At 62.3% G+C, this 104,039-nt stretch carries 69 protein-coding genes and 7 pseudogenes; 48 read left to right on the plus strand and 28 right to left on the minus strand.

The annotated features are described in order from the left end of the window. Nucleotides 1-95: 95 nt before the first annotated feature. Nucleotides 96-1,070 carry an AraC family transcriptional regulator gene (locus M1B35_RS23865; protein ID WP_268263271.1) on the minus strand — a complete coding sequence of 325 codons (975 nt, stop codon included), beginning with the start codon at nucleotides 1,068-1,070 and terminating at the stop codon, nucleotides 96-98. A gap of 188 nt (nucleotides 1,071-1,258) precedes the next feature. Between M1B35_RS23865 and M1B35_RS23870 the strand changes: the two genes are divergently transcribed. The 7 genes from M1B35_RS23870 to M1B35_RS23900 all read left to right on the plus strand — a co-directional run bounded on the left by M1B35_RS23870 (nucleotide 1,259) and on the right by M1B35_RS23900 (nucleotide 9,681). Continuing rightward, the gene (locus tag M1B35_RS23870) at nucleotides 1,259-2,443 is read left to right on the plus strand and encodes an aldo/keto reductase (protein WP_268263272.1); all 1,185 of its coding nucleotides are present in this window, start codon (nucleotides 1,259-1,261) and stop codon (nucleotides 2,441-2,443) included. A gap of 58 nt (nucleotides 2,444-2,501) precedes the next feature. Continuing rightward, entirely contained in the window at nucleotides 2,502-3,212 is a 711-nt protein-coding gene (locus M1B35_RS23875; RefSeq protein ID WP_268263273.1) for a hypothetical protein, read from the plus strand. 157 nt (nucleotides 3,213-3,369) lie between these two features. Beyond that, nucleotides 3,370-4,353 (plus strand): AraC family transcriptional regulator, encoded by a 984-nt coding sequence (locus M1B35_RS23880; RefSeq protein WP_268263322.1) that lies wholly within the window; start codon nucleotides 3,370-3,372, stop codon nucleotides 4,351-4,353. A 171-nt stretch (nucleotides 4,354-4,524) separates the two neighbouring features. After that, nucleotides 4,525-5,871, plus strand: a complete 1,347-nt coding sequence (locus M1B35_RS23885; RefSeq protein WP_268263274.1) for an MFS transporter — start codon at nucleotides 4,525-4,527, stop codon at nucleotides 5,869-5,871. A gap of 39 nt (nucleotides 5,872-5,910) precedes the next feature. After that, nucleotides 5,911-6,651, plus strand: coding sequence for a nitroreductase (locus M1B35_RS23890; protein ID WP_268263275.1), 741 nt, complete (start codon nucleotides 5,911-5,913; stop codon nucleotides 6,649-6,651). After that, entirely contained in the window at nucleotides 6,648-8,300 is a 1,653-nt protein-coding gene (locus tag M1B35_RS23895) for an AMP-binding protein (protein WP_268263276.1), read from the plus strand. The genes M1B35_RS23890 and M1B35_RS23895 overlap by 4 nt, the downstream gene beginning before the upstream one ends. Before the next feature lie 118 nt (nucleotides 8,301-8,418). Beyond that, nucleotides 8,419-9,681, plus strand: a complete 1,263-nt coding sequence (locus M1B35_RS23900) for an OprD family porin (RefSeq protein WP_268263277.1) — start codon at nucleotides 8,419-8,421, stop codon at nucleotides 9,679-9,681. Nucleotides 9,682-9,982: 301 nt separating this feature from the next. Here M1B35_RS23900 and M1B35_RS23905 read toward each other — a convergent pair whose 3' ends face one another. Genes M1B35_RS23905 through M1B35_RS23915 form a run of 3 tightly spaced genes read right to left on the minus strand, consistent with a single transcriptional unit; the run spans nucleotide 9,983 to nucleotide 14,077 of the window. Then, complete coding sequence (locus tag M1B35_RS23905; RefSeq protein ID WP_268263323.1) at nucleotides 9,983-11,407, minus strand: efflux transporter outer membrane subunit; 1,425 nt, start codon at nucleotides 11,405-11,407, stop codon at nucleotides 9,983-9,985. Beyond that, nucleotides 11,407-12,984 carry a DHA2 family efflux MFS transporter permease subunit gene (locus M1B35_RS23910; RefSeq protein ID WP_268263278.1) on the minus strand — a complete coding sequence of 526 codons (1,578 nt, stop codon included), beginning with the start codon at nucleotides 12,982-12,984 and terminating at the stop codon, nucleotides 11,407-11,409. Before M1B35_RS23910 ends, M1B35_RS23905 begins: the two co-directional genes overlap by 1 nt. Further along, nucleotides 12,977-14,077 carry an HlyD family secretion protein gene (locus M1B35_RS23915; protein WP_268263279.1) on the minus strand — a complete coding sequence of 367 codons (1,101 nt, stop codon included), beginning with the start codon at nucleotides 14,075-14,077 and terminating at the stop codon, nucleotides 12,977-12,979. Before M1B35_RS23915 ends, M1B35_RS23910 begins: the two co-directional genes overlap by 8 nt. A 109-nt stretch (nucleotides 14,078-14,186) precedes the next feature. On the opposite strand from M1B35_RS23915, the gene M1B35_RS23920 reads away from it, so the two are divergent. The 12 genes from M1B35_RS23920 to M1B35_RS23975 all read left to right on the plus strand — a co-directional run bounded on the left by M1B35_RS23920 (nucleotide 14,187) and on the right by M1B35_RS23975 (nucleotide 46,940). Next, entirely contained in the window at nucleotides 14,187-14,891 is a 705-nt protein-coding gene (locus tag M1B35_RS23920; RefSeq protein ID WP_268263280.1) for a CerR family C-terminal domain-containing protein, read from the plus strand. 114 nt (nucleotides 14,892-15,005) lie between these two features. Continuing rightward, entirely contained in the window at nucleotides 15,006-15,962 is a 957-nt protein-coding gene (locus M1B35_RS32065; RefSeq protein ID WP_268263281.1) for a helix-turn-helix transcriptional regulator, read from the plus strand. A 106-nt stretch (nucleotides 15,963-16,068) separates the two neighbouring features. Further along, nucleotides 16,069-18,120, plus strand: a complete 2,052-nt coding sequence (locus M1B35_RS23930; RefSeq protein ID WP_268263282.1) for a TonB-dependent receptor — start codon at nucleotides 16,069-16,071, stop codon at nucleotides 18,118-18,120. An 11-nt stretch (nucleotides 18,121-18,131) separates the two neighbouring features. Then, on the plus strand, nucleotides 18,132-19,376 hold the full coding sequence (locus M1B35_RS23935) for an MFS transporter (RefSeq protein WP_268263283.1): 1,245 nt from the start codon (nucleotides 18,132-18,134) through the stop codon (nucleotides 19,374-19,376). After that, entirely contained in the window at nucleotides 19,373-20,923 is a 1,551-nt protein-coding gene (locus tag M1B35_RS23940; protein WP_268263284.1) for a thioesterase domain-containing protein, read from the plus strand. Before M1B35_RS23935 ends, M1B35_RS23940 begins: the two co-directional genes overlap by 4 nt. Before the next feature lie 21 nt (nucleotides 20,924-20,944). After that, nucleotides 20,945-22,786 carry an ABC transporter ATP-binding protein gene (locus tag M1B35_RS23945; RefSeq protein WP_268263285.1) on the plus strand — a complete coding sequence of 614 codons (1,842 nt, stop codon included), beginning with the start codon at nucleotides 20,945-20,947 and terminating at the stop codon, nucleotides 22,784-22,786. Continuing rightward, the gene (locus tag M1B35_RS23950; protein WP_268263286.1) at nucleotides 22,783-24,537 is read left to right on the plus strand and encodes an ABC transporter ATP-binding protein; all 1,755 of its coding nucleotides are present in this window, start codon (nucleotides 22,783-22,785) and stop codon (nucleotides 24,535-24,537) included. Before M1B35_RS23945 ends, M1B35_RS23950 begins: the two co-directional genes overlap by 4 nt. A gap of 144 nt (nucleotides 24,538-24,681) precedes the next feature. Further along, on the plus strand, nucleotides 24,682-37,287 hold the full coding sequence (locus M1B35_RS23955; protein ID WP_268263287.1) for a non-ribosomal peptide synthetase/type I polyketide synthase: 12,606 nt from the start codon (nucleotides 24,682-24,684) through the stop codon (nucleotides 37,285-37,287). Between the two features lie 74 nt (nucleotides 37,288-37,361). Further along, complete coding sequence (locus M1B35_RS23960) at nucleotides 37,362-43,736, plus strand: beta-ketoacyl synthase N-terminal-like domain-containing protein (protein WP_268263288.1); 6,375 nt, start codon at nucleotides 37,362-37,364, stop codon at nucleotides 43,734-43,736. After that, entirely contained in the window at nucleotides 43,729-44,853 is a 1,125-nt protein-coding gene (locus M1B35_RS23965) for a Gfo/Idh/MocA family oxidoreductase (RefSeq protein ID WP_268263289.1), read from the plus strand. Before M1B35_RS23960 ends, M1B35_RS23965 begins: the two co-directional genes overlap by 8 nt. Further along, entirely contained in the window at nucleotides 44,850-46,496 is a 1,647-nt protein-coding gene (locus M1B35_RS23970; protein ID WP_268263290.1) for an alpha/beta fold hydrolase, read from the plus strand. The genes M1B35_RS23965 and M1B35_RS23970 overlap by 4 nt, the downstream gene beginning before the upstream one ends. Before the next feature lie 33 nt (nucleotides 46,497-46,529). Beyond that, nucleotides 46,530-46,940: a GntR family transcriptional regulator gene (locus M1B35_RS23975; protein ID WP_268263291.1), complete on the plus strand. Its 411-nt coding sequence runs from the start codon at nucleotides 46,530-46,532 to the stop codon at nucleotides 46,938-46,940. A 324-nt stretch (nucleotides 46,941-47,264) separates the two neighbouring features. Here the strand turns inward: M1B35_RS23975 and M1B35_RS23980 are convergent, their stop codons facing one another. Together M1B35_RS23980 and M1B35_RS23985 are read right to left on the minus strand one after the other, a co-directional pair. Continuing rightward, nucleotides 47,265-48,299, minus strand: coding sequence for an alpha/beta hydrolase (locus M1B35_RS23980; RefSeq protein WP_268263292.1), 1,035 nt, complete (start codon nucleotides 48,297-48,299; stop codon nucleotides 47,265-47,267). A 32-nt stretch (nucleotides 48,300-48,331) separates the two neighbouring features. Continuing rightward, nucleotides 48,332-49,246 (minus strand): LysR family transcriptional regulator, encoded by a 915-nt coding sequence (locus M1B35_RS23985; protein WP_268263293.1) that lies wholly within the window; start codon nucleotides 49,244-49,246, stop codon nucleotides 48,332-48,334. A gap of 116 nt (nucleotides 49,247-49,362) precedes the next feature. Between M1B35_RS23985 and M1B35_RS23990 the strand changes: the two genes are divergently transcribed. The 3 genes and pseudogenes from M1B35_RS23990 to M1B35_RS24000 form a co-directional block, all read left to right on the plus strand. Continuing rightward, nucleotides 49,363-49,782: an ester cyclase gene (locus tag M1B35_RS23990; protein WP_268263294.1), complete on the plus strand. Its 420-nt coding sequence runs from the start codon at nucleotides 49,363-49,365 to the stop codon at nucleotides 49,780-49,782. 3 nt (nucleotides 49,783-49,785) lie between these two features. Next, nucleotides 49,786-50,823, plus strand: a complete 1,038-nt coding sequence (locus tag M1B35_RS23995; protein WP_123333268.1) for an SDR family oxidoreductase — start codon at nucleotides 49,786-49,788, stop codon at nucleotides 50,821-50,823. A gap of 17 nt (nucleotides 50,824-50,840) precedes the next feature. Beyond that, nucleotides 50,841-51,020: pseudogene (locus tag M1B35_RS24000) on the plus strand (histidine phosphatase family protein); the annotation flags it as partial. Between the two features lie 305 nt (nucleotides 51,021-51,325). Here the strand turns inward: M1B35_RS24000 and M1B35_RS32380 are convergent. The 3 genes and pseudogenes from M1B35_RS32380 to M1B35_RS24010 form a co-directional block, all read right to left on the minus strand. After that, nucleotides 51,326-51,841 (minus strand): annotated as a pseudogene (locus M1B35_RS32380) (methyl-accepting chemotaxis protein); the annotation flags it as partial. A 345-nt stretch (nucleotides 51,842-52,186) separates the two neighbouring features. Further along, nucleotides 52,187-53,269: pseudogene (locus M1B35_RS32385) on the minus strand (HAMP domain-containing protein); the annotation flags it as partial. A 218-nt stretch (nucleotides 53,270-53,487) separates the two neighbouring features. Beyond that, nucleotides 53,488-54,000, minus strand: a complete 513-nt coding sequence (locus M1B35_RS24010) for an SRPBCC family protein (RefSeq protein WP_123334457.1) — start codon at nucleotides 53,998-54,000, stop codon at nucleotides 53,488-53,490. Nucleotides 54,001-54,085: 85 nt separating this feature from the next. Between M1B35_RS24010 and M1B35_RS24015 the strand changes: the two genes are divergently transcribed. Next, on the plus strand, nucleotides 54,086-54,994 hold the full coding sequence (locus tag M1B35_RS24015) for a LysR family transcriptional regulator (protein WP_268263295.1): 909 nt from the start codon (nucleotides 54,086-54,088) through the stop codon (nucleotides 54,992-54,994). 97 nt (nucleotides 54,995-55,091) lie between these two features. On the opposite strand, the gene M1B35_RS24020 is transcribed toward M1B35_RS24015, so the two are convergent. From M1B35_RS24020 to M1B35_RS24035, 4 genes are all read right to left on the minus strand, one after another. After that, on the minus strand, nucleotides 55,092-56,093 hold the full coding sequence (locus M1B35_RS24020; protein ID WP_268263296.1) for an NADP-dependent oxidoreductase: 1,002 nt from the start codon (nucleotides 56,091-56,093) through the stop codon (nucleotides 55,092-55,094). 124 nt (nucleotides 56,094-56,217) lie between these two features. After that, a complete protein-coding gene (locus tag M1B35_RS24025; protein ID WP_268263297.1) occupies nucleotides 56,218-57,078 on the minus strand; it encodes an alpha/beta fold hydrolase in 861 nt (286 codons plus the stop codon). Nucleotides 57,079-57,116: 38 nt separating this feature from the next. Then, nucleotides 57,117-57,905, minus strand: a complete 789-nt coding sequence (locus tag M1B35_RS24030) for an SDR family NAD(P)-dependent oxidoreductase (RefSeq protein WP_268263298.1) — start codon at nucleotides 57,903-57,905, stop codon at nucleotides 57,117-57,119. Between the two features lie 50 nt (nucleotides 57,906-57,955). Beyond that, the gene (locus M1B35_RS24035; RefSeq protein WP_268263299.1) at nucleotides 57,956-59,038 is read right to left on the minus strand and encodes an alkene reductase; all 1,083 of its coding nucleotides are present in this window, start codon (nucleotides 59,036-59,038) and stop codon (nucleotides 57,956-57,958) included. A 131-nt stretch (nucleotides 59,039-59,169) separates the two neighbouring features. Here M1B35_RS24035 and M1B35_RS24040 point away from each other — a divergent pair, with 131 nt between their 5' ends. Beyond that, nucleotides 59,170-59,775 carry a TetR family transcriptional regulator gene (locus M1B35_RS24040; protein WP_268263300.1) on the plus strand — a complete coding sequence of 202 codons (606 nt, stop codon included), beginning with the start codon at nucleotides 59,170-59,172 and terminating at the stop codon, nucleotides 59,773-59,775. A 70-nt stretch (nucleotides 59,776-59,845) separates the two neighbouring features. Here the strand turns inward: M1B35_RS24040 and M1B35_RS24045 are convergent. After that, nucleotides 59,846-60,439, minus strand: a pseudogene (locus tag M1B35_RS24045) (flavodoxin). Between the two features lie 240 nt (nucleotides 60,440-60,679). On the opposite strand from M1B35_RS24045, the gene M1B35_RS24050 reads away from it, so the two are divergent. Beyond that, entirely contained in the window at nucleotides 60,680-61,501 is an 822-nt protein-coding gene (locus M1B35_RS24050; RefSeq protein ID WP_268263301.1) for an SDR family oxidoreductase, read from the plus strand. 24 nt (nucleotides 61,502-61,525) lie between these two features. On the opposite strand, the gene M1B35_RS24055 is transcribed toward M1B35_RS24050, so the two are convergent. Continuing rightward, nucleotides 61,526-62,428: a LysR family transcriptional regulator gene (locus tag M1B35_RS24055; RefSeq protein ID WP_268263302.1), complete on the minus strand. Its 903-nt coding sequence runs from the start codon at nucleotides 62,426-62,428 to the stop codon at nucleotides 61,526-61,528. Nucleotides 62,429-62,731: 303 nt separating this feature from the next. On the opposite strand from M1B35_RS24055, the gene M1B35_RS24060 reads away from it, so the two are divergent. Then, nucleotides 62,732-63,982, plus strand: coding sequence for a Bcr/CflA family multidrug efflux MFS transporter (locus M1B35_RS24060; RefSeq protein WP_268263303.1), 1,251 nt, complete (start codon nucleotides 62,732-62,734; stop codon nucleotides 63,980-63,982). 44 nt (nucleotides 63,983-64,026) lie between these two features. On the opposite strand, the pseudogene M1B35_RS24065 reads toward M1B35_RS24060, so the two are convergent. Continuing rightward, nucleotides 64,027-65,036, minus strand: a pseudogene (locus M1B35_RS24065) (aldo/keto reductase). A 247-nt stretch (nucleotides 65,037-65,283) separates the two neighbouring features. On the opposite strand from M1B35_RS24065, the gene M1B35_RS24070 reads away from it, so the two are divergent. The 4 genes from M1B35_RS24070 to M1B35_RS24085 all read left to right on the plus strand — a co-directional run bounded on the left by M1B35_RS24070 (nucleotide 65,284) and on the right by M1B35_RS24085 (nucleotide 69,606). Then, nucleotides 65,284-66,342, plus strand: a complete 1,059-nt coding sequence (locus tag M1B35_RS24070) for an NAD(P)-dependent alcohol dehydrogenase (RefSeq protein ID WP_268263304.1) — start codon at nucleotides 65,284-65,286, stop codon at nucleotides 66,340-66,342. Nucleotides 66,343-66,419: 77 nt separating this feature from the next. After that, nucleotides 66,420-67,193, plus strand: coding sequence for a carboxymuconolactone decarboxylase family protein (locus M1B35_RS24075; RefSeq protein WP_268263305.1), 774 nt, complete (start codon nucleotides 66,420-66,422; stop codon nucleotides 67,191-67,193). Nucleotides 67,194-67,407: 214 nt separating this feature from the next. After that, complete coding sequence (locus M1B35_RS24080; protein ID WP_268263306.1) at nucleotides 67,408-68,400, plus strand: aldo/keto reductase; 993 nt, start codon at nucleotides 67,408-67,410, stop codon at nucleotides 68,398-68,400. Between the two features lie 36 nt (nucleotides 68,401-68,436). Next, nucleotides 68,437-69,606: an aldo/keto reductase gene (locus M1B35_RS24085; protein ID WP_279653884.1), complete on the plus strand. Its 1,170-nt coding sequence runs from the start codon at nucleotides 68,437-68,439 to the stop codon at nucleotides 69,604-69,606. Between the two features lie 98 nt (nucleotides 69,607-69,704). Here the strand turns inward: M1B35_RS24085 and M1B35_RS24090 are convergent, their stop codons facing one another. Beyond that, a complete protein-coding gene (locus M1B35_RS24090; RefSeq protein ID WP_268263325.1) occupies nucleotides 69,705-70,199 on the minus strand; it encodes a (R)-mandelonitrile lyase in 495 nt (164 codons plus the stop codon). A 198-nt stretch (nucleotides 70,200-70,397) separates the two neighbouring features. On the opposite strand from M1B35_RS24090, the gene M1B35_RS24095 reads away from it, so the two are divergent. Beyond that, a complete protein-coding gene (locus tag M1B35_RS24095; protein WP_268263307.1) occupies nucleotides 70,398-71,291 on the plus strand; it encodes a LysR family transcriptional regulator in 894 nt (297 codons plus the stop codon). Between the two features lie 8 nt (nucleotides 71,292-71,299). On the opposite strand, the gene M1B35_RS24100 is transcribed toward M1B35_RS24095, so the two are convergent. The 4 genes from M1B35_RS24100 to M1B35_RS24115 form a co-directional block, all read right to left on the minus strand. After that, nucleotides 71,300-72,454, minus strand: coding sequence for an efflux RND transporter periplasmic adaptor subunit (locus M1B35_RS24100; protein WP_268263308.1), 1,155 nt, complete (start codon nucleotides 72,452-72,454; stop codon nucleotides 71,300-71,302). A 1-nt stretch (nucleotide 72,455) separates the two neighbouring features. After that, nucleotides 72,456-75,635: an efflux RND transporter permease subunit gene (locus M1B35_RS24105; RefSeq protein ID WP_268263326.1), complete on the minus strand. Its 3,180-nt coding sequence runs from the start codon at nucleotides 75,633-75,635 to the stop codon at nucleotides 72,456-72,458. A 108-nt stretch (nucleotides 75,636-75,743) separates the two neighbouring features. Next, nucleotides 75,744-76,055, minus strand: a complete 312-nt coding sequence (locus tag M1B35_RS24110) for an antibiotic biosynthesis monooxygenase family protein (protein WP_268263309.1) — start codon at nucleotides 76,053-76,055, stop codon at nucleotides 75,744-75,746. Between the two features lie 258 nt (nucleotides 76,056-76,313). Then, nucleotides 76,314-77,228: a helix-turn-helix domain-containing protein gene (locus tag M1B35_RS24115; protein ID WP_268263310.1), complete on the minus strand. Its 915-nt coding sequence runs from the start codon at nucleotides 77,226-77,228 to the stop codon at nucleotides 76,314-76,316. Between the two features lie 186 nt (nucleotides 77,229-77,414). Here M1B35_RS24115 and M1B35_RS24120 point away from each other — a divergent pair, with 186 nt between their 5' ends. After that, entirely contained in the window at nucleotides 77,415-78,401 is a 987-nt protein-coding gene (locus M1B35_RS24120; RefSeq protein ID WP_268263311.1) for an aldo/keto reductase, read from the plus strand. A gap of 215 nt (nucleotides 78,402-78,616) precedes the next feature. Here the strand turns inward: M1B35_RS24120 and M1B35_RS24125 are convergent, their stop codons facing one another. Then, nucleotides 78,617-79,513: a DMT family transporter gene (locus M1B35_RS24125; RefSeq protein WP_268263312.1), complete on the minus strand. Its 897-nt coding sequence runs from the start codon at nucleotides 79,511-79,513 to the stop codon at nucleotides 78,617-78,619. Between the two features lie 155 nt (nucleotides 79,514-79,668). Here M1B35_RS24125 and M1B35_RS24130 point away from each other — a divergent pair, with 155 nt between their 5' ends. Next, nucleotides 79,669-80,250: a helix-turn-helix domain-containing protein gene (locus M1B35_RS24130; protein ID WP_123333286.1), complete on the plus strand. Its 582-nt coding sequence runs from the start codon at nucleotides 79,669-79,671 to the stop codon at nucleotides 80,248-80,250. A 28-nt stretch (nucleotides 80,251-80,278) separates the two neighbouring features. Here M1B35_RS24130 and M1B35_RS24135 read toward each other — a convergent pair whose 3' ends face one another. Then, nucleotides 80,279-81,256, minus strand: coding sequence for an AraC family transcriptional regulator (locus tag M1B35_RS24135; RefSeq protein ID WP_123333288.1), 978 nt, complete (start codon nucleotides 81,254-81,256; stop codon nucleotides 80,279-80,281). 285 nt (nucleotides 81,257-81,541) lie between these two features. On the opposite strand from M1B35_RS24135, the gene M1B35_RS24140 reads away from it, so the two are divergent. The 5 genes and pseudogenes from M1B35_RS24140 to M1B35_RS24160 form a co-directional block, all read left to right on the plus strand. Then, nucleotides 81,542-82,075 carry a 2,4'-dihydroxyacetophenone dioxygenase family protein gene (locus M1B35_RS24140; RefSeq protein WP_123333290.1) on the plus strand — a complete coding sequence of 178 codons (534 nt, stop codon included), beginning with the start codon at nucleotides 81,542-81,544 and terminating at the stop codon, nucleotides 82,073-82,075. A 39-nt stretch (nucleotides 82,076-82,114) separates the two neighbouring features. After that, nucleotides 82,115-83,380 (plus strand): MFS transporter, encoded by a 1,266-nt coding sequence (locus tag M1B35_RS24145; protein WP_123333292.1) that lies wholly within the window; start codon nucleotides 82,115-82,117, stop codon nucleotides 83,378-83,380. Then, nucleotides 83,377-84,426: a 2,3-butanediol dehydrogenase gene (locus M1B35_RS24150; RefSeq protein WP_123333295.1), complete on the plus strand. Its 1,050-nt coding sequence runs from the start codon at nucleotides 83,377-83,379 to the stop codon at nucleotides 84,424-84,426. Before M1B35_RS24145 ends, M1B35_RS24150 begins: the two co-directional genes overlap by 4 nt. A gap of 96 nt (nucleotides 84,427-84,522) precedes the next feature. Next, nucleotides 84,523-85,818: a carbohydrate porin gene (locus M1B35_RS24155; protein WP_123333297.1), complete on the plus strand. Its 1,296-nt coding sequence runs from the start codon at nucleotides 84,523-84,525 to the stop codon at nucleotides 85,816-85,818. Nucleotides 85,819-85,850: 32 nt separating this feature from the next. Beyond that, nucleotides 85,851-87,523, plus strand: a pseudogene (locus M1B35_RS24160) (GMC family oxidoreductase); the annotation flags it as partial. Nucleotides 87,524-87,676: 153 nt separating this feature from the next. Here the strand turns inward: M1B35_RS24160 and nikR are convergent. Beyond that, nucleotides 87,677-88,096, minus strand: a complete 420-nt coding sequence (gene nikR / locus M1B35_RS24165; protein ID WP_268263314.1) for a nickel-responsive transcriptional regulator NikR — start codon at nucleotides 88,094-88,096, stop codon at nucleotides 87,677-87,679. 90 nt (nucleotides 88,097-88,186) lie between these two features. Here nikR and nikA point away from each other — a divergent pair, with 90 nt between their 5' ends. The 5 genes and pseudogenes from nikA (at nucleotide 88,187) to nikE (ending at nucleotide 93,159) form a co-directional block, all read left to right on the plus strand. Further along, the gene (gene nikA, locus M1B35_RS24170) at nucleotides 88,187-89,770 is read left to right on the plus strand and encodes a nickel ABC transporter substrate-binding protein (RefSeq protein ID WP_425273442.1); all 1,584 of its coding nucleotides are present in this window, start codon (nucleotides 88,187-88,189) and stop codon (nucleotides 89,768-89,770) included. Nucleotides 89,771-89,773: 3 nt separating this feature from the next. Then, nucleotides 89,774-90,715 carry a nickel ABC transporter permease subunit NikB gene (gene nikB, locus M1B35_RS24175; RefSeq protein WP_123333304.1) on the plus strand — a complete coding sequence of 314 codons (942 nt, stop codon included), beginning with the start codon at nucleotides 89,774-89,776 and terminating at the stop codon, nucleotides 90,713-90,715. Next, a complete protein-coding gene (gene nikC / locus M1B35_RS24180; RefSeq protein ID WP_123333306.1) occupies nucleotides 90,712-91,554 on the plus strand; it encodes a nickel ABC transporter permease subunit NikC in 843 nt (280 codons plus the stop codon). The genes nikB and nikC overlap by 4 nt, the downstream gene beginning before the upstream one ends. Then, nucleotides 91,554-92,326, plus strand: a pseudogene (locus tag M1B35_RS24185) (ATP-binding cassette domain-containing protein). Before nikC ends, M1B35_RS24185 begins: the two are co-directional and overlap by 1 nt. Beyond that, the gene (gene nikE, locus M1B35_RS24190) at nucleotides 92,323-93,159 is read left to right on the plus strand and encodes a nickel import ATP-binding protein NikE (protein WP_268263316.1); all 837 of its coding nucleotides are present in this window, start codon (nucleotides 92,323-92,325) and stop codon (nucleotides 93,157-93,159) included. The pseudogene M1B35_RS24185 and the gene nikE overlap by 4 nt, the downstream one beginning before the upstream one ends. On the opposite strand, the gene M1B35_RS24195 is transcribed toward nikE, so the two are convergent. After that, nucleotides 93,087-93,992, minus strand: a complete 906-nt coding sequence (locus M1B35_RS24195) for a LysR substrate-binding domain-containing protein (RefSeq protein ID WP_268263317.1) — start codon at nucleotides 93,990-93,992, stop codon at nucleotides 93,087-93,089. The two genes, nikE and M1B35_RS24195, sit on opposite strands and share 73 nt — an antisense overlap. 92 nt (nucleotides 93,993-94,084) lie before the next feature. Between M1B35_RS24195 and M1B35_RS24200 the strand changes: the two genes are divergently transcribed. The 3 genes from M1B35_RS24200 (at nucleotide 94,085) to M1B35_RS24210 (ending at nucleotide 97,609) form a co-directional block, all read left to right on the plus strand. Further along, nucleotides 94,085-95,065: a DMT family transporter gene (locus M1B35_RS24200; protein WP_268263327.1), complete on the plus strand. Its 981-nt coding sequence runs from the start codon at nucleotides 94,085-94,087 to the stop codon at nucleotides 95,063-95,065. 229 nt (nucleotides 95,066-95,294) lie between these two features. After that, nucleotides 95,295-96,791, plus strand: coding sequence for a methyl-accepting chemotaxis protein (locus M1B35_RS31975; protein WP_279653885.1), 1,497 nt, complete (start codon nucleotides 95,295-95,297; stop codon nucleotides 96,789-96,791). A gap of 20 nt (nucleotides 96,792-96,811) precedes the next feature. Further along, nucleotides 96,812-97,609: a phosphodiesterase gene (locus M1B35_RS24210; protein ID WP_268263318.1), complete on the plus strand. Its 798-nt coding sequence runs from the start codon at nucleotides 96,812-96,814 to the stop codon at nucleotides 97,607-97,609. 163 nt (nucleotides 97,610-97,772) lie between these two features. Here M1B35_RS24210 and M1B35_RS24215 read toward each other — a convergent pair whose 3' ends face one another. Genes M1B35_RS24215 through M1B35_RS24225 form a run of 3 tightly spaced genes read right to left on the minus strand, consistent with a single transcriptional unit; the run spans nucleotide 97,773 to nucleotide 102,187 of the window. Next, a complete protein-coding gene (locus tag M1B35_RS24215; RefSeq protein ID WP_221178424.1) occupies nucleotides 97,773-98,075 on the minus strand; it encodes an iron transporter in 303 nt (100 codons plus the stop codon). Between the two features lies 1 nt (nucleotide 98,076). Then, a complete protein-coding gene (locus tag M1B35_RS24220; protein WP_268263319.1) occupies nucleotides 98,077-99,693 on the minus strand; it encodes a PepSY-associated TM helix domain-containing protein in 1,617 nt (538 codons plus the stop codon). 37 nt (nucleotides 99,694-99,730) lie between these two features. Beyond that, the gene (locus M1B35_RS24225) at nucleotides 99,731-102,187 is read right to left on the minus strand and encodes a TonB-dependent siderophore receptor (protein ID WP_268263320.1); all 2,457 of its coding nucleotides are present in this window, start codon (nucleotides 102,185-102,187) and stop codon (nucleotides 99,731-99,733) included. 229 nt (nucleotides 102,188-102,416) lie between these two features. Between M1B35_RS24225 and M1B35_RS24230 the strand changes: the two genes are divergently transcribed. Further along, entirely contained in the window at nucleotides 102,417-102,938 is a 522-nt protein-coding gene (locus M1B35_RS24230; RefSeq protein WP_123333322.1) for a sigma-70 family RNA polymerase sigma factor, read from the plus strand. A 48-nt stretch (nucleotides 102,939-102,986) separates the two neighbouring features. Then, the gene (locus M1B35_RS24235) at nucleotides 102,987-103,934 is read left to right on the plus strand and encodes a FecR family protein (RefSeq protein ID WP_268263321.1); all 948 of its coding nucleotides are present in this window, start codon (nucleotides 102,987-102,989) and stop codon (nucleotides 103,932-103,934) included. Nucleotides 103,935-104,039: the final 105 nt, after the last annotated feature.

The following is a 104,039-nucleotide window of genomic DNA, read 5'->3' on the forward strand; positions in this document are numbered from 1 at the left end:
TTTTGAATTCTTCGGGATCAACGTGGGTTGCTCATGGCACTCCTGATTGGCCTCAGTTTAAGGCGATGGAGGTGTCTACGAAATCCCGGGGCGATTCACCGTCCACCATTCTCCCGTGCGTGCTTGATGTCTCTCGAGGGTGGGGCTCCGAAACGCCGGGCATATTCGCGACTGAATTGAGCGACACTTTCATAGCCGACCCGCAAGGCGGCCGTGTTCACATCAACCCTATCGGTCAACATCAGGCTGCGCGCGGCTTGCAGTCGTAACGACTTTTGATATTGAACGGGGCTGGTGCCTGTCAGCTTGCGAAAGTTGTGATGCAGAGTAGAGCTGGCCATGCCCGATCGTTGGGCGAGATCGGCCACGTGCAGCGGTTTGTCGTAATGATGTTTCAACCATTCAATGGCTCTCACGATGCCCTTATCTCGGTAACCATCGCGAGTGACGCTGCGCAGCCACTGGCCTGCGCCACTGAGCAGCAGCCGAACGCATATCTCCCGCTTGATAAGGTTCGACATCAAGCCTGCCTCAAGCGGCCGTTCGATCAGCGTGGAGAGTCGGGTGAACGCGTCGAGCATCTCACTCGACGCCGCACCAGATGCGAAGCCTCGTGCTTCAGAAGCCATTTCCTGCCTTGGGGGTTCCAAGGTCTGGATCACCTCATTGAGCATGGCAAGATCGAGCTTCAACACAACTGATAAATAAGGGGTTTGCTCGCTCGCGGCGGTAACGCGAGCCAGTGTGGGTATATCGACCGAAGTGACGAAGAACGCCCCCTGCCCGAAGTCACAGGCCTCCTCGCCGAACGTGATCTCCTTCGCACCCTGCAGAATGATGGCTACGCAAGGCTCATAAATGCAGTACGTGGGCGTACCCAGTTCGGCCATTCGATAAAAGGTCAGCCCTGGAATCGATGTTGTGCATACCTCGTTCAAACCAATCTGCAGGGTGACTTTTTCGATAAGCCGTCTGAGTACCTGGAGGCGCTCGTTGGGCTGAGCGGGTTCGCTCAAGGCCAGGGAATGCACATGGCCGAAACCGAACTGCGAGAAGGAACCGCTCGTCATCACATGCCCCCCTGTTTACGGAAAGTTCGAGTCTGCTGAGAGTGCGTGACCAGCACAAGTGCATCGGCAGGATTGTGCAAAAGATATGGCGCATTAGGGTCACCCGGCCAACCCTCGTTGTTCTAGTTTCTAGCATGAAGACCGGCTTCGATGAGCCCGTGAGCCCTCAGTTGCGAAAGGAAATTTGGATGGACAGACGAGATTTTCTTACTTATTCGGCGGCGGGTGCTGTTGCAGCCACTTTGCTGCCAGCATCGAGTGTCGCAAGTTCAGTGGCTACAGCCCCAGCGCCCTCTTCACTGACAGAGCGCGGAAGCGTGATGCCTACGCAAGGCCGCCTCGTGCGCACAGGCCTGCCCCTCAATTCGCCCTCACATGCCATTAGATACATGACACCTCAACGCTTTGGTATGGGCGGGACGCAGATTGGCAATATCTTTGCGCCGATCAGCGACGAGCAGGCGGCCTTGGTTCTGCAGGCTGCTTGGGGGGCGGGTGTAAGGCTTTACGACACGTCGCCGTTCTACGGGTTTGGCTTGAGTGAATATCGTCTGGGCCGCTTCCTGCACGGCAAAAATCCAGACGATTATGTGGTCTCCACCAAGGTCGGCCGCGTATTGACGGCCGCTGGTGGCCTGCGCGCGGACCATGCCATCTGGAAGTCGCCGGCGCCCTTTAACTATCGATATGACTACACCGCAGCAGGCACGCGTCGCTCCGTGGAAGACAGCCTGCAGCGTCTGGGGTTGCCCCGTATCGATATCGTCTTTATCCATGACCTCTCGCCAGATAACACCGAGCTGGAGGGCGGATGGGAAGCGGCGTATCAAATTGCGCGCACAGGGGCGATGGTTGAGCTTGAAAAAATGCGTGATGAAGGACTCATCAAGGCATGGGGCTTCGGAGTCAATACACCGAACGCCGTGGTTCAGGCGCTGACCAGTCATGACCCGACGCCCGACATCGTGTTGCTTGCCTGTCAGTATTCCCTCCTCGACCACAGCGATGCGTTGCGCAACACCTTTCCGGCATTGAGAAGCAAGGGCACCAGTGTCGTGGTTGGAACACCCCTGAATGATGGATTTCTGGGAGGGCGCAGCCGATACAACTTCAGCATGGATCTACCTGCCGGAGCGGTAGAAAAGCGCGCGCGGATCATGGCGGTTGCCAGCCGACACGGCATTGACATTCATACCGCCGCCCTGCAGTTCGCCGCGGCACATCCGCAAGTGTCCGCGATCATTCCGGGGGCGCGTTCGCCGGGGCAGATAGTTTCCAATGTACAAGCGATGAAGGTCGGTATTCCGTCAGCCTTTTGGGAGGAGCTCAAGAGCCAGAGCTTGATCGATGCGCAAGCACCGGTTCCTTCCTGAATAAGGGCCACGCCCGTGCTACCCGCTGAATAAGAACACTAGCCTGAGGTCGTAACAAATGAAGATACGAACGTCTTTCATGATTTTCGGCGGCCTATTTGCGCTCTCCAGTAGCGGTCACTTATTCGCAGACACACTTGCGCTGAGCATTCCCTTGCCTGATCCACTCCCACAGCTAAACGTTCTGACACTCCTTGTCGGTATACACCTGCTCGGTATGTGCTTCGGTCTCGGCGGGGCAACCATGCTAGACCTCTGGATTTTCCGTTGGATGCGCAGGGGGGGCCTCCCAGTTGAAATCGGACGCACCTTTCACTTCATCAGCGACGCGGTCACTACTGGACTATGCCTCCTATGGCTTTCAGGCCTTGGTTTCCTAGCCCTTTACGCGATGGAGTCGCCGGGAAAATTGGAAAACCCTAAACTCTGGGCGAAGATAATTGTGGTGATCGCCCTGACCATCAATGGAGTCATCATCCATGCGTTTGTGTTGCCAGAAGCACTACGCGACTTGAGTCGCCCCCTGCTCTTTGGAGTCTCCCGCAGCAGAGCTGCCTTATTTCTCGCATCAGGCGCAGTTTCGGGTGTGTCTTGGTACACCGCTTTTGCCTTCGGCATTTTCCGTGAGTTAAACAATAGCGTCACATTCAGCGTGTTGGTCATCATGTGGCTTACGCTGATAGTAGCCACCTCTCTCGCTGCCATTCTGCTCTGGTTAAACTCTGCAGCAGGAGCAAGAAAACTTTCTGCGCTCAGCCCTCCGACTTAAAAATAAAGAGTCGAGCGAAAAACAGGCACTCACGCACGCGCCTGAGCCGAGAGCTACTCGTCCCGCTGGCGGTGGATGTGCGTTAGCCCTACATTAGGGCCAACCACACCTGCACGGAACATCCATGACGCCCCTCCAGGACAAAGGCACCACGTCAATGGCTTTGGTGCATGAGGCATTGCACAGCGCCAGAGAACGGGGCCTGGACCTGACGATGGCATTGGCCAATGCCGACATTGACCCGCAACTGCTCAACGCCCCGAAAGCGCGAGTCTCAGCGACCTCCTTCGCCCGACTGTGGGTGGAGATAGCCGACTTGCTGGATGACGAATTTTTTGGCATCGACACCCATCCTATGCGTCGCGGCAGCTTCAAGCTGATGTGCCATGCGCTCCTGGACTGCAGCACCTTGGGCCAGGCACTGCAGCGAATGCTGTCATTCCTGCGGCTGGTTCTGGATGACATTCATGGTGAGTTGCAGGTCGAGGGCGATCAGGCTTTTATCGTGGTACACGACCAGGGTGTCCTGCGCCGCCTATTTGCCTATGGCACCTGGTTCATCCTCGTACACGGGCTGTCATGCTGGCTGGTCAACCAGCGTATTCCCTTGCACAGGCTCAGTTTCCGGGCCTCCAGGCCTGAGGATCAAAGCGACTACCGCATGCGCTTCTGTGAAGACATCGAATACGACGCGTCCGTGACCCAGGTCAGTTTCGACAAAAAATTCCTCGACATGAAAATTGCGCAGTCGCCGGCCACGGTGGCTGCCTTCCTCAAGGAGTCCCCCGGCAGCCTTCTGGTGAAATACCGCAACGACGACAGCCTCAGTGCGCAGATAAGACGCTACTTGCGTGGATCAAGCCCGGAAAAATGGCCCGAGCGCGATGAACTGGCGGTGATCCTTCACATGTCCAACTCGACACTGCAACGCCGCTTGCAAGCCGAGGGCACGCATTATCAGAACCTCAGGGACAACCTTCGCCGCGACATGGCGATTGACCTGCTGTCGCGTGGCGATATGACCGTGACACAGGTTGCGGCCGCCACCGGCTTCGAGGAAACCAGTGCGTTTCATCGGGCGTTCAAGAAATGGACCGGCGTCAGCCCCGGCGCCTATCGACGGGGACGTCTGGAGGAGTAAGCCTCCCCCTGCGGCCACCCGGCCCCAACGCCGCTCAGTGCACTGCGTTGCACCCATGCCCAAACAGCTCACACAAATTGGTGCCACCCGACATGGGCGGCACCTGCTCGCCTTCCTAGAATCTCGCCAAGTGCACTTCACCAACAACAATAAGATTGAAGGAGACACCTCATGCAATCAGTGAACGTCTATACGCTCGCGGGCGAATCCACATTCAACCGGTTTCACCGGCTGATTCTGTTCTGGTGCGTGCTTATCCTGATCATCGATGGTTATGACCTTGCCGTGGTCGGTGCGGCCCTGCCCGCCATCATGCAAGACATGGGCATTGACGCAACCAGCGCCGGCGTGATGGCGGGGTCGGCCCTGCTGGGAACAATGCTCGGGGCCATTTTCCTCGGCACACTGGCTGACCGCATCGGCCGTCCAAAAATGATCGCGATCTGTGTGGCGCTGTTCAGCCTGTTTACCGCCGCCGCAGGGCTGACCAGTGATCCCATCAGCTTCAGCATTTCGCGCTTTATCGCGGGTCTTGGAATCGGCGGCGTCTTGCCGATAGTCACCGCGCAGATGGGCGAGTTCTCACCGGCCAAGCTGCGTACGCGGTTAGTCACCCTGGTGTTCTCGGGCTACTCCGTGGGCGGCATTCTCGTTGCACTGACAGGAAAACACCTGATCGAGAGCCATGGCTGGCAGTCGGTGTTCTTTGTCGCAGGGCTGCCTGTGCTGCTGATCCCTCTGATATTAAAAACCATGCCGGAGTCCATGGCGTATTTGCTCAAACAAGGCCGCCAGGCTGAACTACGCACTATCGTTCAGAGGATCAGCCCCACTCTCCGACTGAGCGATGACGCGGTATTGGTAGGCAACCCAACCGAGACCAAGGCCGCACTCGACAGCCCGATCAAGGGTCTCTTCAGCGAAGGTCGCGGGTTCAGCACGGTGATGATCTGGTTGGCCTTCATGACGGGGCTTTTCATGGTCTATGCGCTTAATTCCTGGCTGACCAAGTTGATGGCGATGTCGGGTCATAGCCTCGGATCGGCCCTGAACTTTGTCATCGTGTTCAACGTGGGCGCGATTGTGGGTGCGATCGGCGGGGGATGGTTGAGCGACAAGCTCAATATCAAATATGTGCTGATTGCGTTCTACATCGTGGGGGCATTGGCACTCACCGCGATGGCCTTCACACGCTCAACCGAGTTGTTGTTTGTGGTGGTGTTCATCGTCGGCGCCTCGACGCTGGGTACCCAGTTGATCGCCTACGCCTATGCCGGGGACTTCTACCCCACGCCCATCCGCTCCACCGGTGTGGGCTTCGCCTCCGGAGTGGGACGGATCGGCGCAATCATCGCGCCAGTGTTGATCGGCTGGCTCGTTTCACTGGCTTTGCCGCTGGAACAGAATTTCATGGTGATCGCGCTGGCAGGCCTGATCGGCGCACTGGCGGTCACGTTCGTCAATCAGTCACGGGCTGACTCCCATCAGGCCAGCAAATTACCGGCCCTATCCCACTGACGGCTCACCCGGAACTGACTTGCCAAAAGGATACGTATCTTGAATCGCCTGTTACCCACGCCACTGTCTGCGCAAGAAACCCAGCGTACTGTCGACTGGGCAATCACATCACGGCGCAGCGTCAGGGCCTTTTTGCCGACCGCCGTAGCGCATGAAGAAATCGAAGCGATTCTGGATGTCGCACGTTTCAGTGCCTCGGGAGTGAACATGCAACCCTGGCGGGTGCACGTTGTAACCGGTGCGGCGAAAGAGCGTCTGTCGTTGGCCATCAGCGCGATAGATAACGACCCACAGCTCAGCAGCGGCCTGCAGGATCCCTACACCTATTACCCGAACGAATGGGTCACGCCTTACATCGATCGGCGGCGCAAGGTGGGTTGGGACCTCTACGGACTGCTCGGCATCGCCAAGGGTGAAAAGCAGCACATGCACGAACAGCATGGGCGCAATTATCGTTTCTTCGATGCACCGGTGGGCCTGCTGTTCACCGTGGACAACGTCCTGGAACAGGGCAGCCTGCTGGACTACGGCATGTTTTTGCAAAGCATCATGCTGGCAGCACGTGGGCGGGGTTTGCACACCTGCCCGCAGGCCGCATTTCTCAAATACCACAACGTCATTTCAGAGATGTTGAGCATTCCCGCCGACCAGATGCTGGTGTGTGGCATGAGCCTTGGCTATGCCGACCCCAAGGCCATTGAAAACACTCTAGTGACAGCTCGGGAACCGGTCAGCGCTTTCGCCATTTTTCATCATAATAATAAGGAGACCTGCCCATGATCAGTGCAGCGTACGCAAGTGGACTTGATCAAACCCCAGCCAACCATGTTCCGTTAACGCCCTTGGGATTTCTGGACCGCGCCGCGTTGGTTCATCCTGAGCGTGTCGCGATTATTCACGGAGAACTGCAGCGTACTTGGGCACAAACACGTGAGCGCTGTTATAGCCTCGCCTCAGCGCTGGTGGGCCGGGGCGTGCAACCAGGGGAGACGGTTTCGATTATCTCACCGAACACCCCGGCAATGATCGAAGCCCACTTCGGCATTCCTTTATCCGGCGCTATCCTCAATACCATCAACCATCGCCTGGATGCCGAAGGCATTGCATTTATCCTGCGGCACAGTGAGTGCAGCTTACTGCTGGTGGATTGCGAGTTCATGGCCGTGGCCAGTGCCGCGTTGAAGAAGCTCGAACGCCCACCGGCAATCGTGATAATCCGAGATCACCTGGCCCCGGCAGTTGGCGTAATTGATGTGATCGACTATGAAGCCCTGCTTGCCGAAGGAGACCCGAATTTCCAGGGCGTATGGCCCGGCACGGAATGGCAGCCGATAGCCCTCAACTACACCTCCGGCACCACCGGCGATCCCAAAGGCGTCGTGGTCAGCCATAGGGGCACCTACCTGATGAGCTTACTGCAGATGACCAATTGGCCGCTTGCCCAGGCGCCACGGTATTTATGGACGCTGCCCATGTTCCATGCCAACGGTTGGTGCTTCACATGGGCGATCACTGCTGCGGCAGGCACCCACATTTGCCTACGCAAAGTGACAGCGGACGCTGTCTTCGGCGCCATTGTCGAACATAAAGCCAATCACTTCTGTGCAGCACCGACGGTGATGGCCATGCTTGCGAACACCCCAACACCGTTCAGTCTCCCCCACCCTGTGCGTGTATTGACGGCCGGTTCCCCTCCCCCGGCCACAGTCTTGGACGCGGTGCTTTCAATGGGCTTTCAGGTCGACCACGTGTACGGCATCACCGAAGTCGCGGGTACTCCGGTCAGTTGCGTCTGGCAGGACACTTGGGATGAATTCAGCCCCTCCGAAAAAGCCAGGATGCGCGTAAGACAGGGCGCGCGGGCGGCAGCTTTCGAAGGTTTGCTGGTTGCCGATGCACAAACACTCGAACCCGTTCCGCATGATGGCCAGACTACAGGTGAACTGTTGTTGCGCGGCAATACCGTCATGATGGGTTATCTGAAAAATCAGTCCGCAACGCAAAAAGCATTTGAGGGCGGCTGGTTCCATACCGGTGATGTCGCCGTGGTTCATCCCAACGGTTACGTGCAAATCACCGACCGCACCAAAGACGTCATCATCTCTGGCGGTGAAAACATTTCATCCGTAGAGATCGAAGACATTCTTCATGGTCACGCATCGGTGTTGCATGCCGCCGTGGTGGCGCAGCCAGACAACAAATGGGGTGAAGTGCCCTGCGCCTTCATCGAGCTCAGAAGCCAGGTTCAGCCACCCACCGAAGCTGAATTGATCGCGTATTGCCAGGCGCGCCTGGCCCGCTACAAGTGCCCGAGCCGCGTGATATTCATGGAGCTGCCGAAAACCGCCACAGGGAAAATCCAGAAGTTCATCCTGCGCCAACAAGCCGGAAGCCAAGAGGCAATCGTACGGCTGGCCTCAACGGGCTGACACCTCACCCTTTTTACTAGACCTCAAGACTGTCGGCATGCGGAGCGCGCAAGCGCCTCCCTCTGAGGGGGCGTGCGCGCCGCAAACACCAAAAACAACAACAAAAGGTGCATTCGAGATGGCAATAAACCGTACGACGTCGGTGACGATCCTGTTGTTTTCCTCTGCGGCACCAAACGCCTTTGCAGACTTTGTCGGTGATACACAGACCAGCCTGGAATTACGCAACTTCTACTACAATCGGGACTTTCGTAACGAAGGGGCCAGCCAATCGAAACGCGATGAGTGGGCTCAGGGCTTTATTTTGAATCTACAGTCCGGATTCACCGAGGGCCCGTTGGGTTTTGGCGTCGACGCACTCGGTTTGCTCGGGGTGAAACTCGACTCCAGCCCTGAGCGTACGGGGTCAGGCCTATTGGCCTACGACTCGCGGCGCAATGTAGAAGATCAATACGGCAAATTCATACCCACCGCAAAAGCCCGCCTAAGCCGTAGTGAGCTGCGCATCGGCGGGCTCAACCCGGTACTCCCGCTGCTGTCGAGCAATAACAGCCGACTGCTGCCGCAAGTGTTCCGGGGTGGGATGCTGGTATCCAAAGAGCTGGATTCCCTGACCTTCAGTGCAATCCGTATCAACGCGGTCAAACAACGCAACTCCACGGATTTCGAACCCTTGACGGCGTTCGGGTACAAGCCGGTAAAGGCAGATCATTTCTCCTATCTGGCGGTTGATTACAAACCGATGCCCCAACTCTCACTCAGCTACCACGTGGCTGAGTTGGAAGACCTTTACCGCTCGAATTTCTTTGGCCTCAAGTATGAACACGCGCTGGGCAGCGGTACCGTGCTGTCTGACGTTCGCTACTTTTCGGCCGGCGATACAGGCGATCAAGGGGTGGGTGATGTGAATAACCGTACCCTCAGCACGATGTTGTCTTTTCGCCAGAGCGGTCACACCCTGGGCGTTGGCTTTCAGAGGGCCTGGGGCGATACGCCGTTCGCCATGGTCAACGGCGCTGATACCTATTTGTTCGGCGAGTCGCTGGTCAGCACCTTTACGGCGCCTCAGGAACGGGTGTGGATTGCACGTTACGATTTTGATTTTGCCGCCGCAGGATTGCCTGGACTCACCCTTGGTTTGAAGTATGCGAAAGGACAAAAGGTAGACCCGACGTTACTGAGCTCGGCTCAGGCCGCCCACTTACGACTTGAAGGAGAGGACGGTAAGGAATGGGAACGTGTGACCGATATCACTTACACCATCCAGAGTGGGCCGTTCAAAAATGTGTCAGCGCAATGGCGAAACTCGACCAATCGGTCGACATACGCCGATAGCGCCAACGAAAACCGCCTGATTTTCCGGTATACATTTAAGTTTTGACGAATGGAGTCAATCGTTGGTCGGCTGCGCCAACAGCCGTCCAACCGCACGTTCGTCCATTCATAAAGCTGAAAACGAATCTGCGTGTCCTTGCTGAGGTTATCGATCTGTACGGGGAGACCCCCTTCTCATCGCCAGCAGAAAGAGATCTACGATTCCTTCTTGACTTAGGCCGAACGAACCCTAGCCAAGCGGCAACAGATGCCCCTATCAATGTCGTGGCTGATGCACGCAGGCTTGGGCGAGCCGACTCGGACAGTCTCTGACGCAAGTAATAGAACTACAGACGCCTGCGTCCAGCTCAACCACGCCAACCCAGGCCCAACGCCTTGTGCAGCGAAGCAAAGTCCTTAAGCAACTCACTGTCACCGCTCACGCGATTCTGTTCGGCGTCGAAGCGCGTGCGTTCGGCGGTCAGCCAGTCCAGGGTGCTGGCGGTGCCTGCATCGTAGCGTTCGCGGGTCAGGCTGGCGGCGCGGGCCGAGGAGGCTTCGATGTCGCGCAGTAGCACCACGTTTTCACGCTGATGGCCGTAACGTACCAGGGCCACGTCGGCATCGCGCAACGCACCGAGGACCACGCTGCGGTAGTGCGCGCGTGCCTCTTCGACGGCGCCTTCGGCACTGTCTACGTCGGCGGCGACACGGCCGAAGTCGAGGGCGTTCCAGGTCAGGCGTGGTACCAGCAACCAGGTGGCGTTGTCCTTTCGCACCCAGTGCGACGGCTCGGCGGCGCTGAAGCTCAGGTCGCCGATCAACGACAGTTTAGGGAACCAGTCAGCAGTCTTTTCACCGACCAGGGCGTTGTTCGAGGCCAACTGCCGTTCCGCCATGCGGATGTCCGGGCGCGCCTTGATCAGCGACGCCGGGTCGGCCACCGGCACGCTCGCTGGCACACTCGGCAACCCCGTAGCTTGGCCCAGCTGCGCGTCCAAGGCGCCGGGCTCGCGGCCGCACAGCACGGCCAGTTGGTCGAGGGATTCGATCACCTGTGCCTGCAACGGCAAACGCTGGGCACGGGTGGTTTGCCATTGGGTGGTGACCTGCTCCAACTGCAACTGCGAGGCCACACCCTGGCTGCGACGTTGCTCGGTCAGGTCGACCACTTGCCGCTCCAGCTCGGTGGACGCGTCCACCAACGCCAGGCGTGTTTGCTGGTCCCGCAGGTTGACATAGGCCTGCACCACTTCAGCGGCGAGTTGCACTTGGGCATCGGCCAGGCTTTCGGCCGAGGCATCCGCGCTGGCCGATGCCGCCTCGATGGCGCGCCGGGTGCCGCCAAACAGGTCGACTTCCCAACTCGCATCAAAGTCGCTCAGGTACAACGACAACGGCCCTCTCCCACCGGCACTGTCACTGCCGGTGAATGGTGAGAGGTCGGGTGAGCGCATGCGTATCGCGGTTGCATTCGCCGTGAGTTTGGGCTGCGCGCTGGCCTGTTCGCCGTGCAGGCCGGCACGCGCCTGGCGCAAGCGGGCCTGGGCGGCCAGCAGGTCCGGGCTGTCGTGCAACGCACTTTCCACCAACTGGTTGAGCTGCACATCACCGAGGCTTTTCCACCACTGCGCCACTGCCGGGCTGCTGGCCAAGCGTGGGTCAGCATGGGCAAAACGCCCGGCGGCGAGGCTGGCTTGTGCCACCGGCGGTGCGCCGTGGTAGTCCGGGCCAACGGTGCAGCCGGTGAGTACGCCCAGGGCCATGAGATAAAGGCAGGTTTTATCGATCATCATGCGGGGCTCGGCGGTAGAGGTGGTTTTTTCAGCAGCAGCGCCAACGGGATACACAGCGCCAGGGCGATGCCCAGCACGTAAAAGCAGTCACTGAAGGTCATCACCTGGGCTTGCAGGGCGATGCTTCGGGTCAACTCAGCTACCGATTGCAACTGCGCCAGGGCCTGGTCGCCGGACTGGGTCATGAAGGAGGCATTTTGCGCCGCCATATGCGCCTGGCCTTGCAGGCTGTTGGCGGTCAGCGATTCACGAATCATCGCGTCGTGGTAGCTGTTGCGGCGGTCAATCAACACTCCGGTCAACGCCAGGCCCATGGACCCGCCAATGTTGCGCGCCATATTGTACAACCCCGCCGCCTCGCCTTTTTCATGGGGCTGCACGGCGGCCATGGTGATCTGGTTGAGTGGCATCATTGCCAGGATCTGCGCAAACCCACGCACGATCTGCGAGTTGTCGAAATCATGCCCAACGCTGTCGATGGTCAGGTTCAGGCTCAGCATGCAACTGAGCACAAACAGCACCAGGCCGATGCCCACCACCCAGCGACTGTCATAACGCTGCAGCAGGCGCGGCAGGATCGGCATCAACAAAAATGCCGGGATGCCCGACAGCAGCATGATGGAACCTGCCTGCTGGGCGTTGTAGCCGGAAATCGTGCCGAGGAACTGCGGCAGCAAGTACGACACGCCATAAATGGCGGCGCCGACGGTGGACACGATGAGGATCACACTGGCATAGCGCGAGTTGCGTAGGAGGCTCAGCTTGACGATGGGCCGTTGCGCAGTGAATTGCCCGTAGGCCACCAGGCAAAACCCCAGCACGCAGAGCAGGCTGAGGCCGACGATCATGCTCGACTCGAACCAATGTTCACGCTGGCCTTCTTCAAGCACCACGGTCAGCGCACTCAGGCCCAGCGCCAGGCCGAGAATGCCCACCCAATCAGCCTTGATGAATTGGTGCAGGTCGGGCTTTTCTGGACGAATACCGGTCCAGAGCAAGGTCACCAGGGCCAGGCTGATGGGCAAGTTGATAAAGAAGCACCAACGCCAGCTAATGTTTTCGGTCAACCAGCCACCGAGCACCGGGCCAAGCAATGGACCGAGTAGCACGGTGAGGCCAAACATCGACATGCCGATGGCCATCTGATGCTTGGGCAGGCGTGTGCCGATGATGGTTTGTGCGGTGGGGATCATCGCGCCGCCGGCAAAGCCTTGGCCGATGCGGCTAATGATCATGCCGATCAGGCTGGTGGACATGCCACAGGCAAACGAAAACAGCGTGAACATGATCGCCACGCCCATCAGGAATCGACGCAGCCCGAAGACCCGGGTCAACCACGCGGCGAGGGGGATCATGACAATTTCCGACATCAGGTAACCGGTGGAAATCCACGTACCTTCCGTGCCGGAGGCGCCGATCTGGCCTTGGATCTGCGGCAACGCCGAGTTGGTGATGGAGATGTCCAGGGTCGCCAGCAACGCCCCCAGGGCACCGGCCGCCACGGCGATCCAGTCGGTGACGGAGGCATTTGCTTCGCGCGGTGCTGAATCGGCCGTCGCCAGTGCCTCAGCCATGGTGGGTGTCTACGTCAACGGTCACCGACAGCCCCGGCATCAGGGTGGTGCCGGCCGCCGTGGCGTCGTCGAGCACGATGCGCACCGGCACCCGTTGCACGATCTTGGTGAAGTTGCCCGTGGCATTCTGCGCGGGCAATAAGGCAAATTGCGCGCCGGTGCCGGGCGACAAACTGTCGATATGGCCACGCAGAGGTTGCCCGGACAAGGCGTCGACGTGCACGGTCACCGGTTGCCCGGCGCGCATGTCGCGAATCTGGGTTTCCTTGAAGTTGGCCATCAAGTACAGGGCCTGCACCGGTACCACCGTCAGCAGACGCGTGCCGGGCTGGGTGAACTGGCCGACCCGCACGCTGCGGTCGGCAACGCGACCGTCCAGGGTGCTGATCACGGTGGTGTCGTCCAGGTCCAGTTGCGCTTGGCGCGCACTGGCCTGGGCCACGGCCAGCTGGGCCTGGGTTTGCTGCAATTGCGCCTGCAACGTGCCGACTTTGGTTTGCGCCGCGCGCAACGCCGCTTGGTGCGCCGCCAGGCCGGTGCTGGCCTGGGCCAATTGGTTGTTCAACTCGGCCAGGCGCTCCTCGGTTTCCGCCCCGGAACGCGCCAACGGGCCATAGCGCTTGACCTGCAACTGGGCGTGGCGCAGGTCGGCATTCGCGCCGTCGAGTTGCGCCTGCACCTGGGCGATGCTTGCACCCTGCTCCACCAGTTCGGCAGCCGCCCGGGCCACATCGGCCTGGCGCGAGTTCACGGTAGCCAAGGCTTCGTCCAGCGCCGCCTGGTATTTGCGGCTGTCGAGGCGCACCAGCGGTTGGCCGACGGTGACGGTCTGGTTGTCACCCACCAGCACTTGCGCGACATAGCCGCCAACCTTGGGGGCGACGGTCATGCTGTCGGCCTGCAAATAGGCGTCATCAGTGCTTTGGATAAAACGCCCATACAGCCACCAATGCACGCCCCAGGCGATAACGGCCAGCACGGCGACCAGGCCCAGGATAATCAATGCACGGGGCGGTTTGCGCCTGGCAGCTGCCGGGGATTGGGTCACGGGTTCAAGGCGCCCGTGCTGATCGATAGGGGTGTCGACGGACATGCCGCGCTCCAATAATGTTTCAAAATATTCCAATCGGTAAAAATGCGGGGATGGTCAATTTATGTCAAGTGATATATTTTCCAACCCTATTCCATTTTTCAGGGTTCCCATGGCACGGCATCGACCAGCAAAGGAAGGCGGCTATCAACGCGGTGAAGAGACGCGCCTGCGGATCATCGAGGCTGCCGTGGAGCAGTTCGCCCAGCATGGCTACGGCAGCACCTCGACGCGCCAGATCGCCAGCGCAGCGGGGGTCAATGCGCCGGCCCTGCAGTACTATTTCGATAACAAGGAAGGGGTTTACCTGGCGTGTATCAACCACATCCTCGGCAAACTCTGGGAGCATTTGGGGGACGTGGTATCGGCGGCTGAAACCGCACTGGCCGACCTGCAGTGCGACGACCAGACCCTGATCGAACGGTATCTGGCGATCCTGGGGCGGTTCATTTCATTCATCCTGGATGAGCCCGACACCGACAACTGGCGCCGCTTCATCGCCATCGAGCAATCCGGCATGGGCCCACCCGCCGCCGCACCATTGATGGACCAGGGCCTCAACGTGCGCCTGGCACTGGTAACCCGCACCCTCGTTGGGCGCCTGACCGGGCTGCCAGCCGATCACGAAACCACCATCATCCGCACGCTGGCCCTCAATAGCCAAAGCATGGTGTTCCGCGCCAAGCGCACGCCCATCCTGCGTGCGTTGAATTGGGACAGCATTGATCAAGCGCGCATGGAGACCGTGCGCAAGGTGCTGATCGAACAGAATCGCCTGACGTTACAAGCCATGGCCAATGCACGAAGCGAGCACTAATATTTTTTAATGCGAATAGTTACTATTTAAAAACTGACGGAAAGGCTTACTCTAAAGGCCTTACGCGTCAGGCCTGGCCTGATTCATCTGGTTATACGCACTTGGGAGATACCTGTGTCGACCCCCGCCTTTAATCACACGAGCGCGCCTGCCACCCTGCCCGATGACAGCATCGCCAACTATTCGCGCTTTGAACTCGCCCCTGGTTTTGGCCAGGGTTGGACCGATATCTACCGCATCGGCCATGGCATCACCCTCGCCCGCGGCCGATACGATTTCGCCCAGACCTACGAAGACAGCTACACCCAGCAACCCGGCTGCCTGACCATCAAGATCATGACCGCTGGCGAGTTGCACCTGCAGATTCCCGAACAACGCAAGCCGACCATCTATCGCGGTAACGGCGTAATGCTGCGCCACGCGCGCGATCCCCAGGTGCTCAAGCGTGAAATGGTCGGGCATTTCAGCGGCGTGTCCATCGACGTGCCAGAGAGCCTGCTGGAGCAGCTGTTCGAGGACCAGTCCCGGCGCATCGAAGATTCCAGCGAAGCCGAGATCCTGTTGAACACCGACCACGCCTGCCACGCCATGGGCCTGGTGACCGCCGCTGCCCTGCTGACAGCACCGGTGTACACCACTGTCGGGCGCTTGCAGATCGAAGCGGCCGCCCTGCAAATGGTCGCCTCGCTGGTCGGTCACGAGCCGTGGCGCACGTCACAGGTGATGCCTAACCGTCATCGCGTGGCGGTGGCCGACGCCTGCGACATCTTGCAAGAGGAGTTTTCCAGCAACCATTCGATTGCCTCCCTGGCGCGCCGGGTCGGTCTCAATGAGTGCTACTTAAAATCCGCGTTCAAGGTGGTCACCGGCCAGACCATCGCCAGCTACCTGCGCCAAGTGCGCATGCAGCGCGCAAGGACGCTGATCGAAAGCGGCCACAGCAGCGTGCTGCAAGCCTGCCAGTTTGTCGGCTATTCCAACCCCGGGCAGTTTGCCGCTGCGTTTCGCCGTAGCCATGGCGTGGCGCCCGCTAGCCTCAAAGCCAGCAAGATCAAGGACAGCCTGCGCTGAACGCAGAGTTATTCCCGCACAGGGTCGTAATTTCCCGTTTGGGGTAGTCGTCATATCCGGCAATGGTAATAATTCTTATTACTAAAAATGTCCGGCGACTACTCCCATGACCCACTCTTGCTCTCCTCGTTTGCGCAACACTTTGCCAACCTGCGTTTGGCGTCCTGTCAGCGATACCGCGTTGCTCTCGGTGTTGGCCTTTGCCCTGGCAAGCCCGGCCTTCGCGGCAGACACACAGGAGCAGGAACTCAACCTGCCGGCCATCACTGTCTCGGCCACCAAGCGCGACCAGACGATCAACGAGATTGCCGGCGCCGTGGACGTCGCCACCCCCGAAGACCTCACACCTCGCGGCCTGCGTCGTGTCGATCAACTCGACCGCGTATTCACTGATGTCAACATTCGCCAGCGTTCCAGCCGGGCTTTTTCCAACTTCACCATCCGTGGCCAGTCGTCACCGGACTTCTACAACCCCGCCGCGCAGCTGTATGTCGATGGCCTGCCCCAGGACCAAGCGCTGCTCTCGCAGATGCTGCCCCAGGACTTGCAACAAGTAGAGATTCTCTACGGCCCCCAAGGCACGCTTTACGGCCGTGGCACCATCGGCGGCGTGATCAATGTGGTCACCCGCAAGCCCGATGAGCAAACCCACCTGGAAGCCAGCACCGACATCAATAGCCGTGGGCGTGGCCTGCAACTGTTGGCCAGCGGGCCGTTGGTGGACGACACACTGTTCGGCGACGTGGCGGTCGGCACCGTCAACAACCGAGGCGACTTCGAAGACATGTACACGGGCAAGCGCCTGGGCGACAACGAAGACAACAATGCGCGCATCCGCCTGCGCTACGCCCCCAGCGACAGCCCGCTGGACGTGATGGTCACGGCCGCCCACGACAATGAAAACTCCGACGCCGAATACTTCTCGGTCGAGGCCGACAAAAGCAAACGCAAAGTGCTGCCGGTGGAGTCCCACTACAAGCTGACCACCGACAGCTACGGCCTGCACATCAATTACGACTTGGGCAACCTGCTGCTGACGTCGCTGACCGGCTACCAGGACCGCGACAACGACCGCACCGTATTCGGCAGCTACACCCCGGAAACCCAGCGCACCCTGACCCAGGAACTGCGCCTGGCCTCCAAGCGCGAAGACGGAAAAGCGTTCGACTTCGTCACCGGCCTGTATGCCGAAGATTTGCAGTTCCACCGTGAAATCCCGCTGTACGACCTGATGTCGCACCAAAACATCCGCTCCTACGCCGCCTACGGCGAAGTGACTTGGCACGCCACCGACCGCCTCGACATCACCCCCGGCCTGCGTTTCGAACAGCAACGCACCGACGTCGATACGCGCTTCGGCGCCATTGATGGCAGCGACGACAAGCGCGACAGCTCCACCTCGCCAAAGCTGGGGATCAACTACCGCTTTACCGATGACCTGTCGGCGTACGCCCTGTACAGCACCGGCTTCAAGGCCGGTGGTTTCACCCGCGCTGTCACACCGCAGAACATCGACTTCAACTATTCGCCGCAAAAGGCGCAGAACTTTGAGGTCGGTTTCAAGGCCGCCCTGTTCGACAGCACCCTGGAACTGGCCGGTTCTGCCTACTTGCTCAAGATCAAGGACTACCAGCTCTCGGTCGGTCCGGTGCAGGGCCAATACCTGCAAAACGTCGGCGATGCACGAACCAAAGGCGCCAGCCTCAATGCCAAGTGGATGCCGACCGACCACCTGCAAGTCAAAGCCGGTGTGGCCGTCAACAACTCCGAATTCCGCCACTACAAAGACCCCACCGGTTCCAGCGCCGACTTGAGTGGCAACACCCTGCCCTATGCCCCCAACCGCACCGCCAACCTGAATGCGCAGTACAGCTTCGACCTGCCCAACGGCGGCCAGTTGATCCCGCACATGGGCGTGACCTACGTCGGCAAGACCTACTTCGACGAAGGCAACAGCCTGAGCCAGGGCGGTTATTCCCTGCTGGACCTGGGCCTGTCGTGGCAGGTGAATAAAAACTTCTCCGCCGACCTCTACGCCGACAACCTCGCGAACAAGGCTTACTCGGTTTACGCCTTCAACGCCGGCGCGCCGTTTGGCACCGCCTATCAACTGGGCGACAGTCGCCTGGTGGGGCTTCGCATGAACCTCAGCTACTGATGGAGGCGAGCATGACCACTGCATCCCCCACTGCCACACAGCGCCCGGTGCAACTGGCGGGCGTGCTCACCACCCTGGGCGGGCTCTATGCCACCCAGGGCCTGGTCAGCGGCCTGGCCCATGAAGGCTTGCCCGTGTTGCTGCGTGCCCAAGGCATTGGCCTGGACAAGATCGGCTTGCTGTCGCTGCTGTTCTTGCCTACCACTATCAAGTTCCTGTGGGCCGCACGCACTGACCGCATCACCGGCAGCGGCCCGTCCACGCGCTTGCTCTGGGCCGGGCGCCTGCAACTGAGCCTGCTTGCCGGCATGCTTGCACTGATCCTCCTGCCGCCTCAGGACGCCTTGGTGGCGATCTTCACCCTGCTCCTGCTAATGATGCTGGTAACGGTGACCCAAGACATCGTCACCGACGGCATGGCCGTGCAAACCCTCAGCCGCGACCAACGCGGCTTGGGCAACACCATGCAAATCGGCGGCAGCTACCTGGGCTACATTTTGGGCGGCGGGTTGTGGGTCATGGTGGTCAATCAGTTCGGCTGGATCGCCGGCATGGGCTACATGGCCAGCCTGTTGCTGCTCTGTGCGATCCCCGCTTTGTGGCTGCGCAAGCGAGCGCTGCCGTCGACCCCTGCCGCGGCTTTGGCCGACACCCGTCATCCCAGCGTTCGCACAGCCTGGCGCCGTCCGACAGTGCGTTGGGGCATGGCCACGGTGGTGGCGTTCCAGGCATCGGTGCGCTGGTTCACGGCAATCATGCTCACTTACCTGATCGACCATGGCTTCGATGTGATGCAGGTAGGCCTGCTGTCCAGCAGTGGCGTGGCCCTGGCCGGAATCGCCGGGGCGTTCCTCGGCGGCAGGCTGCTTAATCGCGTGGGGCGCGGCACCATGCTCAAGGCCAGTCTGGTCTGCTATCTGCTGCTGCAACTGGCCTACCTCGTCGTCGAGACCCAGGGTTGGTACGCCAAGCCCATGCTGATCGGCGTGTTCCTGGCGTTCTGCCTGAGCATGTCCATGGGCTTTGTGGTGCTCTATACGCTGATGATGGATTGGTCGTCGCCCGCCCAGGCCGGTACCGATTACTCCGTGTTCCAATGCACTGACGCGCTCTGCGCGGTGGTGTTCGGCCTGAGTGCCGGCGTGGTGACGCACCATGTCGGCTACGGCGTGACCTTTGCGATCACCAGCGTGTTGGCCCTGGCCGGGCTGATCCTCGCGCCGCGTTTCTACCGCCATGCGCAGGCGCACGCATGAGCAGTACGGCATTGACCCGACTGGTCTACGCGCGGCTGGATGAGCTGAGCACCGCCGCAGACTTGGACGCGCGTCTTGAATTCCTCTGCCACGGCCTGCTGCCAAACAGCGGCAACCCGCAAGCCGCGCTGCTGTGGGCGGTACTCGATGGCATCGCGCTGGACGGCAAGCACATCCTCGACGCCGGTTGTGGTCGCGGCGGTGCGCTGGCGGCCATCGCACAACGCTGGCGCCCGGCCGGGCTCACCGGGCTGGATGTCAGCCATGAACAGATCGCAGCCTGCCGTCGGCGCTTTGCCGCTATCAAGGCGCGCTGGCAAGTGGCGGACATGTGCAGCCTGCCACAGCTGCCCAGCTCCCAGGATGTGCTGCTGGGTGTTGAAGTACTGGAAGGCCTGCATACGCCGTCGGACTTTCTCAAGGGCGCGGCGCGCGTGCTCAAACCCGGCGGCCTGTTGGTGATGGCGGACTTGATGAGCCCCGCCACGGCTCAATTATTGATTCAGCACGCCGCCGATGCAGGCTTCACCCTCCAGCAACAGGTGGACCTGAGCCCAGGGGTCGGCGCTGCGATGGCAGAACGCTCACGACCCGCTGGCGAAGCACACTTCCTGCGTGCCGTGTTCCGCGACGAAACCCAGGCGATTGAACGCGCATTGGCCAACGGTGAACTGCGTTACCTGGCACTGTACCTGCAACGCACCACCGCCCCCGGCCAAACCCGCGCCTGGAGCGTACCGCCACTGCGCCCGGCCGTACCCCGCGTGAACCATTGCGCCAGCATCGACCCGCCCAACGCGGTCTTCCCCTATGGAGTTCCCAGCGCCAGCGGCCCGCTGCCCGTGTTTGCCTTCCCGTTCGGCGGCGGTGGTGCCTCGGTGTTTCGCGGCTGGTCCCAGGACCTGGCCACAGACCTGCAATTTTGCCCGGTGCAATTGCCCGGTCGCGAAGGCTTTCGCAGCGACAGCCCGTTGCGCACCATGGATGAATGGGTGTACTGGGGCCTGGCGCAATTGGGCCCGCATATTAACGGCGCTTATGCGCTCTACGGTCACTGCCTGGGCGGCCAACTGGCGTATGAACTGGCCCTGGCCCTCACCCAGCAGGGACGCCCACCGGCAGCCCTGTGGCTCACCGCGACCACCCCGCCCGACCTGCCGCTGACCGCGCGCTTGAGCCACGTACTGCGGGTTGCCGACCTCGACGATGCCGACTTGCCCGCCGTGCTCGCGCTGCTCGGTGGCACCCCCGGCGAAGTCATGCAGGCCGAGGCCTTGCTGCACGCCATCAAAGGCACGTTGCTTGCCGATTTCAGCGTCGCCACCGGCTACCAGCGCAGTACCTGCGAGCCGCTGCCCTGCCCCATCCATGGCCTTGCCGGCCTGCGCGACAAGTTGGTGCCCGCCCCTTTCATGCGCGGCTGGCAAGCCTACACCCAGCACGGTTTCGAACTGGAACTGCTGGATGCCGAACACTTTTTCCTGCGCGAGCAACGTGACCGCGTGCAAGCCTCGCTACGCCAGCAGGCGCGCCGCCTCACGCGCTGACCTCAAGCCCAAGGAGTTTCCATGACCGAACACACCGCCCCTGAAGACAGCACGGCCCCCCCCACCCACAAAGGCCTCGGCGGCGTACTGGCGTTGGCCGGCCGCCACCGCACTCGCCTAACCGTTGCCAGCCTGTGCGCCGGCCTGAGCAGCGTGCTGTCGATCACCCCGTTGCTGGTGATCTACTGGGTGTTGATGCTGTTCGCCCAAGGCCCTGGCGCGTCCCTCGAACAACTGTGGCCGATTCTCGCCTGGGGCGCGGCGGCCATGCTGTTGCGCTGGGTGTTGCTGGTTGCTGGCGGTGTGCTCGCCCACCTGGCGGCGTTCGACATCCTCTTCGACCTGCGCCTGGCACTCGCCAACCAACTGAGCCTGCTGCCGCTGGGCTGGATCACCACACGCACCAGTGCGATTGCCAACCAAGTGCTGCGCGAAGACATCGACCGCCTCGAACAGTTTATCGCCCACCACCTCACCGACAGCGTGGCCGCCGCAGCACTGCCGTTGGCCAGTGCCGTGGCGCTGTTCTGGTTCGACTGGCGCATGGCGTTGGTGACGCTGATCACCGTGCCGCTGGCGGTGGCCGTGCAACTGCTGTTGTGGAAGCGCATCCCGCAGATCATGGCCGAATACGCCGAGACCAACGCCAACCTGTCGGCGACCATCGTGGACTACGTCGAGGGCATTGCCGTGCTCAAGACCTACCACCAGGGCGCGACGGTTTCCAACCGACTGACCCAGGCAATCAACGCCTACCGCTCGGTGATCGGCCGCATGGTGCAAACCACCGTGCCGGGCTGGTCGGCGTTTACCGTGGTGATCGCAGCCAACACCCTGTTTATTTTGCCGGCCGGTGGGTACTTCTACCTGCACGGCACACTATCGCTGCAACTGTTTGCCCTGTGCCTGCTACTGGGCTTGGGCATTACGCGGCCGCTGTTCCAATTGGCGTTCTTCGGCAACCTGCTGCGCCTGGTGGAAGCGGCGAACAACCGCATCCAGGCGCTGATGCAGGCCCCGCAACTGACGCAATTGCACCTGGCACCGCCCGCCGATCCCTACGCCTGCCCGGCGCTGAGCTTCGAAAACGTCAGCTTTGCCTACGACCAGAACGAGGTGCTGCACAACGTCAGCTTCAGCCTGCCACGCGGCAGCCTCACCGCCATCGTCGGTCCCAGCGGCGCCGGCAAATCCACCGTGGCGCAATTGATGGTGCGTTTCTGGGACGCCAGCAGCGGCACCATCCGCCTCAATGGCCAGGACGTTCGCGCCATGACCCTGGGCGACGTGCACCAACAGATCGCCTACGTGATGCAGGACGTGTTCCTGTTCAACCACACCGTGCTGGAGAACATCCGCCTGGGCCGCACCGACCTGGATGAAGCACAAGTGATCGAAGCCGCCAAGGCCGCCCAGGCCCACGAATTTATCCAGCGCTTGCCCCAGGGCTATCACACCGTACTGGGCGAACGCGGCGCACGCCTGTCCGGTGGGGAAAAACAGCGCCTGTCGATTGCCCGCGCGCTGATCAAGGACGCGCCGATCATCGTGCTCGATGAAGCCACGGCGTTTGCCGACCCGCTCAACGAGGCGCAGATCCTCGAAGCCATCGCCACGCTGACCCGCACACGCACGGTGATCGTCATTGCACACCGTTTGAGCACCATCGTAGAAGCCGACCAGATCCTGCTGTTTGACCAGGGCCGCTTGCAGGCCAACGCACGCCATACCGAGTTGCTGCAACACAGCGAGCTCTACGCGCAACTCTGGCAGTTGCAGCAAACCCACAGTGACTGGCGCATCAGCAGCCACCCCACGCCCACTCACCCGGCCCGCCAACCGCTGGAGGACATCACCCCATGAACCTGTTGCTAGCGGTGTTCCGCATCACCCACAGCGTCGATAACCGCAAGGTCTGGCAAGCGATTGCCTGGCGCATGGCCGAAGCCCTGTTCGCCACCGTGCCCTATGGCGTGCTGTATGTCGCGCTGCAACGCATGTTCAGCGCCACCTTTGACCTGCACCTGCTGCTGTGGCTGAGCCTGATTCTGCTGGTGAGCCTGGGCCTGCAACTGGTGTGCAACGTGGCCTCGAACGTCGGTGGCTTTATCGGCGGCACCGGCATGCTCTGCGACCTGCGCCTGCAAGTGGCCGAACACCTGCGCAAATTACCGCTGGGCTTCTACACCCGGCGCCAGACCGGTGACCTCACCGCCGTGCTCGCCGAAAACGCCACCCACGTCGAAGAAGCCTTCACCCACCTGACCGGCGAACTGTTCGGGCGCCTGGGCATTGCCGCGCTGACGGCGGCGCTGATGGTGCTGATCGATTGGCGCCTGGGCCTGCTGACCCTGGCCTGCGCCGCCCTCGGTGGCGGTTTGATTCGCCTGCTGAAAAAACGCTTCCAGGCCTTGGGCCGCGCCAAGCTTGCACAAAAAGCCGAGGTCGGCAGCCGCTTGCTGGAGTTCGTGCAGGGCATCAAGGTGATCCGCGCGTTTGGCCTGTCGATCGAACGTTTCGGCGATATCCAGGCCGCCATGCACACCTTGCGAAGCGTGTCGATTCGCATCGAAATCATCGCCGGCCTGCTGGCCATCGGCTTCTCGGTATTGCTGGAGTTCGGGTTCCTCGCGCTGCTGGCGTGTTCGGTGTACCTGGCGGTGCAAGGCGAATTGTCCCAGGCGCTGCTGATCATGATGTTGATCATGGGCCACCGTTTTTTCAGCATGATGAGTGAGTCGGCGACCCTGCTGGCGCAACTGGCGTTCTATGAAAAGAGCTTCGAACGCATCCAGGCCCTGCTCAATGAGCCGTGCCTGCCTGAGCCCGCCCAGCCGCAGGTGCCGCAACGCTACGACATTGAAGTGCGCAACCTGTCGTTCAGCCATGAACCGGGCCTGGCGACCCTCACCGACATCTCCTTCAAGGCCGCCGCTGGCACGGTCACCGCGCTGGTCGGCGAAAGCGGCTCCGGCAAAACCACCCTCGCACAGCTGCTGGCGCGTTTTTATGACGCCGACAGCGGCCAAGTGCTGGTGGGTGGCGTGGATGTGCGCGACATGCGCCAGGACGACCTGCTGGCCTGCATCTCGTTCGTATTCCAGGACACCCATTTGTTCAACGACAGCATCGCCAACAACCTGCGCATCGGCCGGCCCCAGGCCAGCGACGACGAGTTGATCGCCGCCGCCCGCGCCGCCTGCTGCCACGACTTCATCATGGCCCTGCCCGAGGGCTACGACACCCAGCTGACCACGGCCCAGGCGCTGTCCGGTGGTGAACGCCAGCGGCTGTCCATCGCCCGCGCATTACTCAAGGACACGCCCATCGTGATCCTCGACGAAGCCACCGCCTCGCTGGATGCCGAGAATGAAAGCGCAATCCGCCAGGCGCTGTCGGCGCTGATGCGCGGCAAGACCGTGATCGTTATCGCCCATCGCCTCTACACCCTGACTGACGTTGACCAGATTCTGGTCCTGGAGCACACCCGCGTGAAGGAACACGGCACCCACTCACAACTGCTCGACCGCGCTGGGCTCTACGCGCACTTCTGGGCCCAGCAACACAGCACTCGCCAATGGCGCTTGCGAGCGGCGGCACCGCCGCTGGGCTAAGCACCCCGTACCCCCCCCGCGCTGCACCCCTGAGTTTATTCAGTTTGAGTGAACGGCCGCCCCGTATCCGGCCGTTGACGAAAGGATCGATCGCCTACCCCGAAATGGGGCGGCGCAACAGGCAGGCATTCAAAGGAAACCACCATGACTATCCGTACGGTTGAAACCCTGGCCCACTACGCGACCCTGGTTGATTGCATCGAACACCACGCCCAGCACCAACCTCATCACGAGGCACTGTGCTTTGTCGGCAAGCCCGGCGGCCCGGACCTGCGCCTGAGCTACAGCGAGTTGTCGCGCCAGGTCCGGGCCTGCGCCGCGCATTTGCAGCAGCAGGGCCTAAGCGGCCAGACCGCACTGATCCTGTTCCCCTCCGGCATCGACTACGTGATCGCCCTGCTCGGCTGCCTGTATGCCGGGGTGATCGGCGTGCCGGTCAACCTGCCGGGTGTCAGCCGCGTGCGGCGGGTGTTGCCCAAAGTCGCGGACATCACCCGCGATTGCCGTGCGACGGCAGTGATCACCAGCCGTGGGATTCAGCAGAGCTGCAGCGATGACCTGCACGCCTTTGCGGCGCAGCATCAGTTGCAGATCCTGCACACCGATGAGTTGGCAAGTGATCCCAGTGCCTGGGTCCACCCGCCGCTGAATGGCGAGTCCACTGCATTCCTGCAATACACCTCGGGCTCCACCGGCGAACCCAAGGGCGTGGTCAACCTGCACGGCGCGCTGCTGCGCAACCTGCAATTTCTCGCTCAGCTCACCCGCCCCCAGGACCGCGCGCCCCAAGACACCGCCGTGGTCAGCTGGTTGCCGCTGTTCCACGACCTGGGCCTGATCATGGGCATCCTGTTGCCCCTGGCCTACGGTAATCGGGCGGTGTACATGTCGCCCATGGCCTTTATGGCCGACCCGTTGCGCTGGCTGGAAGTCGCCAGCGCCGAGCGCGCCACTGCACTGCCGTGCCCGAGCTTCGCCTTGCGCCTGTGTGCCGAACAGGCGGCACTGGCAACCCCGCAACGCCTTGCGCAGTTGGACCTTTCCAGCCTGCGCTGCGTAATGCCTGCCGCTGAACCGGTGTTGCCCAGCCAAATCCAGGCGTTCCAGGCTGCGTTTGGCGCCTACGGCCTCGCCGCCCATGCCATCAAGCCGGCGTATGGCCTTGCCGAAGCCACGTTGCTGGTCAGCGCCAGCGTTGAAGACGGGCCTGTGACCCAGATCGACGTCGAGACAAACGCCTTGGCACAAGGTGACGCCATCGTCCAACCGGCGCCCCTACAGCCTGTAGCCCCGGGCTGGCGGCGCTATGTCAGCAATGGCAGCGCCTACGACGGGCAGGACGTACGCATCGTTGACCCTGACAGCCATGCCACGCTGGCCGAGCGCCAAGTGGGGGAAATCTGGATCAACGGGCCGTGCATTGCCGGCGGCTATTGGGACAAGGCCGAGTTGAATCAGCAACTGTTCAAGGCCCACACCCCCGAGGCGCCGGGCCGTGAATTCCTGCGCACCGGCGACCTGGGCTTCCTGCACGACGGCCACCTGTATGTGACCGGACGCCTCAAGGACATGCTGCTGTTTCGCGGCCAATGCCATTACCCCAACGATATTGAAGTCACCAGCGGTACGGCCCACGCCGCCAACGTCGCCGAAAGTGGCGCGGCCTTCAGCATTGCGCTGCAGGGCGATGACGAGTGCGAGGGCCTGGTCGTCGTCCAGGAAACCCTCAAGCAGGCCGGCGATGATGCGCAGGTCTACCAGACAATCGCCGCCCAGGTGCGCGGCGCAATTGCCCAAGAACATCAACTGGCAACCCAGGTGGTGGTGCTGATTCGCAAAGGCACCCTGCCGCGTACCACCAGTGGCAAGGTACGTCGCCGCGCGGTGCGTGATGCCTATTTGGCCGGTGAGCTGCAATCCCTGTGGGTCGATGCGCAAGGCAGTGTGCCCCAGTCCAATCCACGGCTGGTGGCGTTGCAGGCGTTGAACCCGCAAGCCCAACACACTCATTTGGTGGCCTGGCTGGCCGAGCAAACCGCCGCTACCCTCGGCACCGTCGCCGCACGCGCCATCGCACCGGATGCCAGCCTGTTCAACTATGGCCTGGACTCCTTGTCTGCCGTGCGCCTCGGTGCACAGGCGGCACAGGCGTGGGGCCTCGCGGTGGCCGAAGAGGTGTTGTTCGAACAGCCGACCCTCAACCAACTCGCCGCCTGGCTTCTCAAGCAACTGAGCCCCGAGGTTCAAGCCGAACCCACGGCACTGCGTGAGCAACCGCCCGCCGCTCCCCAGGCACCCATTGCGATTATCGGCATGGCCTTCCGTTTGCCCGGTGCCAATGGCCAGGACGCCAACACCGACGAGGCCTTCTGGAACCTGCTGCAAACCGCTGGCTGCGCGATTCGCCCGATGCCCTCCGAACGCTTTCGCACGCCCACGGACATTCCCGGATTCGGCGCCTATCTCAATGCAGTCGATCAGTTCGATGCGGCGTTCTTTGGCATGTCGCCGCGTGAGTCGATGAACACCGACCCGCAGCAGCGCCTGCTGCTGGAAACGGCCTGGCATGCGCTGGAAGACGCCGGTTTGCGCCCCACACGTTTGCGCGGCAGCGACAGCGCGGTGTTTGTGGGCATCGGTACCGGCGACTACGGGCATATCCCGTTTATCAGCGGCGAGGACAGCCACTTCGATGCCTATTGGGGCACCGGCACCTCGTTTGCCGCAGCCTGCGGGCGATTGTCGTACACCTTCGGCTGGGAAGGCCCGTCGATGGCGGTGGACACGGCGTGCTCGGCCTCCCACAGCGCCTTGCACCTGGCGGTACAGAGCCTGCGTGCCGGCGAGTGCGGCATGGCCTTGTCGGCTGGCGTCAAGCTGCAACTGCTGCCGGAAGTCGACCACGTGCTGCACAAGGCTGGCATGCTTGCCCTGGACGGCCGCTGCAAAACCCTCGACGCCAGCGCGGACGGTTATGTGCGCGGCGAAGGCTGTGTGGTGCTGGTGCTCAAGCGCCTCAGCGATGCCCTGGCCGACGGTGACGAAGTGCGTGCGGTGATCCGTGGCACCACGGTGCGCCAGGACGGCGCCGGCAGCAGCCTGTCGGCACCCAATGGCGATGCCCAGCGACGCCTGCTGCAACGGGCGCTGAACAGCGCCAACCTGGTGCCCGGCGACATCGACTATGTGGAATTGCACGGCACCGGCACGCGCCTGGGTGACCCGATCGAGTACCAATCGGTGGCCGATGTGTTCAAGGGCCGTGCCGAGGATGACCCACTGTGGCTCGGCTCGGTCAAAACCAATATCGGCCACCTGGAAGCCGCCGCCGGTGCCGCCGGGATCGTCAAGACCGTACTGGCCCTGGAACACGGCTTGATTCCCGCAGCCGTGGCGTTGCAGCAGATCAACCCGCTGGTCAACCTCGCAGCGATCCCGGCGCATGTGCCCACGCGCTTGTCGCCGTGGCCGCTGCGCCAGGCCATTCGCCGCGCCGGGGTGACCTCCTACGGGTTTGCCGGGACCATCTCGCACATCATCCTCGAACAGGCACCGGCAGCCTCTGCTGCACCAACGGGTTCTGACAGCGAGGCCCCGGCCCTTTTTGTGCTGTCGGCGCGCAGCGAAAAATCCCTGCGCCAACTGGCCACGGCCTACCACAGCGCGTTGGCGCAACCGTGCAATCTGTCGGCGTTGGCCAATGCCATGGCCCACCGCCGCGATGCTCACGAATACCGCATCGCACTGGTCGCCAGCCAAGCCGAAGAGCTGCGCGATGCCCTGCAACGCGTGGCCAGCGCGCCGCAACTGGACGAGCCGGTAGCGCGTGCGCCGCGAGTCGGCTTCCTGTTCACCGGCCAAGGTTCGCAATACGCCGGGATGACCGCTGGCCTGTATGCGCATCAGCCGCTGTTCCGCCAGGCGCTGGATGCGGTGGACGCCGCGCTCCAGCCCCACTTGGGTGAATCGATCATCGCGCTGATGCATGACGTCGGCGCAGAAGAACGCCTGCGCCAGACCGCCATGGCCCAGCCCGCGCTGTTCGCCACCGGCTATGCCCTGGCGACGATGTGGCAAGGCTTGGGCGTGACGCCTGCGTTGATGGTCGGCCACTCCATTGGCGAGTTCGCGGCGATGGTCATCGCCGGCTCATTGACACTCGCCGACGCCGCCCGCCTGATCGTCCAGCGCGGTGCGCTGATGCAAGCGCTGCAAGAATCCGGAAGCATGCTCGCCGCCATGTTGCCCCAGGCCGAGGCAGAGGCGTGCCTGGCCAACCTGCCGTCTTCCCTGGCCGAACAGGTGTCGATTGCCGCCATCAACGGCCCGCACGATGTGGTGTTTTCCGGCAGTCGCGCCGCCATCGAACAGCTGCGCAGCACCTTGGAAAGCCAAGGCCGGCATAGCCGCGAACTGGCGGTGTCCCACGCGTTTCACTCGCCGTTGCTGGTGCCAATGCTCGAAGCGTGGCGTGAGGCGTGCAGCACAGTGCAAGGGCTGGCGCCGCAGGTTGCGGTGATTTCCACCCTCAGCGGCGAGCCCTTGTTGCAAGCGCCGGACGCTGACTACTGGGTCGCCCATGCGCGCCAGCCGGTGCGTTTTGCCCAGGCCCTGGAGCGGGCGGCGGCAGATTGCGACGTGCTGTTGGAAATCGGCGCCCACGCAGTGCTGGGCGCTATGGCCCAGCGCAATCAGCAAAGCCAGCAATGGTCGCACCCGGTCCCTTGTGTCGCCAGCCTGCGCCGTGGGGGTGAAGACCTGCGCAGCGTGTTGGAAGCCTGCGCGAGCCTGTACCAAAGCGGCCAGGTATTGGACCTCGATGCCCTGTGGCCCGGCGCACAGGCGTCGGCACGCCAACTGCCGCGCTACCCATTCGACCGCCAGAGCTACTGGCTGGAATACGACGAAGACGCGCCGCGTACACCCCTGGCCCTGCAACCGCAGCCGCAACGTGCGGCGGCCCATCCAGTGGACCTGTACCGCCTGCAATGGGAGGCGTTTGAACCCCAACGCGAAACAGCCACACCGGTTTGCTGGCTAGTCGCAGACGACGCCAGCCTGGGCAATCGGCTGATGGCCCAACTGGAAAGCGCCGGGCACAGCGTACACAACCTATCGCCGCAACAATGGCACGCAGAGGCGGCGCACGTGCAGGACCAGGACCTGCTGATTTACCTGGGCGGGGTTCGCGCCCAGGCCACGGAGGCCAATGCCGTACTGGCTTCGCGGCACGTCTGGCACCTGACCGAGTGTGTGCGCAGCCTGCAACGCGCGGGCAAGAAGCCGCGCATTGTGCTGCCGACCCTGGCCGCGCAAAGCCTCGATGGCCAGCCCTGCGACCCGTTGCAGGCGGCGCTGTCCGGCGCTTCGCGGCCGCTGTCCCTGGAGTACGCCGGGCCGCAATGGGTGCAACTTGACCTGGCGGCGGCGCTTGACGACAACGCGCTGGTGGCGCAAATCGCTGCGGCCCTGCCGGTGTTGCTGAGCGTGTTCGGCAAGGAAGAAACCCTGGCCCTGCGCGACGGCCAATGGTCGCGTCCACGCCTCACACCCCAGCCGGCTAGCGACCTGACCACCAGCGCCAGCGTGCGCAGTGACTGTGTGTACCTGGTCGCCGGCGCCTATGGCGCCCTGGGCCGACACACCACTGACTGGCTGGTGGCCAACGGCGCCCGCCATCTGCTGTTGCTGGCGCGGCGTGCGGCACCCGCCGGTTGGCAGGCACGCCTGCAACTGCTGCGCGCCCAAGGCGTGCGTATCGAGCATCTGGATTGCGACGTCGGCGACGCGGCGCAAGTGGCCAGTGCCTTTGCCCACATTGACCAGAACGGCGACACCCTGGCCGGTATCTTCCATTGCGCCGGCACCAGCCGTTTCAATGACCTGGCCAGCCTGACCGAGGAGGATTGCAGCACCGTCACCCACGCCAAGATAGCCGGCGCCTGGCACCTGCATCAGCACAGCCAGCAGCGTGCGCTGGACTGGTTTGTGTGCTTCACGTCGATCTCCGGGGTGTGGGGCTCGCGCCTGCAAGTGCCGTATGGCGGCGCCAATGCCTTCCAGGACGCGCTGATTCGCAACCGTCGCGCCCAGGGCTTGCCCGGCCTGGCGGTGGCCTGGGGGCCGTGGGGCGGCGGTGCCGGTATGTCGGAAGTCGATGACTCGCTGCTGCAACTGCTGCGCGCCGCCGGTATCAAGCGCCTGGCGCCGTCGCGCTACCTGGCGACCCTCGGTCCGTTGCTTGCTCACCCGCACCTGAGCACCGATGGCACCTGGGTTGCGGTGGAAGTCGACTGGCAGCAATTTGTGCCGCTGTTTGCCCTCTACAACCCCAGCAGCACCTTTGAGCGCTGCTTTGCGCAGTCGGCTAAAACGCTGTCGACCAGCGACCTGAGCACCGCCAGTTCCCTGGCGCAAATGAACCCGGTTGAGCGCCGCGAGGCGGTGCATGGGTTTGTCATTGCCGAACTGGCGCGCACCCTTCGGGTCGCCCCGGCACAGCTTGAAGACCACATTGAACTGCTCAAGCTGGGCATGGACTCGATCCTGGTGATGGACTTCTCACGCCGCTGCGAAAGCGGCCTGGGCGTGCGTTGCGAACTCAAGGCGATTTTTGAACGCAATACCCCCGGCGGGCTGACCGAATACTTGTTGGAACAGTTGCAATCGAACGACGCCCAGGCGGCGCCGACCACCGATGAAGTGATCGTCGCCGACCCGCTCAACGCCGCGCAGCCATTCCGCCTCACCGAGTTGCAACACGCCTACTGGATCGGGCGCCAGGGCCATTACGCCCTGGGCGGCGTGGCCTGCCACGCCTACCTGGAAGCGGACACCCAAGGCGGCCTTGACCTGGACCTGCTGGAGCGCTGCTGGAATACCCTGGTCAAGCGCCACGGCGCGTTGCGCATCGTCATCGGTGAGGACGGCCGCCAGCGCATCCTCAGCCAGGTGCCCGACTACCGACTGCGCATCGCTGACCTGCGCACGGCTGATGCAACCACGGTGCAGGCCCATTTCGCCGACTGGCGCGAACATATGTCCCATCAGGTCATGGACGCCGCGTGCTGGCCGCTGTTCGACGTACGCGTGACCCGTCTGCCGGATGCCGGCGTGCGCCTGCATATCGGCATCGACATGCTGATCAACGATGCCACCAGCGGCCAGATCATCTGGGAAGAGTTGGCCGCGCTCTACCGCGCCGGTAACGACAGCGCTGTCGCAGGTCTTGCGCCGTTCGACATCTCGTTCCGCGACTATGTGCTGGCCAAGTATGAAACCAGTCAGTCGCGGCGTGCCGCACGGGACACCGCCAAGGCGTTCTGGCTGCAGGCCATCGAAGCGCTGCCACCGGCCCCGCAATTGCCGCTGCGCACTGAAGCCCTGCACCAGGCCAGCCCGACCTTCAGCCGTCGTCAGCATCGCCTGAGCGCGCCGGTGTGGCAGCGCCTGCGTGACTTTGCGGCGAACGCCGGCTGCACGCCTGCCTCGTTGTTGATCAGCGTGTTTGGCGAGGTGTTGGCGGCCTGGAGCAGCGAGTCGCGCTTTACCCTCAACCTGACGATTTTCGACCGCCTGCCGTGGCACGCCGATGTTCCGCGCCTGCTCGGTGACTTCACCGCCGTGACCCTGCTGCCGCTGGACTACAGCGCCCCACTGGGCATGGCCCAACGCGCCGCCGAGGTCAACGGCACGGTACTGGATCACCTGCAACATCGCGCCTTCAGCGCTGTGGATGTGCTGCGCGAATGGAACCGTGGCCGCGAGCGCCAGGACAGCATCGCCATGCCGGTGGTGTTCACCAGCCAACTGGGCATGAGCGACCCCACCAAGGGCGCCGCCGAGGCCAGCGTGTTGGGTACGGTCACCTATGGCATCAGCCAAACCCCGCAAGTGTGGCTCGATCACCAGGCGTGCGAGCTGGAAGGCGCATTGATCTACAACTGGGACGCGGTGGAAGCGCTGTTCCAGCCGGGGGTGTTGGACGCAATGTTCGAGGCCTACAACCACCTGCTGGAACGCCTGGCCGACGACGAACAGCTGTGGCAACAGCCCGTGGCCGCCTTGTTACCGGCAGCGCAAATCGCCGTGCGCCGACACATCAACGCCACCGACGCCGAGGTCTCGCCGCTGTGCCTGGACCAACTGTTCTTCACCCAGGCCGAACGCAGCCCGCAGGCCGTCGCCCTGATAACCCACAGCCGGCAATGGACCTACGCCGCGCTCGCCAGTTGGTCGCGACGCTTGGCCCAAGGCCTGTTGCAGCATGGCGTGCAACGCGGTGACCGGGTGGCGGTGGTGATGCGCAAAGGCGCCGAACAGGTAGCGGCTTGCCTGGCGATCCAGGCGGCTGGCGGCGCCTATGTGCCGGTGGATGCCGACACGCCGGCAGCGCGCCTGGCGGCGATTGTGCAAGGCAGCCGCATCGCGCTGATCCTGACCCAGAGCGACTGCCTGCCGATTGTGCAGGAGATGACCGAACAACTCTCCGTGACGGTACTCGACGCCAGCCCCGAAGCCGCCCAGGCTTGGGACGACCAGACGCCGTATGTGTTCCGCGACCCGCTGGACCACGCCTATGTGATCTACACCTCGGGCTCCACCGGCACGCCCAAAGGCGTGCTGATCGATCATCGCGGCGCGGTCAACACCGTGCTCGACATCAATCGCCGCTTCGGCATCGACGCCAACGACCGTGTGCTGGGCCTCTCGGCGCTGTACTTCGACCTGTCGGTGTACGACATGTTTGGCCTGTTCGCCGTCGGCGGCGCCCTGGTGCTGCCACAACCAAGCGGTGTACGCGACCCGGCGCACTGGCTCGACATGGCCCAGCGTCACGGCGTCAGTGTGTGGAACTCGGTGCCGGCCTTACTGGAACTGTTCCTTGACGAAGCAGCAGCCAGCGGTGCTGCACTGAGCCACCTCAAGCAAGTGATGCTCAGCGGCGACTGGATTGCGCTGCACCTGCCGCCGCGCCTGCACGCTGCCGCCCCGCAAGCCCGGCTGGTGGCCATGGGTGGCGCCACCGAGGCGTCGATCTGGTCCAATTGGTTCAACGTCGAGGCGGTGGCTGAACACTGGTCTTCCATCCCCTACGGCTACCCGCTGGCCAACCAACGTTATCGCGTGATCGACAGCCGCCTACGCGACTGCCCGGACTACGTCACCGGCGACCTGTACATCGCCGGCATCGGCCTGGCGTTGGGCTATGAAAACGACCCGACCAAGACCGACGCCAGCTTTATCGAGCACCCTGACGGCGAGCGCCTGTACCGCACAGGTGACCTGGCGCGTTACTGGGCCGACGGCACCCTGGAGTTCCTCGGGCGCCGTGACTTCCAGGTGAAGATCGCTGGCAACCGTATCGAATTGGGGGAAATCGAAAGTGCGATGTTGCGCCACCCAGGTGTACGCGATGCGGTGGTCGACGCGGTCGGCCCGGCGCGTGGCAACAAGCGCTTGGCCGCATGGGTGGTGCCGCATGCCGGTGACAACCCGCTGTTTGAAACCCTCTGCAGCGATGGCGAACACAACCGCCAGCGCTGGGCACACCTGACAGAGGCCGCCCACGGGGTCATGGCCAGCGGCGATACCGACACGCTTGAAGCGTTCTGGGCCCTGATGGATCGCATGGGCCAACAGATGATGCGCGACACCTTGCAGGCGGCGGGCTCAAGCCTTGAGGCGGTGCGGCCCAGCGCCGAGTTTGGCGCACTGGTGCAGTCGTGGGCGCAGACCCTGGCGCCGGCCACGCCCGCCGACTGGGCCGAATTGACCCCGGCCGGTGAGCGCTTCGGCCTGCCACGCAGCGTGTTGCTGCGCTTGCGCGGCGGTGCCGAGCAGCGCCTGTCGGTATTGCGCGGTGAGTCGAGCGCGCTGGAGCTGTTCTACGGCGCCGACCAGACCTTGGCGCCGGAGCAGATGACGCGCATGAACCCGTTGTCAGCCGCTACGCTGGCGGGCCTGGCCGAAGTCATCCGCACCTGTGGCGAACACTTGGGCCGTGCGGTGCGCATCCTCGAAATCGGCGCCCGCAGTGGTGTCGCGACCCGCGAGTTGCTCAACCAACTGCCCCTGACTGCGCTGGACTACACCCTGACTGACCCCGCCGCGCTGCTGGTGGAACAGGCCCGCAGCGAGTTTGACAACGCCCATTGGCAGGCCTGCCACAGCCTCAGCTGCCGGGTGTTCGATGCCGAACAATCGGCCGCCACCCAAGGCATGGCCGAACATGAGTTCGACCTGGTCATCGCCTTCAACGCCCTGCACCGCACCGACGATGTGCCGGCGCTGCTGGGGCGCATCTCCAGCCTGTTGGCGCCTGGCGGTTTGCTTGTCGCACCGGAAATCACACGTAACAGCGACTTCCAACTGGCCACTGTGGCCCTATTGGAAGGCGGCTATACGCGCTTTGCCGACCAGCGCCGTGAAACCGGCTTGGCGTTGCTGGATGCCGAACAATGGTGCGCAGCCTTTGACGCCGCGGGCTTTGCCCAAAGCGCAGCACTGAGCGTGGACGCTACCAACCCCGGCATGCACTTGCTGTTGGCGCGTCAGGTCGATCGGGTGTCGCGCTTTGCTCCGCGCCGCCTGATCGAGCACCTGGCGACCTTGCTGCCTGCCTATATGGTGCCGCAGAGCCTGATGCAACTGGACCGCCTGCCCCTGTCGGTCACCGGTAAAGTCATGCGCCAGCAACTGCCCCGCGCTGAGGCCGGCAGCCGCCGCCAAGGCAGCCGCCGTCATGCGCAACAACGCTCAAGCGGCCAAGTACCCGCCGCCCTTGTGGCGATCTGGGAAAAGCTTTTGGGCGTCGAAGGCCTGGACGCCAGCGATGAGTTCTTCGACTTGGGTGGCGACAGCCTGATCGCGGTGCGCCTGATCGAACGGGTGCGCCATGAACTCAATGCCCACGTGTCGCTGCCCGACCTGTTTGATCATCCGCAATTGGCGGCCTTCGCCGAGCGTGTGGCCCAGGCACCGGCCTATGAAGATGCCTTGCCGGCACTGGTGCCGGACCCGCAGAACCGGTATGCGCCGTTCCCCCTCACCGATGTGCAGCAAGCCTATTGGATTGGGCGCGACGAGAGCTTCGAACTGGGCGGGGTCTCCACCCACCTGTACGCCGAAATCGAGGTCGACGACGTGCCGTTCCAGGCCCTGGAAAGCGCCTGGCAACACCTGGTCGCACGCCACGACATGCTGCGCGCGGTGATCGACGAGCACGGCATGCAACGAGTGCTGGAAGACGTGCCGCCGTACGCCATCGCCTTCACTGACTTGCGCCAGGCCTCGTCGGGCAGCGTCAGCGACTGGATGGGCGTGCTGCGCCTGGAGCTGTCCCACGAAGTCCCGGACACCGCCACCTGGCCGCTGTTCACGGTGCGTGCGGCGCAGATGAGCGACACCCGCGTGCGCCTGTTTATCAGCCTCGATAACCTGGTCTGCGACGGGCGCTCTATGCGCACGTTACTGGCCGAATGGTCGGCCCTCGCCCGTCGCCCCACTGAAACCCTGGCGCCGCTGAGCGCGAGCTTCCGTGACTACGTGCTGTTGGCCGAACAGCTTGAATTGCGCACGTCCTACCAACGCTCCCTGGAGTACTGGCAAGCCAAGCTGGCAACCCTGCCCGCTGGCCCGGCCTTGCCGCAGGTTAACGGCGCAGTGATCGCGCCGCCGCATTTCACCCGCCGTGAAGCGCGCCTGGACGCCACCCAGTGGCAAGCCCTGCAAGCCCAGGCGAGTGCGCGTAACGTTACCGCCAACGCCTTGTTGCTGACAGCCTACGGTGAAGTACTGAGCAACTGGTGCCGCGACCGGCGCTTTACCCTCAACCTGACGCTGTTCAACCGCCCTGCCGTGCATGCGGACATCGACAACCTGATCGGCGATTTCACCTCGCTGGTACTGCTGGCGTTTGACGGCGATACCGAGCGTGCCTTTGAAGAACAGGCGCTGACCCTGCAACGGCAGATCTGGGCCGACCTTGAGCACATGCAAGTCTCGGCAGTGCGCGTACTGCGTGAAGCGGCACGCCGCAACCGACGCCTGGAAGCGGTGGCGATGCCGGTGGTGTTCACCAGCGGCCTGGGCGTGGCGAGTCGGGGTGACGATGGAGAAAGTTGGCTCGGGCAGTTTGTCTACGGCATCAGCCAGACCCCACAGGTGTGGATCGACCAGCAAGTGGTCGAGCGCGATGGCGAGTTGGTGTTCAACTGGGACAGCGTGGATGCGCTGTTCCCCGACGGCTTGCTGGACGCGATGTTCGCCAGCTACCACGACCTGCTGCTACGCCTGGCGAGTGATGAAAACGTCTGGCGCCAACCGGTACAAGGCAGCTTGCCGGCCAATCGCTGGGCGCACCAGGCGCCGCCGCAACGGGCCAGCACGGCAGCAACGGCAACGGTGGAACTGGCGGCGGACGATGCCTTGCTGCAACGCCTGAGCCAGATGCTCGGCGCACTGCTGGGCCGCGATGAATTGCCGGTGCACACCAACTTCTTCGAACTGGGCGCTTCGTCCATGGACCTGATCCGCCTGCGTCGGCAGTTGATGGACCAGTTGCAGTTGGCGGTGTCGGTCACTGACGTGTTCGACCACACCAGCCTCGCGGCCTTGGCGGCGCACTTGGGTTCACTGCAATCGGCCAACGGGCCGGCAACAGTCGAGCCACTGGACGTTGAACAGCGTCGCCGCACCCGCCTGGACAACGACCGCCGCCGCAAACGCGACCAGAAATCCGAACTTTGACCGATGGCCCGGCGCGGCGACCACGCCGCGCCCTGCCCCGCGCATTTTGACTCGACTTGACCACAGGCGATGCCATGACGCTTTCAAACCGCTTCAACCTGCAAGACCACTACGGCGACACCCTGCCCATCGCAGTGATCGCTGCCAGCTGCCGTATGCCACGGGCCAACGACATCTTTGACTATTGGCGCCTGCTCGCCGACGGCGAAGAACTGATCGAACGCTTCGACGCCGAGCGCCTGGCCAGCGTTGGCGTGGACCCGGCGTTACTGCAACGCCCCGACTATGTCGCAGCCGCCGCAGTGGTGGAAGATGCCGACCGCTTTGACTGGTCGTTTTTCGGCTATTCCAAGCAAGAGGCGCAATTGATCGACCCGCAACAGCGGCTGTTCCTGATGTGCGCCTGGGAAGCACTGGAAATGGCCGGCTACCCCCCGGCGGTGCTGGAGCAACTGAGCGCACCGTTGAAAGTCGGGGTGATCGGCTCGTGCAAACTCAGCACCTACAGCGCCGCGCATTTTGACAAGGTGCAGGACATCGCCTCGCCGCTAACCTTCACGCGGCTAGTGGGCAATGACAAGGATTACCTGGCCACCCGCGTCTCCTACAAACTCGGCCTGACCGGTTCCAGCTTTACCGTGCAGACCGCGTGTTCCAGTTCGCTGGTGGGCATTCACCTGGCCTGCGAACAACTGGCCAGCGGCGAATCCGATATGGTACTGGCGGGCGGCGCGGGCATTGGTTTTGCCCAGGAATCGGGGTATTTCCACCGTGAGGGCATGATCTTTTCAGCCGACGGCCATTGCCGACCGTTCGACGCCCAGGCCGGCGGCACCGCGATTGGCAATGGGGTTGGCGTGGTCTTGCTCAAGCGCCTGGACCAGGCCCTGGCCGATGGCGACTCGGTATTGGCGATTGTGCGCGGCTCGGCGGTGAACAACGACGGCAGCGGCAAGGCCGGCTACACCGCACCGTCACCGGAAGGCCAGGCACGGGTGATTGCCGAGGCGCTGTCGCTGGCCGAAGTCGATCCCGCCAGTATTCATCTGGTGGAAGCCCACGGCACCGCCACCGCCCTTGGCGACCCGATTGAAGTGCAGGCGCTGACCCGCGCCTGGCGTCGGCATACCCACGCCAATCATTACTGCGCGCTGGGGTCGGTCAAGAGCAACCTGGGTCACCTCGACACGGCGGCCGGGGTTGCGAGTTTCCTCAAGACCGCCCTCGCCCTGCACCACGGGCAGATTCCACCGAGCCTGCACTACACACAACCCAACCCGGCCATCGACTTCGACAGCAGCCCGTTCTACGTACCGCAGATGCTGCTGCCCTGGCCGGATGTCAGCGGGCCGCGCCGTGCAGCGGTGAGCGCCTTTGCCATCGGCGGCACCAACTGCCACGCCGTGCTGGAACAAGCGCCCGAGACCGAGGCGCAGGCAGATGGTGACGAACCGTGCCTGCTGGTGCTCAGCGCCCGCAGTGAAAGCGCCTTGCGTGAGTTGGCGCGCCGCCATGCCTGGTGCCTCGGGGAGTCGCAGCAGAGCCTGGGGGATTACTGCGCCACCAGCGTGCATCACCGCAGCCTCTACCCGCACCGCCTGATCTGGGTTGGCAACCAGCGCGGTGAGCTGATGGGCTTGCTGCATGGGTTTGCCGAAGGCCAGGACCAAGGCTTTACGCCGCAATCAGCCGAGACTGTGCATCTTTGGGCCAGCCTGGATGCCGAGCAGCCCCTGCAACAGCTGGCGAGCACCGTGCAACCGGACTGGCACGCACACCCGCTGGGTCGCCGCGAACCGCAGCGCCGCGTGTTGCTGCCCACCTGCCCGTTTGAAGGCGAGCGCTGCTGGTATGAACCGCCACAGCGCACGCCGCTGCCGACCACACAGGATTCACCTTGGCAGGCCATGACCGCTGCCGCTGCCGACACCGCCGCGCGCCTGTCGGTACGCCTGGACCTGTCGGCATTGCCACGCGAAGCCCAAGGCGTGGACGCGTTGCATGCCACCTACGTGGGCAACGCCTTCGATGCCCTGGGGCTGTTCCGTGATGAGCAGGACTGGTTGGATGTGGACGCCTGCTTACAGCGGGCCAATGCACCGCGTGCCTTGCGTGGTTTGTTTGCGCGGCTGCTGCGTGACCTGGTGTCCAGCGGCGTGCTGTCGGTGCGCGGTCAACGCTATGGCAACCTGCAGCGCCAGGCCTTCGCCGACCCGGCGCCGTGGCTGGTGACCATGCGTGACATGGGCTACGGGCAATTGGCCGATCTGGTCGAGCGCGCCGGGCCGCGCCTGGGCGACATGCTGTGCGGGCGGGCCGACCCGGTCAGCGTGGTGTTCCCCGGCGCAGCCACCGATGACGTCGAGCATATGTACCAGGACCAGCCGTACTCGGTGTACCTCAACCAGGTCGCGGCGGCCGCGGTCGCGGGCCTGGCGCGCCAACGGCAGCCGCTGCGCATCCTGGAAGTCGGCGGCGGCACCGGCGGCACCACCCGCGATGTCCTTGCGCAGTTGCCGCCGCAGGCCTGCGCACGCTACACCTTTACCGATATCGGGCCGTTGTTCCTCAAGCGTGCAAAGGCCAAGTTCAGCGCTTACCCGTTTATGGAATACCGCCCGCTCGACATGAACGCGCCGGTCGCTGGCCAAGACCTGGAAGCGGCCGGCTATGACCTGATCATCGCGGCCAACGTGCTGCATAACGCGCCGGACCTGGCCCAGGTATTGGGCAACCTGGCTACCTTGCTCGCACCGGGTGGCGTGCTGCTGATGCGCGAAATCACCGAGCCGAAAAAGCTGTTTGATTTCGTCTTCGGCCCCATGGTCCCGCCGCTACTGGACAGCGATGGACGCAACGGCGAATTGTTCGCAAGCCTAGGCGTTTGGCAAGCGGCTGCACGGGCCGCCGGGTTTGTGCGCTGCGAAGGGTTCCCTGGCGCGCAATTGCCGACCCATGCGCTGGGTGAGCAGATTATCCTGGCGCAACGGCCAGAGGTGGCCGTTGCAGCCTCGGTGGATAACCTGATCGAGCAGCTGTTCAACGCCATCGGCAACGGCCGCGACACCCTGACCTTGCACCGTAACCCACAGGGCCTTCACATCGAGCATGCCGAACCCCTCGCGCAGGATACCGGCCTCTACCAATGGCACTGGAAACCGCTGGCCGCATCCACCCGTGCGGCGAACCTGCGCAGAGTGGTCTGGATCAGTGACGGCCAGGCCGATGACCTGCATGCACTGTCGGATGGGTTTGATCACCACGATATCCGCTGCGTATTCCGCAGTATCGAGGAGCTCAGTGCAGGCCCTGAAGCGTTCCAAGCCTGGCTGGCACAACGGGGCAACGTCGATGCCGTGTGCTTGCAGCTGACGGCCACTGCTGACGTCCCCGTCCCCGCGTTGCTCAACCTGCTACAGGCCGTGGTGGGCACCGCCACTGCGCCCCGCCTGACGGTGCTGACCGCACAGGGCTTCAATGTGAGCGGCAACGAGGCGACCCCGCACTGGCAAGCGCCTGGCATCGCGGCGCTGCTGGGCGTTGCCCGCCAGGAATACCCGGCGCTGTCGCTGTTGCTGCTGGACCGTGGCGATGTATCGCCGCAGCACCTCACCGAACGGCTGTTGCAGCTGTGGTCGGGTGAGCAAGACGGCTTGCGGGTGTGCGCCGTACGCGCGAACGGTCTGTTCGAACAGACCCTGGTGCCGACCGCCATTCCCGCCGCCAAGCCATTGCCGACCGGCCGCCATGTGCTGATCGGCGGCTTGTGTGACCTGGGCTTGAACGTCGCGCGCTGGCTGGCACAGCAAGGCGCACGGGATTTGGTCCTATTGACCCGCCGTCCGGCCTCGCAGGCCGAAGCGCAAATACTGGATGCGTTGCGTGCGCAAGGGGTCAATATCAGCGTGGATGCCGACGCCGATGCCGCTGATCCGGCGGCGTTCGACGCCGCCCTGGAGCGCCTGGCCGCTGGCCCGGCATTGGGTGTGGTCATGCACTTGGCCGGGGTCGTTGACGACGCACCGTTGGTGCGCTATTCGGCGATTAGCTGGACCCGTACGTTGGCGACCAAGCTCACCCCTGCCCTGGCCTTGCAGCGTTTTGAAAACCGCCTGAGCCCGGCAATGACGGTGTATTTCTCGTCTGCCGCCAGTTTGTTCGCCCCGGCCGGCCAGGGCGCCCACGCCTTCGCCAATGGCCAACTGGAAGGGCTGGCGCAGCATCGCAGCCAGCAAGGGCATAAAACCGTGGCCCTGGCCTGGGGCTTCTGGGGTCAGATCGACCGCGAACGGCGCCAGGGTCTCAAGGCCCAGCTCGCCCAACGCGGCATGCTCGGGTTGGGCACCGAACAAGGGTTGGCATTGCTGGGCGCAACCTTGGGCGGCAACGGCGCGATGTACATGCCGTGCCAGGTCGATTGGACGCGCGTGGTGCCCTCCGGCACCGGGCGGTTTGCCGCGTGCTTGCCAGCCGACTATCAGCCACCCGCAGCGGTGAGCGTCGAAGCCGCGCCGCCGCTGGCGCTGAACGTGCGCGAACAGATCGCCCAGGTACTCGGTTGTGCGCTGACGCACATCCAGGGCGACACACGCCTGGTGCACCTGGGGCTCGATTCGCTGTTGATGCTGGATTTGGTCGAACGCCTGAACAAAACCTTTGCCGTCAACCTGTCGGCCCAGGACCTGTTCCAGGCCGACACCGCTGACGCGCTGTGTGCGGCGGTGCAGGCACAACTGGGCACACCGACCACGCCACCCGCACTGGAGGTGACCGCCGCCCTGCTCGCCGCCAGCGCCAACCAAGCACGGCCCTTGGCCCAGGCGTACCTGCGTTCGCGCCTGGTGACGTTGCTGCACTGTGACGACGCCAGCCTTGACGATGCCGCCAACCTGGTACACCTGGGCCTGGACTCACTGTTGCTGCTGGACCTGTGCGAAACCCTCAAGCAGGAATTGCAGGTGCAGTTGTCTGCGCAAGCGGCGTTTGAGATGGACACCTTCGGGCGTTTTGTCGACACCCTGGTGCAAACGCTGCACCCAGTTGAACAACCTGCGGTGAAATCCAGTTGGTCCGGCTTGCGGGATGCGTTGAATGAATTGCAGCAACGCGACGGCCAGTGGCTGGCCGCCAATGGCGATGCGCTGCCCCGTAGCGGTGAAACCCAGGTCAGCGGCCTGCGTGCACGCCGTCGGCGCCTGGCCGTCAATGATCTGGGCCATCAGCTGTATGTCGAATACGACAAACCGGCAGGCTTTGATGTGGCCGCGTTCGAACACGCCTGGAACCTCTTGATTGCCCGCCACCCGATGGCACGTGCCAGCCTCGACGAGCACGCCGGGCTGCAATTGCTGGCGCAGGGCACGCGTACCCACATCCCTGTGTACGACTGGCGCAATCAGCCGATCAGCACCCGCGACGCGGCCTTGGCCAAGTTGCGCGAGCGCCTGTCCTACCCCGCTCAACCCGCCGCGCTGCCGTTCGAATGGCACGCGAGCCGCCTTGACGAACACACCCTGCGCCTGCACCTGCGCCTGGACACCACGCTGATCGACATCGAAAGCGTGCGCATCGTCCTGCGTGAGATCAACCTGTGGATGAGCGACCCGCAACGGCGCTTTACCACGCTGCAATTCAGCGCACAGGACTACTACACCGTCGAGTCGGCCATCGCCGACACCCAGGCCCAAGCTGCGCAGTACCAAGCCTATACCGCCGCTAGCGCGCAGTGGCCGACGGCGTTGGCGCTGCCGGTCAAGGCAGATACAGCACCCGCCCGCTACCGGGTGTGGCGTGAAGCCTTGCCACGGGCGCAGTGGCTGGGGCTCAAGGAACATGGCCTGGGCGCCGGGCTGAGTGCCACGGCCGTATTGGCGGCGGTGTACGCCGTGGCGCTGATGCCGTGCACCGAGCGCGAGGCGTTCAGCCTGCGCCTGGACTACCCGGAGCGCAAACCCCTGCATGCCCAGGTCATGAATGTGGTGCTCGACGCCAGCGATACGGCCTTGCTGCCCTTCCAGCGCCACAGCGCAAGTTTCATGGCCCTGGCCCGCGATGCAGCCGCCGCACTGGCACGGCGCCTGGAGGCCGAACTGCTGGACGGCGCGAGCTTACTGTCGGCCCACGGTTACGACGACCTGCCGCGCATTGCCATGACCAGCCTGCTGGGGGTGCGCACCACCTACGCAATCCCGGAGACCTCTGACCCGCTGTTGGGCATGCCGTCCTATGAACTGGCCTCGCAACCCTCGACCGACCTGCACTTGCAGGTGCTAGAAGAAGAAAGCGCGTTGCTCTACAACCTTGATCTGCGGGTGGACCGGCTGGAGGAAGCCCAAGGCCTGCAAGTGATCCGGCGTTTCCAACGGTTGCTGGAGCGTTTGGCTGCCTCGCCCCAGGCGTGGGACTTAGCGTTGGCCGAACTGCTCCAGGGAGACACCCTCCATGCATAAGCCGGTGAACGTCATCGTCTGCGGCACGCGCTTTGGCGAACATTACCTCGCAGCGCTGACGCAAGGCGCGGGTAGCCGCTACCGCCTGGCCGGGATATTGGCCAGGGGCAGTGCGCGCTCCCGTGGCTTGGCCGAACGACTGCACGTGCCGCTTTACCACAGCGTCGACCAATTGCCGGACAGCATCGATATCGCCTGCGTGGTGGTGCGCAGCGCGATTGTCGGTGGCGACGGTTCGAACCTGGCCAAGGCCCTGCTGGAACGTGGCATGCATGTGTTGCAGGAACACCCCGCGCACCCCACCGACATTGCGCGTTTGCAAGGCATCGCCGCGCTGCACGGCCGGCGTTATCACGTCAACAGCTTCTACCCGCACTTGCCAGCGGGTCAGCGCTTTATTGATTACGCCCGACAAAGCGCGGCGCAACGTCGGCCGGCGTTTGTGGAAATCACCACCAGCCTGCAATTGCTGTATTCGAGCCTGGACATCGTGCTGCGTGCGCTCGGTGGGCCGGGTACTCACGGGGCGTTTAGTTGTTCTGCACCCTTGCCGCTGCCTGAGCCTGAGGGGCAAGAGCCGTGGCCGTTTCGTTCGCTGCAAGGACGTATTGCCGGTGTGCCGTTTGTGCTGCATCTGCAAACCTACCTGGACCCGGCCGACCCGGACCATCACAGCCTGGTCATGCATCGCCTGTCGATGGGTGGCGCCGAAGGCCAGGTCACGCTGGTCAACAGCTATGGCCCGGTGGTGTGGAGCCATCCGATCTACGCGCCGGATTACGCCAAGGACGGCATTGAAGCCTCGTACCTGCTAAACCCCGAAGCCCATCGGGCCAGCCGCTTCAACCGCCAGCCCACCGCACTGACCTTTGGCCCTGCGAACGCGCCGAGCCTCGCCCAGGCCGTGACCCAGGACTTTTCCCAGGCGATCCACGCCGCCCTCGACGAACTGATGGACCCGCAGGCCGCCGCCCACCAGCCAACATGGTGGGAAGCCCATGGCCAGGCCTGGCTGGGCATCATGCGCGCGGTCGGCCAGCCATTGCTGGTCAGCCGCCCAGCACCGTCGGCGCCGTTTCCCGACCCCTTGACCTTTATGCAGGAGCAGATGCCATGAACGCAGCTTTTTCCCAGGCAGACGCGCCCTTACTCGAACGCAACCGCAGTGCCTATGCGGGCCTGGCCGATGTGCTGGAAGCTGCCGGGCTGGCTGAACATGCGCTGTACCTCAATTGGGGCTATGTACCAGTGGCGGGCGAAGCCGATTGGAGCGCCGACGCCCTCGATAGCGCTGAACCCGGCGGCGCGCACGCGCGGCTGATCCTTGAAACCCTCGCCGGGTTAGCCCTCGACGGCAAACAGCTGGTGGATATCGGCTGTGGTCGCGGCGGTGCGCTGGCGTTGATGGGGCGGTATTTCAACCCAACCGGTTTGCTGGGCGTGGACCTGAGCGCAGCGAATATCGGCTACTGCCGCCAACGCCATGTGCACCCGCGCCTGCGTTTTCAAATCGCCGACGCCTGCCGTTTACCCCAGGCCAGCCAGAGTGCCGACCTGGTGTTCAACCTGGAATCCTCCGGCGCCTACTGGGACTTGCCGGCGTTCTTCGCCCATGTGTGGCGACTGCTCAAGCCCGGTGGTTATTTCTGCTATGCCGATGTGTTCGATGGCCAGAGTGTCAGCCTGGTCAAGCAGGCCCTGCTGCAATCGGGCTTTGTGCTGGAGCGCGAGCGTTCGATCAGCCGCCAGGTGCGGGCGGCACGGCGGGCGGCACCTGCCAGCGTGTGGCAACGGCTGGATGCGGCCTTGAAGACACTGGGCAAACCTGAACTGCGCGAAGAGTTGGAACGGTACCTGGCGACTCCGGACTCTTCGCTGTTCGATGCCTTGGAAAACGGTGCCGCTGACTACCGCATTTATCAGTGGCGCAAAGGCCCGGTACAGGGCTTGGTCGAGCCGACGGTGGCGCGCGGTCTGGTCGAGCGCTCCAAGCGCCTGGATGCGGCATTTGCCGGCCAAGCGCCCGACCGCGAACGTTGGTTCCCGCTGGAGCAGCCAGACGCCGCATGCGGCTATCAGGTGTTCGCCCTGCCCTACGCTGGTGGCGGCGCTTCGGTGTATCGCCAATGGCAACTGCCTGGGCCTTGGAAGCTGTGCCCGGTGCAATTGCCAGGGCGCGAAAGCCGCATCGCCGAGCCTAGCATTCAGGACATGACGCAACTGGTGCGCCAGCTCGTCGACGCGATCCGGCCCTACACCGACAAACCCTGGGCATTGCTGGGTTGCAGCCTGGGATGTAAAGTCGCCTTCGAAGTGGCGCGGGCCTTGGCCAGCGAGGGGCGCCACGCGCAGTTGCTGTTCCTGATGGCATGCCCGGCGCCGAGTTTGCCGATCCAGCGCAAAGTGTCGGACTACAGCGAGGAGGATTTCGCCGCCGAAGTCCGACACCTGGGCGGCACGCCGGAACAGATCCTCGCTGATGAACAGATGATGCGTACCCTCACCCCCATCCTGCGTAACGACAGTGCCTTGTCGGAAGGCTACTGCATAGCAGCCGATACGACCCTGGCGGTGCCGATGGTGATGATTGCCGCCAGCGATGATCACCTGGTCACGGTGGAAGCCGCGCGCCGCTGGAAACGGCACGCAGCAGCCGGTTTCGACTGGCGCCTGGTGGACGGCGGGCACTTTTTCCTGCGTCAGCAACGCACGCAGTTACTGGGCTGGCTGTCTGAAGCCCTGCAACACCCGCCGCGCTGAATAAGCCTTTAATTACCTGGATCGAGATTAGCCATGCCGTTGGATATTCACCCTTTTACCGTTCACGACATCAGCCGCTTTCCACTCTGCATCGTGCGCAACGACGTGGTCGTACCGGGCTACGGTGCACAGTGGCAAGCCGAAATCGAGGCCGTCATGGCCCATGGCGAACCCTTTGTGTTGATCTACCTGGAACCTGGGGACGACGAAGCCCACGCCGACCGCAAGCTACGCAGCCTGTGGTTGAAGACGCACAAGGAGGCCTTTGGCCATTTGTGTATCAGCTTGATCAGCGTGCTTGCCGATGAGGCGCGTCGTGCGCATTTCGATGCCATGGGCAAGATGGGCGAACAAGCCTTTGGCATTCGTTATGAAACCGCGGCGACGCAGGCCGAGGGCGAGGCGCTGGCACAACGGCGTATCGCCCAATACGGCGCTGCCTAGCTCAACGCGACTGGGTTCCGGCGACGGAACCCTCAATCGCCAAAGCGTTGAAAAATCCAAGGCAATTACTCGGGTTGGTAGCCGTTGATCTTTTCTCCCACCGAGATAAGCGCATTGTTGACGCTGCGTGGGGTAGTGCCCATTCCAGGTCGTTTTTCCGCCGTAACTCGGCAGGCCTGCGCTTTGCTGAGTCCCTGGTCATGGTGAAGATCCCAGGCGAATAGCCCTCGAATCAACGGCGCGGCGCATTCAAAAACATGCTCGATTGGCTCGTGATCCCAGGCAAGCCTGTCGTGCTTTTCAACGCTTCAACCAGAGCCTGTTCTACTGGACGGCTCTTGCATGAACCCACTTGTTTATCGTTTCAAGGGCGCCTGGTGCGTAGGCATGACGACTTTCCATCAGGAACCTTATCGTGGTGAACCAGGACCATTCGCTGGTGAGTTGCGTGTTGTAAGATGCGGCCCTCAGTAGCCCATGAGTTGCATCCGGTATGACTTCAATCCGGTTGGCGGGATGGTTGCCCCCAACTGTCTTTCGGTAGAGGGTTGAGTTGACTTCGGGATCCACATTCAGATCGTCCGCCCCCCACAACGCGAGTAGCGGAATATCGAGCTTTTTTAGGGCGCTGGTCGCATCTTCGTGAAGGTTGCGCCGCACAAAAGCCCATCGTTCCGGGCTTATACCGTCCAGAAGGGTAACCGGCGGCACCTGCGAAGAGGCAAACAAGCGCTCATCGGCGGCGGCCATCTCAGCCATCGTTGTGTCAATGTCACGCTCGGACATCCCTGTGCGTTGCAACCGCGTCCGAGTGTAATAGTCACCTTGCCGTTGCCAGGACACAGCACCTCCGACAAGCACAAGAAAGTCCGCTTCACCCGACGCAAAGCGGGGCAGTACCCAGCCTGCTTGTGAAAACCCAAGCGCACCGACAGGAATTCCTTGCAGCTTACTGCGCAGAGTGGACAACGCGCTGCGCGCGTTCACATAGCGATCAGCCATGGACTGGCTGAGCCAATTCCCCGGCGAGTCCCCAACGCCTGGTTTATCCCACGAAACCACCGCAATACCTGCATCGAGAAGCGCATTGATGAGGGGATCGTAACCTTGCTGCGACGTGCGATCCTGGGGGCCATCTCCGTGAACAAGAACGACTGCCGCTGTTGCACGTTGGTCAGGAAGCCAGAGCGTGCCGGCCAGGTGCAGCCCATTTGCGTCGAATGCAAAAGGCTCACTGGTTCTGCGATCCAGACCATAACTGTCAAGCCGCGCGAGAACGACCAAAGCGATAACCACGATGAGACAGACGACGGAAATCAACCTTATGCGGTAACGCTTCATCCAGATGACGTTATGCATAGTCACTACTTTTTTCCTTTCAAGAGTTCCGGCTAACAGGCTCGAATCTCAGTCTCAGTACCAATCCCTGAAGCGACCTTTTCAACGCAGAGGACGTCGAGCATTACCTGCTCCAAGACGTCAAAGAAACACCTGATATGCGCCTGCTTCAACGCCTGAGGCCGGGTTACCAGATAGACCTCCATATCAGGAAGTTCAAGCTCCTGGAACAATTCGGTCAGGTCCTTCGCCAGAATACGCGGCAGCACCGCCACGCCCATCCCCTTCCTCACCGACTCCAGTTGTACAGCGAACGAGTTCACGCTGATTTGAGCACGGTCCAGACCTGCAGCTTTTGCGGCACGCATCTGAGGCAACATATCCAGCGGCGGAAGTAAGGCGATGTTGAGCGCTGTAGCCGGGGTCACCCCTGGAGACCGCTTCAAATACCCTGCCTCTGCGAAGACGCCGTAAGCAATCTTGCCTATGGGTCGATAAATGAGCGATGGCTCGCCCAGATGCGCTGTGCGTATCGCGATATCCGCCACACCGCGAACGATCTTGTGAAAGTCGGCGGTGACCAGTAACTCCACGGAGCAGCGCGGATGCAGCGAAGTAAAACGACTCGCGGCCTCCAACACACAAGAAGAGAAGCCCTCTCCGGCACTGACCAGGACACTGCCATATAACTCTGTTTGCGCCTCGGACAGGTCCGCCGCCGTTTGACGTCTCAAGCCCGATTCCGCAGCGAGAGCAACTTCCACCAGAGATTGACCCCGCGAGGTCAACCAGCAGCCCTCAACGCCTCGCTCAACGAGCAGCTCACCCAGGGCAGCTTCCAGTTGGGTCAAGCGACGGGACACAGTAGACGCCGCGATACCTAGCAGTTGCCCAGCTTGAAGAAAACTGCCGCGCCGCGAGACCGCCAACAGCAGACGAAGATCATCCCAGTTTGCCTGCAACGCCATACCTCCCATCCTCCAGGGTGTGCATATATGCAAACCTATTATGCAGTAGTCGCTGTTTTTCAGCCGAGGTCTCAACGGTATATCTACAGCCCCTCGAAACGACTGGAATGGAATGTATGACTACAGGCCCCAACGACTACGCAGAACGCGCCGCTCGTGCCTTCAATCGCCGTGATATGGAGTCGATGCTTTCGCTGGTTTGCGAAGACCTCATCTACCTCGATGGCATGGGAATGCAACGCGGTCGCGAATCCATGCGCAAGCGGGAGACCGCGCTTTTCGAAGCGTTCCCTGATGCCCAAGTGACCTTCACTCCCTTCATCGTCGCTGACGACCGCTTGGCGCTGACGGCCATGTTAACCGGCACCTTCGCCGCCCCATTGGTACTCCCTGGCCGGGTGATCCTGCCTCATGGGCAGCCAATTACCGTGCACTACAGTGCACACTTCACCTTCAGAGACGGTTTGGTCAGCCGGGAAGAGGTCTTTTTCGATAGCGCGATGTTGATGCCGTCAGCCGAACAGCAAGAGGGTTAAGCCATGCGCAACGCATTCGTTACTGGCGCAACCGGCTTGCTGGGAAATAACTTGGTGCGGGAACTGGTCGCACGTGGTTACGCCGTCAAAGCTCTCGTCCGCTCAAGAGACAAAGGTGAACAGCAGTTCAACGACCTCCCAAGTGTGGAACTGGTCGTTGGCGACCTGGCCGACATCGACGCGTTCGCAACCTCACTGCAAGGCAGCGATACGGTGTTTCATACAGCGGCGTTCTTTCGCGACAACTACAAAGGTGGCAGCCATTGGGAAGAGCTCGAAAAGATCAATGTCGCCGGTACGCGAGACCTGCTTCACCAGGCCTACCGTGCGGGGATACGTCGGTTTGTCCATACCTCTTCGATTGCCGTGCTCGACGGCGACCCAGGCACCTCTATCGATGAGACATGCCTGCGGGCCGAAGCCGATGCGGATGACTATTACCGCAGCAAGATCCTCGCCGACCGTGTCGTCTTGACGTTTCTTGAAACTCATCCCCAGATGCATGCCTGCATGGTTCTGCCCGGCTGGATGTGGGGACCGGGCGATATGGGCCCGACCTCCTCGGGACAATTGGTCAAGGATGTCGTCAACGGCAAGTTGCCCGGGCTGATCCCCGGCACCTTCTCCGTGGTCGATGCCCGTGATGTGGCATGGGCTGAGATTGCCGCAGCCAAACATGGACGACGAGGGGAGCGCTATCTCGCGGCAGGTCGAAACTTAACCATGCGCCAGTTGGTACCGGTCCTGGGACGTATAGCGGGCGTCAAAACTCCGGCCAGGCAACTGCCACTGCCCGCGCTATACCTTTTGGCGGCGGTGCAGGAGGTCTACGCGCGCGTTACCGGCAAGCCCATTTTGCTGAGCATGGCGACATTGCGCCTATTGATACGGGAGGAGCACCGTACCAGCTTTAACCACCGCAAGAGTGAACAAGAGCTTGGCCTGAGTTTTCGAGTACTGGAGCAGACAATTTCTGACACGGTGGCGTGGTATCGGCAACATGGCTGGTTTAAGAAAAACAAGGACGAAAACAAACCGTGAACAAGACAATAATCCCGATGCGTCACGGCCAGCCCAATATGGTTCCGACCGAAAAAATCTCAATGCTCGGGATGAAAGACTGGACTGAGCAATACAACCGATCCGAAATCATCCGCCATACCGCTCCGAACGCCAGCCTGCAACTCGTCGCAACCGCCAAGGTGATAGTTTCAAGCAACGCGCCGCGCGCACTGACTGAATCGCCCCGCATTCTTTAAACATCTGCAAGCTCATTTGTGCCTTTTCACAGACCATGGAGCCCCATCCACGTCTAGTGGATCGCCACACGCGAGTCATATCCGAGTTCATGCTTTGCATGGCTTGAAAAGGATGCCCCCAGCCTAAGGCCAGTGGGCTATTGATGAGGACAGCTCAGACCGGACTCTCTGCGATTCGATAGACCGGCCTGAAGCGTTCAGTGGAACGGTGGAAGCGATAAAAGCGGCGTAGGTCGGCCGAGTGAAAGCGGTGAGGGCTCACCGTTTTCATTCGGGCAGGGATGCTAATAGTTGAAACGACCCACCAGGCCTTTGAGCTGACCAGAAATTTCTATCAGTCGACCCGAGCCAATCTGTGAGGACTGGGCAAAGCCTTCGACCAGTTGGGCATCGGCATGGATCTGCGCGATGTGCCGATTGATCTCTTCGGCCACCTGGTGCTGCTCCTCGGCGGCTGTGGCGATCTGGGTGTTCTGGTCGCGGATCGAGTCCACCGAGCCACGGATCTTGTCAAAGCTGTCACGGGCCTGCTGAATGCGTTCCACACTGGCGTGGGACACCTGCAGGCTGCCTTGCATCTGCTGCGTGACTTCCTGGGTGCGGCGGGCGAGATTGCCCAGCAAGCTGTCGATCTCGCCGGTGGAATCGGCTGTCCGACGAGCCAGGGCGCGGACTTCGTCGGCGACCACGGCGAAACCTCGGCCTTGGTCACCGGCGCGCGCCGCTTCAATCGCTGCGTTGAGCGCCAGCAGGTTGGTCTGCTCGGCAATCGAGCGGATGGTGTCGAGAATGGTGTTGATGTTCTGGCTGTCCTGCTCCAGCAACTGCATGGTCTGGGTCGACTTTTGCAGGTCTTCGCTGAGCTTGAGCACGCTGCCGGTGGCTTCGCCGATGTGCTGCTGGCCGTCATGTACGTCGCGGTAGCCTTCGTCGGCACTCGACGCGGCGGCACTGCATGAACGCGCGACTTCGTTGGCAGTAGCGACCATTTCGTTGAACGCCGTGCTCACCAGCTCCACGGCTTCACGCTGGCGACCTGCGGCCTGGTTCATGTTGTTGGCCACTTCGCTGGAGTCGGCGGCGGCGGTCTGCAGGTCAGATGAGGCGTTGCCGATGCGCTGCACCAATTGGGCGATCATGCCCAGGAACTGGTTGAACCAGCCCGCCAGGCTGGCGGTTTCGTCCTTGCCCTGGACCTTGAGCTGGCGCGTCAGGTCGCCCTCTCCTTCGGCGATTTCTTGCAGGCCGTCGGCCACGCCGCGAATCGGACGCACGATGACGCTGGCAAAGCTGGCGCCTACAATCGCGAACACCAACGCCAATGCCGCTGCAATGGCGGCGATCAACCAGGTCAGGCGGGTGGCGTCGGCCATCACTTCATCACGCTTGATCAGGCCGATAAAGCGCCAGCCCAGGTCTTTGGAACTGACCACGTTGGCCATGTAGGGCACGCCATCAATCTCGATCTGGGTCACGCCGTCGCCTCGCTTGGCGAGTTCGGCGTAGTTGGGACCCAGCTCGGCCAGGGGTTTGAAGTTGTGCTTGGCGTCGCTGGGGTCTACCAGCACGTTGCCGTTGGCTTCCACCAGCATCAGGTAGCCGCTGTCGCCCAGCTTGATGTTGCGCACCAGTTCGGTGAGCTGTTTGAGCGACACATCCAGGCCAACCACTCCCAGGATATTCCCGGCGGCGTCGGCAACAGTGTGCACGGTGCCGATCAGCGTCACATCGTCCGGCGCCCAATAGTAGGCCCCGGTGCGCACGGTGGCGCCTGGCGCGGCGATAGCCGCTTTGTACCAGGGACGTACGCGTGGGTCGTAGTTGTTCAGTTTGGTGTCGTCCGGCCAACTGGCGTAACCGCCGTCGCTTAGGCCCAGGGACAGGTAAGCAGTGCTCGGATGGCTTTTGGCGAACTGGTCGAATATCGCCAGCAGTTCTTTGTTGGTCTGAGTGAGGGGGATTTGCGCGGCTTCGGCGCCAGCGTAGCTCTTGAGGTCTTTGGCCGCGACCACCCGCGGGTCCTTGGCTACGTAGTCGACGTTTTGGCTGATGCCATCGAAAAACTGCTTCATGCCATTGTCGATCTGGCGGATCTCGCGACCGCTGCTGTCGAGGAAATTGGCCTGGGCCCCCTCTCGCAGATTCAGCACCACCAAAACGGCGACCAGGATGACCGGGACGCACGCGATAGCCGCGAACGCCCAGGTCAGCTTCTGCTTGATATTCATGACTTCACCTGCGGGTATTTATAGTTTTGGCAAGGGGAAACGCTAGCGCTGAACGTCGCATGTGTTGTTATGAGGAGATAGAGCCCATGCGTACTCTGAATTATCGACCGCGACGGTGCGCACTTTAGAACGATACCGGGCGCTTTTGCACGGCGAACTGGACTGCCCCCGCCCCCATAGACATTTTCCAGCCTCAAAGCGAGGCACTTTCGAAGGCCTCAGGACTGGCTTGCCTCACGCGCAGCCTTGACCAACCCCTCCAGCCAATCCTGATGCCCGTTGATCATCGGATTGGGCCGGGCCAGCGCCAGTTCTGCGGCAGGCTTACCCTTCTGGGTTTCCTGGGTGAGGATGCGCACACGACTGCCCGGCAAATCCTCGATCAGCCAGGCATGGTGCACATCAAGGCGACTATCGCCCTCGCCCGCCCAACCGTGCCAGGCAATCCGTGCTGGCTGGCCATCGGCGGGGGCTACGAATTCGTTGCACTGCGCCTCAACCGGAAAGCCGAAGGTTTCGAAATAGAAGCGCACACCCTTCTTCAATTCAGGACCCGTGCCGTCATGAAACCTTACGTTCGCCGAATTGGCGTAGTAGCTCGGCCACTGCGGCGCATGGCTCAGTAACGGCCAGATATCAGCCGTGCCGAGGCCCGCGACGATGAGTTCATTGGAGACAAAGTTTTCGGTGAAGCCAGGCAGATAGCCTTCCGGCCAGAGGATTTCATTCATGATCAGCACTCACAGTTGTTGGACTGACGTCATGCTGGGTGCTAGCCTGAAATAACGCCAATCGCCATCTTTTATCCTGAACATCATGAATTCTGATATCAGACACCTCGACTTCAACCTGCTTAAAACCCTCGACGCGCTGCTCGATGAACGCAGCGTCACCCGCGCTGCTGAACGTTTATCGCTCACCCAGCCCGCCGTCAGCGGCATGCTCACCCGCCTGCGTGAAAGCTTTGGCGACCCGCTGTTCGTACGCGCGCAACGCGGCATGGTGCCCACCCTGCGCGCCGAGCAGTTGGCGGTGCCAGTCAAGCAACTGCTCAGTGACATCGAACAGATGCTGCAACCCCAAGCCTTCGATCCAGCCACTGCGCAGATGACCGTCTCGCTGGCGTCCACCGATTACGCGTTACGGGCCGTGGTGGTGCCATTCCTCAGCGCCTTACGCCTGCAGGCGCCGAATATCCGGGTGGTCGTGCAGCCGGTCGATGTTCAACACCTGGCGGGCCAACTGGACCGTGGCGATATTGACCTGGCGCTGGTCACGCCAGACAGCACTGCGCCGGGCTTGCACGCGGCGGAGTTGTTCGATGAGCGCTACGTGTGCGTGATGCGCGCCGGGCATCCTGACGCGGCTGCAAAAACATGGTCGCTGGAGCGCTTCTGCAGCCTTGATCATGTGCTGGTCTCACCTTCCGGCGGCTCATTTCAGGGCGTGACCGACCAGGCGCTGGCACGCATCGGCCGATCACGTCGTGTGACCCTCTCGGTGACCAGCTTTTTGGTGCTCCCAGAGATCCTGCGTACCAGCGATCTGATCGCCGTGGTGCCGCGTCGCCTGGCGTTGCATGCCGATGGCCTGGTGATGCTTGAACCGCCGGTGAAGGTTCCGGGGTTCAGCAAGACCCTGGCCTGGCATGAACGAACCCATCACGACCCAGGCCAGCAGTGGCTACGCACGCTGTTGATCGATACCTGCCGGAGGCTGGATTGAGGGCGGTTCACCCCATTGATCCAGGGCCCTGGCGACATATTCTTTGGCGACCCTGAGGGTCGTTGAAACAGGGTCATGTCCATGACCCCAGCGTTGTCTATTTGATCCTGATCACCACTTTGCCTTTGGCGCGGCCTTGGGCCAGGTAGTCGAGTGCATCCTTGGCTTGTTCGAACGCAAAGACCTTGTCGATCACCGGCCGAATGCGCTCGGACTCGAGCAGTTGGCCAATTTCATTGAGTTGGTCGCCATCGGGGCGAGCAAAGAGGAATGAATACTCCACGTCTTTTTTCCGCGCCAGCCGCACGATTTTTCGGCTCATCAGCCCGAAGACAAAACCGAGAAAAACGTTCAGCCCACGAGCGCGGGCAAACGCTTTATCCAGCGGCCCGACCAGGGAGACGATCTTGCCGCCAGGCTTGAGGATGTCGACGGACTTCTCGATCGCGTCCCCTCTGATTGTGCCGAGCACCAGATCGTAGCCGCGCAGCAGTTTCTCGAACCCGTACTTCTTGTAGTCAATCACCTCATCCGCACCCAGGCTGCTCACCCACTGGACATTGGCGGTACTGGTGTTGGTTGCCACCTTGGCCCCCAGGTATTTAGCCAACTGGATTGCAAAGGTCCCGATGCCCCCGGACCCCGCCGGAATGAATACTTTCTGGCCAGGCCGGAGGTCAGCGCGCTCCTTTAATGCTTGCCAGGAGGTCAGGCCCACCATCGGAATGGAGGCCGCTTGCACAAAGTCCAGATTGGCCGGCTTCGGCGCGGCCAGGTGTTCAGGGACAACCGCATATTCGGCAATTGCCCCATTGCCAAGGTCGAACACATTGGCAAAAACCGCATCGCCCTTCTTGAAGCGGGTGACGCCGCTTCCAACCTCGCTCACGACGCCCGCCAGGTCGCTGCCGATGATGGCTGGCAATTGAAACGTCAACACGGCCTTGAAGATTCCCGTGGGGATCATGTTGTCGATGGGGTTTATGCCAGCGGCATGCACCTCGACCAAAATGTCGTTGGGCTGCAGTTGTGGGCGAGGAACGTCGGCAAAGCCGATTCCAGGCGATTTTCCGTAGCGTTTGAACGTAAGCGCTTTCATCGTGCGGTGATTCCGATGGAGTTGTGTGAGGTGTCGGTGAGGCTTGGGTTTGACACGATCCGCTCCAGGCCCCTGCTCTGCCGGGCTATGGAACTGGTTGTTTGCCTGGCGCCCAAGCGAACGTCTACGCCAGAAAGTCCAGAGCCTTGGAAACGAACTCTGCGTGGTACTGGAAAACGCCGCCGTGCCCAGCGTCCTGATAGATCACGAGCTGCGCCTGGGGGATGCGCCGGGCCATGTCGTGACTCAGCGCCGTCGGCACCATGATGTCGTGGTCTCCGTTGACGATCAGGACAGGCATGCTTAAGCGGCCAAGATCCTGCGCCGCCTGCCGGCCCCAGGCTTTGATAGCCCTGAGCTGGCGAAGAAACGCCCGAGGCGTCGGCCCTTTGTCGCGCGCGGATGTGCGCTCCTTCAGCCGCGTCAGAAAGGCGCGGGCTGCTTGCCGACCCTTGTTCGTGGCGGTGAAGAACAGATAAGTCTTGGGATCGCGCAGCGTCAACAAACCCTTGAGCATCAGCGGCCAGGACAACGCACCGACACGGTCGATGCCTTGCCCGCCCGCAGGGCCAGTGCCAGCCAGAATGAGTTTGCGCACCAGGCCTGGCGCCTTCAGCGCCAGATCCTGCGCCACGAAACCACCCAGCGAAAAGCCCAGCACATCGACTTGCTCAAAGCCCAGGGTACGAATCAATGCGAGGGTGTCGCGGGCCATCTCGTCCACCGTCACCGGGGCAACGCCGCCGGATAAGCCGATGCCTCGGTAATCAATGGCAATGACTCGGTGATGACGGGCAAGCCCCTCGGCGATGCGCGGGTCGACGTTATCCAGCACGGCCCCCCAATGATTCAGCAGAAAAACAGGGATGCCGGTACGCGCACCCAACTCGCGGTATGCAAAAGCGGTCCCCCCCACCACAACCAGGTTGTTGGGTGCCTGGACGTAAGAAGGTGTCAGTTGGGCAACCGGCATCGAACGGCTCATCAGTGATTCCTCGGATTTGGGCAAGCGCGTGCTAAAGGTCAGGCCTGATCTCGATAACGCTCGGCGGCCCGGGCTTGTCGAATGTCGGACAGCAAGCCCTGACGAGCCTGGTCCAACGCCTCCCAACGGCCCTCTGCGTGCAGCGGCGGGATGGTCACGAGCTCGCGGCGGTCGAACCCGACCAGGGCAGCATCGACCAACTCTTCAACATCCATGACTTCGGAAATGGTGTTGAGGTCGATCCCGGCGCGCTCCCAGATTTCAGTGCGGGTTGCTGCCGGCAGTACGGCCTGGACGTAGACCCCGCTCGGCGACAATTCCAGGTTCAATCCCTGGGACAGGAACAGCACGAAGGCCTTGGTGGCGCCATAGACCGTCATGCCGAACTCGGGCGCAAAACCCACCACAGATCCCAGATTGACAATGGAACCCGCACCCGACTGCGCAAAACGCGGAGCGACGGCTGCCGCGAGCCGGGTCAACGCCGTGATGTTGAGCGCGATCAGGCGATCGATGGACTCCGCGTTCTGCTGGACGATACCGCCGGACTGAGCAATCCCGGCGTTGTTAATCAAGATGCCGATCTGAGCGTCGTCGCGCAGGCGCGTTTCGACCGCGGCAAGATCAGCCGGCTGGGTCAGATCGGCCTGCAGCACTTCGACAGCCACACCGCTGTCTGCTCGCAGGCGTGTGGCCAGGGCATCGAGGCGTGCCTTGTCTCGTGCAACCAGCACCAGGTCATGGCCACGGCGGGCGAAGCGTTGGGCGTAGATGGCGCCGATACCGCTGGAGGCACCAGTGATGAGAACGGTCGCAGGCTTTGTCATGGGGTTATTCCTTCGCAAGGGGTTTTGATGTGAGTCACACAGATGGAGCTTCAGCCGGCGATCGTCGGGTAGTCGGTATAGCCGACAGCGCCGCCGCCGTAGAGCGTGGCCGGGTTGAGCGGCGCCAGGGGCGCTGCGGTTTTCAAGCGGTCAACCAGATCGGGGTTGCTGATGAACGGGCGACCGAAGGCAAAGAGGTCTGCCTTGCCGGCGTGGAGGGCGGTCGTGGCGAGTTCCAGGTCGTAGCCGTTGTTGGCCAGGTAGGCCTGTTTGAAGCGCTGGCGCAGTGCGTCGTAATCGAACTCGGCCGCATCCCGCGGGCCTCCGGTCGCCCCTTCCACGACATGCAGATAGGCGACGGACAGCGCGTCGAGTTGCTCGGCGATGTAGGCGTATTGGGGTTGCGGAGCGCTGCAGGAAATTCCGTTGGCCGGAGACACTGGCGAGATGCGCACCCCGGTGCGACCGGCACCGATTTCTTTCACCACGGCGCTGACCACCTCCAGCAGCAAGCGTGCGCGGTTCTCTATCGAGCCACCGTAGGCATCCGTGCGCTGGTTGGCCCCATCCTTGATGAACTGCTCCAGCAGATAGCCGTTTGCGCCGTGAATCTCCACACCGTCGAAGCCTGCCGCAATGGCGTTGGCCGCCGCTTGGCGAAAGTCGTTGACGATGCCTGGCAGCTCGCCCAGCGCCAGGGCGCGTGGCTCGGAAACGTCGACAAATGCGTTATTGACGAAGGTCTTGGTCTGCGCCCGGATCGCCGAAGGCGCGACCGGCGCAGCGCCGCCCGGTTGCACGTCAACGTGAGAAACGCGACCGACATGCCAAAGCTGAACAAAGATGCGTCCCCCCTCGGCATGCACGGCATCCGTGACCTTGCGCCAGCCGGCTATCTGCTCGGGCGTGTAGAGGCCGGGCGTATCCTGATAACCCTGGGCCTGGGCGGAGACTTGGGTCGCCTCGGTGATGATCAAGCCGGCCGAAGCACGCTGGGCGTAGTAGGTCGCGGTCAGTTCGCCGGGGACTAACCCGGCGCCGGCGCGATTGCGGGTCAGCGGCGCCATCACGATGCGATTGGCGAGCGTCAGATCGCCCAGGACGTAGGGCTGGAACAGGGTTTTCTCGGTCATTTTGGTTAACTTCAGCGAGTGGGATGACGCCAATGATTACGATCGAACTCTAAAATGTCAACGGTTTGATGTCGATCAACATCAATGTATAGTGGCGCGATCACAGCTGGATAAACGTTGTTGGGTGAGCGATGAAAGTCACTAAAAAACAGGCGCAGGCCAATCGGGCGCATATCGTGGAAACTGCGTCCGCGCTTTTTCGCGAGCGTGGCTATGACGGGGTGGGCATCGCCGACCTGATGGCGGCGGCTGGCTTCACTCAAGGCGGCTTCTACAAACACTTCCGCTCCAAAGCCGACCTGATGGCGGAGTCGGCAAGCTGCGGCCTGCTGCAATCCGCCGAGCTGACCGTGGGGTCTTCAGCGTCTGAATTCGTAAAGGTCTATCTCTCTCGCGAGCATCGCGACAATCGCGCCTCAGGCTGCACGATGGCCGCACTGTGCGGGGATGCCGCCCGCAAAGAGGACGATGTCCGAGCCACCTTTGCTGCCGGCATCGAGGCCCAACTCGCGGTTTTGCAAGACAAGCACAACAGTGCGGACTCGGCCCAGGCACGGGCCAAACGCCTCGCCTTGATGGCGCAGGTAGTCGGCGCCATCGTCCTGTCACGCGCCTGCCCTGACGACTCGCGGCTTGCTGATGAGATTCTCGCGGCCTGCCGCGACACCCTCCTCCCATCGTTGATGCCTTCAGGGGACGAACCGGACGGGACTGTGTCCGAAGGCAATGCTGGTTAATAAAACCGTTGGCACTTCATAGCGAGCCATTGGCAAAGCAATGGCCCCCCCCTCGCAGAGCGTCGCCCCTTTACCCAAGGGTGAATCGCTCAGGATTGGCTAACCAGTCCTTCACCTTCTCCATGGTTCTCCGTTCCTGCTCCCCTTCCATCACAAACCCTTCTACCCACCGAGCGCCGGGCGCGTGGCGGGCGAGGACGTCCAGGCTGTCACCCAGTCAATATCCCCCATGAGTGATTAAGGGCACGACAGTCTTTCCGGACAGCTCATGGGCCGAAAGGAATGCCTTGATCACGGGAGGTGTCGTTTGCCCCCAGATGGGAAAACCCAGGAACAGCACGTCGTACTGCCCCATATTCGGGACGATTGTCTCCAGTTCAGGTTTGAAGCCCGTGGCGGTTTCACGCCGTGCCTGCTCGACCGTTTCAAGGTAGTCCTCGGGATAGGCGTTTGCGGGGCGGATCTCAAACAGGTCGGCGTGCTGTGAGCGTTGGATCAGGACGGCGACGACCCTGGTATTACCCGACCTGGAAAAGTAAGCGACCAGGACCTTGGCACTCGACGGGGCGGAGGTGTTCCCATCGGGGTTCGCGCCAGAGGCAATAAGCGGCAGGCTGGCGATCGCTGCGACCACTTTGCGACGGTGGGGGTCGTGTGAAGGCATCGTGTTTCCTCATGAATGACGGCCACCTAGGCGTCAATTAGCGTCTGGCCAGGCTAGACGCTGGTGCATGCGGCAACAATCAGGGCAAGGCTGTATGACCTCATGAGGGTGATTCAGCAATTCACCGGTTTGACCCGCTCAACTACTGAATTGCACTCAAAAGGCCACGCATGCTTGAAAGACTAATCATCAGGTTCTTCTGACCCTAAAGTGGAGTCCCCACCCTCCAGGAAAATGAAGATGACTGATGTCACTGTAGTTATCGGTGCTGGCTCGATTGGCCAAGCCATCGCTCGACGCGTCAGCGCTGGCAAACATGTCTTGCTCGCCGATCTGCACCAGGAAACGGCAGACGCCGCCGCGAAGGTGATGAGCGATGCGGGTTTTGCTGTCACGACGTCCACGGTGGATGTCTCGTCCCGTGCGTCAGTCCAGGCATTGGTGGCCAAGGCGGCCAGCCTTGGCGACATCAGCGGGGTGATCCATGCCGCCGGGGTCTCTCCCTCTCAGGCAGCACCTGCCACCATTCTTCGGGTCGACCTGTATGGCACCGCCCTGGTGCTGGAACTGTTTGGCGAGGTGATCGCCAAAGGGGGTTCAGCCATTGTCATCGCCTCGCAGTCGGGTCATCGCTTGCCGGCACTCAGCGCTGAGCAGAACCAGGCCTTGGCGCTGACGCCGGTGGAAGCGCTGCTGGCTTTGCCGATGCTGCAACCGGAAGTGGTCAGCGACCCTTTGAATGCCTATCAGATATCCAAACGTGGCAACTCACTGCGGGTTGCAGCGCAAGCCGTTCGCTGGGGCAAGCGCGGTGCCCGGGTCAACACCATCAGCCCCGGCATCATCTTCACCCCCCTGGCTCGGGATGAACTCAATGGCCCGCGTGGGGATGGCTACCGCCGCATGATTGAATCGTCCGCCGCCCAGCGCGGCGGTACGCCCGATGAAGTGGCCGCGGTTGCTGCGCTGCTGATGGGCCCTGAAGGGACCTTCATTACCGGCAGCGACTTCCTGATGGACGGCGGTGTAACCGCGCAATACTGGTACGGCAGCGACCAATAGCCTCAAACGCTGGCAGAGGCGCTTTCACGCTTGCTGGCGCGCCCACTCCCGCACCGCCTCCGCGAACATGCGCAAAGCCATCGGCGGGTGGCGGTTGGCTGGGTAGTAGAGGCAGGCGCCGGCATAGTAAGGGCCCCACTCAGGCAGCAGATGGACCAGGCGCCCGGCACGCAGATGTTCCTCGACCTGAAGCTCGGGCACCCAGGCGATGCCAATGCCCGCCAACGCGGCCTCGGTCATCAGGTTGATGTTGTCCATGGTCATGGGCCCGTCGACGTCGATGCTGGCGGACCGGCCCTGGTGATCGAGGTCCCAGCGAAACAGCGTGCCGCTGGCAAAGCGAAAGCGGATGCATCGATGGGCCTTGAGGTCATGGGGTGCCACAGGCGCGGGGTGCCGGCTGAGGTACTCGGGCGAAGCCACGGCGGCGAACCGAACATCCGGGCCGAAGCGCACCGCGATCATGTCCCGCGGCACATCGTCAAACAGCCGAATGCCCGCATCGAACCCATCGCCAACAATGTCGACCAAGCGGCTATCCGCCACACACTCGATATGGATCTGCGGATTGTCCTTGAGAAACTGCGGCATGACATGGCGGATCAACAGTTTGAAAGAGGATTCGGACGCACTCAGGCGTATCAGCCCCGAGGGGGTGTTGCGCTCTGAGGTGACGTCGTTGACCGCACATTCGAGTTCACCCAGCAACGGCTGCACGCGCAAGAACAGTTGCTCACCGGCTTCGGTCAAGGCGACCGACCGGGTGGTTCGATTGAACAGGCGCAGTTCAAGGCGAGACTCAAGCCCGCGCATGGAATGGCTCAGCGCCGAGGCCGAAACACCCAGCATCCTTGCCGCGCCGCTAAAGCTGCGTTGTTCAGCGATGGCGACAAAAGCGGTTAATTCCGGAAGCCCGGCACGGATCATTAGTGAATCCTCCTCAAGTCCCCATGAAGTGATGGGCTAATTGTTGAATTTGGCACAGGAATTTAAAGTTTACCTATCAACCCTATCCTTGCGAAGGAACGGAAACATGCGGAAACCTCATCGGGACAACCGCGCTATTGAGCGGTCGGGGGACAGCCTGGACAACCGGCCGCAGCCCCTCAAAACCGGCGTCAACGCCTCGGAACGTTAACCGCTCGCTGCAACCCTTCGCTACTCGCCGGCCCCGTTCATGGGCGCCGGCCCTCGTGTTTCATGCCCCTGATTGAGAGAGCCTCACTGACCATGCCCCCCACAGATCGCCCCCTAGACGGAGCACCACCATCGGAAAAGCAGAGCCTCTGGTTTCTGTCGATCCTCAGTGCCTTGATGGCCTTTGCGTCCATTTCAACCGACCTCTATCTCCCTGCCATGCCCGCCATGGCGACGTCGCTGCATGCCGACGCGGGCCAGCTGGAGCTGACGATTTCCAGCTACCTGATCGGCTTCAGCCTTGGGCAGTTGGTATGGGGCCCCATCAGTGATCGATACGGCAGGCGCCTACCGATCGCCCTGGGGTTACTGCTCTTTATCGCCGGGTCCGCCGGCTGCGCACTGTCGAGCACCGCGCCGATGATGATCGGTTGGCGTGCGGTGCAGGCTGCTGGGGCCTGCGCCAGCGTGGTACTGGCTCGGGCGATGATCCGGGATGTGTATGAAGGCCACCGGGCGGCGCAGATGCTGTCTACCCTGATGACCGTGATGGCGATTGCTCCGTTGCTCGGCCCAAGCCTGGGTGGGCTCATGCTCAAGTTCGGTTCCTGGCCATTGATTTTCTGGGCCCTGGCGGCGTTTGGCATGGCGACGGTTATCGCCCTCTACAGCCTCCCCGAGACACTGCCTGCCGAGCGCCGCAATTACGCCCCACTCAGCGGCGCCTTTCGCCGCTACGGGCAATTGCTCAAAGATCGCCGAGTGCTGGGCTACGCCTCTGCCGGTGGTTTTCTCTACGGCGGCATGTATGCCTACATCGCCGGAACCCCCTTTGCCTATATCGACTATTACCACGTCTCCCCGCAAACCTACGGTGTGTTATTCGGCGTGGGCATCGTCGGCATCATGTTGGCCAACCAGATCAACGCCAGGCTGGTTCGCCGGGTCGGCAGCGATCGGCTCATGCGCCTGGGCGCACTATTGGCGGCACTGTCCGGTATCTGCCTGGCCATGGATGCTTGGAGCGAGTTTGGAGGGCTTGCGGGATTGGTCCTGCCCTTGTTCGTGTTCGTCTCGGCGGCGGGCTTGATCGTAGCCAACTCGATCGTCGGGGCGCTGAACAGCTTTCCACATGTCGCCGGTGCAGTATCGGCATTGGTGGGCGCCTTGCAATATGGCACCGGAATCCTGGGTTCAGGCCTGGTGGGGGTGCTCGCAGACGGCAGTCCAAAACCCATGGCAATGGTCATTGCCGTGTTTGGAGTGGCAAGCCTGCTGTGCGCGTTCTGGCTGGTTAAATCGAGCCCGGCAGAGGCCAGCAAACCCCAGCCTGCAGAGCCCTAGGAGGGGGCAGTCGACTGGCGACGACAGCCCCTGGCTCAAACGTCTCAGATCACGTTGCGCCCTTCCACCGGGTAGCCCGGATCGGTGAACCCGTGGGTGGATGCATGGCCCGGCACCACCAGGCTGTCCACCAGTGCTTCGTCATCCGGCCCCAACTCCAGGCCCAGGGCCTGCAGGTAGCTGTCCCAATGGGCCTCGGTGCGCGGGCCTGCGATCGCCGCGCTGACCAACTGATTCTTCAATACCCAGGCGATGGCAAAGGCCACGGACGTGGTGCCGCGATCGGTCGCATGTTGGGCGATGGTCTGCGCGATCTTCAACGACTCGGGGCGCCACTCCGTCTGCTGGATGCGCTTGTCGCCGCGGCCTGCCCGGGTGTCCGCCGGGGGTGGCGCGTCCACGGCGTATTTACCGCTGAGAACACCGCGGGCCAGTGGGCTGTAAGGAACCACCCCGATGCCGTAATGGCCGGCCACTGGCAGTTGTTCGACTTCGGCAATGCGGTTGACGATGTTGTACAGCGGCTGGCTGACGGTCGGCCGCTGGATGGCCAACGAATCGGCGATACGCACCATCTCGGCGATTTTCCAGCCGTGGAAATTCGACACCCCGTAATAGCGGATCTTCCCCTGACGAATCAGGTCGTCGATGGCGCGCAAGCCCTCTTCCATCGGCGCATCGCTCAAGAGGCGGTGGAAATACAGGATGTCGATGTAGTCGGTGCCCAGGCGTTTCAGGCTGGCTTCGACATTCTGCATGATCCATTTGCGCGACTGCCCCTGTTGATTCGGGCCGCATCGGCCGACGACGGATAACCGAACTTGGTCGCCACGACCCAATGGTCCCGCTGAGCCGCGATGGCGCGGCCCACCACGGCTTCGGAGCGTCCTGCGTGGTAGGCATCGGCGGTGTCGATGAAGTTGATGCCAGCGGCCCCCGCCTTGTCGATGATGCGCTTGGCCGTGGCTTCGTCGGTCTCGCCGCCGAACATCATGGCGCCCAGGCACAAAGGCGAGACTTTCAAGGCGCTGCGGCCCAGATAACGGTAATTCATCATTCACCCTCAAAGGCGTTGAACAGGTGAGCTGATCCTAGACCAGCGGGGATTGATGATTAAGGTGCAAAAGAGGGATACGGACATGAGCCAGGCTCATAAATAGCCAATGTCGAGGGACAGAGCCAGGGGCGGGATTGATGAGCCAGGCTCATGACGCCATGCAGGTTATGCCTCTTAATCAATGGATCAGCGTTGCCTACCATGGAGAGGTCTGTTCATTCGTTTCAATTGTTCGAGATATGCAATGAAGACCATCGGTTACGCCGCGCAAACCCCGCAAAGCCCTCTCGCGCCCCTGCGCTTCAATCGCCGCGAGCTGCGCCCCAATGACGTCGCCATGGAAGTGCTCTACTGCGGTGTGTGCCACTCCGATCTGCATACGGCGCGCAACGACTGGGGCTGGACGGTCTACCCTGCCATGCCCGGACACGAGATTGTCGGCCGCGTGACGGCCATCGGCAGCGACGTCAGCCACTACCGGGTCGGTGACGCGGTGGCCGTCGGCTGCATGGTGGATGCCTGCATGACCTGCGACCAGTGCCGCAAAGGCGAAGAGCAACTGTGCCGCGAAGGCAATACCAATACCTACAACGGCAAGGACCGTGTAACGGGCGAAAACACCTTCGGCGGTTACTCCAAGCACCTGGTGGTCCGTGAAGAATTTATCCTGCGCGTCCCCGCAAGCCTGGACCTGGCCAAAGTCGCCCCGCTGCTGTGTGCGGGCATCACCACCTATTCCCCATTGCGCACCTGGAACGTCGTTCCCGGCAGCCGCGTCGGTGTGATCGGCCTCGGCGGCCTGGGCCATATGGCGGTCAAGCTGGCAGTGGGCATGGGGGCCGAGGTGACGGTGATCAGCCGCACGCGGGACAAGGAAGGCGACGCGCTGGCCTTGGGTGCAACACGCCTGCTGCCGTCCAGTGACAACGCGGCCATGGCTGCTGCGGCCTCAAGTTTCGACCTGATTATCGATACGGTGCCGGTCAAGCACCAACTCGATGGCTATGTGTCGCTGCTCGATGTCGACGCCACGCTGGTGATGGTTGGCCAGGTCGGGCCCATGGAAGAACAGAACACCGTGCCGATGATTCTCGGTCGACGGCGCATTGCAGGCTCGCCCATCGGCGGCATTCGGGAAACCCAGGAGATGCTCGACCTGTGCGCCGAGAAGAACATCCTGCCGGAGTGCGAAATGATCCGCATGGACCAGATCAATGAAGCCTTTGAGCGGATGGAGCGCGCCGACGTGCGCTATCGCTTTGTCATCGACATGGGCTCGTTGCCCGCCCCGGAACCAGCCTGACCACTCACCACCGCACCAGGTTCGCGGGTCGAGCGCCAGGCCTGCGAGCACTTCGACTTGGCCATCAGGAACGCTCGATGAAACTGCTCACCGCTACAACCTTCGCCACCCTGCTCTTCTCCGCGGCCGTGGACGCCGACCAGGCTCAGCCGCGCCCGGATCCCAAACCGTCACCCGACGTGCTGGAAGTCACCCCACAGCTTTACCGATACACCACCGACCTGCTGTTCGGCGAAGTATGGAAGCGCGCAGAGCTGCTACCACGGGATCGCAGCCTGATCACCTTGTCGGCCCTGGTCGCCAGCGGCCAGGCCCCGCAACTCACTGGGCACATCAAGCTGGGGCTCGACAATGGCCTCAAACCCAGTGAAATCAGCGCGCTGATCACCCACCTGGCGTTTTACTCCGGGTGGCCGAACGCAATGTCGGCGGCGGGGGTCGCCAAGCAAGTCTTCAATGAGCGAAACATCCCTGCCGACGAGATAGCACCACCCGTCGGCGAGCCCTTGGCCCTCGACCCAGAGAGTGAAGGCAAACGCCGAGCCGCCGTCGAGGTCGGGGTCGGCGGGGTTGCACCGGTGCTGGCGCGCTACACCAATGAAGTGTTGTTCGGTGAACTGTGGCGTCACAGCGACCTCAGCGCCCGCGACCGCAGCCTGGTCACCGTCGCGTCCCTGATCGCCCAGGGCCAGGCGGCACAACTGCCCTTCCACCTCAACCGAGCCATGGATAACGGCCTCAGCCAGGCCCAGGCGGCCGAAGTGGTCACCCATCTGGCCTTCTATGTGGGCTGGCCAAAGGCGATGTCCGCCGTACCCGTGCTCAAGGAAGTCTTCGCGTCACGCGGCTAAGGCTCAGCAGTTCACCGGGCTCTTGCCCCGCGAGAGCGCACCCTGACTGTCAGCCGCTCACTGATGAATGTGCCTCATAAGCCCGTCCCGATTTACTCGGCTAGTTGGAACGGTTGCGACTGGATAAATTGCTTGCCAATCACATTGAACGACCCAGGCAGAGGGCTCAGCCACCCAGCCTTGTCGACTTTTCCCACTGGATTGGAGCGAACAGATGCAGACCCGAACACTAAGCAATGGACTCGAGGTTTCCGCCCTGGGCCTGGGTTGCATGGGCATGAGCGCGGCCTACGGCCCGGCGGCCGACGTCGAAGAGATGATCAAGCTGATCCGTACCGCGCATGAGCAAGGCGTTACGCTGTTCGATACGGCAGAAGCCTATGGCCCATTCGTCAATGAAACCTTGCTGGGCCGCGCCTTGGCGCCCATCAGGGACAAGGTGATCATCGCCACCAAATTCGGCTTTGACATCGACCTGGAAAGCGGCGAACGGCGTGGTGGTACCAACAGCCGTCCGCTACATATCAAGGCGGTAGTGGAGGCCTCCTTGAAACGCCTGCGCACCGAGCGCATTGACCTCCTTTATCAGCACCGTGTCGACCCCGCCGTACCGATCGAGGACGTTGCCGGCACCGTGCAACAACTGATTGCCGAAGGCAAAGTCGGGCACTTTGGGCTGTCTGAAGCCGGTATCCAAACTATCCGCCGCGCCCACGCCGTGCAACCCGTCGCCGCCGTTCAGAGCGAATATTCACTGTTCTGGCGAACCCCGGAGCAGGAACTGTTGCCGGTGCTCGAAGAACTGAAGATTGGCTTTATGCCTTTCAGCCCACTAGGCGCAGGCTTCCTGACCGGGAAGATCGACGAGAACACCACCTTCGACTCAACGGATTTCCGCAACGCTGTCCCCCGTTTCAGCTCCGAAGCCCGCAAGGCCAATGCTGCCTTGGTGGTGGCGATCAAACGCATCGCCGACCGCAAGGGCGCAACGCTGGCGCAAATCGCCCTTGCCTGGTTGCTGGCCCAGAAGCCCTGGATTGTTCCGATTCCGGGCACCACCAAACAGCATCGCCTGGAAGAAAACCTGGCGGCCGTCGAGCTTGAATTGACTCAAGCCGACCTGGTTGAAATCGACTCCGAGGTCTCGAACATCCAGGTCCAGGGCGATCGATTGCCAGCAGCAGCGATGAAAATGGTCGGGCAGTAAGCCTGGCCCTTCGGCTCAACCAATGGACGATCAGCCATGACACAACACACCCCGTATGACATCAGCCGTCGCGGCTTGCTCGCTGCCGCCGCCAGCGTGGCGGCGGTTCCCTTGTTGGCCAGTGCAGCAACCTTTGGGGCGAGCGCAGCACCCAGTATTCCAGCACCCAACGCAGCCCCGCACGCAGCCCAGGTTGTGGGTCGCCGCCGCTTGGGCGCACTGGAGGTTTCATCCCTGGGCCTTGGCGTGCAGAACATGAGCCGCACCTACCAGACCACCCTTCCCAGCCGCCCCGAGATGCTCGCGATCATCCATCGGGCATTCGACCAGGGCGTCACCTTTTTCGACGCCGCTGAAGCCTATGGCCCGCTTGAGGTCGAGCGAATCCTTGGCGAGGGCGTCGCGCCGTTTCGTGACAAGGTGGTGATCGCCACCAAGTTCGGGTGGAACATTGATCCCGAAACAGGAGTGCGCAGCCCCGGCCTCAATAGCCGCCCGGAGCACATCCAGCAAGTGGTGGAGGCCATGCTGAAACGTCTGCGCACGGACCGTATCGATCTGCTCTACCAGCATCGCGTCGATCCCCAGGTGCCCATTGAAGACGTGGCCGGGGCCATCGACGAATTGATCGCCCAGGGCAAGGTGCTGCATTGGGGCCTCAGTGAAATGGGGCTGGGCACCCTTCGTCGCGCCCATGCGGCCAGCCCGGTGACGGCCGTACAAAGCGAATACTCGATGCTCTGGCGGGGGCCGGAAGATGGCGTGCTGTCCACCTGCGAAGAACTGGGCATCGGCTTCGTACCTTGGAGCCCTTTGGGCGTCGGGTTCCTCACGGGAGCCATCGACGCTAAAACGCGCTTTGCAGACGGCGATATCAGGAAGCTGGAAAGCCGCTTCGCCGAGGAAAACCTGCCCGCCAATTTGCAACTCGTTGCCTTGCTGAAGGCCTGGACCAGCCGCAAACAAGCGACGCCGGCCCAGATTGCCCTGGCCTGGCTGATGGCGCAAAAACCCTGGATCGTGCCCATTCCCGGCACCACGCAGATGCCTCACCTGCTGGAGAACATTGGGGCCGCGTCGGTTCAACTGACACCGCAAGAACTCAGCGAACTGAATAGCGCCGTCGCAGGAATCAAGGTCCAGGGCGCCCGCTTGCCGGATACGGTGCTGGCCTACTCCGGCATTGAAGCGCCCAGCAAACCTTGACTGTAAAGAGCGTGCGCTGAGGTCTGCCCGGCCTTGAAAGAGGTGCTCCGGCGTCATCACAACGCTTGAGGGGCGGCCCGGCATCGCCCCTCAAGTCATCAGGTTTCACCTTTAACGGGCGCCGCTACGGTGCCGGAGCGTGCTGAGCAGCAAAAGGCCTTGGCATAGTCTGCGTCGGACACCTGCTCTAGCCATTGAACCGCGTTGCCTTCAAGCAACTCGGCGATTGCGACATGGCTCATGCCATCGCTGGGGGTTGCGCCATGCCAGTGTTTGACCCCGGGCGGTATCCACACCGTGTCGCCCGGACGAATCAGATGGGCGGCCTGGCCGTCCTGCTGCACCAGGCCGACACCAGCCGTCACTATCAGCGTCTGACCCAGGGGATGGGTGTGCCAGGCGCTGCGCGCACCCGGTTCGAAAGTGACTGTACCGCCGCTGACGCGAGCGCCATGGCTGCCCTGGAAGCGACCGTCAACGCGCACCTTGCCGGTGAAGTATTGCGCCGGGCCTGGGGTGGACGGCTGGGAGCCAGCCGGAGAAACCGTCACCCGTGGGTGCACTTCGCCACGAGCACTGAACACCACCAGCATCAGCGTCGCGCCGAGCACTTGCAGCACGCGTGAGTATTGGCGGCGGTGTGCGCTGAGCGCGGGTACGTCAACAGCCGGCATGGGATGTCCTCGAGTGGGGGGGGACGCTAACGGGGGACCCAGCGGTTGAATGTAGCCTTTACGGGTACCTGTGATTAGTCGGTAGAATCCCAATAACCTCATGAACCGGGCTCATCAATGCTTAGGGAAAACGCCAACGACCTGCTTGCCTTTCTCGCCGTCGCCCGAGAGCGCAGTTTCACCAAGGCGGCGGCCAAGCTGGGCGTATCGCAATCGGCCCTGAGCCACACCGTGCGCGGGTTGGAGGCACGCTTGGGGCTGCGCCTGCTGACCCGCACCACACGCAGCGTCTCGCCCACCGAAGCCGGCGAACGGCTGCTGCAAAAGGTCGGCCCGCGGTTCGAGGAAATCGAACACGAATTGACACTGCTCAGTGACCTGCGAGACACCCCCACCGGCAAGATCCGCATCAATGCCATGGACTTCTCGCTGGACCTGGTACTGCGCCCGGTGCTGAAAAAATTCCTCCCGGAATACCCGGACATCTCAGTGGAGGTGTGCTGCGACTACAGCTTTGTCGATATCGCAGCACAAGGCTTCGATGCCGGGGTGCGACTTGGCGAGGACGTCGCCGAAGGCATGATTGCCACGCGAATCGGTCCGGACATCAGCATGTCGGTGGTCGGTTCGCCCGCTTACTTCGCTGACCGTACGCCGCCACAAACACCCCGTGATCTGGTCCAGCACCAATGCAACAACCTGCGTCTGCCCACCAACGGGGGCCTGTACGCCTGGGAGTTCAAAAAAGACAACGAGAGCCTGAACGTCCGTGTCTCGGGGCAAATCATCTACAACGGTATTTATCATTTGCTGGACGCGGCCCTGGACGGTTTTGGCCTGAGTTACCTGCCTTCCGACATCGTCGCGCCGCACCTTGCAGACGGGCGCCTGATCCAAGTGCTGGAAGACTGGAGCCCTTGCTTCCCCGGCTTCCACCTTTATTACCCCAACAGGCGCCAGGCCTCCCCTGCCTTCGCCCTGTTGCTGGAAGCGTTACGTTACCGAGGCTAAGGCAAGGTCTACTGCGCCGCAGCAGTCTCGGCCTGGGCGACGCGCACCTGATCCCCCGAACGCAATCCATCCGGCGGATTGGCAATGACCTGATCGGACGGGCCGACGCCATCGGCGAGTTCGAGGTAGGTGCCGTGGTCGCGGGTCACCGTGACCTGCTTGAGCTGCACCCTCCCATCACCATCGACCGTCGCCACCTGCACCCCCTGCTTGCCAACGATCAGCGCGCTGGGGGGAAGGCTCAGAGTGCTGGGGGCCAGCGTGCCCTCGAACTGCACGGTGGCAAAGGAACCGGGCAACAGCTCTCCACCATGGTTTTCCACGCTGAGTTGCACACGCATGGCGCCCGAACCCACATCCACCGCTTGAGACAAGGATTGCACGGTGGCATCGAAGGTTTTTCCCGGGTGCTCGGGCACGCTGAGCCTGGCGCGACTGCCGGTTTTTACCCAGGCCAGTTGGCGCTGGGGAACGCTGACATACACCCGCAAGCGACTCACATCAGAGACCACGAACAACTCGCTTCCGGCGGTCATGCCGACATTGATCAAGGCGCCGACGTCGGTATTACGGGCCGTCACTACGCCGTCAAACGGCGCCACGATGCGGGTGTAGCCCTGCAGCGCCTGCAGCCGATCCACATTGGCTTGAGCCTCGTTCACCCGAGAGCGCTTGGTGGCGAGATCACCGCGCCGCTCCTCGACTTCCTGGAGCGACACGGCTTCACTTTCACGCAACTGCTCCCAGCGTTTGGCCGTGGTGCCGGCCAGCGCCGTTTCACTGCGGGAGGTGGCCAACTCTGCACGGGCCTGGCGCAGTTGCTGGTCCAGGTCCGGGGCATCGATCTCGGCCAACAGCTGTCCCGCCTTGACCGGCGCCCCGATGTCCTGGTCCCAGCGTTTCAGGTAACCGCTGACCCGTGCGTACAGCGGCGCCCGCGACCAGGCTTCGATACGCCCGGGCAGTTGCAGGGACGCAGGCGTCACCAGGCTGGGCTGGACCAGCGCGACCGTAGCGACGCGTTTGCGCTGGGCGATCTGCTCCAACTGGTCCGCTTGCGAGTGTCGGCTCAGGGTGCCGGCGACGATGATCACACCCGCCGTCGCCAGGGCCCCGAGAATAAACAGGACGCGACCATTCGCGCTGAAGGCTTTCACAGGCATATCAGAGGGCTCCAGGAACAAGGTGCTGCTTGGGTTCAGTACGGAAATCATTGCGGTGCGCCAGGCTGAAAAGCACCGGGACAAACAACAGGGTCGCGACAGTGGCGAACAGCAGGCCGCCGATCACGGCGCGGCCCAGAGGGGCGTTCTGCTCGCCCCCCTCGCCCATGCCCAAGGCCATGGGCAGCATGCCGAGGATCATTGCCAATGCGGTCATCAGCACTGGCCGCAGGCGCGCGATGCCGGCCTCGAGCGCGGCGGCGCTGGCATCACCCAGTGCCTGCAGGCGCTCACGGGCAAAACTGATCACCAGCACACTGTTGGCAGTGGCCACGCCCATGCACATGATCGCCCCGGTCAACGCTGGCACCGATAACGTGGTGCCGGTGGCGAAGAGCATCCAGACGATTCCCGCAAGGGCAGCGGACAGGCCGGAAACGATCACCGCCGGGTCGACCCAGGATTGAAAGTTGACCACGATCAACAGGTAGATCAGCACCACGGCGCCGAGCAGGCCGTACAGCAGGCCGGAAAACGCCCGCTCCATGGTTTGCACCTGGCCCATCAGGTGGACCGTGCTGCCACGCGGCAACTCATCGGCCATTTGCCCGATGATCTGGCGGATATCTTTAGCCACGGCGCCCAGGTCACGGTCTTGGGTGGCCGCATGGACCTGCACCATCGGCTGGACGTTGTATTGGCTGACCATGCCGCTGCCGGTGGTGCGCTCAAAGTCCGCCACCGCGCCGAGCGTCGTCACGTTCACGCTGCTGCCGTTGCCGACCGGCAGGTTGGCCAGCGCCGACAAGGAGTCCAGCTTTGACTGCGGCGTCTGCAGCACGATCGGATAGCTCACGCCATTGGCGGGGTTGAGCCAGTAAGTGGGGGCCACCTGGCTGCTGCCCGCAAGGTTGACGACCAGGCTATTGGTGACATCGCGGGTGGTTAAATTGAGCAACTGGGCCTGGGTGCGGTCGAGGTCGACATTGAACACCGGCGCCCTGTTCGATTGCAGGATCCGTGCATCGGCCAGGCCCGGCACCGTGCGCAGGCGCTTGAGCAACTGCTGTGCGTAGGCGAAGTTGGCTTCGACGTTGTTGCCGCGCACCTGGATATCAATGGGCGCCGGGGCACCGAAGTTGAGAATCTGGCTGACGATGTCCGCCGGAGGAAAGGAAAAGGTGCTGTCCGGGAAGCGCTCAGGCAACAACTCACGCAGCTTCTTTACGTAGTCGGCGGTGGGCTGGTGGCCGGCGCGCAGGGCGATTTGAAAGTCGCCATCCTGGGACCCCATAACCCCAGTGTTGTTGTAGGTCAGGTTGATGTTGCTGGGTGGCAGGCCGATGTTGTCGACCAGGGTGGTGATCTCCTCGGCAGGAATGATGCTGCGTATTGCCTCCTCTATCTGCGCAAAGCGCGAGGCGGTCTCTTCCACGCGAGTGCCCACCGGCACCCGCACATGCATCAGCACCTGTCCGGAATCCACCGAGGGGAAAAAGTTACTGCCAATAAAGGGCACCAGCCCGAACGACAGCATCACCACCGCCATAAAACCCGCAAGGAAGACTTTGCGCCGGCGCAATGCGCCTTCGAGCACCTGCTGATAGCGCTGGCGCAAGCGCTCGAAACGGAGCTCGAAGCCCTTCTGCAGGCGCACCAACGGGTTGCGTGAGGTCGCTTGCGGCGCGCTGTGCAGGGAGTGCGGCTGCAGCAGGTACTTGGCCAGGGTCGGTACCAGCGTCCTCGACAAGATGAAGGAACAGATCATGGCAAAGATCACCGCTTCGGCCATGGGCACGAACAGATAGCGCGAAACACCTTCGAGAAAGAACATCGGAACGAACGCAATACAGATGCACAGCAACGACACGAACGCCGGGGTGACGATCTGGCGGGCGCCATCCACGATCGCAGTCTCGACGTCCTTGCCCTGCTCCAGGTGCCAATTGACGTTCTCGATGGTCACCGTGGCATCGTCCACCAGGATGCCGATGGCCAATGCCAGGCCCCCCAGGGTCATGAGGTTGAGGGTTTCACCCAAGGCCGCGAGGATGATCAACGAGCCCAGGATCGCCAGCGGAATCGACACCGCAATGATCACGGTCGACCGCCAACTGCCGAGGAACAGCAGGATCATCACGCTGGTCAGCGCAGCCGCAATCGCGCCCTCCAGCACCACACCCTTGATCGCCGCCCGGACGAACAGTGATTGGTCGTTGATCGGCTGCACCTTCAGCGCTTCGGGCCAACCCGGCTTGAGGGCTTCGATCTGCGCCCGAATGCCATCGACAATGGCCAGCGTCGAGGCGGACCCGTTCTTGAGCACCGACATCAAAACCGAACGGCTGCCGTCAACGTGGACAATGTTGGTTTGCGGCGCATTGCCGTCATGCACATCGGCGACGTCACGGAGATAGACCGTGCTGCCGTTCACCACTTTGACCGGGATCAGTCCCAGCTCGTCAATCGCTGAAGGCGCCCCATTGAGCTGCAAGGTGTACTCCAGCTCGCCGATCTTTTGGGTGCCAATCGGCACCAGGATATTGTGCGCCGCCAGGGCTGCGGAAACATCCTGGGCCGAGAGCCCCCGGGCCTGCAGCGCCTCCGGGTTGACGTCGATCTGCACCTGGCGCTGCTTGCCACCGTAAGGCAGGGGCATCACCACGCCGGGCACGGTAATCAGGGGCGTGCGCACGGTGTTCATGCCCAGGTCGAAGAGCTGCTGTTCCGACAAACCCTCCCCCGACAGCGCCAGTTGCAGGATCGGCACCGTGGCGGCGTTGTAATTGAGGATCACCGGCGGCTGGATACCCGCCGGCATCTGCCGCAACGCGACTTGCGAGGCCGCGGTGATCTGCGCGTTGGCCACCGCAATGTCGACACCGGGCTGGAAGAAGATCTTGACCACCCCCACGCCCGGATAAGTGTTGGACTCGATGTGCTCGATGTCATTGACCGACGCGGTGAGCAAGCGCTGGAAAACCGTGGAGATGCGCCCCGCCATCTGGTCCGGTGGCAGCCCGGTGTACTGCCAGGCCACGGCAATCACCGGGATTCGAATGTCCGGAAAAATGTCAGTCGGTGTGCGCGAGGCCGTTAAGGGGCCGACGATCAAGACGAGCAATGCCATCACGACAAAAGTATAGGGGCGGCGCAAGGCCAGCATCACGGTCCGTATCAGCACTGATGGCTCCGGTCACTTGATCGACAAAAGTTGAATTCGCTTCAGCGCTTCGACTGGGCGTGCCCCAAGGCAACGTCGATGTGCATGAAGGCGGGGGTGAGGGGGTCAATTGCCTTGAGCGGTGGCCGTCAGGGCAACAAAGCTGCCAAAACTCAGGCTTGCGCCCGCTTCGATCAGGCAGTTGAGCAACTGCGCCATCGGCACGCTCTCAAAGGATTCGGTCATTCGAGCTTCGCTGTCCCAGTAGCCGGTCAGCCACCAAAGACCGGCCTCTCGCGTGCTTCGGCTCAGGGTGTAATCGAGGCATCCAGGCGCCTCTTGAAGCCTTCCGGTGCATGCCTCGATGCTCTCCGTAAACGTCGAATCAAGGGCCTCGAAGAGACGTATTTCAATGGTGTTGACGCATTCGATCGCCATCGGCGGATCCTGCTGAAATTGGCTTAGCGCGAATCTAGCGATGGCCCGACAAGGCGACTACGGCACTCAGTCAACATACGCATATGAGCGCTGCTCATGAATAGGCGCAAAGCCACGTAGCCAGTGGCATGGGCGCCGAGCGTCCGAAGGAACGATACAATTTGAAATCATTGCCAACGGCGCCCCCAGGCAGATCGGCACGCCTTATAAGGGACAGCCCCCCTGCCCCGACCCCGCTTGGTCGGGGCGCTATAGCCTTTAACGTTGTCGCCGATAGTCACTGGGGGAAAAGCCGGTGTCTTTGCGGAAAATACGCGAGAAGTGGCTGGGGTTGGTGTAACCAACCTCGTTCGCCAAGGTCACCACCGTCATTTCGGTTTCCCTTAGCAAGCGACGCGCCTCGCTCATTCTCAGCTTGATTTGAAACTGCGAGGGTGGAAGGCCGACGGCGCGTTTGAACAGCCTGTTGAAGTGGTACTCGCTCATGCCCGCTTGCTCTGCCAGGGCTCCCAGGCTGAACTCCTGCGCCAGGTTCTCGGCCATCCAGCGGGTGATACGGCGTAGTTTGAAGGCCGGAAGCGACGGCGCCGTTTTGCATGAGCCCGGATCGAGTTCGACATAGTGACGGGCCAGGTGCACGCAAACGGCCTGGGCCAGGCCCTGGGTGAACAGAGCGCTGGCGTCGTCGCGTTCTGCCTCACTGCGCAAGCACTGGAGCAGGTGGACCAGCGCCAAGTCTTCAGCGGCAGACACATCCTGAAGTATGGCAAAGGCGGCGTTGGCACCATGGATGTCCCGAAGCGCCTGTTCAAACAACGCCAGATCCAGTAGCACCATCACCACTTCCAGCGGCACCTCGCTTAAGCGCCTCCAGCCAAACTCATAAGGCGCGCCGGCGGCAGTCACAAACAGCGAGCCCGGTTTTATCCGGCTGGTCAGCCATGGGCCATCATCATCGCGTTTTTGGGTTTGCGCTTCACCGGCGGTTACCCAGACGATGAGCGGCTCTGCCACGGTCGGCATCTCGAAGGTCGCCGCGGCATCGGCAAGGGAAAAAACGGACAGCCGCACCTGTCTCCAGGCCGGGCCGCTGGTGGTTCTGGTTTTTTGGCCTGCCGGGTAAGAGTCGAGGCTCTCTACCGACGTCATCTCGGGAACAGACGTGACCTTCAAGGGAACTCTCCTGGTGGACCACGCCGTTGATACCGTCGCAGTGCTGGGCGCGCGCCGTGCAGATCCTGGCACCCAAGATAAAAGCAAAATCGCAACAGGCCCCGCAAACCTGAGGTAGAGCAGCAGGCCTTGCCCGCACAAAATCAGCGCCGTCAGATATTACCGCAACCTAAAAAGGTGGAAAGAATGATCAAGCGCAAGTTGGGCAACAGCGGCCTTGAAGTGTCTGCTCTGGGCATGGGCGTGATGAACCTGAGCTTCGGCACCGGGAACGCTGTGGAACAGAGTCAGGGCATCAAAGTCATCCACGCGGCCATCGAACGAGGCATCAACTTCTTTGACACCGCCCAGGCCTATGGGCCCTACACCAATGAAATCCTGTTGGGCGAGGCCCTGGTCCAGCGGCGCCAGGACGTGGTGGTTGCCACCAAGTTCGGCTTCAAGCTGGAAAACGGTGTAACCGTAGGCACCGACAGTCGGCCAGAGACCATCCGCACCGTGGCCGAAGCCTCGCTAAAGAGCCTTAAAACGGACTACATCGACTTGTTCTATCAGCACCGGGTTGACCCCAATGTACCGATTGAAGACGTCGCCGGGACGCTGAAAGACCTGATCGCTGAAGGCAAGGTTCGGCATTACGGGCTGTCCGAAGCCGGGGCCTCGACGATCCGCCGAGCCCATGCGGTGCATCCCGTCGCGGCCGTGCAAAACCAATACTCCATCTGGACACGAGAGCCCGAAAAAGACGTCATCCCTGTCTGCGAGGCACTCGGTATCGGGCTTGTGCCCTGGGGCCCTCTGGGAACCGGATTCCTCACGGGCACCATCGATGCCAACACCACCTTCGACAGCACGACCGACCTGCGGGCCAATTTCCCTCGGTTCACGCAAGCGGCGATGCAGGCAAACATGCCCGTGGTCGACATGCTGCGCGCCATGGCCGCGAAGAAAAACGCCACGCCGGTGCAGATTGCCCTGGCCTGGCTGCTGGCGCAAAAACCCTGGATCGTGCCCATTCCCGGCATGGATAAAGTCGAATACCTCGATGACAACATTAAGTCTGTGCAACTCCACCTGACCCAGGTTGACCTGCGGGAAATCGACGAACAACTGTCGAAAATCAACATTCAGGGTGGGCGATTGGATGACGGCTTGCTGTCCATGTCCGAGTAAGGATTGCCGGCCCCTCCAGCCATCACCTTGAGCAACAATACGGCCCTGTTCGTACGTGCTATCTGCCAGAGCCCCATGCACCGTTTGCATGGGGTTCCAGAGCATCGCCAGGGGCTTACGGCGTCGGCTGGTCGCTGCGGCTCACTACGGCGCCTATTGAATGCGGTAACCACGACTGGCCCGCTAAGCCCACTAAAAGTCTCCCCTCTGAAAGCTCACTCATTCACCTCCACACGCTTGGCACTGCCCAGCGACCAACCGAAGTTCATGCCGGCCGCCGCCAACAGGATGGCGCTCGCGCCCACCATTTGCAGAACGCCGAGTGGGTGGGCGAACGCCAGCCAATCCACCAGGATGGCAACGATCGGATAGATGAACGACAGCGCCCCTACCAGTGCCGTGGGGATTTTCTGGATGGCGCTGTACAGCAGGGTCGACATCAGCCCGGTGTGCACCACGCCGATAATGATCAGGTAAGTCCAGGCCTCTGTGCGGGACCCGACCGCCGAGAAGTCCACAAAAGGCGCCAGGACCAGAACCCCCACCAGCATTTGGATCAGCACGATCAGGTGCGCAGGCAGCTCCTTGAGACGCTTGGTTATCGCTGCCGCCAGCGCATAGAAAAAGGCCGACGCCAAGGCCAGGCCGACCCCCAACAAGTAATCGGAACCGTTAGCCTGCCCACTGCCCTTGGCCGACACGATCAACAGCAGGCCGGAGAAAGCCAGCAGCAACCAACCCACCTTGACCGCGCTCAAGCGCTCGGCGAAAAACAGTACGCCCAGGCCGACCAGCATAAAGGGCTGGACGTGGTAGACCACAGTGGCGATGGCAATCGTGGAATGGCGGTAGGCACTGAACAGCAGCACCCAGTTGAGGATCAACGCGACCCCGCCCAGGCAGGCCAACAGGAGTTGCCGGGGGCTGATCAACGAGCGACGCAGCACGCCGAGTGCCAGGCATGCCACCAGCATCGCCATGGCGCCAAACACGCAGCGCCAGAACACCACCGCCTCCGGGCTCTGGCCCGACATAACGACGAACCAGCCCACCGTGCCAGAGATCACCATGGCCGAAATCATTTCCACTGTCCCACGGGTTTGCGGCTGCATCAGGTACGGCTTCCTTGCGGCTGGCATTGCCCTGACCGCCGCCCTCTTTCGTTGGCTGGCACCGGGCAACACGAATTTTATAATGAACAATTAGTCACTATACTGAACACGCCGTATCAGAGCGTCAACCCAGAATCGGATGACTTAACAAACAAATGACCGATATAACGAACAACCAGGCAAGCAACAACCCCAGCCGAATTGACCTGCTGGCCCTGTCGATCAAGCACGAGCGCCTGTCAGCCGGGCTTTCGTTGACTGAATTGGCGAAACGCGCCGGGGTGGCGAAATCAACCTTGTCCCAGTTGGAGTCGGGGATCGGTAATCCCAGTATCGAAACCTTGTGGTCGCTGGCCACCGCCATGGGCTTGCAGGTCACTCGGTTCTTCGAGCAACCCCAGCAGCCCCTGCGGGTGATCCGCGCCAACGAAGGCCTGACCCGCTATTCCGAAACCGCCCGTTATGCCGCGACGCTGCTTGCGGACTGCCCGGTTGGGATCCAGCGCGATATTTACCGACTCAAGGTGCAGCCCGGCGAAGTACGCCTGTCTCAGCCCCACCCACCCGGCACGGTGGAGCACGTGGTGCTGTGCACCGGCAGCGCCCATATCGGCCCGGCCAGCGGGCCTGTGCTGCTGCACGCGGGCGACTACATCAGCTACCTGGCGAACGTGCCCCACGTGTTCGAGGCCCTTGAGGCAGACACCACGGCGGTGATGGTGATCGAGCATTCCTGAGCGGATCGAGCACCGCCCTCCCCTGACATCACTGACCCGACAACGGCAACAGCGCCCTTACTTCGCTGGGTGTCTGGCGGTAATGGGCCTTGAACGCCCTGGCAAAGTGAGCCTGGCTGGTGAAGCCATGGCGGTAGGCGATTTCGCCGATATCCAGGCCCAGGCCCCGTGGGCTGCTCAGCAGGTCATGGGCCTGTTGCAGGCGTTTTTCCAGGATAAAGCGGCTGGGCTGGGTATCTTCCAGGGCGAACAGACGGCTCAGGTGCCGAGGTGAAATCCCGGTTTGCGCGGCCACCCGCTCGCAGCTCAGGTCCGGGTCGGCCAACTGCTCGTTGATGCACTGCTTGGCCGCCAACAGGTAAGAGGCGCTCAAGGCATTGATCCGTCGCTCGCCCACCTGCCCAGCGATCAGGCTGCCCAACAGCTCGAACGACTGGTTTTGATAACACTCCGCGTCCTGGCTCAACGGCTGCTGGAAAAACCCACGGGTGCGCTCGCCCAGTGTGCGCAGCAACAAACGCTGCACACCGCTTTGCCCACCAATCTTCAACGGACGATCGAAACGCTTGAGGCAGCGCTCGGCGAACAACGCCTGGGGAATGTCGAAAATGAACTGGCGCATCGGCCCGGAGAAACCGAACAGGTAAGGCTTGTCGGTGCGGTAGACAATCACCTCGCCGGGCTCGAGCAACTGGCAGCCGCCATCCTGATAGAAAAACGAAGCGCTGCCGGTGACAAAGGACACGAACACCGACTCCTTGGGCACCGTGCGGATCATCGAGCTGTCCCGCTCGACCACGTGCTCGTTACCCTGGATATGCGCCAGGCGCATGCCCTCCAGTTGCAGGTTGTCCTGGCTGGCAGCAAAACCGCTTTCACAAAATGAGCTGCATTTGAGGCCGACCAGCGTGGAGGCGTTGTAGTCCTCCCAGAAGGCCAGCCGTTGATCCGGGGCGATGCTTTGGGTGCAGGCATGCCGGGTTTCAAGCAAGGCGCATGGAGACATTTTTATTCTTCTCATGGGCTGGAAGTTCCCGGTCAGCAAGGCCCTGACCGGGTACCGAGGCCGCGCCACAGGGCGGCCGGAGCGATTCATTAACATATGAATATTAGGCCCTGTCAACTTGAAACGTTGCCGCTCCGGGCCGCTCGTCTGGGTAAGAATCGTGCCAGACGCCTGTAGAAAAAACCTCGTCCGATCCAGTCAACAATCCCGTCCGATTCGATAAAACCCCGCCCCCTCGCCACGCCTAAAGTCGCCTCGACTCCCCCCACAACAAAGAGGCCGACCATGCCCGAAGCCCCCCGCCGTGAATTCTGGAAAGACCTGCAACCTATCGCCAACTGCTTCAAGCCGGACGCCAAGCCCGAGGTCTACCTGCCCAATGCCGCCAGCGACGACCTGAAGCTGTACGTGCCCTTCACCGACACCGTGTCCTCGCGGCCGCTGTGGATCTCGCCCAGCGAGAACCGCTGGTGCGACATCTTGATGGCCAGCAGCGCCGGACTGGTGAACCGGCATTACCACCCCCACGAAGTGTTCGCCTACACCCTGTCCGGCAAGTGGGGCTACCTGGAGCATGACTGGACCGCCACCGCCGGCGACTTCGTCTACGAGACCCCGGGCGAAGGCCACACCCTGGTGGCCTACGAGCACGAGCAACCGATGCGCGCGTTTTTCATCGTCAAGGGCCCGCTGATCTGGCTCGACGAGCAAGGCGAGCCGGAGGGTTATTTCGACGTGCATTCCTACATCGCCCTGTGCCGCGCGCACTACGAAAAGGTCGGCCTCGGTGCGGCCTACATCGACACCCTGTTTCGCTGAGTTTGCGACTTTCACCTGCCCCTCTCGCGGAGAACGACCATGGCTTACAACAACAATAAAGCCGGTTACGAGAACATCCTGCTGGGCGTGCTGTTCCTGACGTTCGGCTTCGTCTTTTTCGATCGCCTGGCCCTGTCCTTCCTGTTTCCGTTCATGGCTGACGAGCTGCAACTGAGCAACAGCCACCTGGGCATGCTGTCGTCGGTCCTGGCCCTGGCCTGGGCAGTGTCCGGTGCGCTGGTCGGGGCCTGGTCGGACCGGCGCGGCAAACGCAAGCCGCTGCTGATCATCGCGGTGATCCTGTTTTCCCTGTGCTCGGCGCTGTCGGGGCTGGTCACCGGGTTTCTCAGCCTGCTGCTGTTCCGCGGCATCATGGGCCTGGCCGAAGGGCCGATCCTGCCGCTCTCCCAATCCTTGATGGTGGAAGCCTCATCGCCCCATCGCCGAGGCCTGAACATGGGCTTGCTGCAAGGGTCGGCGGCCGGGCTGCTGGGGGCGGTGATCGGGCCGCCGGTGTTGATCGCCCTGGCCGAAGCCTATGGTTGGCGCCACGCCTTTATCGTCTCGCTGATCCCCGGGCTGCTGATTGCCCTGCTGATCTGGCGCTATGTGCGTAACGATGCACCGCTGGCCCCCGCCACCACTGACCGCAGCCAACCCCCAGTGAATCGCCTGGCGCTGCTAAAGAGCCGCAACATCGTGCTCTGCACCCTAATCAGCTGCGTGTTCCTCACCTGGTTCGTGATCCTGATCTCTTTCACCCCGACCTTTCTGGTCAAGGTCCGCGGTTACAGCCCGGCGAGCATGGGCACGGTGATGAGTTGCCTGGGCGGCGCCTGGGTGCTGTGGGGCTTCGGCGTGGCGACGATCTCCGACCGCTTCGGCCGGCGTCCGACCCTGGTGCTGTTTTCGCTGATTGCCGCCTGCTGCCCGATCGCCCTGCTCTACGCCGACAGCCCGATGCTGATGGGCGCGCTGATGCTGCTGACCTATACGGGCCTGGGCTGCTTCACCCTGTTTATGGCGACCATTCCCGCGGAGACCGTGCCCCGGGAAGTCATGGCCACCGCCCTGGGCATGATCATGGGCATCGGCGAACTGGTGGGCGGCTTTGTCTCGCCGACCATCGCCGGGTTTGCCGCCGACCGCTTCGGCCTGTCCATCGTCATGTGGATCGCCTGCGGCGGCGCCTTGCTGGCCGCGCTGCTGGCCCTGTTCCTCAAGGAAACCGCCCCGGCAGTACTCGCTCGTGGCCGCCGTGCCGAACCCTCCGCGTCTTGCGCCCTGCAAGGAAACCAGCCATGAAAGCACTGCGTTGGCATGCCGCCCGCGACCTGCGCCTGACCGATCTGCAACTGCCGGAGCCCGGCCCGGGCGAGGTGTTGCTTCAGGTTGCCTATTGCGGCATCTGTGGCAGCGACCTGCACGAATACGCCGACGGCCCGCACTCGATTCCGCAACAGGTGGCGCACCCGCTGTCCGGTTGCCGTGCGCCCCTGACCCTCGGCCATGAATTCTGTGGCCAGGTCCTGGCCCTGGGCCCAGGCGTCGACCAGGTGCAGGTGGGCAGCCGGGTGGCGGTAGAGCCCGAGTATCGCTGCGGCGATTGCCAGTACTGCCGAGCCGGCCAGTACAACCTCTGCCAGTCCATGGGTTTTATCGGCCTGATGGGCGATGGCGGTTTCGCCGAGCAGGTGCTGGTGCCGGCCTACATGCTGCACCTGCTGCCGGACTCGGTGAGCTTCAAGCAGGCCGCGGTGCTGGAACCGGCGGCAGTGGCCTTTCACGCGCTGAACCAAAGCAGCCTCAAGGCCGGTGACAGTTGCGTGGTGTTCGGCCTCGGCCCTATCGGCCTGCTGTTGATCCTGTTGGCACGCCTGCGCGGCGTGGAACGGATCTACGCCGTGGACATCAGCCCGGAACGGCGGCAACTGGCCCGCGACTTCGGCGCCCTGGAGGTGCTCGATGGCCATGCCGAAGACCTGCCGCAACGCCTGCATCACCTCAGCGGCGGCGGCTTCGACACCGCCTTCGAAGCCGCTGGCAGCCAGTCGACCCTGAGCCTCGCCCTGCAGGCACTGCGCAAGGGCGGCGAGGTGGTGCTGGTGGGGTTGATGGGCCAGGTCAGCATCGACGCTTTCCACCTGGTCAACAACGAACTGCGCCTGCTCGGCAGCGTGGGCTATCGCCATGCCTATCCGCCCCTGATCGAACTGCTGGCCAGCGGCCAACTCGACCTGACGCGCGTCATCACCCGCTGCGTCACCCTTGACCAAGCCGTAGCGCAGGGCTTCGAAGCGCTGTTGCAGGACAAAAGCCAGATCAAGGTGATTGTGGGTGGGGAGCGCTGAGCCTCAAGCGTTGAGCTTCAAGCCTCAAGCTCGCCACTTGAGGCTTGAAGCTCGCAACTACCACCGACCCAACAACAATAAAAACGAGTAACGCCCATGAACACCCTTCCCCTGCTGTGCCCGCTGCTTGCAGCGCTTGTGTTCACTCCGCTGTGCCAGGCCGATGTACCGAGCCGTGAAGGCCCGTTAGCCGGGCTCGGTGAGCAATTGGCCGCTTACGGCATTCAACCCCATGTGCAGTTCTGGAACCTGTCGATGAAGAATTTCGACACCGGGCCGCGGGAGCACAGCGTCGGCAACAGCGGCGACCTGTTCGTCGGCGCCGATGTCGACCTGAACACCCTCGCTGGCCTCGAAGGCGCGAGTGTTCATTTCGAGGAAACCCTGTTCATCCTCGACACCGCCACCGGTCAGCCGACTTCACGTAACTGGCAAGGCGCCGCCGGCAGTTATTTTGCCGGGGCGCCGATCCACAACGACATCACCAGCAACCAACTGAGCCTGCTGACCTACCAGCAGACCTGGCTCGACGGCCAGCTCGACATGAGCCTGGGGCGCACCAATGCCCGGCGCTATTTCTATATCTACAACTGCGAAACGGTGGTCACCTGCAACGACCCGATCATTGATTCGTCCACCGGCATCCTGCCGCCGCCCTATGGCAGTTGGGGCGGCTACCTGAAGTACCAGCCGACACCCGGTTTCTATGTGCACGCCGGTGCCTTCGAGTCGAACCCGGCGGACTACCTGAAAAAGCGCAAGGGCCTGGACTTCAGCACCGACGACGCCAGCGGCACCAGCCTGCTGCTGGGCATCGGCAGCAAGAATGACGGGGCCTACAGCGCCCACTACGAACTCAACGGCTACTACAACACCGCCAACCAGCAAGACCCGCTGACCGGCGCCAGCGAGCACGGCACCCACGGTGCCTTCTTCAAGTTCCAGCAAGGCTTCTGGCGGGCCGACGGCGGCCGGGGCACCGCCCCCCAGGCGCTGTTGGCATTTGGTTCGCTGTCGGTGGCCGCCGATGACAAACAGCCCTTCAGCCATTTCGCCGAGGCCGGCCTGACCTACCTCGCGCCCTTCGACCGCCCCCAGGACAAGCTCAACCTCAAGGCCAGTTACCTGCGCATCAACGACCACCAGTTGCGCTTCCAGCAACAGGCACGGATCGCCAACGGCGGCGACACCCGCCTGGGCGAGCGCAATGTCTACGCCATCGAGGCCAACGGCCACTTCGCCCTGACTCGGCACCTGGCGCTGGAGCCCAGCGTCCAGTACCTGATCAACCCGGACAACTTCTACAACCCAGAAGCTCGCGAGCTGAGCGGCAACGGCTTTGTCGTCGGCCTGCAAGTCATGTTCGACGTCGGCGCGGCCCTGGGCCTGTAAACCTGCTTCCTACTGCCAACGAGGTATCTACCATGACTGATTCTGCGCCACGTTCATTCGACTACATCGTGGTCGGTGCCGGCTCGGCCGGTTGCGTGCTGGCCAATCGTCTGTCGGCCGATCCGCAGACCAGCGTCTGCCTGATCGAGGCCGGCCCCAGCGACCGCAGCCTGTTTCCTGGCGCCTATGTGCGCACCCCGGCGGGCATCATCCGCCTGATCGCCAACCCGAAGTGGAACTGGATGCATCAGTTCAGTGCCCAGGCGGAGAGCGGCAACCGCCCGATCCCCTGCCCCCGCGGCCGGCTCTGGGGCGGCTCCAGCGCCATCAACGGGATGATTTACATCCGCGGCCACCGCAACGACTACGACCGCTGGGCGGCGGCCGGCAACCCGGGCTGGAGCTACGACGAACTGCTGCCGTACTTCCTGCGCTCGGAACACTTCGAGCCCGGCGCCTCACCCTGGCATGGGCAAGGCGGCGAACTCAACGTCGCCGCGCAGCGCAGCCCCAGCCCGATCAACCCGGTGTTCTATCAGGCCGCCAAGGAACTGGGCTGGCACTACAACCCGGACTTCAACGGCGAGGAACAGGAAGGCTACGGCCCCTTTCACGTCACCCAGATCAACGGTGAACGCTGCAGCGCCGCGCGGGCCTTCCTGCACCCGGTGCTGTCGCGTCCCAACCTCTGCGTCTTGAGCTCGACCCTGACCCACCGCGTGCTGCTGGACGGCGATCGTGCCTGCGGCGTCGAGGTCAGCCAGGAGGGCACCGTGTTCCAGTTACAGGCCCGACGCGAAGTGATCCTCAGCGCTGGCGCCATCAACTCACCGCAAATACTGCTGCTCTCCGGCATCGGTGCCGCCGCCGAACTGCAGCGCCATGGCATCGCCCAGCGCCACGAACTGCCGGGGGTCGGCCACAACCTGCAAGACCATCAAGACGTAGTGCTGATGTACCGCTGCGACAGCGAGCTGACCTACGGTGTGTCGGCCAAAGGCCTGCTCCCCCTGGCCCGCTCGCCCTGGCAATACCTGAGCCGACGCCGCGGCCCCATGACCTCCAACACCGTGGAATCCGGCGCTTTTCTGCGCCTGCAACCCGAGGATGCCGCGCCGGAACTGGGCCTGATCGTCGCCCCGGCGCTGAAGAACCAGCCACAGCGTCTGGTGCCATTCGGCCATGGCGTCAGCCTGCACATCGCCGTGATGCACCCGCAAAGTCGCGGCCAGGTCCGGCTGCACTCCGCCGATCCCCGTGACAAGCCCGTCATCGACAGTCACTTCCTCAGCCACCCGGAGGACCTGCGCAAACTGGTAGAAGGCGTGCGCCTGGTGCGCAAGCTGACGACGAGCAAGGCATTCGCCCAGCGCCTCAAGGGCGAATTGATACCCGGCCCCCAGGTCGAGAGCCAGGCGCAGATCGAACAATGGGTCCGCGACAACCTCGGCACCGTGTTCCACCCCGTCGGCACCTGCAAAATGGGCCACGACGCGCTGGCGGTGGTCGACGACCAACTGCGGGTCCACGGCCTGCAAGGCCTGCGCGTGGCCGACGCCTCGATCATGCCCAGCCTGACCACCGGCAACACCAACGCCGCAGCCATCATGATCGGCGAAAAAGCCGCGGACCTGGTGCTGGGTAAAACACCGCCCACCACTCGCCCACTCGCTCGTCTAGAGCAACAGGTGCCTTCGTTGGCTGTGGGGTAAAAAGCGCAGGTGCTCGTCAGGGGTGGGTCTTGGGGTCAGTGAATTTGGTGCGCCCGATAGGGCGCATCAAACCGACAGCCAGGGTGTTGGGCGACGGCAAATCTACGCGACCGAGGCCATGGCCTCGGCGGGGCCTACGGCAGGATCTAATCGTGTTCGTGCCCGATGTTATCGACCGGAATGATCTGCACATTGCCATGCCGGACGCCGCGCTCAGCCATGACATGTTGCGCTAACTCCGTGACCTGCCCGGTAGGCCCTTTCAATACAGACACCTCGAGACAATTGCCGTGGTCAAGGTGCACGTGCAGGGTGGACATCGTCAGGTCATGGTGTGCATGGAACGTAGTATTCAAGCGTTTGGAAAGCTCACGGGTGTGGTGGTCGTAGACATAACTCAAGGTGGCCACACAGCCAGCCTCGGGGTCTCCAGCCTCGGTGTCCGCTAACCCGGCTCGCAGCAAATCGCGAACAGCTTCAGAGCGGCCCTGATACCCGTGGGTGTCCACACGCCGGTCAATGGCGGCCAAGAGGTCCTCGTCCAATGTGATGGTTACTCGTTGCATTAATACCTTCCGCCAGTATGAGCTTTACCAATAGACATCATACTTATCGATGAATACTCTATGCCCGCCATCATTTGGGGGGACATGAGTGTGAAGCAGAGAAGGACGAAACAAAAGATCGGTCGATGGATCCAGGCGGCGTGTCTTGCAGCAGGTCTCTTGAACATTGCCAGTGCCCATGCCGAATCGTCACGCGCAACGCTCACTTACAGCTGGCCCACCAACGCTGGCCCGCTAGACCCCAGAGGCTATTCGCCCAACCAAATGTACGCCCAGGCCATGGTCTATGAACCCTTGGTGCGCTACACCGCCGCAGGCTCGCTGGAGCCGTGGTTAGCCAAAAGTTGGAGCATTTCACCGGACGGTAAAACCTACACCTTCGAACTTCGTGAGGGTGTGACGTTCAGCGACGGAACCCCGTTCGACTCGGCTGCCGCCAAGGCCAACCTGGACGCCGTGCTGGCCAACAGCAAAAGACACCAATGGATGGAGCTGGTCACAACCCTTGAGCGCGTGGAAGCACCCGATCCCCAGACCTTGGTACTGGTCCTCAAACACCCCTATTACCCCACCCTGCTTGAACTGGCCCAAGTCCGCCCCCTGCGCTTTGCGACCCCCCATGCGAAACAGGGAAGCCCTATCGGTACAGGGCCATGGAAACTTGTCGAGACCCGCCGTGGCGAGTACGACCGCTTCCAGCGAAACGAGCATTACTGGGGGGCAAAACCTGCGTACGAAGCAGTGCTGGTCAAAGTGATCTCCGACCCGGACAGCCGCGCCATCGCCCTGCAGACCGGGGAGCTGGACCTGATCCAAGGCGCGGAAGGCGAAATATCGCCGGGCACCTTCGTACGGCTTCGTGAAGCCGGTTTCCGCGCCGCCCTCTCAGCACCCTTGGCGACGCGCACGCTGGCAATGAACACTGGCCGGGCACCCACCAATGACCTGGCGGTACGTCGGGCCATCAACCAGGCCGTAGACAAAGACACGATCATCGCCAAGGTGCTGCATGGCCTGGAACCGCGCGCTGATGCGTTGTTCTCCAACAACATGCCGTACACCGACATTGGTCTCAAAGCCCTGCCCTTCGACCCGGCTGCCGCGCGCAGGACCCTTGAGGAGGCCGGCTGGAAGCCGTCTTCGGCCAAAGGGCCTTTGCGGAAGGACGGCCAGCCACTGAGCATCGAACTGTGTTTCCTGGGCACCAGCGCGTTGCAAAAAAGCCTGGCTGAGGTCATCCAGGGCGAGTTGGCGAAAATCGGTATTGAGGTGCAACTGCGTGCCGAAGAAGAAGGCGCGTTGGTACAACGTCAGCGTGAAGGCCGCTTCGGCATGATCTTCGCCGACACCTGGGGTGCTCCCTACGATCCCCATTCATTCATCAGTTCCATGCGCTACGCCGGACACGCTGATTACATGGCCCAGCGCGGCTTGCCGATGAAAGACGCCATCGACCGCAAGATTGCCGACGTATTGGCCAGCACCCAAGAGCAGGCGCGCGCCGAAGGTTACCGGGAAATTCTAACCACCCTGCAAGAGCAGGCTGTGTACCTGCCAATTTCCCACCTCACAGCCATCAGCGTCAGTCGCCCAGTTGTCGAAGGCGTCGAATTCGGCAGTACGCTATTCGATGTACCTTTCGAACGTATGCGTCCCGTCAGCGGGAAGCCTTAAGCCATGTTGCGTTATGTACTCCTGCGTCTGGTCCTACTGATTCCCGTGCTGCTTGGGGTTTCGCTGATCGTTTTCACACTGTTGCACCTGGGCAATGGCGACCCAGCACTGGATTATCTGCGGCTTTCGCAGATCCCGCCCACCGATGCAGCGTTGCAGGAAGCACGACATGCACTCGGCCTGGACCGACCGTTGCCCGAGCAATATCTGACCTGGCTGTGGAATGCGCTGCACTTGGATTTCGGTACGTCCTACATCACGGGACGACCGGTGCTGGATGATCTGTTGTACTACCTGCCTGCCACCCTGCAACTGGGCGGACTGGCTCTGGCATCGACCCTGCTGATGAGTATCCCGCTAGGCCTGGCGGCGGCACGCTGGCGCGGACGCTGGCCTGATCAGTTGGTACGTCTGGTCACCTTCATCGGTGTGTCGATGCCCAATTTCTGGCTGGCCTTCCTGCTGATCGCGCTGTTCTCCCTGTGGCTCGGCTGGTTACCGCCCTTGGGCCGGGGCGACGCCGCGCACCTGGTGATGCCTGTCCTGGCGATCGCCTTGATGTCCATGTCGATCAATGCCCGGTTGTTGCGGGCCAGCCTGCTGGACGTCAGCCAACAGCGCCATGTGCTTTATGCGCGAGCACGGGGCCTGGACGAGCGGCGCGTCTGGCGCAGTCATATCCTGCGTAATGCCTGGATGCCACTGGTGACAGCCACCGGCATGCACATCGGCGAACTGCTCGGCGGCGCATTGGTGATTGAAACCATTTTTGCCTGGCCAGGTGTGGGGCGTTTCGCCGTCGGTGCCGTGCTCAATCGCGACTTCCCAGTCATGCAGTGTTTTACCCTGCTGCTGACCGCGCTGTTGGTGGTGTGCAATCTGATCGTGGACATCTGCTATGCCTGGCTTGATCCGCGCACACGACTGGCCGGGGTATCGGCATGAAAACTCTTGCATCGTCAACGTCCACAGCGAATTGGGGACTGCGCCTGGGTTGCCTGATGGTCGGTGTCCTGGTCCTGTTGGCAGTCCTGGGACCTTGGCTCGCGCCTTATGACCCGACGCTGGTCGATCTCAGCGAACGCTTGCTGCCTTCCAGCAGTCACCACTGGCTCGGTACTGACCATCTTGGACGGGATGTACTGTCCCGACTGATTGTCGGCGCCCAGCTATCGTTGGGCAGCGTCCTGATGACGCTCACACTGGTGTTGGCGCTGGGCATCGGAATAGGTGGCTTGGCTGGGTTTGTCGGCGGCCGAATCGACATGTTGCTGATGCGTCTGTGCGATATGTTCCTGACCTTCCCTACGCTGGTATTGGCGTTTTTCCTGATTGCTTTGCTCGGCACCGGCTTGACCAACGTAATCATCGCCATCGCTCTCTCCCATTGGGCCTGGTACGCACGCATGGTGCGCGGCATGGTCATCGCCCAGCGCGGGCGTGATTACGTCATTGCCTCGCGCCTTGCCGGGGCTTCGCGCATTACCCGAGTTCGCCAGCACATCCTGCCCAATGTGGCGGGTCAGTTGCTGGTCCTCGCCTCGATGGACATCGGCCATATGATGCTGCACGTGTCCGGGCTGTCATTTCTCGGGCTGGGTGTCAGCCCACCGACACCGGAATGGGGGGTGATGATCAATGACGCCAAAGAGTTCATATGGACCCAGCCCCAACTGCTGCTGTGGCCGGGGCTGATGATTTTCTTTTCGGTGATGGCCTTCAACCTGCTGGGCGATGCACTGCGAGACCGCCTCGATCCGGCCCTGCGCACGGAGGTTAAATGATGCACGGGCAACTCCAGCTCCGAAACTTGCGCATCGAGCATCGTCGCCACACCCTGGTCGACGGCATCGACCTCACCCTCGACACCGGGCAGATCTGCGCCCTGGTGGGGGCCAGCGGCTCGGGAAAATCCCTGACCTGCCTGGGCATCCTCGATCTATTGCCGGATGGCTTGCAGCGGGTCTCCGGTGACCTGTTGATTGATGATCGCAGCGTGTTCGCCAATGAACTGCGCGGGCGGGAAATCGCGCTGGTATTGCAGAACCCACGCAGTGCCTTCAACCCGGTACGCAACCTGCGTCAACACGCGCTTGAAACCCTTCGCGTGCGTGGCGTCAAGGGGGCATCAGCCCAGACGCAGATGCGCGAGGCCATCAACGAAGTAGGCCTGGACGACGTTGATCGAGTGCTCGATTCGTTCGCCTTTCAACTGAGCGGCGGCATGCTGCAACGCATGATGATTGCCCTGGCACTTATGGCCCAAAGTCGCTTTTTGTTGGCCGACGAACCCACCAGCGACCTGGATGTGGTTGCCCAGGCACGGTTTCTTGGCCTGCTTGAACGACTGGCAGCGCAGCGCAATCTTGGCGTCCTGCTGGTCACCCATGACATGGGGGTCGTGGCGCGCTGTTGCCACCGGGTCGCCGTGATGGAGAACGGCCGCATCGTTGAACAGGCGACGTGCATAGCCTGTTCGCATCGCCACAAAGTGCCGCTGCTCGGGCACTCCTGCATGCCCACCGCACATTGACCCGGGAGCATCCGTACCCATGAGCCTATTGCACGCAAAAAATCTGAGCCATGGCTATACCAGCGGCGGCTTTCTGACCCGCAAGCACCGCATACAAGTGCTTCGCGGACTGAGCCTCGAGCTTCATGAGGGCCAAAGCCTGGGGCTGCTGGGTGGCAGTGGCAGCGGTAAAAGCACGCTAGCTCGGTTACTGATGGGCATCGAAAAGCCGGAGCAAGGCAGCATTGCCTTCAACGGTGATCCGTTAGAGCCGGGCAACCCACACTTCTTGCAATCCGTGCAGATGGTTTTTCAAGATGCTCCCAGTGCGTTCAACCCGCAGCGCACCATCGGCTGGAGCATTGCCGAACCTCTGCGCCACCTTCGAGGCCTGAACACCAGCGACTGCCAAGCGCGTGTTGCCGCATTGCTGCAACAGGTGCAACTGGCGCCCAGTAACGCCGGAAAACTGCCTTCGCAGCTAAGCGGAGGTCAACTGCAGCGCGCGGGCATTGCCAGGGCCCTCGCAGTAGAGCCAAAGCTCATCATCCTGGATGAAGCGCTTTCCAACCTTGATCGTGTGCTGCAAGTGCAGATGCTTGAGTTGCTCGCGACCCTACGCAACCGACTCGGCACCGCATTTGTCCTCATCACCCACGACTTGAGCCTGGTGCAACACTTTTGCCAGCGCGTCATCGTGCTGGCCGACGGCACCGTCGTCGAAGATCGTCCGGTAGAACCGGGTATGCGATTCACTCATCCTTGCGCTCGGCGCCTTCAGGATTCCGTACTGCCGCCTGAACCTCAGCCCTCCCTTAACGCCTCCGCCAGCCACTCAACCAGCGCGCGCACTTCAATCCGAGTCTCTGCGCCGTAGTGTGTAAAAACCGATATCGCCTGCGGTAACGGCACGCTTTCTACGCAAGGTCGTACTAGCGCACCGCTTTCAATCAGCCGGCCGGCGGTTCGGCGCCAGCCCATTGCGATGCCATGGCCTTCGACGGCGGCCTGGAGCATCAAGGGGTAACTGTCAAACACCGAGCGCTGAGGGCAATCCTCCAATGTCTGCCCAAAGACTTGCAGCCAGGTGTCCCACTCCATCAAGTGCGGGGGCGTGGCGCTGTGGTGCAAAAGGGTGTGGCGGCGAAGGTCGGCAAGGGCGAGTGGCTGCCGGGCCGTCAGGTAATGGGGACTGCACACGGGAAACACTTCATCCGCGGCGGTGAATGCCAAACCATGCAGGCCGCTGGGGCGGCCGCTGCTTTGCAGGGCCACATCGAAAGGGTCATTGAATTCGGCCAACGGCCGGGTGGTGGTCGCGAGTTGAATCTCGATTTCCGGGTGCTGCTGGTGGAACGTCGACAGGCGCGGCATCAGCCAATAGAAGGCTTCGCACAACTGGCAGAGCAACACCGCGCGGTTTTTACGCGGGGCTTCACGCAGGGCCACGGCACTGTTGCTGATGCTTTGCAGCGCGCTGCTGACCACGCGCCCGAGTTCACGCCCTTCTTGGGTCAGGAAGACCGCACGGTTGCGACGGCAGAACAGCTTCAGCCCCAGGTTGTCTTCCAGCCCACGGATCTGGCGGCTGACCGCCGCTTGGGTGATGTGCAACTCTTCGGCGGCTTTTGAAAAGCTTTCCAGTCGAGCAGCGGCCTCAAAGGGCAGCAAACTGGCCAGCGGCGGCAATGATTTTCCAAGGCTATTCATAATCAGAAGTTATGCATCCAGGGCCGAGAACTCGTTTGTAGCACAGCTGCATGGCTGTGCAACATGCGCTGAATCCCTCACGGACCTTTCTGATGCCCACTGCTCCCTCAAACATCCTGATTGGCGTGGCCCTGGCCGTGGTCGCGACCCTAAGCTGGGCCCTGAACTTCGTGGCGCCCTATGTCACCGGCGCTTACAGCCTCTACGATTTGATGGCCATCCGCTTTCTGATCGCCGGTGGGCTGGGTGCGGCGGTCGTGCTGTTCTGTCGCGCCCAGCTAAGGCTCTTGCGTCGCCATCAACAATGTCTCGCCGCAGGCCTGGGCGTCATCGGTTACCTCGCCTACAGCAGCTGTATTGCTGCCGGTGTGATTTTCGGCGGGCCGGTGCTGACGCCTGCGTTTATCGGCCTGGTGCCGGTGTTGCTGGCCCTGCTTGGCAACGCCCGGAATAAAACCCTTCCCTGGCGCCGGCTGGCGATGCCGCTGGCGTTTTTGACGGCTGGGCTGCTGCTGTCAAACATCAGCAGCGCCCATCAACCTGCCGCAGACGGACATTCGTGGCTGATGGGGTTGGGTTTTTCCATCGGCGCCGTTGCCCTGTGGCTGGTCTTCAGCGTGCTGAATCAGAGCGCCCTGGGCAGGCTCCCGGCCCATGCATCAGCCCTCTGGACCGGCCTAATGATGATGGGCGCCGGCATCGGCACCCTGTGTCTGTTACCGCTGGTACAGGCCCTCGGCCTGCTCAACCTGCCGAGCCTGGGTTTCGGCCTATCCCAGGCAGGACAGCTGTACGGCTGGGGTTTACTGATTGCGCTGATGTCCTCCTTGGTCGGGGCCTGGGCGTGGAACGCCGCGTCCCGCCGCCTGCCCATGGTGCTTTCCGGGCAACTGATCGCCCTTGAATCGCTGTTCGCCACCCTGCTCGGCTTGGTGTTTCATGGCCGCCTGCCAACACTGTTGGAAGCATCAGGCCTGGCGGCGGTGCTCGTCGGTGTGGTCATGGCCGTTCGTATCCTGATGACATCGATCAACCACCCACCCACAAGGCAAACGCTGCGTTCAGCAACCTGACGGTGGGTGGAACAGGCTCTGCGAACGCCATAGGCAGCCAAAAAGCCCAGACATTGCGCCGATCAACTGCCTTCGCATGCTCTAAAGTCCCTACCCAGGGTGCCGATATCTGCTTTGAATCATTGGCTCCACAACCTCCTGAACCGCTGCTGCACTCCCCGCCTGCGTAACGTCCCGTCACGACGCATGGCCGCTTTGTTCCTGGCTCAAAGACATGGAGTAAGAGTGAATGCCTGACCACCCGCGTTTTCTTGAGCATTACCGCAAAGCCGACCGCATCATGCTGGCGCTGGTCTGGCTGATGTTTGTGTTTTCACTGGGTTTGGCGTTCTGGCACGACACCTTGATCCAGGCGCTGGTGGTGGGGGGTGGCACCTGTGTGCTGCTGACCGTGCTGTATCGCGCCATCGGCGGCACACGCTGGATGCGTTGCGGCCTGGGCGTTGGCTTGATGGTCATGGCGGCCTTGCACATCAACCAGGCCCAGGGGGTCATCGAATCCCACTTCGGCATTTTCGCCTTACTGGCGGTGCTGACCTTTTATCGCGACTGGCTGCCGATCCTGGTGGCGGCGTTGACCATCGCGGTGCATCACGTGGTGTTCCACGTCCTGCAACATCAAGGTTTTCCAGTGTTCGTCATGGAGCATCACGGCGGCTGGACGATGATTTTCGTCCACGCGTTCTACGTGGTCATGGAGACCGTCGCCCTGCTCTATCTGGCGGTGCACAGCCAGGCGGAAGCGGTCGAGAGCCAGGACATGCTGGAGAAAATGCTCACCGTCACCACCCAGCTCACCGCCGACCCGGGCAAGGGCGACAACGAGCGGGTGCACGTTTCGCTGGCTGATCGCTTCGACCGATTCCTGATGCAGGTCACGGCCTTGGTCGACGGGGTGGTCCACGACTCCCAGGGCCTGGGTGAGCTGGGTCAGGAGTTGGCCAAGGCCAGCGATACCCTGGAGAAAGGCGCCAAGCACCAACTGGCGGAAATCGCCCAGATGACCGGCTCGATGCAGCGCATGGGGGACGCCATGGGGCACATTGTGGTTCACGTCGAGCACGCCGTTGAACACACCGGCCAAGCCAGCCTGCAAATCACCCGCGGGCAGGAAAGCGTGAGCCGGGCCCAGCATGAAATCACCCAACTGGCCTCGCGCCTGAAAGGTACCCATGAAACGGTGCAGGTCCTGGCGGTACAGGCCGAGCAAATCGGCAGTGTGCTGGAGGTCATCAGCAGCATTGCCGAACAAACCAACCTGCTGGCCCTCAACGCCGCCATCGAGGCCGCCCGCGCCGGCGAGCAAGGCCGAGGCTTTGCGGTGGTGGCCGATGAGGTGCGAAGCCTGGCGCAGCGCACCGCCGTTTCCACCCATGAAATCAGAACCATCATCGAAGCCCTGCAACAAGGCAGCCGCAAAGCCGTCGAGGCCATGCACGACAGCCACGAAGGCGTAGAGCGTTGCGTCGAGGACAGCCAACTGGCAGTGGCGATGTTGCAGGCCGTGGGCAGTGATATCTCGCAGATCGATCAACTCAATGGGCGTATCGTCACCACCACCCGCGAACAATCCACGGCGAGCGTCGAGATTGTCGGTCGTCTGCAATCGGTGCAAAGCATTGCGCAAAACACCGCCGACGATGTCGAAACCCTCGCCCTGAGCAGCCAGCGCCTACCCCCTATCGCGGTTCGCCTGGACACCCTGGGTCGCAAGTTCCACCAGTAACGACCGACAAAGGATGCGACATGCTGATTGCCCATCTATCCGACCTGCACATTAGGCCCCCAGGCGTGCTGTACCAGGGGCTGGTGGATTCGAACCGCCACTGCCAGCAAGCCATCGAACATTTGAATGGGCTGCGTCCGCGCCCGGACGTGGTCATCATCACCGGCGACTTGGTGGATGAAGGCTTGCCGGCCGAATACGAAATGGCAAAACAGTTGCTCGCCGGTATTCAACAGCCGCTGTTGATGATTCCGGGCAATCACGATGACCGCGAGCGATTCAGGGCGGCGTTCCCTCAGGCCGTGTCAGGCGCCAGCCAAGGCCCCGTGCACTTCGTGGCGGCGGATCTGGGGCCGGTTCGCCTCATTGGCCTGGACATCACCGTGCCCGGGGAGCATCACGGCGACGTCGACGAGGCGGCGCAGGCGTGGCTCGAACAGGCCCTGGCCCAAGAGCCGGATCGACCGACCCTGATCATGCTGCACCAGCCGCCCTTCCTCAGCGGTATTCCTTACATCGACACCTACGCCTGCCTCAACGGGCATCGTCTGGCCCAGGTCGTCGCGCGCTACCCAGCGGTCGAGCGCATCGTCTGCGGGCACATTCACCGCTCCATGCAGTTGCGCTTCGGTGGTTCCTTGCTGTGCACCGCGCCCAGCACCACCACGGCCATCGCCCTGGCCCTGGACGAAAACGCCCAGGAGGCCTCCTACCTGGAGCCCCCCGCCCTGCTGCTGCATCACTGGAAACCCGACACCGGCCTTATCACCCACTGGGTCCCCATCGGCACCTTCCCAGGGCCAATGCCCTTCGCCTGAACAACCCGCGCTGTGCACCGGCCTACAACACACATCAAGCTCAGCGGTGCACCTGTAGGAGCCGGCTTGCCGGCGATGGCCCCCCTGCCCTGAAGCCCCTGATTGCTGGCAAGCCCGCTCCAACACATCCAGACCGACAACGTCGACGTGCGGGGAAATGGGTTTACAGCGCCAGGTGAGCGGCGCCCAACACCAGCATGGCACCGCCAAGGACGAGCCAGGCACGGAGCACACTGCGAAGGCTGAAGACCCCAATGACGATGGCGCTGTACAGCCCGAAGCTCAGCAGCGTGGTGATCAACACCCCATCGGCCGGATTGACGCCCGGTGTGCGGGACAACAGCACTGCCAATAACGACAGGGCTGACGAGGACACCCCATAACCGCCCAGGCCGGCGGCCAGCACCCGACTCAAGACCCGCCAGCGGTAACCCTTCGGTGATTCGCGTTTATGGGTGGCGGCCATCTCAATTCACCTGGGTCGGTTTGACGGAACGACGCCCGCGCTCAGTGGCGCTGTCGGGCTTACGATGCAGCTTGCGCAGGGCAACCACCAGCAGCACACCGAAGGTCAACGCGACGCCCTCGACACTTGCCCGTTGCCAGTCGTCGGCGGCGATGTAGCGGCCGATATGCTGCCCCGTGGTCAACAGGTTGAGCAGCGGCAGGCCAAAGCACAGCAACGCGGCGCACGACAGCTGTTCGCTCCAGGCCTTGTGGGAAGGCCTGACCAGGGCATGAACCAGCGTTGCCAGCCAAACCAACAGAAAGCTATGGATTTCCCAGAGCGCCCGCCCCGGCATTTCAATCGGTAGCAGCCGGTTGGCGTAAAAATAAGCGATACAGGCCACGCCCATGCCCGCCACACAGGCGACGTTGAGGGCATTGACCACCCGGTACACCCCGGCAGTCGCGGCACCGAACTCTCGCTGGCTCTTGATCCGCCGCTTGATCGTAAACAGCAGGGTGCCGGCGGCCATCATCAGCATGCCCAGCAGGCCGCTGATGAAGTACAGCCACTTCATGCTCCAGCCGCCAAAGTCGGCGAAATGCAGTGACTTGATCACCCCATAAATCCGCTCGCCAACCGCCAGCGTCGCCGCTTCCGGCAACTGGACCTGCAACACAGCGCCGCTCACGCCGTCGAACAGGACGCTGGCCTGGGGGGTGAACAGCGCCTGTGACGGCCGTGCCGTATCCGCCTGGCCCAACACCCGCACGCTCATCCCGGGTGCACCAGGCCGGTCGATCAACAGCAGGCGCGCGGGCTGCCCGAGCAACACTTGCGCCCGCTGCATCAGCTCGGACCATTGGGACGTGACGGTCTGCCCTTCAGGCCCCAAGGGGCTCAGTGGCAACTGCGCGGGGCTCGACAAGTCGGATTGAAACCGGCTGTAGGCGTCCGGCTCGGCCCCATAGACCGCTCGCAGCGGACCGGGCATGTAGCTGGTATAGAAAATGGACAAGCCCGTGTAAGCGATCATCAGCAGAAAAGGCAGGGTCATGACCGCCGTGGCGTTGTGCGCATCCAGCCAGGAACGCGGCCCCCTGCCCGGCCGAAAGGTAAAGAAATCGAGGAAGATCCGCCGGTGCACCACCACCCCGGAAATCAGCGCCACCAACAGGCCCAGGGTCAACCCGCCGACCAGCCAGAAGCCCAGGACCGGCAGGTGCAGCATGTAGTGGAAGGACATGAAATGCCGGCCACCTTCTGTTTTACGCGCCAGCCCCTGTGTCAGCGGCGCACCGTTATCCGCGGACAACGCCACGTGCCGAGTGCCGGCCCCAAGCCGCCAGGTCAAGGTCATGGCCTCGCCCGGATGCTGCGGCAACTGCACCCTCCAGAACCGCGCACCAACGGCATGCTCACCGAGGTAGCGCGCCGCATGGTCAACGGCGCGGCCAGCGTCAAGGCGCTCCCCCTGCGCAACGGTGGCCAGGGGCTGGGCCTCCATCCAGCGGGTAATGGGGTCGCGAAACACGCTCAAGCTGCCGGTCAGGAAAATCGCGCACAGCAGCCAGCCGCACGCCAGCCCGCACCAGGTGTGCAGCCAGGCCATCGACTGGCGAAAGCTGTCCTTCATGACCGTTTGCCCACTACAACCGCAACAGCTTCAGCACTCAAAAATCCCCCCGCAGGGTCAACAGGTAGCTGCGCGGTTCACCAAACAGGTTGGACCGGTCGGTGGCCACGGCGGTGGTGTAGTAGCGACGATCAAACAGGTTCTCGGCATTGAGCGACACCTTCCAATGCTCGTCGAGTTTCCAACTGGCGCGAGCATCCCAGATCGCATAGCCCTTGCTGCCGAATTCCAACCCGGTGGTCGAGGCCGCTTCGTAACCCGATTGCGCCGACACACCGCCGCCCAAGGTCAGGCGATTCCACTGGCCCGGCAGGTTGTAGCTGGTTTGCAGGCGCAGCATGTGCTTGGGCGTTTCGTACGCCACTTCGACCGCCTCGGTGTTGTTGCGTAAAAGGTTGAAGGTGTAGCCGCCGAACACCTGCAAGCCCGGCAACACCTCACCGCTGGCTTCGATATCGATGCCTTTGCTGCGTTTGATCGTGCCGTTGACGTAGCAAGTGCCGCTGCTGTCGTTGGAAAAACAGTCGACGTTGGCGGTGTCCACCAGGGCGACATCGGTTTGCTTGATATAGAACAGCGCCATCGACAGGTTCAGGCGACTGTCGAACAGCGCGCCTTTGATCCCCGTCTCATAATTGTCACCCGATGACGGCGACAACGGGCTGCCGCTGGCGTCCACATAGTTGCCCTGGGCGTTGAAGATTTGCGCGTAGCTGGTGTACCAGGACCATTGGTCGTTGATGTCATAAATCAGCCCCACGTACGGCGTGACTTCCCGGGTCACCTTGGACTCATAAGGCAGCGCCGAACCACGCTGGACGTCATAGGTGTAGTCATACCAACTGGCTCGCCCCCCCAGCACCAGGCTCAAGGGCTCGCTCAGACGCAGACGGGTGTTGGCGTACAGGCCCGAGCGTTCTTCAGTCATATCGATATCGGTGGCCCAGGCCGGCCTCGCCGGCTTGGCCAGGCTGTGGTGATCGACGTCGAAGATATTGATCGGCAGCCTGTTGGCGGACACCTGCACCTGTTTGGTGTTGGCTTCCTGCCGCGACCAGGTGGCGCCAACGGTAACGTCATGGGTCAGGCCAAAGGCATCGAAATGGCCATTGATATGGCTGTCCAGCCCGGTGCTGGCGACTTCATCCCGGCGAAACAGCACGTTCTGAAAGACTGAGCCGGCGTTGGTCTGCGGGTTGATCGCGCCGCGCGCATAAGCAATCTGTTGATCAAAACCGCCTTCGGAGTAAGTCAAGGAGGTGGTACTGGCCCAGTCGTCGTTGAAGCGATGCTCGACTTCGGCAAAGACCTCACTCATGTCGCTTTCATGGCGGTTCCAGTCCTGCACCAGGGACGTGGAGCGGGAAATGTCCAAGGCGTTGCCGTTGCTGTACCTCGGCAGCCCGTAGATCGAATAACCGTTGATGACGTTTTCCTGGCGACGCAGGCTCAGGGTCAAGGTGGTGCTGTCATTCACGTCGGCCTCGACAATCCCGTACAACAACGGCGTGCGGGTGTTGAGTTGGTCGAGGTAGGAGCCATTGTCCTCGTAGGCCGTGACCAAGCGGCCGCGCACGCTGCCGGAATCGTTGAGCTTGCCGCTGGCGTCGAGATCAACGCGGTATTGATCCCAGGAGCCGGCCCGGGTGGTGATCGAGAATTTGTTTTCTGCAGTGGGTCGCTTGCGCACCAGGTTCACGGCGCCACCCGGCTCCCCTGCGCCGACCAGCAGACCGGAAGCCCCGCGCAAAACCTCGACCCGGTCGTAGATGGCAGTATCGGGTTTCATCCAGCCGGTGATCTGATAACCCTGGCCCGGCACACCGTCGATCAGGAAGCTTTCAGCCAGCAGCGAGAAGCCACGGGAGGTGTACACGTGGCCACCGAAGTTACGGTACTGAAAGGTGATGCCCGGGGTTTCTTCCAGCACCTTGTCCAGGCTGGTCAGGTTCTTGTCGTCCATCAACTGGCGGGTGACCACGCTGACCGACTGCGGTGTTTCTCGCGGAGTGAGGTTCAACCGGGTGGCTGTGCTGCTGACGCCAGTGGTGTAGGAGCCGGTGCCTTCGGTGGTCGCGCCCAGCGGGTTATCGATGGCGCTGACCGTGGTGGCCCCCAGTACCATGGCATCGCCGGCTTTGGGCAAAGGCTCCAGGACCAGGGTTCGCTCGTCGAGCAAACGCCAGGTGTAGCCACTGCCCCGCAACAGCGTGTCCATGGCCTGGGCCAGGGTGTAGGGGCCACTCAGGGCCGGCGCGTTCTGCCCGCGCACATCGTTGGAATTGAAGATAAGCCGCAAGTTGGTCTGGTCAGCCAGTTGGGTCAACGCCTGGTCCAGCGACTGCGCGGCCATCTGCAACTGGATGCGGGTCGAGGTATCTGCCGCCTGCACCGTCAAAGGCACCAGGGGCAGGCTGCCGCCCAGGGTCAGCATCAACGTCAGGGTCAGCGTCTGGCCGCTGACAGGAGCAAAAAAGTTCGAAGGTGCCGGCATTTGAATCGTCCGTAAGTGGTATCACGACATGAGAATTATTCGCGCTCACACCCACGACGAATCATCCCCACCCACCTTGCCGTCGAAAGTCATATTTTTTTTGCCGACCTGCAAAATCCTGCCGATGGCGGTGCAAAACGACAGTCATGGAGAGGCGGTTTCAGAAACAGTGATGATAACTGTTCTCAGTTGAGATAGGATGCGCGCCTCACCAGCCGGGGCAGTACGCATGTCCGTGTCACCCAACTCAAATCATTTGCTGACAGCCTTTCAGGAGCACTATGCCGACCTGCTGGCTTTTCTAGCGCGACGATTGGGCAATGTGGAAAAAGCCGCAGACGTGGCGCAGGACACTTACCTGCGCCTGGCCGGGCTCGGCGATACGGCGCAGATCCTCGAACCGCGGGCGTTTGTCTTCAGGGTGGCCGGCAACCTGGCCATCGACCGGTTGCGCCAGGAACAACGGCACGCCGCCTGGCAGGTGGACGCCGGCCCCGACGATGAAGCCTGCGACCCGATGGCCTCGCCGGAACGCTCGTTTCTCGCGGCCGAAGCCATCGAACAACTGGACAAAGCCCTGCACCTGTTGCCCAGCAATGCGCGCCTGGCGCTGTTGCTCAATCGCGTCGAAGGTTTGACCCACGCGCAAATCGCCGTGCGCCTCGGGGTGTCGGAAAGCATGGTGGGCAAATACATCGTTCAAGCCATGCGCCACTGCCGGGATTGGCTACGCCAGTCGGAGTGCCTTTAGAATGCGCGGCATGCCCCTCCTTCCGACTGCTTCATTGAGCCCTTCACCATGGCTGAGCGTATGAACCACAACCTGTCCAGCCTTGAGCTGGAGGACCAGGCCATCGAGCAATGGGTGCACCTGACGTCCGGGCGGGCCAGCGACGCCGACCATGCCGCATTTGCCCACTGGCGGGGCCAAAGCCCGCGCCATGAAGCAGCGGCGGCCTTGGCCGAGCAAATGTGGCAAGCCTTGCCACAAACCACCAGCGCCACGACCTTTGTAGCCCCTGCTCCCAGGCAACGTCGCACCCTGCGCTGGGCAGCGTTGGCGGCCGGCCTGGCGGCGCTGGCCATCAGCGGTTTCAATGAGCCGTTGCAGGTGTATTTTGCCGACCACACCACCGCCGTTGGCGAACGCAAGCTGCTGACACTCGAGGATGGCAGCCAGGTCTGGCTGAACAGTGCAACGGCGCTGTCCGTGCATTACACCGCCCAACGCCGCGAGATCAGCCTGCTTAAAGGTGAAGCACTGTTTCAGGTGAGCAAGGACCCTGCCCGGCCGTTCGTGGTCCAGGCCTCCGGCGGCAGCGTGCAAGCCGTGGGCACGCGTTTTGATGTGGATCGCCAAGGCCATCGCGTGCGGGTCGGCGTGACCGAAGGCGAGGTGAAAGTCTCATCCGGCGGTGACGCCGTACCGCTCAAATCCGCCCAGCAACTCGACTTTGTGGACGGTTCGCCGCCCTCACCCACCCACCCGCTGGACATCAGCACCGCCGCAGCCTGGCAACGCGGCAAGCTGATCTTCAATCGCCGCCCGCTGGCGGAGGTGTTTGCCGACCTTGAACGGCATATGCCGGGTTCCCTGCTCGTAGCGGGCAACCTGCCGGACACCGCCGTGAGCGGCGTATTCAGCCTCGACGACGTCCCCGCCATGCTCGACGTCCTGGCCCGCACCCAGCCCGTGCGCATCTACCAATTACCCTGGCTGACCCTGGTGATGAATGCCGACCAATGATCAACCCCCGCCCCCTACCGCCCTCCATCTTGTGTAGGAGCCGGCTCGCCGGCGATCAGCCCTCAAGCCCTGCACCGCTCTGACGATCGCCATCGCTGGCAAGCC

It is taken from the genome of Pseudomonas morbosilactucae (assembly GCF_023241665.1).
Lineage (GTDB): Bacteria > Pseudomonadota > Gammaproteobacteria > Pseudomonadales > Pseudomonadaceae > Aquipseudomonas > Aquipseudomonas morbosilactucae.

Coding starts and splice junctions, on each gene's coding strand:
- M1B35_RS23865 (WP_268263271.1), bottom strand. CDS start 1,070: ATGACGAGCGGTTCCTTCTCGCAGTTCGGTTTCGGCCATGTGCATTCC.
- M1B35_RS23870 (WP_268263272.1), top strand. CDS start 1,259: ATGGACAGACGAGATTTTCTTACTTATTCGGCGGCGGGTGCTGTTGCA.
- M1B35_RS23875 (WP_268263273.1), top strand. CDS start 2,502: ATGAAGATACGAACGTCTTTCATGATTTTCGGCGGCCTATTTGCGCTC.
- M1B35_RS23880 (WP_268263322.1), top strand. CDS start 3,370: ATGGCTTTGGTGCATGAGGCATTGCACAGCGCCAGAGAACGGGGCCTG.
- M1B35_RS23885 (WP_268263274.1), top strand. CDS start 4,525: ATGCAATCAGTGAACGTCTATACGCTCGCGGGCGAATCCACATTCAAC.
- M1B35_RS23895 (WP_268263276.1), top strand. CDS start 6,648: ATGATCAGTGCAGCGTACGCAAGTGGACTTGATCAAACCCCAGCCAAC.
- M1B35_RS23900 (WP_268263277.1), top strand. CDS start 8,419: ATGGCAATAAACCGTACGACGTCGGTGACGATCCTGTTGTTTTCCTCT.
- M1B35_RS23905 (WP_268263323.1), bottom strand. CDS start 11,407: ATGATCGATAAAACCTGCCTTTATCTCATGGCCCTGGGCGTACTCACC.
- M1B35_RS23910 (WP_268263278.1), bottom strand. CDS start 12,984: ATGGCTGAGGCACTGGCGACGGCCGATTCAGCACCGCGCGAAGCAAAT.
- M1B35_RS23915 (WP_268263279.1), bottom strand. CDS start 14,077: ATGTCCGTCGACACCCCTATCGATCAGCACGGGCGCCTTGAACCCGTG.
- M1B35_RS23920 (WP_268263280.1), top strand. CDS start 14,187: ATGGCACGGCATCGACCAGCAAAGGAAGGCGGCTATCAACGCGGTGAA.
- M1B35_RS23930 (WP_268263282.1), top strand. CDS start 16,069: ATGACCCACTCTTGCTCTCCTCGTTTGCGCAACACTTTGCCAACCTGC.
- M1B35_RS23935 (WP_268263283.1), top strand. CDS start 18,132: ATGACCACTGCATCCCCCACTGCCACACAGCGCCCGGTGCAACTGGCG.
- M1B35_RS23940 (WP_268263284.1), top strand. CDS start 19,373: ATGAGCAGTACGGCATTGACCCGACTGGTCTACGCGCGGCTGGATGAG.
- M1B35_RS23945 (WP_268263285.1), top strand. CDS start 20,945: ATGACCGAACACACCGCCCCTGAAGACAGCACGGCCCCCCCCACCCAC.
- M1B35_RS23950 (WP_268263286.1), top strand. CDS start 22,783: ATGAACCTGTTGCTAGCGGTGTTCCGCATCACCCACAGCGTCGATAAC.
- M1B35_RS23955 (WP_268263287.1), top strand. CDS start 24,682: ATGACTATCCGTACGGTTGAAACCCTGGCCCACTACGCGACCCTGGTT.
- M1B35_RS23960 (WP_268263288.1), top strand. CDS start 37,362: ATGACGCTTTCAAACCGCTTCAACCTGCAAGACCACTACGGCGACACC.
- M1B35_RS23965 (WP_268263289.1), top strand. CDS start 43,729: ATGCATAAGCCGGTGAACGTCATCGTCTGCGGCACGCGCTTTGGCGAA.
- M1B35_RS23970 (WP_268263290.1), top strand. CDS start 44,850: ATGAACGCAGCTTTTTCCCAGGCAGACGCGCCCTTACTCGAACGCAAC.
- M1B35_RS23975 (WP_268263291.1), top strand. CDS start 46,530: ATGCCGTTGGATATTCACCCTTTTACCGTTCACGACATCAGCCGCTTT.
- M1B35_RS23980 (WP_268263292.1), bottom strand. CDS start 48,299: ATGCATAACGTCATCTGGATGAAGCGTTACCGCATAAGGTTGATTTCC.
- M1B35_RS23985 (WP_268263293.1), bottom strand. CDS start 49,246: ATGGCGTTGCAGGCAAACTGGGATGATCTTCGTCTGCTGTTGGCGGTC.
- M1B35_RS23990 (WP_268263294.1), top strand. CDS start 49,363: ATGACTACAGGCCCCAACGACTACGCAGAACGCGCCGCTCGTGCCTTC.
- M1B35_RS23995 (WP_123333268.1), top strand. CDS start 49,786: ATGCGCAACGCATTCGTTACTGGCGCAACCGGCTTGCTGGGAAATAAC.
- M1B35_RS24010 (WP_123334457.1), bottom strand. CDS start 54,000: ATGAATGAAATCCTCTGGCCGGAAGGCTATCTGCCTGGCTTCACCGAA.
- M1B35_RS24015 (WP_268263295.1), top strand. CDS start 54,086: ATGAATTCTGATATCAGACACCTCGACTTCAACCTGCTTAAAACCCTC.
- M1B35_RS24020 (WP_268263296.1), bottom strand. CDS start 56,093: ATGAAAGCGCTTACGTTCAAACGCTACGGAAAATCGCCTGGAATCGGC.
- M1B35_RS24025 (WP_268263297.1), bottom strand. CDS start 57,078: ATGAGCCGTTCGATGCCGGTTGCCCAACTGACACCTTCTTACGTCCAG.
- M1B35_RS24030 (WP_268263298.1), bottom strand. CDS start 57,905: ATGACAAAGCCTGCGACCGTTCTCATCACTGGTGCCTCCAGCGGTATC.
- M1B35_RS24035 (WP_268263299.1), bottom strand. CDS start 59,038: ATGACCGAGAAAACCCTGTTCCAGCCCTACGTCCTGGGCGATCTGACG.
- M1B35_RS24040 (WP_268263300.1), top strand. CDS start 59,170: ATGAAAGTCACTAAAAAACAGGCGCAGGCCAATCGGGCGCATATCGTG.
- M1B35_RS24050 (WP_268263301.1), top strand. CDS start 60,680: ATGACTGATGTCACTGTAGTTATCGGTGCTGGCTCGATTGGCCAAGCC.
- M1B35_RS24055 (WP_268263302.1), bottom strand. CDS start 62,428: ATGATCCGTGCCGGGCTTCCGGAATTAACCGCTTTTGTCGCCATCGCT.
- M1B35_RS24060 (WP_268263303.1), top strand. CDS start 62,732: ATGCCCCCCACAGATCGCCCCCTAGACGGAGCACCACCATCGGAAAAG.
- M1B35_RS24070 (WP_268263304.1), top strand. CDS start 65,284: ATGAAGACCATCGGTTACGCCGCGCAAACCCCGCAAAGCCCTCTCGCG.
- M1B35_RS24075 (WP_268263305.1), top strand. CDS start 66,420: ATGAAACTGCTCACCGCTACAACCTTCGCCACCCTGCTCTTCTCCGCG.
- M1B35_RS24080 (WP_268263306.1), top strand. CDS start 67,408: ATGCAGACCCGAACACTAAGCAATGGACTCGAGGTTTCCGCCCTGGGC.
- M1B35_RS24085 (WP_279653884.1), top strand. CDS start 68,437: ATGACACAACACACCCCGTATGACATCAGCCGTCGCGGCTTGCTCGCT.
- M1B35_RS24090 (WP_268263325.1), bottom strand. CDS start 70,199: ATGCTGGTGGTGTTCAGTGCTCGTGGCGAAGTGCACCCACGGGTGACG.
- M1B35_RS24095 (WP_268263307.1), top strand. CDS start 70,398: ATGCTTAGGGAAAACGCCAACGACCTGCTTGCCTTTCTCGCCGTCGCC.
- M1B35_RS24100 (WP_268263308.1), bottom strand. CDS start 72,454: ATGCCTGTGAAAGCCTTCAGCGCGAATGGTCGCGTCCTGTTTATTCTC.
- M1B35_RS24110 (WP_268263309.1), bottom strand. CDS start 76,055: ATGGCGATCGAATGCGTCAACACCATTGAAATACGTCTCTTCGAGGCC.
- M1B35_RS24120 (WP_268263311.1), top strand. CDS start 77,415: ATGATCAAGCGCAAGTTGGGCAACAGCGGCCTTGAAGTGTCTGCTCTG.
- M1B35_RS24125 (WP_268263312.1), bottom strand. CDS start 79,513: ATGCAGCCGCAAACCCGTGGGACAGTGGAAATGATTTCGGCCATGGTG.
- M1B35_RS24130 (WP_123333286.1), top strand. CDS start 79,669: ATGACCGATATAACGAACAACCAGGCAAGCAACAACCCCAGCCGAATT.
- M1B35_RS24135 (WP_123333288.1), bottom strand. CDS start 81,256: ATGTCTCCATGCGCCTTGCTTGAAACCCGGCATGCCTGCACCCAAAGC.
- M1B35_RS24140 (WP_123333290.1), top strand. CDS start 81,542: ATGCCCGAAGCCCCCCGCCGTGAATTCTGGAAAGACCTGCAACCTATC.
- M1B35_RS24145 (WP_123333292.1), top strand. CDS start 82,115: ATGGCTTACAACAACAATAAAGCCGGTTACGAGAACATCCTGCTGGGC.
- M1B35_RS24150 (WP_123333295.1), top strand. CDS start 83,377: ATGAAAGCACTGCGTTGGCATGCCGCCCGCGACCTGCGCCTGACCGAT.
- M1B35_RS24155 (WP_123333297.1), top strand. CDS start 84,523: ATGAACACCCTTCCCCTGCTGTGCCCGCTGCTTGCAGCGCTTGTGTTC.
- nikR (WP_268263314.1), bottom strand. CDS start 88,096: ATGCAACGAGTAACCATCACATTGGACGAGGACCTCTTGGCCGCCATT.
- nikB (WP_123333304.1), top strand. CDS start 89,774: ATGTTGCGTTATGTACTCCTGCGTCTGGTCCTACTGATTCCCGTGCTG.
- nikC (WP_123333306.1), top strand. CDS start 90,712: ATGAAAACTCTTGCATCGTCAACGTCCACAGCGAATTGGGGACTGCGC.
- nikE (WP_268263316.1), top strand. CDS start 92,323: ATGAGCCTATTGCACGCAAAAAATCTGAGCCATGGCTATACCAGCGGC.
- M1B35_RS24195 (WP_268263317.1), bottom strand. CDS start 93,992: ATGAATAGCCTTGGAAAATCATTGCCGCCGCTGGCCAGTTTGCTGCCC.
- M1B35_RS24200 (WP_268263327.1), top strand. CDS start 94,085: ATGCCCACTGCTCCCTCAAACATCCTGATTGGCGTGGCCCTGGCCGTG.
- M1B35_RS31975 (WP_279653885.1), top strand. CDS start 95,295: ATGCCTGACCACCCGCGTTTTCTTGAGCATTACCGCAAAGCCGACCGC.
- M1B35_RS24210 (WP_268263318.1), top strand. CDS start 96,812: ATGCTGATTGCCCATCTATCCGACCTGCACATTAGGCCCCCAGGCGTG.
- M1B35_RS24215 (WP_221178424.1), bottom strand. CDS start 98,075: ATGGCCGCCACCCATAAACGCGAATCACCGAAGGGTTACCGCTGGCGG.
- M1B35_RS24220 (WP_268263319.1), bottom strand. CDS start 99,693: ATGAAGGACAGCTTTCGCCAGTCGATGGCCTGGCTGCACACCTGGTGC.
- M1B35_RS24225 (WP_268263320.1), bottom strand. CDS start 102,187: ATGCCGGCACCTTCGAACTTTTTTGCTCCTGTCAGCGGCCAGACGCTG.
- M1B35_RS24230 (WP_123333322.1), top strand. CDS start 102,417: ATGTCCGTGTCACCCAACTCAAATCATTTGCTGACAGCCTTTCAGGAG.
- M1B35_RS24235 (WP_268263321.1), top strand. CDS start 102,987: ATGGCTGAGCGTATGAACCACAACCTGTCCAGCCTTGAGCTGGAGGAC.